General features: G+C 69.4%; 104 protein-coding genes and 1 riboswitch (2 of these 105 only partly in view). Of the genes, 49 read left to right on the forward strand and 55 right to left on the reverse strand.

The features are described from left to right. The 3 genes from hemW to ACLJO0_RS34600 all read right to left on the reverse strand — a co-directional run. Positions 1–1,159 carry the 5' portion of a radical SAM family heme chaperone HemW gene (hemW, locus tag ACLJO0_RS34590; RefSeq protein WP_410583263.1) on the reverse strand. It extends 56 nt beyond the left edge of the window, so 1,159 of the gene's 1,215 nt are visible here — the first part of the coding sequence; its start codon is at positions 1,157–1,159; its stop codon lies beyond the left edge, outside the window. Between the two features lie 63 nt (positions 1,160–1,222). Continuing rightward, positions 1,223–1,579 carry a hypothetical protein gene (locus tag ACLJO0_RS34595; RefSeq protein ID WP_125785891.1) on the reverse strand — a complete coding sequence of 119 codons (357 nt, stop codon included), beginning with the start codon at positions 1,577–1,579 and terminating at the stop codon, positions 1,223–1,225. 85 nt (positions 1,580–1,664) lie between these two features. Then, positions 1,665–2,078 (reverse strand): VOC family protein, encoded by a 414-nt coding sequence (locus ACLJO0_RS34600; RefSeq protein ID WP_410583265.1) that lies wholly within the window; start codon positions 2,076–2,078, stop codon positions 1,665–1,667. A gap of 83 nt (positions 2,079–2,161) precedes the next feature. Between ACLJO0_RS34600 and ACLJO0_RS34605 the strand changes: the two genes are divergently transcribed. From ACLJO0_RS34605 to ACLJO0_RS34650, 10 genes are all read left to right on the forward strand, one after another. Beyond that, a complete protein-coding gene (locus ACLJO0_RS34605) occupies positions 2,162–2,734 on the forward strand; it encodes a TetR/AcrR family transcriptional regulator (RefSeq protein ID WP_410583267.1) in 573 nt (190 codons plus the stop codon). 153 nt (positions 2,735–2,887) lie between these two features. After that, positions 2,888–2,974 carry a putative leader peptide gene (locus tag ACLJO0_RS34610; protein WP_360907593.1) on the forward strand — a complete coding sequence of 29 codons (87 nt, stop codon included), beginning with the start codon at positions 2,888–2,890 and terminating at the stop codon, positions 2,972–2,974. A 36-nt stretch (positions 2,975–3,010) separates the two neighbouring features. Further along, a complete protein-coding gene (locus ACLJO0_RS34615; protein ID WP_410583268.1) occupies positions 3,011–4,705 on the forward strand; it encodes a nitrite/sulfite reductase in 1,695 nt (564 codons plus the stop codon). After that, positions 4,702–4,854 carry a hypothetical protein gene (locus tag ACLJO0_RS34620; RefSeq protein WP_005158649.1) on the forward strand — a complete coding sequence of 51 codons (153 nt, stop codon included), beginning with the start codon at positions 4,702–4,704 and terminating at the stop codon, positions 4,852–4,854. The genes ACLJO0_RS34615 and ACLJO0_RS34620 overlap by 4 nt, the downstream gene beginning before the upstream one ends. Next, positions 4,851–5,546 (forward strand): phosphoadenylyl-sulfate reductase, encoded by a 696-nt coding sequence (locus ACLJO0_RS34625; RefSeq protein ID WP_125793186.1) that lies wholly within the window; start codon positions 4,851–4,853, stop codon positions 5,544–5,546. Before ACLJO0_RS34620 ends, ACLJO0_RS34625 begins: the two co-directional genes overlap by 4 nt. Positions 5,547–5,557: 11 nt before the next feature. Further along, positions 5,558–6,478 (forward strand): sulfate adenylyltransferase subunit CysD, encoded by a 921-nt coding sequence (gene cysD, locus ACLJO0_RS34630; protein ID WP_410583270.1) that lies wholly within the window; start codon positions 5,558–5,560, stop codon positions 6,476–6,478. Continuing rightward, a complete protein-coding gene (locus tag ACLJO0_RS34635) occupies positions 6,478–7,740 on the forward strand; it encodes a sulfate adenylyltransferase subunit 1 (RefSeq protein WP_125793184.1) in 1,263 nt (420 codons plus the stop codon). Before cysD ends, ACLJO0_RS34635 begins: the two co-directional genes overlap by 1 nt. Next, complete coding sequence (locus ACLJO0_RS34640; RefSeq protein WP_410583272.1) at positions 7,737–8,486, forward strand: sirohydrochlorin chelatase; 750 nt, start codon at positions 7,737–7,739, stop codon at positions 8,484–8,486. The genes ACLJO0_RS34635 and ACLJO0_RS34640 overlap by 4 nt, the downstream gene beginning before the upstream one ends. A gap of 179 nt (positions 8,487–8,665) precedes the next feature. Then, positions 8,666–9,289: a cyclase gene (locus ACLJO0_RS34645; protein ID WP_410583274.1), complete on the forward strand. Its 624-nt coding sequence runs from the start codon at positions 8,666–8,668 to the stop codon at positions 9,287–9,289. A gap of 79 nt (positions 9,290–9,368) precedes the next feature. Then, positions 9,369–10,142: an enoyl-CoA hydratase family protein gene (locus ACLJO0_RS34650; protein ID WP_125785900.1), complete on the forward strand. Its 774-nt coding sequence runs from the start codon at positions 9,369–9,371 to the stop codon at positions 10,140–10,142. Between the two features lie 3 nt (positions 10,143–10,145). On the opposite strand, the gene ACLJO0_RS34655 is transcribed toward ACLJO0_RS34650, so the two are convergent. From ACLJO0_RS34655 to ACLJO0_RS34665, 3 genes are read right to left on the reverse strand one after another with little or no spacing between them, the layout of a single operon-like run. Further along, complete coding sequence (locus ACLJO0_RS34655; protein WP_125793180.1) at positions 10,146–10,502, reverse strand: barstar family protein; 357 nt, start codon at positions 10,500–10,502, stop codon at positions 10,146–10,148. Continuing rightward, a complete protein-coding gene (locus tag ACLJO0_RS34660) occupies positions 10,499–10,975 on the reverse strand; it encodes a ribonuclease domain-containing protein (protein WP_410583275.1) in 477 nt (158 codons plus the stop codon). The genes ACLJO0_RS34655 and ACLJO0_RS34660 overlap by 4 nt, the downstream gene beginning before the upstream one ends. 11 nt (positions 10,976–10,986) lie before the next feature. After that, positions 10,987–11,190, reverse strand: coding sequence for a CDP-alcohol phosphatidyltransferase family protein (locus ACLJO0_RS34665; RefSeq protein WP_125793178.1), 204 nt, complete (start codon positions 11,188–11,190; stop codon positions 10,987–10,989). 60 nt (positions 11,191–11,250) lie between these two features. Here ACLJO0_RS34665 and ACLJO0_RS34670 point away from each other — a divergent pair, with 60 nt between their 5' ends. From ACLJO0_RS34670 to ACLJO0_RS34680, 3 genes are all read left to right on the forward strand, one after another. Further along, positions 11,251–12,216, forward strand: a complete 966-nt coding sequence (locus ACLJO0_RS34670) for a zinc-binding dehydrogenase (protein ID WP_125793177.1) — start codon at positions 11,251–11,253, stop codon at positions 12,214–12,216. Positions 12,217–12,399: 183 nt separating this feature from the next. Next, positions 12,400–13,443, forward strand: coding sequence for an alpha/beta hydrolase (locus tag ACLJO0_RS34675; RefSeq protein ID WP_410583277.1), 1,044 nt, complete (start codon positions 12,400–12,402; stop codon positions 13,441–13,443). 79 nt (positions 13,444–13,522) lie between these two features. Continuing rightward, positions 13,523–15,001: an amino acid permease gene (locus ACLJO0_RS34680; RefSeq protein ID WP_125793176.1), complete on the forward strand. Its 1,479-nt coding sequence runs from the start codon at positions 13,523–13,525 to the stop codon at positions 14,999–15,001. Here the strand turns inward: ACLJO0_RS34680 and ACLJO0_RS34685 are convergent. Then, positions 14,976–16,025: a nitronate monooxygenase gene (locus ACLJO0_RS34685; RefSeq protein WP_410583279.1), complete on the reverse strand. Its 1,050-nt coding sequence runs from the start codon at positions 16,023–16,025 to the stop codon at positions 14,976–14,978. The genes ACLJO0_RS34680 and ACLJO0_RS34685 overlap by 26 nt on opposite strands. Positions 16,026–16,179: 154 nt before the next feature. Here ACLJO0_RS34685 and ACLJO0_RS34690 point away from each other — a divergent pair, with 154 nt between their 5' ends. Continuing rightward, positions 16,180–17,943 carry a family 20 glycosylhydrolase gene (locus ACLJO0_RS34690; protein WP_410583280.1) on the forward strand — a complete coding sequence of 588 codons (1,764 nt, stop codon included), beginning with the start codon at positions 16,180–16,182 and terminating at the stop codon, positions 17,941–17,943. Between the two features lie 57 nt (positions 17,944–18,000). Further along, the gene (locus ACLJO0_RS34695) at positions 18,001–18,447 is read left to right on the forward strand and encodes a pyridoxamine 5'-phosphate oxidase (RefSeq protein WP_410583282.1); all 447 of its coding nucleotides are present in this window, start codon (positions 18,001–18,003) and stop codon (positions 18,445–18,447) included. A gap of 50 nt (positions 18,448–18,497) precedes the next feature. Here ACLJO0_RS34695 and lepA read toward each other — a convergent pair whose 3' ends face one another. Continuing rightward, complete coding sequence (lepA, locus tag ACLJO0_RS34700; protein WP_125785909.1) at positions 18,498–20,339, reverse strand: translation elongation factor 4; 1,842 nt, start codon at positions 20,337–20,339, stop codon at positions 18,498–18,500. Between the two features lie 113 nt (positions 20,340–20,452). Between lepA and ACLJO0_RS34705 the strand changes: the two genes are divergently transcribed. After that, the gene (locus tag ACLJO0_RS34705) at positions 20,453–21,040 is read left to right on the forward strand and encodes a class I SAM-dependent methyltransferase (RefSeq protein WP_410583284.1); all 588 of its coding nucleotides are present in this window, start codon (positions 20,453–20,455) and stop codon (positions 21,038–21,040) included. Here the strand turns inward: ACLJO0_RS34705 and ACLJO0_RS34710 are convergent. Together ACLJO0_RS34710 and ACLJO0_RS34715 are read right to left on the reverse strand one after the other, a co-directional pair. Continuing rightward, positions 21,037–21,411, reverse strand: coding sequence for a VOC family protein (locus tag ACLJO0_RS34710; RefSeq protein WP_396563040.1), 375 nt, complete (start codon positions 21,409–21,411; stop codon positions 21,037–21,039). The genes ACLJO0_RS34705 and ACLJO0_RS34710 overlap by 4 nt on opposite strands. A 23-nt stretch (positions 21,412–21,434) precedes the next feature. Then, positions 21,435–22,313, reverse strand: a complete 879-nt coding sequence (locus ACLJO0_RS34715; RefSeq protein ID WP_410583285.1) for an EamA family transporter — start codon at positions 22,311–22,313, stop codon at positions 21,435–21,437. Between the two features lie 360 nt (positions 22,314–22,673). Here ACLJO0_RS34715 and rpsT point away from each other — a divergent pair, with 360 nt between their 5' ends. Continuing rightward, positions 22,674–22,934 carry a 30S ribosomal protein S20 gene (rpsT, locus tag ACLJO0_RS34720; protein ID WP_007034798.1) on the forward strand — a complete coding sequence of 87 codons (261 nt, stop codon included), beginning with the start codon at positions 22,674–22,676 and terminating at the stop codon, positions 22,932–22,934. A gap of 52 nt (positions 22,935–22,986) precedes the next feature. Here the strand turns inward: rpsT and holA are convergent, their stop codons facing one another. Then, a complete protein-coding gene (gene holA / locus ACLJO0_RS34725) occupies positions 22,987–23,970 on the reverse strand; it encodes a DNA polymerase III subunit delta (RefSeq protein WP_125793169.1) in 984 nt (327 codons plus the stop codon). Positions 23,971–24,105: 135 nt separating this feature from the next. Next, a riboswitch (SAM riboswitch) is annotated at positions 24,106–24,238 on the forward strand. A 12-nt stretch (positions 24,239–24,250) separates the two neighbouring features. Between holA and thrC the strand changes: the two genes are divergently transcribed. Beyond that, entirely contained in the window at positions 24,251–25,516 is a 1,266-nt protein-coding gene (gene thrC / locus ACLJO0_RS34730; protein WP_125785914.1) for a threonine synthase, read from the forward strand. Positions 25,517–25,535: 19 nt separating this feature from the next. On the opposite strand, the gene ACLJO0_RS34735 is transcribed toward thrC, so the two are convergent. The 7 genes from ACLJO0_RS34735 to nadD all read right to left on the reverse strand — a co-directional run bounded on the left by ACLJO0_RS34735 (position 25,536) and on the right by nadD (position 32,077). After that, positions 25,536–27,941 carry a ComEC/Rec2 family competence protein gene (locus tag ACLJO0_RS34735; RefSeq protein ID WP_410583287.1) on the reverse strand — a complete coding sequence of 802 codons (2,406 nt, stop codon included), beginning with the start codon at positions 27,939–27,941 and terminating at the stop codon, positions 25,536–25,538. Next, positions 27,938–28,660: a helix-hairpin-helix domain-containing protein gene (locus tag ACLJO0_RS34740; RefSeq protein WP_410583289.1), complete on the reverse strand. Its 723-nt coding sequence runs from the start codon at positions 28,658–28,660 to the stop codon at positions 27,938–27,940. Before ACLJO0_RS34740 ends, ACLJO0_RS34735 begins: the two co-directional genes overlap by 4 nt. A 146-nt stretch (positions 28,661–28,806) precedes the next feature. Then, on the reverse strand, positions 28,807–29,652 hold the full coding sequence (locus ACLJO0_RS34745) for a DegV family protein (RefSeq protein ID WP_410583291.1): 846 nt from the start codon (positions 29,650–29,652) through the stop codon (positions 28,807–28,809). Positions 29,653–29,662: 10 nt separating this feature from the next. Then, a complete protein-coding gene (gene octT, locus ACLJO0_RS34750) occupies positions 29,663–30,388 on the reverse strand; it encodes a diglucosylglycerate octanoyltransferase (RefSeq protein ID WP_410583292.1) in 726 nt (241 codons plus the stop codon). Positions 30,389–30,391: 3 nt separating this feature from the next. Next, on the reverse strand, positions 30,392–31,006 hold the full coding sequence (locus ACLJO0_RS34755) for a histidine phosphatase family protein (protein WP_396563138.1): 615 nt from the start codon (positions 31,004–31,006) through the stop codon (positions 30,392–30,394). Then, positions 31,003–31,422 carry a ribosome silencing factor gene (rsfS, locus tag ACLJO0_RS34760; RefSeq protein WP_125785920.1) on the reverse strand — a complete coding sequence of 140 codons (420 nt, stop codon included), beginning with the start codon at positions 31,420–31,422 and terminating at the stop codon, positions 31,003–31,005. Before rsfS ends, ACLJO0_RS34755 begins: the two co-directional genes overlap by 4 nt. A 22-nt stretch (positions 31,423–31,444) precedes the next feature. Beyond that, a complete protein-coding gene (nadD, locus tag ACLJO0_RS34765; RefSeq protein ID WP_410583294.1) occupies positions 31,445–32,077 on the reverse strand; it encodes a nicotinate-nucleotide adenylyltransferase in 633 nt (210 codons plus the stop codon). Between the two features lie 161 nt (positions 32,078–32,238). On the opposite strand from nadD, the gene ACLJO0_RS34770 reads away from it, so the two are divergent. The 3 genes from ACLJO0_RS34770 to argS all read left to right on the forward strand — a co-directional run bounded on the left by ACLJO0_RS34770 (position 32,239) and on the right by argS (position 37,518). After that, positions 32,239–34,344, forward strand: coding sequence for a RecQ family ATP-dependent DNA helicase (locus ACLJO0_RS34770; RefSeq protein WP_410583296.1), 2,106 nt, complete (start codon positions 32,239–32,241; stop codon positions 34,342–34,344). Positions 34,345–34,435: 91 nt separating this feature from the next. Then, a complete protein-coding gene (locus tag ACLJO0_RS34775; protein WP_410583298.1) occupies positions 34,436–35,722 on the forward strand; it encodes an MFS transporter in 1,287 nt (428 codons plus the stop codon). A gap of 47 nt (positions 35,723–35,769) precedes the next feature. Continuing rightward, positions 35,770–37,518, forward strand: coding sequence for an arginine--tRNA ligase (gene argS, locus ACLJO0_RS34780; RefSeq protein WP_410583299.1), 1,749 nt, complete (start codon positions 35,770–35,772; stop codon positions 37,516–37,518). On the opposite strand, the gene ACLJO0_RS34785 is transcribed toward argS, so the two are convergent. Then, positions 37,513–38,787 carry an FAD-dependent oxidoreductase gene (locus ACLJO0_RS34785; protein ID WP_410583301.1) on the reverse strand — a complete coding sequence of 425 codons (1,275 nt, stop codon included), beginning with the start codon at positions 38,785–38,787 and terminating at the stop codon, positions 37,513–37,515. The genes argS and ACLJO0_RS34785 overlap by 6 nt on opposite strands. Before the next feature lie 89 nt (positions 38,788–38,876). Here ACLJO0_RS34785 and ACLJO0_RS34790 point away from each other — a divergent pair, with 89 nt between their 5' ends. Then, positions 38,877–39,512, forward strand: coding sequence for a TetR/AcrR family transcriptional regulator (locus tag ACLJO0_RS34790; RefSeq protein WP_410583303.1), 636 nt, complete (start codon positions 38,877–38,879; stop codon positions 39,510–39,512). A gap of 49 nt (positions 39,513–39,561) precedes the next feature. On the opposite strand, the gene proB is transcribed toward ACLJO0_RS34790, so the two are convergent. From proB to ACLJO0_RS34815, 5 genes are all read right to left on the reverse strand, one after another. Then, a complete protein-coding gene (gene proB / locus ACLJO0_RS34795; RefSeq protein ID WP_125793118.1) occupies positions 39,562–40,671 on the reverse strand; it encodes a glutamate 5-kinase in 1,110 nt (369 codons plus the stop codon). Continuing rightward, on the reverse strand, positions 40,668–42,125 hold the full coding sequence (gene obgE / locus ACLJO0_RS34800) for a GTPase ObgE (protein ID WP_410583305.1): 1,458 nt from the start codon (positions 42,123–42,125) through the stop codon (positions 40,668–40,670). Before obgE ends, proB begins: the two co-directional genes overlap by 4 nt. 110 nt (positions 42,126–42,235) lie before the next feature. After that, entirely contained in the window at positions 42,236–42,493 is a 258-nt protein-coding gene (rpmA, locus tag ACLJO0_RS34805) for a 50S ribosomal protein L27 (protein WP_086846674.1), read from the reverse strand. Positions 42,494–42,531: 38 nt separating this feature from the next. Continuing rightward, entirely contained in the window at positions 42,532–42,846 is a 315-nt protein-coding gene (gene rplU / locus ACLJO0_RS34810) for a 50S ribosomal protein L21 (RefSeq protein WP_005158538.1), read from the reverse strand. Positions 42,847–43,015: 169 nt separating this feature from the next. Continuing rightward, positions 43,016–46,105: a translation initiation factor IF-2 N-terminal domain-containing protein gene (locus ACLJO0_RS34815; RefSeq protein ID WP_410583307.1), complete on the reverse strand. Its 3,090-nt coding sequence runs from the start codon at positions 46,103–46,105 to the stop codon at positions 43,016–43,018. A 539-nt stretch (positions 46,106–46,644) separates the two neighbouring features. Between ACLJO0_RS34815 and ACLJO0_RS34820 the strand changes: the two genes are divergently transcribed. After that, entirely contained in the window at positions 46,645–48,075 is a 1,431-nt protein-coding gene (locus tag ACLJO0_RS34820) for a S8 family peptidase (protein ID WP_410583309.1), read from the forward strand. 135 nt (positions 48,076–48,210) lie between these two features. Here ACLJO0_RS34820 and ACLJO0_RS34825 read toward each other — a convergent pair whose 3' ends face one another. The 3 genes from ACLJO0_RS34825 to ACLJO0_RS34835 are packed head-to-tail and all read right to left on the reverse strand — an operon-like array spanning position 48,211 to position 50,769. Next, positions 48,211–49,038, reverse strand: a complete 828-nt coding sequence (locus ACLJO0_RS34825; RefSeq protein WP_125785930.1) for an ABC transporter permease — start codon at positions 49,036–49,038, stop codon at positions 48,211–48,213. Position 49,039: 1 nt separating this feature from the next. Beyond that, the gene (locus tag ACLJO0_RS34830; RefSeq protein ID WP_125793114.1) at positions 49,040–49,855 is read right to left on the reverse strand and encodes an ABC transporter permease; all 816 of its coding nucleotides are present in this window, start codon (positions 49,853–49,855) and stop codon (positions 49,040–49,042) included. Further along, positions 49,855–50,769, reverse strand: a complete 915-nt coding sequence (locus ACLJO0_RS34835; RefSeq protein WP_125786048.1) for an ABC transporter ATP-binding protein — start codon at positions 50,767–50,769, stop codon at positions 49,855–49,857. The genes ACLJO0_RS34830 and ACLJO0_RS34835 overlap by 1 nt, the downstream gene beginning before the upstream one ends. A gap of 118 nt (positions 50,770–50,887) precedes the next feature. On the opposite strand from ACLJO0_RS34835, the gene ACLJO0_RS34840 reads away from it, so the two are divergent. Further along, positions 50,888–51,931, forward strand: coding sequence for a M14 family zinc carboxypeptidase (locus ACLJO0_RS34840; protein ID WP_410583311.1), 1,044 nt, complete (start codon positions 50,888–50,890; stop codon positions 51,929–51,931). A 59-nt stretch (positions 51,932–51,990) separates the two neighbouring features. Here ACLJO0_RS34840 and ACLJO0_RS34845 read toward each other — a convergent pair whose 3' ends face one another. The 4 genes from ACLJO0_RS34845 to ACLJO0_RS34860 all read right to left on the reverse strand — a co-directional run bounded on the left by ACLJO0_RS34845 (position 51,991) and on the right by ACLJO0_RS34860 (position 57,085). Then, the gene (locus tag ACLJO0_RS34845) at positions 51,991–55,335 is read right to left on the reverse strand and encodes a phosphodiester glycosidase family protein (protein WP_410583525.1); all 3,345 of its coding nucleotides are present in this window, start codon (positions 55,333–55,335) and stop codon (positions 51,991–51,993) included. A gap of 128 nt (positions 55,336–55,463) precedes the next feature. Further along, a complete protein-coding gene (locus ACLJO0_RS34850) occupies positions 55,464–56,207 on the reverse strand; it encodes a maleylpyruvate isomerase family mycothiol-dependent enzyme (protein WP_410583313.1) in 744 nt (247 codons plus the stop codon). Positions 56,208–56,262: 55 nt separating this feature from the next. Next, on the reverse strand, positions 56,263–56,673 hold the full coding sequence (gene ndk, locus ACLJO0_RS34855; protein ID WP_037310703.1) for a nucleoside-diphosphate kinase: 411 nt from the start codon (positions 56,671–56,673) through the stop codon (positions 56,263–56,265). 64 nt (positions 56,674–56,737) lie between these two features. Further along, on the reverse strand, positions 56,738–57,085 hold the full coding sequence (locus tag ACLJO0_RS34860) for a winged helix-turn-helix transcriptional regulator (RefSeq protein WP_410583315.1): 348 nt from the start codon (positions 57,083–57,085) through the stop codon (positions 56,738–56,740). Positions 57,086–57,195: 110 nt separating this feature from the next. Between ACLJO0_RS34860 and ACLJO0_RS34865 the strand changes: the two genes are divergently transcribed. Continuing rightward, complete coding sequence (locus ACLJO0_RS34865; protein WP_410583317.1) at positions 57,196–58,089, forward strand: NAD(P)-dependent oxidoreductase; 894 nt, start codon at positions 57,196–57,198, stop codon at positions 58,087–58,089. Here ACLJO0_RS34865 and ACLJO0_RS34870 read toward each other — a convergent pair. After that, positions 58,043–59,605 (reverse strand): alkaline phosphatase D family protein, encoded by a 1,563-nt coding sequence (locus tag ACLJO0_RS34870; RefSeq protein WP_410583319.1) that lies wholly within the window; start codon positions 59,603–59,605, stop codon positions 58,043–58,045. The genes ACLJO0_RS34865 and ACLJO0_RS34870 overlap by 47 nt on opposite strands. 160 nt (positions 59,606–59,765) lie before the next feature. Between ACLJO0_RS34870 and ACLJO0_RS34875 the strand changes: the two genes are divergently transcribed. Then, positions 59,766–62,147, forward strand: a complete 2,382-nt coding sequence (locus ACLJO0_RS34875) for a penicillin acylase family protein (RefSeq protein WP_410583321.1) — start codon at positions 59,766–59,768, stop codon at positions 62,145–62,147. A 75-nt stretch (positions 62,148–62,222) separates the two neighbouring features. Here ACLJO0_RS34875 and ACLJO0_RS34880 read toward each other — a convergent pair whose 3' ends face one another. Both ACLJO0_RS34880 and folC read right to left on the reverse strand, forming a co-directional pair. After that, entirely contained in the window at positions 62,223–62,621 is a 399-nt protein-coding gene (locus ACLJO0_RS34880) for a DUF4233 domain-containing protein (protein WP_125793108.1), read from the reverse strand. Next, positions 62,618–64,294: a bifunctional tetrahydrofolate synthase/dihydrofolate synthase gene (folC, locus tag ACLJO0_RS34885; RefSeq protein ID WP_410583323.1), complete on the reverse strand. Its 1,677-nt coding sequence runs from the start codon at positions 64,292–64,294 to the stop codon at positions 62,618–62,620. The genes ACLJO0_RS34880 and folC overlap by 4 nt, the downstream gene beginning before the upstream one ends. A gap of 70 nt (positions 64,295–64,364) precedes the next feature. Between folC and ACLJO0_RS34890 the strand changes: the two genes are divergently transcribed. Both ACLJO0_RS34890 and ACLJO0_RS34895 read left to right on the forward strand, forming a co-directional pair. Beyond that, on the forward strand, positions 64,365–64,994 hold the full coding sequence (locus ACLJO0_RS34890; RefSeq protein ID WP_410583325.1) for a class I SAM-dependent methyltransferase: 630 nt from the start codon (positions 64,365–64,367) through the stop codon (positions 64,992–64,994). Positions 64,995–65,101: 107 nt separating this feature from the next. Continuing rightward, positions 65,102–65,977: an SGNH/GDSL hydrolase family protein gene (locus tag ACLJO0_RS34895; RefSeq protein ID WP_410583326.1), complete on the forward strand. Its 876-nt coding sequence runs from the start codon at positions 65,102–65,104 to the stop codon at positions 65,975–65,977. A gap of 60 nt (positions 65,978–66,037) precedes the next feature. Here the strand turns inward: ACLJO0_RS34895 and ACLJO0_RS34900 are convergent, their stop codons facing one another. Beyond that, entirely contained in the window at positions 66,038–68,671 is a 2,634-nt protein-coding gene (locus ACLJO0_RS34900; protein ID WP_410583327.1) for a valine--tRNA ligase, read from the reverse strand. A 107-nt stretch (positions 68,672–68,778) separates the two neighbouring features. Between ACLJO0_RS34900 and ACLJO0_RS34905 the strand changes: the two genes are divergently transcribed. From ACLJO0_RS34905 to ACLJO0_RS34920, 4 genes are all read left to right on the forward strand, one after another. After that, a complete protein-coding gene (locus ACLJO0_RS34905; RefSeq protein ID WP_410583329.1) occupies positions 68,779–69,753 on the forward strand; it encodes a hypothetical protein in 975 nt (324 codons plus the stop codon). Between the two features lie 30 nt (positions 69,754–69,783). Next, the gene (locus ACLJO0_RS34910; protein ID WP_410583330.1) at positions 69,784–70,107 is read left to right on the forward strand and encodes a hypothetical protein; all 324 of its coding nucleotides are present in this window, start codon (positions 69,784–69,786) and stop codon (positions 70,105–70,107) included. A 46-nt stretch (positions 70,108–70,153) separates the two neighbouring features. Continuing rightward, entirely contained in the window at positions 70,154–72,466 is a 2,313-nt protein-coding gene (locus tag ACLJO0_RS34915) for an FdhF/YdeP family oxidoreductase (RefSeq protein ID WP_410583331.1), read from the forward strand. An 80-nt stretch (positions 72,467–72,546) separates the two neighbouring features. Then, on the forward strand, positions 72,547–73,431 hold the full coding sequence (locus tag ACLJO0_RS34920) for a hypothetical protein (RefSeq protein WP_410583333.1): 885 nt from the start codon (positions 72,547–72,549) through the stop codon (positions 73,429–73,431). A 3-nt stretch (positions 73,432–73,434) separates the two neighbouring features. On the opposite strand, the gene ACLJO0_RS34925 is transcribed toward ACLJO0_RS34920, so the two are convergent. Genes ACLJO0_RS34925 through ACLJO0_RS34940 form a run of 4 tightly spaced genes read right to left on the reverse strand, consistent with a single transcriptional unit; the run spans position 73,435 to position 77,130 of the window. Then, entirely contained in the window at positions 73,435–74,838 is a 1,404-nt protein-coding gene (locus ACLJO0_RS34925; protein WP_410583334.1) for an LCP family protein, read from the reverse strand. 48 nt (positions 74,839–74,886) lie between these two features. Further along, positions 74,887–75,630, reverse strand: coding sequence for an SDR family NAD(P)-dependent oxidoreductase (locus tag ACLJO0_RS34930; protein ID WP_410583335.1), 744 nt, complete (start codon positions 75,628–75,630; stop codon positions 74,887–74,889). Between the two features lie 13 nt (positions 75,631–75,643). Beyond that, positions 75,644–75,772 carry a hypothetical protein gene (locus ACLJO0_RS34935; protein WP_395881870.1) on the reverse strand — a complete coding sequence of 43 codons (129 nt, stop codon included), beginning with the start codon at positions 75,770–75,772 and terminating at the stop codon, positions 75,644–75,646. Beyond that, a complete protein-coding gene (locus ACLJO0_RS34940) occupies positions 75,769–77,130 on the reverse strand; it encodes an OFA family MFS transporter (RefSeq protein ID WP_410583337.1) in 1,362 nt (453 codons plus the stop codon). Before ACLJO0_RS34940 ends, ACLJO0_RS34935 begins: the two co-directional genes overlap by 4 nt. Before the next feature lie 101 nt (positions 77,131–77,231). Between ACLJO0_RS34940 and fdhD the strand changes: the two genes are divergently transcribed. Continuing rightward, the gene (gene fdhD, locus ACLJO0_RS34945) at positions 77,232–78,062 is read left to right on the forward strand and encodes a formate dehydrogenase accessory sulfurtransferase FdhD (protein WP_410583339.1); all 831 of its coding nucleotides are present in this window, start codon (positions 77,232–77,234) and stop codon (positions 78,060–78,062) included. 107 nt (positions 78,063–78,169) lie between these two features. Here fdhD and ACLJO0_RS34950 read toward each other — a convergent pair whose 3' ends face one another. After that, positions 78,170–79,612: a carotenoid oxygenase family protein gene (locus ACLJO0_RS34950; RefSeq protein ID WP_410583341.1), complete on the reverse strand. Its 1,443-nt coding sequence runs from the start codon at positions 79,610–79,612 to the stop codon at positions 78,170–78,172. Positions 79,613–79,685: 73 nt separating this feature from the next. Between ACLJO0_RS34950 and ACLJO0_RS34955 the strand changes: the two genes are divergently transcribed. Both ACLJO0_RS34955 and ACLJO0_RS34960 read left to right on the forward strand, forming a co-directional pair. Then, positions 79,686–80,384, forward strand: a complete 699-nt coding sequence (locus ACLJO0_RS34955; RefSeq protein WP_125793095.1) for a TetR/AcrR family transcriptional regulator — start codon at positions 79,686–79,688, stop codon at positions 80,382–80,384. Positions 80,385–80,481: 97 nt separating this feature from the next. Beyond that, positions 80,482–81,423: an alpha/beta hydrolase-fold protein gene (locus ACLJO0_RS34960; protein WP_125785951.1), complete on the forward strand. Its 942-nt coding sequence runs from the start codon at positions 80,482–80,484 to the stop codon at positions 81,421–81,423. 4 nt (positions 81,424–81,427) lie between these two features. Here the strand turns inward: ACLJO0_RS34960 and ACLJO0_RS34965 are convergent, their stop codons facing one another. From ACLJO0_RS34965 to tig, 6 genes are all read right to left on the reverse strand, one after another. Next, positions 81,428–82,348: an anti-sigma factor RsbA family regulatory protein gene (locus tag ACLJO0_RS34965; protein WP_410583344.1), complete on the reverse strand. Its 921-nt coding sequence runs from the start codon at positions 82,346–82,348 to the stop codon at positions 81,428–81,430. Positions 82,349–82,422: 74 nt separating this feature from the next. Further along, positions 82,423–82,806 (reverse strand): hypothetical protein, encoded by a 384-nt coding sequence (locus ACLJO0_RS34970; RefSeq protein ID WP_125793093.1) that lies wholly within the window; start codon positions 82,804–82,806, stop codon positions 82,423–82,425. Between the two features lie 102 nt (positions 82,807–82,908). Next, on the reverse strand, positions 82,909–84,204 hold the full coding sequence (clpX, locus tag ACLJO0_RS34975) for an ATP-dependent Clp protease ATP-binding subunit ClpX (protein WP_125793092.1): 1,296 nt from the start codon (positions 84,202–84,204) through the stop codon (positions 82,909–82,911). A 218-nt stretch (positions 84,205–84,422) separates the two neighbouring features. Beyond that, entirely contained in the window at positions 84,423–85,094 is a 672-nt protein-coding gene (locus tag ACLJO0_RS34980; protein WP_125793091.1) for an ATP-dependent Clp protease proteolytic subunit, read from the reverse strand. Positions 85,095–85,122: 28 nt separating this feature from the next. Further along, entirely contained in the window at positions 85,123–85,725 is a 603-nt protein-coding gene (locus tag ACLJO0_RS34985) for a ClpP family protease (protein WP_125676314.1), read from the reverse strand. Between the two features lie 171 nt (positions 85,726–85,896). Then, positions 85,897–87,267, reverse strand: a complete 1,371-nt coding sequence (gene tig / locus ACLJO0_RS34990; protein WP_396567420.1) for a trigger factor — start codon at positions 87,265–87,267, stop codon at positions 85,897–85,899. Positions 87,268–87,795: 528 nt separating this feature from the next. Between tig and ACLJO0_RS34995 the strand changes: the two genes are divergently transcribed. The 7 genes from ACLJO0_RS34995 to ACLJO0_RS35025 all read left to right on the forward strand — a co-directional run bounded on the left by ACLJO0_RS34995 (position 87,796) and on the right by ACLJO0_RS35025 (position 98,478). Next, positions 87,796–89,808, forward strand: coding sequence for a fatty acid desaturase (locus tag ACLJO0_RS34995; RefSeq protein WP_410583527.1), 2,013 nt, complete (start codon positions 87,796–87,798; stop codon positions 89,806–89,808). 349 nt (positions 89,809–90,157) lie between these two features. Then, positions 90,158–91,690 (forward strand): sensor histidine kinase, encoded by a 1,533-nt coding sequence (locus tag ACLJO0_RS35000; RefSeq protein WP_410583346.1) that lies wholly within the window; start codon positions 90,158–90,160, stop codon positions 91,688–91,690. Positions 91,691–91,694: 4 nt separating this feature from the next. Then, positions 91,695–93,536, forward strand: a complete 1,842-nt coding sequence (locus ACLJO0_RS35005; RefSeq protein WP_410583348.1) for an ArnT family glycosyltransferase — start codon at positions 91,695–91,697, stop codon at positions 93,534–93,536. 74 nt (positions 93,537–93,610) lie between these two features. Then, a complete protein-coding gene (locus ACLJO0_RS35010) occupies positions 93,611–94,864 on the forward strand; it encodes a glycosyltransferase (protein WP_410583350.1) in 1,254 nt (417 codons plus the stop codon). A 4-nt stretch (positions 94,865–94,868) separates the two neighbouring features. Next, a complete protein-coding gene (locus ACLJO0_RS35015; RefSeq protein ID WP_410583352.1) occupies positions 94,869–96,728 on the forward strand; it encodes a glycosyltransferase family 39 protein in 1,860 nt (619 codons plus the stop codon). A gap of 44 nt (positions 96,729–96,772) precedes the next feature. After that, complete coding sequence (locus ACLJO0_RS35020; protein WP_410583353.1) at positions 96,773–97,594, forward strand: hypothetical protein; 822 nt, start codon at positions 96,773–96,775, stop codon at positions 97,592–97,594. Positions 97,595–97,779: 185 nt separating this feature from the next. Further along, positions 97,780–98,478 carry a PP2C family protein-serine/threonine phosphatase gene (locus ACLJO0_RS35025; RefSeq protein ID WP_125793085.1) on the forward strand — a complete coding sequence of 233 codons (699 nt, stop codon included), beginning with the start codon at positions 97,780–97,782 and terminating at the stop codon, positions 98,476–98,478. A 9-nt stretch (positions 98,479–98,487) separates the two neighbouring features. On the opposite strand, the gene ACLJO0_RS35030 is transcribed toward ACLJO0_RS35025, so the two are convergent. The 4 genes from ACLJO0_RS35030 to ACLJO0_RS35045 form a co-directional block, all read right to left on the reverse strand. Further along, positions 98,488–98,952: a DUF2127 domain-containing protein gene (locus ACLJO0_RS35030; RefSeq protein ID WP_410583356.1), complete on the reverse strand. Its 465-nt coding sequence runs from the start codon at positions 98,950–98,952 to the stop codon at positions 98,488–98,490. A gap of 59 nt (positions 98,953–99,011) precedes the next feature. Further along, on the reverse strand, positions 99,012–99,416 hold the full coding sequence (locus ACLJO0_RS35035) for a hypothetical protein (RefSeq protein WP_410583358.1): 405 nt from the start codon (positions 99,414–99,416) through the stop codon (positions 99,012–99,014). Between the two features lie 39 nt (positions 99,417–99,455). Beyond that, positions 99,456–100,913: an amidohydrolase gene (locus ACLJO0_RS35040; RefSeq protein ID WP_410583360.1), complete on the reverse strand. Its 1,458-nt coding sequence runs from the start codon at positions 100,911–100,913 to the stop codon at positions 99,456–99,458. A gap of 93 nt (positions 100,914–101,006) precedes the next feature. Beyond that, complete coding sequence (locus tag ACLJO0_RS35045; protein WP_410583362.1) at positions 101,007–101,459, reverse strand: MarR family winged helix-turn-helix transcriptional regulator; 453 nt, start codon at positions 101,457–101,459, stop codon at positions 101,007–101,009. 142 nt (positions 101,460–101,601) lie between these two features. On the opposite strand from ACLJO0_RS35045, the gene ACLJO0_RS35050 reads away from it, so the two are divergent. The 3 genes from ACLJO0_RS35050 to ACLJO0_RS35060 all read left to right on the forward strand — a co-directional run bounded on the left by ACLJO0_RS35050 (position 101,602) and on the right by ACLJO0_RS35060 (position 105,708). Continuing rightward, complete coding sequence (locus tag ACLJO0_RS35050; protein ID WP_410583364.1) at positions 101,602–102,783, forward strand: MFS transporter; 1,182 nt, start codon at positions 101,602–101,604, stop codon at positions 102,781–102,783. A 28-nt stretch (positions 102,784–102,811) separates the two neighbouring features. Continuing rightward, entirely contained in the window at positions 102,812–103,645 is an 834-nt protein-coding gene (locus ACLJO0_RS35055; protein ID WP_410583366.1) for an aldo/keto reductase, read from the forward strand. 221 nt (positions 103,646–103,866) lie between these two features. Further along, entirely contained in the window at positions 103,867–105,708 is a 1,842-nt protein-coding gene (locus ACLJO0_RS35060; RefSeq protein ID WP_410583368.1) for a M48 family metalloprotease, read from the forward strand. A 230-nt stretch (positions 105,709–105,938) separates the two neighbouring features. Here ACLJO0_RS35060 and ACLJO0_RS35065 read toward each other — a convergent pair whose 3' ends face one another. Then, positions 105,939–106,769, reverse strand: a complete 831-nt coding sequence (locus tag ACLJO0_RS35065; RefSeq protein WP_410583369.1) for an SAM-dependent methyltransferase — start codon at positions 106,767–106,769, stop codon at positions 105,939–105,941. 139 nt (positions 106,770–106,908) lie between these two features. Beyond that, positions 106,909–108,006, reverse strand: coding sequence for a WD40/YVTN/BNR-like repeat-containing protein (locus ACLJO0_RS35070; protein WP_410583371.1), 1,098 nt, complete (start codon positions 108,004–108,006; stop codon positions 106,909–106,911). Between the two features lie 144 nt (positions 108,007–108,150). On the opposite strand from ACLJO0_RS35070, the gene ACLJO0_RS35075 reads away from it, so the two are divergent. After that, the gene (locus tag ACLJO0_RS35075) at positions 108,151–109,476 is read left to right on the forward strand and encodes a protein kinase domain-containing protein (protein ID WP_410583372.1); all 1,326 of its coding nucleotides are present in this window, start codon (positions 108,151–108,153) and stop codon (positions 109,474–109,476) included. Positions 109,477–109,519: 43 nt separating this feature from the next. Then, a complete protein-coding gene (locus ACLJO0_RS35080; protein ID WP_410583374.1) occupies positions 109,520–109,903 on the forward strand; it encodes a hypothetical protein in 384 nt (127 codons plus the stop codon). Here the strand turns inward: ACLJO0_RS35080 and ACLJO0_RS35085 are convergent. After that, positions 109,900–110,067 (reverse strand): hypothetical protein, encoded by a 168-nt coding sequence (locus ACLJO0_RS35085; RefSeq protein ID WP_410583376.1) that lies wholly within the window; start codon positions 110,065–110,067, stop codon positions 109,900–109,902. The two genes, ACLJO0_RS35080 and ACLJO0_RS35085, sit on opposite strands and share 4 nt — an antisense overlap. 60 nt (positions 110,068–110,127) lie before the next feature. Continuing rightward, complete coding sequence (locus ACLJO0_RS35090) at positions 110,128–110,670, reverse strand: type 1 glutamine amidotransferase domain-containing protein (RefSeq protein WP_410583377.1); 543 nt, start codon at positions 110,668–110,670, stop codon at positions 110,128–110,130. Between the two features lie 99 nt (positions 110,671–110,769). Between ACLJO0_RS35090 and ACLJO0_RS35095 the strand changes: the two genes are divergently transcribed. After that, the gene (locus ACLJO0_RS35095; RefSeq protein ID WP_410583379.1) at positions 110,770–111,777 is read left to right on the forward strand and encodes a DNA topoisomerase IB; all 1,008 of its coding nucleotides are present in this window, start codon (positions 110,770–110,772) and stop codon (positions 111,775–111,777) included. Here ACLJO0_RS35095 and ACLJO0_RS35100 read toward each other — a convergent pair. Further along, complete coding sequence (locus ACLJO0_RS35100; RefSeq protein ID WP_410583380.1) at positions 111,760–113,337, reverse strand: SpoIIE family protein phosphatase; 1,578 nt, start codon at positions 113,335–113,337, stop codon at positions 111,760–111,762. The genes ACLJO0_RS35095 and ACLJO0_RS35100 overlap by 18 nt on opposite strands. 130 nt (positions 113,338–113,467) lie before the next feature. On the opposite strand from ACLJO0_RS35100, the gene ACLJO0_RS35105 reads away from it, so the two are divergent. After that, positions 113,468–114,543: the beginning of a HAMP domain-containing protein gene (locus tag ACLJO0_RS35105; protein ID WP_410583382.1), read on the forward strand. Its footprint extends 3,625 nt past the window's final position; only the first 1,076 of its 4,701 coding nucleotides appear in the window; the start codon lies at positions 113,468–113,470; the stop codon falls past the right edge of the window.

Consider the following 114,543-nt stretch of genomic DNA (forward strand, 5'->3'; position numbering starts at 1 on the left):
CCGCACGTCCCTGACCGTCCAAAGCGGACTGATCGAGCAGCCCTTCGGCGGCGGCGGCGCGGGCTTCGGCCCGGCCGTCGTCGTCGAGGGCGTCGAGCGGAAGTCCTTCGGACAGCCGGAGTTCCAGCATCACGCGTTCCAGATGCCGGTCTTCATCGGTCAGCAGTTCACGGCCCGCGGCCGGTGAGTCCCCGGCCGCGAGGGACGCGGCGTAGCGGGCCGGGTGCTTCACGTTCCACCACCGGACTCCGCCGACGTGACTGTGCGCGCCGGGTCCGGCGCCCCACCAGTCGCCGCCGCGCCAGTAACCGATGTTGTGCCGGCAGCGGGCTTCTTCCGAGGTCGCCCAGTTGGACACCTCGTACCAGCGCAACCCCGCCGAAGCGAGGACGCGGTCGATCATCTCGTAGTCGGCGGCGAGCACGTCGTCGTCCGGCGCGGGCAGTTCACCGCGGCGGATGCGGCGGGCGAGCGCGGTGCCCTCTTCGACGATCAGCGCGTACGCGGAGACATGGTCGACGCCGGCCGCCAGCACCGCGTCCAGCGAAGCCTGGAGGTCTTCGATCCGCTCCCCCGGCGTGCCGTAGATGACGTCGAGGTTGACGTGTTCGAACCCGGCGGCACGCGCCTCTTCGGCGGCCGTGACCGGGCGGCCCGGGGTGTGCACGCGATCGAGGATCTTCAGCACGTGCTGAGCGGCCGACTGCATCCCGAGCGAGATCCGGTTGTACCCGGCGTCGCGGATGCCCGCGAAGAACTCGGGCGAGGTGGACTCCGGATTGGACTCCGTCGTCACCTCGGCGTCCGGCGCGAGCCCGAAGGTGTCACGAACGGCGTCGAGAACGCTTCGGAGTCCTTCGGCGCCGAGGAGGGACGGGGTGCCACCGCCGACGAAGACGGTGTCGACCGCGGGCGGCTTCCCCAGCACGCGCGCGGCCAGGTCGAACTCGCGTTTGAGGCCTTCGAGCCAGGACTGCGGCGACGAACCGCTGTCCAGCTCTCCGGCGGTGTAGGTGTTGAAGTCGCAGTATCCGCAGCGGGTCGCGCAGAAAGGGACGTGCACGTAGACGCCGAACGGCCGGGTGCCGAGCCCTTCCAGCGCGCTCTCGGGAAGCGCGGACTCGACGGGCGTGGTGGTTTCGGGCAGCAACGCGGGCACACCCCAGTGTCCCCCACGCCGTGAAGGCCTCCTTCCCCGGGGAAAGAGGCCTTCACGGACGAGCTACCGGTCGGCGATGCGCACCTTGACCGAGGTGGAGCGGGTGCCGTCCTCGAACCGCACCCAGACCAGGGTCTCCATGCTCAACGAGTAGTCGTTGACCACGTGGTCCACCGACCAGTCACCGTGTTCGTCCGAGGCGGCGTCGCGGCTCATGGCCACCTCGACGAGCACCATCTGGGACAGGTGTCCCCGGACGTCCCGCGAACAGCCGACCGCTTCGAACCGGTACGAGCTGCCCTTGTGCAGCACCGCACCCTCCTCTGGCGAAACCAGCCTGCATCCCTGCTGAGCCCCGGCGGCCGTACCCGGGATCAGCAGGGAAGCCAGCACCATCGCGGCGACCACCCATCGGCGCATGCGCAACTCCTCCGTCCTCTGTGGATCGAAGATCGAAGCTAGCGGCGACGGCGACCCGGCGCGGCCTCACTCACCCGAAGCGGTACTAGGCCAACCCGTTAGCGGCCAGCCACTCCGGCGACGGCGGGATCACTTCGATGATGTCGATCAGGAAGCCGTTCAGGTCCTCGATGTAGAAGTGCCGCTGGCCGAATTCCTCGTCCACGAGTTCGGTGACGATCTTGACCCCCTCTTCGCGCAGCCGCTCGTATTCGGCCGCCGCGTCGGCGACCATGAAGCCGACCATGGAACCGGCCGCTTCCTGCGCCCGCCACGGCTCCGGCGTGGCCTTGTGACCACGCTTCGCGAAGCTCATTTCATAACCGGGCACTCCGACGTTGAGGCTGGAGAACCAGTCGAGCTCGATCGTCACCGTCAACTGCAGGTGCCGCTTCCACCAGGCGGTGGTCTCGGCGATGTCGTCGACGAGCACACAGGCACCGAAACCGCTGAGTTGCATCTGGTGTTTCCTCCCAGTTGTTTACCACTTGATGCGTAGTACTATAGCCATAGTGGTTTGACTGAGGCAAGGAGAATGTTCCGATGCGACAGAACCCGGAGCGCCGGACCGCGCTCACCGACGCCGCGATCACCGTCCTCGCCCGCGAAGGCGCACGCGGCCTCACCTATCGCGCCGTGGACGTCGAAGCGGATGTCCCGCCGGGAACGACGTCCAACTACTTCCGCAACCGGGACCAGCTGCTCGGCGAGGTCGGCGTCCGCGTACACGAACGGCTGTCGGCGCCGGCCGACGTGATGGCGAACCCGCAGGCCGAGACGCCGTCCCACGACCGGGTCGGCGTACTGCTCGGCGAGCTCATGGGGCGGCTGACCGCCCACCGCGAGCCTTATCTCGCGCTGCTCGAGCTCAGGCTCGAAGCCACCCGGCGCCCGGATCTTTCGGCCGAACTGACCAAGACCATCCGCGAGGGCATCGACATGAGCGTCGACTGGCACGTCGCGGCCGGAATGCCGGGCGGGCGCGCCGAGGTCCTGCTGATGTACCTCGCGCTGACGGGGCTCACCGTCGAACGGCTGACCCTGCCGGAGGTGCTCGCGGACGTCACCGACGAGGACGTCATCCGGATCATCGTGGACCGCGTCCTGCCTTCTTGAACCGTGCGCGTTCTGCGTCACAATGCCCGGTCGCGAACCCGGACTTGACCGCCAAAGCAGGCCTCTGACCTGCGAATACAGCCAAGTTCGGACAGTGTTCCCAGCATTCGGACCGGCCTGGACCACATAGTGGGCGCGTGGCACGCTGATTCAATGACCCGCGCCGGAATCACCCTCGTGGCACGCCGCCACGTGGATCTCCGTCGTGTGGCGAGCGCGCTCTGTGCGACGAACCGCTGACTCCCCGCCACCACCACGATCTGCCGGAGGACTCCCATGTCGTCGCCCACGCGCGAAACCCCTGCCCGCACGCCCCGGGTGAAACAGAAACGGGGCGAGGGACAGTGGGCTTTGGGCTACCGCGAGCCGCTGAACCCCAACGAGCGGTCCAAGAAGGACGACAACCCGCTCAACGTCCGGGCCCGGATCGAGAACATCTACGCCCGCGGCGGCTTCGATTCCATCGACCCGGGTGACCTCCGCGGCCGGTTCCGCTGGTTCGGTCTCTACACCCAGCGCAAGCCGGGGATCGACGGCGGCCGCACGGCGACGCTGGAGCCCGAAGAGCTCGACGACCGCTACTTCATGCTGCGGGTCCGGCTCGACGGCGGCGCGCTGACCACCGATCAGCTGGCCGTGCTCGCCGAGATTTCGCAGACCCACGCGCGCGACACCGCCGACATCACCGACCGGCAGAACATCCAGTACCACTGGATCCAGATCGAGGACGTCCCGACGATCTGGGCGAAGCTGGAGAAGGCCGGGATGACCACGATGGAGGCCTGCGGCGACAGCCCGCGCGTCATCCTCGGCTCCCCCGTCGCCGGCATCGCCGCCGACGAGATCATCGACGGCACGCCCGCGATCGACGAGATCAAACGCCGCTACATCGGCGACCCGCGCTACTCGAACCTGCCGCGCAAGTTCAAGACCGCGGTCTCCGGGCAGCAGGACGTCGCGCACGAGATCAACGACGTCGCCTTCGTCGGCGTGAACCACCCCGAACACGGCCCCGGCTTCGACGTCTGGGTCGGTGGCGGCCTGTCCACCAACCCGATGATCGGGCAGCGGCTGGGCGCCTGGGTCTCCCTCGATGAGGTCCCCGACGTCTGGGAAGGCGTGATCAGCGTCTTCCGCGACTACGGCTACCGGCGGCTGCGCGCCCGCGCCCGGATCAAGTTCCTGGTGAAGGACTGGGGTGTCGCGAAGTTCCGGCAGGTGCTGGAAGACGAGTACCTCAAGCGCAAGCTGACCGACGGCCCGGCACCCGAGGTGCCCGCCGCCCAGATCGACCACGTCGGCGTGCACCCGCAGATCGACGGGAAGTTCTACCTGGGCGCCGCGCCGGTCGCCGGCCGCGTCTCCGGGGCCACCCTGCTGGCGGTCGCCAAGGCCGCCGAGCGGGCCGGGTCGAACCGCGTCCGCCTGACCCCGCACCAGAAGCTCGTGGTCCTCGACGTTCCCGAGGCCGAGGTGAACGGGCTGAAGACCGAACTGGCCGATCTCGGCCTCCAGACCAAGCCTTCGCCGTGGCGGCGCGGGATCATGGCGTGCACCGGCCTGGAGTTCTGCAAGCTCGCGATCGTCGAGACGAAGGCCCGCGCGATCGAACTGGTCACCGAACTCGAGAAGCGCCTCGCCGACATCCAGGCCGAGATCGAGAACCCGGTGACCGTGCACCTCAACGGCTGCCCCAACTCCTGCGCCCGGGTCCAGACCGCCGACATCGGGCTCAAGGGCCAGATCGTCACCGACGAGGACGGCAACCAGGTCGAAGGCTTCCAGGTGCACCTCGGCGGCGGGCTCGGCCTCGACGCCGGATTCGGCCGGAAACTGCGCGGGCACAAGGTGACCGCGTCGGAGCTGACCGCGTACGTCGAACGGGTCGTGCGGGCGTACATCGCCGGCCGCGAACCCGGCGAGCGGTTCGCCCAGTGGGTCCTGCGGGCCGACGAGGGCGTCTTGCAATGACCGAACGCGCGACCCCGTACTACTGCCCTTTCTGTGGCGATGAAGACCTGCGGCCCGAAGAGGGCGGCTCCTGGCTGTGCTCGGGCTGCCGCCGGGTCTTCACCGTGAAGTTCCTCGGACTGTCCTTTCCGGAGGTGTCACCAGGATGACCGCCACTGCCGACTACAAGACGCTCGCCGAACGAGCTTCGAAGGAGCTCGCGGAGGCGACCGCGACCGAGGCCCTGCGCTGGACCGCGGAGACCTTCGGCGACGACTTCATCGTCGCGTCGAACATGCAGGACGCCGTCCTCATCGATCTGGCCACCCAGGTCAAACCCGACGTCGACGTCCTGTTCCTGCAGACCGGCTACCACTTCCCGGAGACCATCGGCACCCGTGACGCGGTGCAGGCGGTGTACCCCGGGGTGCGGATCGTCAACGCCGAGGCCGCGCAGAGCGTCGCCGAACAGGACGCCGAGTACGGCCCGAAGCTGCACGAGCGCGACCCGAACCAGTGCTGCCAGCTCCGCAAGGTGGTGCCGCTGCGGAACACGCTCGCGAAGTACTCGGCGTGGGTGACCGGCGTCCGCCGCGTCGACGCGCCGACCCGCGCGAACACCCCGATCGTCACCTGGGACGACCGCAACGGACTGGTGAAGATCAACCCGATCGCGCCGTGGTCCGACGACGAGTTCAGGGACTACATCGACGAGCACGGGATCCTCGAGAACCCGTTGGTGTCCATCGGTTATCTGTCGATCGGCTGCGCGCCGTGCACCGCGAAGGTCGCTCCGGGTCAGGACCCGCGCAGCGGCCGGTGGGCCGGGCAGGGCAAGACCGAGTGCGGCTTGCACGGGTGAGAAGGGACGACATGACCACGCTCGAACCGGTCGCGGCCGCGGCACAGGACAACCTGGCGGCGTTGGAATCCGAGGCCATCCACATCTTCCGCGAGGTGGCGGGTGAGTTCGACCGGCCGGTGATCCTGTTCTCCGGCGGCAAGGACTCGACGCTGCTGCTGCATTTGGCGATCAAGGCGTTCTGGCCCGCGCCGGTGCCGTTCCCGTTGCTGCACGTGGACACCGGGCACAACTTCGACGAGGTCATCGACTTCCGCGACCGGGTCGTCGAGCAGCACGGGCTCCGCCTGGTCGTGGCGAAGGTCCAGGACTGGATCGACGACAGCAGGCTCGAAGAGCGCGCCGACGGGATGCGCAACCCGTTGCAGACCACGCCACTGCTCGACACGATCGCCGAGAACAAGTTCGACGCCGTCTTCGGCGGCGGACGCCGCGACGAGGAGCGCGCCCGCGCCAAGGAGCGGATCTTCAGCCTCCGCAACTCCTTCGGCCAGTGGGACCCCCGGCGGCAGCGCCCGGAACTGTGGAACCTCTACAACGGTCGGCACCGCCCCGGCGAGCAGGTCCGCGTCTTCCCGCTGTCCAACTGGACCGAGGCGGACGTCTGGAACTACATCGCGCGGGAGAAGGTCGAGCTGCCGTCGATCTACTACGCGCACCGGCGCGAGGTCTACCAGCGTGACGGCATGTGGCTGGCCGAAGGACCGTGGGGCGGGCCGCGGCCGGAGGAGGTCGTCAAGGAACTGACCGTGCGCTACCGGACCGTCGGCGACGGTTCGTGCACGGGAGCCATCGAATCGACCGCCGCCACGGTGGACGAGGTCATCGCCGAGGTCTCGGCCTCCCGGCTCACCGAACGCGGCGCCACCCGCGCCGACGACCGGATGTCGGAGGCGGCGATGGAAGACCGCAAGCGGGAAGGGTACTTCTGATGTCCAGCCTCCTCAGGCTCGCGACCGCGGGCAGCGTGGACGACGGGAAGTCGACCCTCGTCGGGCGGCTCCTGTACGACACCAAATCCGTGCTCGCCGACCAGCTGGACGCGGTCACCCGCGCCAGTGTCGACAAAGGACTGTCCACTCCGGACCTCTCGCTGCTCGTGGACGGCCTTCGCTCGGAACGCGAGCAGGGCATCACGATCGACGTGGCGTACCGGTACTTCGCCACGCCGAAGCGCAGTTTCGTGCTCGCGGACACGCCGGGCCACGTGCAGTACACGCGGAACACGGTGACCGGGGCGTCCACCGCGCAACTGGCCGTGCTGCTGGTGGACGCGCGCAAGGGCGTCATCGAGCAGACCCGCCGTCACGCCGCGGTGCTCGCCCTGCTGGGCGTCCCGAACCTGGTACTGGCGGTGAACAAGATCGACCTCGTCGGCTACGACGAAGCGACGTTCACCGTGATCGCCGAGGAGTTCGCCGAGCACGCCGCGTCCCTGGGCTACGAGCGGGGTTCCGTGCTCGCGGTGCCGGTTTCGGCGCTGGTGGGCGACAACGTGGCGGAGAAGTCGGACAAGACCCCGTGGTACTCCGGCCCGACCCTGCTGGAGCACCTGGAAACCGTGCCGGTGGCGCCGGATCCGCACGATTCGGCGTTCCGCTTCCCGGTGCAGTACGTGATCCGGCCGCGCACGGCCGACCACCCCGACTACCGCGGGTACGCGGGGCAGATCGCGGCGGGCACCGTCCGGCCGGGCGACGAGATCGTCGTGCTGCCGCAAGGCATCCGCAGCCGCGTCGAAGGCATCGACACCGCCGACGGACCGCTCGCCGAAGCCGGTGCGGGCACCTCGGTGACCCTGCTGCTCGCGGACGATCTCGACATCTCACGGGGTGACCTGATCTCCGCCGCAGACCGTCAGCCGACGGTGACCGACGAGATCACCGCGACCCTGTGCTGGCTCTCGACCAAGGCGCTGAAACCGGGCGCGCGCGTGCTCGTGAAGCACGGGGCGCGGACGGTGCAGGCACTCGTCGGCGAACTCCACGCCCGCTTCGACGAGCAGACCCTGTCCAGTGTGGATGATCCGGGCACGTTGGAACTCAACGACATCGGCCGGGTCACGCTGCGGCTGGCCGAGGAGATCGGCGTGGACGACTACGGCGTCAGCCCGCGGACGGGCGCTTTCCTGGTCATCGACCCGAAGGACGGCGATACACTGGCGGCCGGACTCGTCGGCGAAAGGTTCGCATGACCCCAAGCCTCACTCCGCCACTGGTCGCCGTCGCCCACGGCAGCCGCGATCCGCGGTCCGCCGCGACCATCCGCGCCCTGCTCGACGTCTCCCGTGGCCTGGCGCCGGGTCTCGACATCCGTGAGTCCTTTTTGGATCTCTCGGAGCCGCTGCTCACCGATGCCCTGCGCGGGTTGTACGCCGAGGGGCATCGCGAGGTCGTCGTGGTGCCCCTGCTGCTGGGCGTCGCGTACCACGCCCGGGTCGATCTGCCCGCGCTCGTCGCCGAGGCGACCGCGGACTGCCCCGGCCTCGACGTGCGGGTTTCCGGGGTGCTGGGCATCGACCCGCTGATCGAGACGGTCGCGCTGGACCGGCTCGCCGAGGCCGGCGCCGATCTGGACGATCCGGGGCTGGGTGTCCTGCTGGCGGGTGTCGGCTCGTCGAACGTCGCGGCGAACGACGCGGTCGCCGGGATCACCACCCGCTGGCAGCTGCGCCGCGGGTTGCTCGCGACGCCCGCGTTCGCGAGCGCCGCGCAGCCGGACGTGCCCGCCGCCGTCGCGCGGTTGCGGCTCAACGGCGCACAGCGGCTCGCGGTCGCGGGCTGGTTCCTCGCGCCGGGGCTGCTGCCGGACCGGATCGCGCGGCTGGCCCGCGAAGCCGACCCGTCGGTGGTCGTCGCCGGACCGCTGGGGCCGGATCCGCGGATCGCCGGGCTCGTCCTGGACCGCTACGACGCCGCCGCCGCGCGGCTCGCTGCCTGAGTAGAGCGACGCGTCCCGTTCGGGCGCTTGATACCGATTTTCGGAGGGTCTCGTTCCCAGTTCCGTCACGCCTCGCGTATGGGAACGGAGATTTCTTGACGAGTTACTTAACTTGCCGGTAACTCTCTAATCGCTGCGCAGCTCCCTCTCTCCCCATCGAACCCCCAGGTAGGTGGAACATGAAGGCTGCCATCCGTGCCCTCGTCTGCGCGTCGGCCGTGCTCGTCCCGCTCGTCGGTCTCGCCGCGCCGGCTTCGGCGGCGACCACCGTCGTCTTCGACTGCGAAGCGAAGCCGCCGCTCGTCGGCAACAAGTACCTCAAGCTGAACCAGGACGCCGACGTCACCGCGCCTGCCGCGGTCGCTCCCGGCGCCGCGCTCGACATCGTCATCGACCCGGCGCCGAACACCGTCCCGGCCGAGGTCAGCGGCTACCAGGTCAAGCAGATCAAGGACTTCTCCCTGAAGATCCCGATCCCGGCGAACTCGACCTGGGTGAGCGCCGACCTCGCCGGCGGCTCCGGCATCGGCTCGACCCCGCCGAAGATCACCGTGTCCGGCAGCGTCGCGACGCTGAGCTTCCCCGGCCCGATCGCCGGCGGTTCGACGTTCGAGCTGCCGACCGTGACGGCGCACCTCACCGCCGGATCGTCCGGCACCATCGAGACGAAGCTGGGCGGTTCCAGCTACGCCGACCCGGGCCTGACGTTCACCGCCGTGGTCAGCGCCGGTTTCGACGTCTCCGCCCCGACGTCGTGCTTCCCGAACCCGAGCCCGACCTTCACCACCACGACGATCGGCTGACCCGTGCCTGCGCCACCGTCGGAGGAGATGGTGGCGCAGGCCACTGCCCGGCCCGACTTCGCCCATGCGAAGGTGAGGCATGGCTGACGAACTGGTGCACTACGACGTGGTGGGCGGCACCGCCACGATCACCTTGGACTCCCCGCACAACCGCAACGCCCTCTCCGCCCAGCTGCGGCGTGAACTGAGCGAATCGCTGGACAAGGCACGGGCGGACGACGCCGTGCGGGTCATCGTGCTCACCCACACCGGCCCGGTGTTCTGCGCGGGAATGGATCTCAAGGAGGCCCGCGGCGCCGGCGCGGGCGCCCAGGGCGTCAACGAGTTCCCGAAGATCCTCGAGCAGCTGTGGACCAGCCCCAAACCTGTCGTGGCGAAGCTGGCGGGCCCCGCGCGGGCGGGCGGGATCGGCATGGTGGCCGCGACCGACATCGCCGTGGCCGTCAACGAAGCGACCTTCGCCTTCTCCGAGGTGCGGATCGGCGTCGTGCCCGCCGTCATCTCGCTCACCGTGCTGCCGCGGCTCACCGCCCGCGCCGCCCACGAACTGTTCCTGACCGGCGACACCTTCGACGCGAAGCGCGCCGTCGAGATCGGCCTGCTGAACTCGGCCGTCTCCGCCGACGAACTCGACGGCGAGGTCGCCCGCTACGTCAAGGCGCTCGCCCTCGGCGGGCCGAAGGCGCTCGCGGCGACGAAGGAACTGCTCAGCAAGCCTCGTCCGGCGACACCGAGCGAAGGCTTCGAGGCCATGAACAAGCTGTCCGCCGGCTTCTTCGCGAGCGAAGAAGGCCAGGAAGGCATCACGGCCTTCGCGCAGAAGCGCAAACCGAACTGGGTGCCCGAAAGCTGAACCTCAGTCGGGCAGGACGACGGTGAGGCGCCGGGAGTCCGTCCGCTCACCGGACGGCCCCAGCGCCCGCTGCGCGTCGGAAAGCACGCTGCGGACGGCCAAGTACGCCTTCGGATCGCGCTCCTTGAGCAGCGAGGAACCGGTCCAGATCAGCACGTGCTCACCCGGCGCGAGCCAGGACAGGTCGGTGAGGCAGTCGTAGAGCGCGTCGAGGTTCTTCCCGAAGTAGTCGGGGAAGGACAACGCCTCCGCGATCGCGTCGAGTGTCGAAGCCTTGTCGACCGTCTTGCCGCCGTCGATCAGATGCGGACGCGCACCGCGGGCGAACGCCTTGTCCGCCGCTTCCTTCGCCGCGCTCATCGGCTGGTGTCCACTACGACGAAGGACTTGTAGTGGTCCTCGGTGTAGTACAGCTCCTTGCCGGAGCCGGTCACCATCCGCCGCGCTCCGCGATCCGGGCTGCCCGGCGTCTTGACCGTGTACTCCCGGTAGTAGCCGGAACCCTTGGCAGGCAGGACCTTTTCCCGGTTCTGGAAGGTCACGTCGTCGTTGCGCGGATACGGGTACGGCCCGCCCGCCTGGATGAGCTTCCAGGTGTCGGACGCCTGCGGGGGAAGTCCGGTGAGCGGTTTGACCGGAAGACCGGAGTCCGCACCCGCGACCTTGCCCTTCGCCTGGCTCGCGGCGTCTCCCGACGGCGCGGCCGAAGCGGACGAACTCGCCGGGGCGCTCTTCGTGTCGTCACCGCTGATGCCGTCCTTGACGAACCAGCCTGCGAGCACCAGCACGATCAGGCCGATCAGGGCGGCGGTGATCCGCCTACGGTTGAACATGGTGTGCCAGCTTAGGACGGCCGGTCGGAGTCGTTCGCATCGCGGGCCGTACCGAAGAGCCGGGCGACCTTGCCGAAGACCGAATCGAGCACCCAGGCGGCGACCAGGCACAGCGGTACGACGACCGCCATGACCAGCACGAACTGCACGGGAAACGGGGCCTGCGCGAGCCACAACTCGACGCCGTCCCACCAGTCTGCAAGCCCGTTGAACACGAATGTGAGCCTACGCTCGCACCCACTGCCACCGCCCGTCAGGCCATGTAGGTTGCTGACATGTTCGCCGTTTACGCTTCCGAACCCAACGCCGAAAAGCCGCTGGACTCGCTCGTGATCGGCGAGCGACCCGAACCCGAGGCACCCGAAGGCTGGGTGCGGGTCAACGTCAAGGCCGCCAGCCTCAACATGCACGACCTGTGGACGCTGCGCGGCGTCGGCATCAAACCCGAGCAGTTCCCGATGATCCTGGGCTGCGACGGCGCGGGCACCCTCGACGACGGCACCGAGGTCGTCATCCACTCGGTGATCAACGCACCCGGCTGGCAGGGCGACGACACCCTCGACCCGAAACGCACCCTGCTCACCGAGAAGCACCAAGGCACCTTCGCCGAGCAGGTCGTGGTTCCGGCCCGCAACGTCGTGCCGAAGCCGTCGGGCCTGACCTTCGCGGAAGCCGCGACCATGGGCACGGCGTGGCTGACCGCGTACCGGATGCTGTTCGTGAAGTCCGGGCTGCGGCCGGGGCAGACGATGCTCGTCCAGGGCGCCTCCGGCGGCGTCTCGACCGCCCTCGTGCAACTCGGGCGTGCGGCCGGATTCCGGGTTTGGGTGACCGGGCGTAGCGAAGAGAAGCGTGCGCTGGCCGAGAGCCTGGGCGCACATCAGACCTTTGAGTCCGGCGCGCGCCTGCCGGAGCGGGTCGACGCGGTCTTCGAAACCGTCGGGAAGGCGACCTGGTCGCACTCGGTGAAGTCACTCAAACCGGGCGGGATCATCGTTGTTTCGGGGTCGACCAGCGGTCCGGACGCTCACGCGGAGTTGCAACGCGTGTTCTTTCTGCAACTGCGTATCGCGGGTTCGACGATGGGGACCAGGGACGAACTGAACGATCTCCTCGCCTACCTGGAGCTCACCGGGGTGCGCCCGCAGATCGGCGCCGAGTTGCCGTTCGCGGAAGCCGAAACCGGGTTTAAGAACATGCTCGACGGGGAAACTTCCGGCAAGGTGGTCTTCACGCATTGATCGGAGGGGTGAGCGCTCCCCCTCGCGGTGATCAAGCGCGCACACAAGCGCACGTCCGCGCGTTCCTCGCAGGTCAAACAGTCATTTCGGAGTCTTGTCAAGTGTCAAGAACGTTATGACTCAGGGAGCTTTTCACGACCAAAGTTCGACCAAAATCCGACCTCTCGCGGTTAGCCTGGAGAGATGACCGCATCGCAGCGGCCCGAACCGGCGGACCCCGGGGGCCGGACCACCACGGACACCGACCCGATCCGCGTGTCGTTCCGGCGCTACGCCGGCGTTCGCACCAGAGTGCTCGAAGTCGGGCCACAGCCGGTGGAATCGGCCGATCGCGCTCCGCGGCGGGTGCTCGGCAAGCGGGCCGCCGCACGCGCGCACGCCAAGCCGACGGCGCCGCGGCTGGTGCTGCTGCACGGTTATTGCGACAGCGCCGACACCTGGCGCCCGGTTCTGGAGCTGCTCGCGGCCGCCGGTGTTCCGGCGGTCGCGGTCGATTTGCCCGGATTCGGTGACGCTCAGCCACTGCGGCCGGGCTCGATGCTGCCGCAGCTGGACGCGTTCACCGCGGCCGTGATCAAGGAACAGGCCGTCCTCGGCACGGTCGTGCTCGCCGGCAACTCGCTCGGCGGCACGATGAGCCTGCGCGCCGCGGAGAACCACCGGCTCCCGGTCGCGGGCGTGGTCTCGATCGCCGCGCCCGGTTTCGTGGACAGCTGGCTCATCCGCACCGTGGCCCGCTATCCGCTGCCGCTCAGGATGTACTCGGCTCTCCCGCTGCCGGTCCCCGGCTTCCTCGTGCGCGCCGTCGCCGAGCAGGTCGTCCCGCGGCTGCTGTACGCGAACGCGACCGCCGCGGACGCCGAGCAGGTGCGCCGGTTCACCTCGCTGTTCCCGGACTACCGCTCCACCACCACCCGGCTCGAACAGGCCCGGCAACTGGTCGAAGAGCTGGCGGACGCGTACCGGCTCGAAGAGATCCGCGTCCCGCTCCTGGTGGTCGTCTGCGGCAAGGACAAACTGGTCAGCGCCGCCTCCGGACGGCAGCTGCACGCGCTGGTCCCGCACAGCAGGCTGATGGTGCGCGAGGACTGGGGCCACTGCCCGCAGCTGGACGACCCCGTCGAGATCTCGGAACTGCTCACCTACTTCTCCGCCGGCGCGTCGAGGCCGTCGAAGATCGCCGCCCGCGTCGCCGCCGAAGTGAGCGAGGACACCGTCGCCGGATAGGTGCGATGTCCCGACTCCCGCTACGGTGCCTTTCGGACTGTGACCCAGTCCGAAAAGCACGAACTGTTGGGAGACGACGATGTCCGCACCGCGCAGCCTGGGCTCGGGATCCGGGATATTCCGACGCAAACCGATCGAGCAGATCCAAGAACTCAGTGACGGCGGCGGTGGGCTCCAGCGCACGCTGGGCCTGCGCCAGCTGACCGCGATCGGGGTCGGCGGCATCATCGGCGCGGGGATCTTCTCCCTGGCCGGCGCGGTCGCGAACGAGAAGGCCGGCCCTGCCGTGCTCATCTCCTTCCTCATCGCGGGGATCGCCAGCGCCGCCGCCGCGTTCTCCTACGCCGAGTTCGCCGGGCTGATCCCCCGGGCCGGATCCGCGTACACCTACGGGTACACCGTGCTGGGCGAGATCGTCGGCTGGTTCATCGGCTGGGATCTCCTGCTGGAGTACACCGCGATCGTCGCGGTGGTCGCGATCGGCATCTCCGGCTACTTCAACGAGCTACTGGGCTACCTCGACATCAACCTCCCGGTCTGGATGCTGGGCGCCCCCGGCACCGAGAAGGCCGACGTCGCAGCGGGCTCCTACAAGATCAACCTGTTCGCCGTCCTGCTGTGCCTGCTGATCGCCTTCATTCTCAACCAGGGCATGAAGAACGCCGCCCGGTTCGAGACGCTGCTGGTCTACCTGAAGGTCGGCCTGGTCCTGCTGGTGATCGTCGTCGGTGTCTTCCACATCAACACGGACAACTACTCGAACTTCTTCCCGTTCGGCCTCAGCGGCGCGTTCGCCGGAGCCGCGACGGTCTTCTTCGCTGTTTTCGGCTACGACGCCATGTCCACCGCGGCCGAGGAATCGACCGACTCCCAAAAGCACATGCCGAAGGCGATCATCTACTCGCTCGCCATCTCGATGGTGCTCTACGTGCTGGCCTGCCTGGTCCTGACCGGGATGGTCAACTACAAGGACATCGACGGCGAAGCCGCCTTCTCCAGCGCCTTCGCGGGCGTCGGGATGAAGTGGCTCGGCCTGATCATCGCGGTCGGCGCGATCATCGGTATCACCACCGTGCTGTTCACCTTCCTCATGGGCGCGAGCCGCGTCGGCTACTCGATGAGCCGCGACGGCCTGCTGCCGAAGTGGTTCAGCAAGACCCACCCGGTGCGCAAGGTGCCGAGCCGGATGACCTGGGTGCTCGGCATCGCGTCGGCGATCATCGCCGGGCTGCTGCCCATCGGTGAGGCCGCGGAACTGACGAACATCGGCATCCTGCTCGCGTTCGTCGTCGTCTGCGTCGCGGTGATCGTGCTGCGCTACAAGCAGCCGGACCTGCCGCGGACGTTCAAGACCCCGGGCATGCCGGTCGTGCCGATCATCGGCATCGTCTTCTCGATCTGGCTGATCACATTCCTGAACTACCACACCTGGCTGCGGTTCGCGGCCTGGTTCGGCCTCGGCCTGATCATCTACTTCGCCTACAGCCGCCGCCACTCCGCGATGAACGCGAACAACGGCGACGCGAAGCAGGTCAGCGGAGACGACTCAAACGCGTAGCGGCTTCGCGGGCTTCGGTCTGGAGGCGTTCGACGATCGACGCCGCCGGGCCGGAGCCCGCGAGTTCGTAGGTCTGCCCCGCGTAGAGGGACATGATCTCGGGATCGCCTGCCTTGCCCGCCGCCGCGCGGATCGGTTTGGTCAAGTTGTTGACCTGCGGATACGCCGACGGCGCCGTGGCCGAGAAATCCGCGACCGCGCGGTTGACCAGCGACCGGGCGGGACGCCCGCTGAACGCCCTGGTGAACGCCGTCGGCCTGCCCCCGTCCGCGAGCGCCTGCCGATGCGCGGGCTGCGTCCCGGCCTCGTCCGCCCTCAGAAACGCGGTGCCCAACTGCGCCGCGACGGCACCCGCCGCCAGCACCGCCGCGATATCGGCACCGTGCACGAGCCCGCCGGTCGCGACGAGCGGCAGGTCCGTCCGCGCGGAGACCAGGCGGAGCAGGCTGAGTACGCCGTACTGCGCTCCCCCGCCTTCCGCTCCGGGCTCGTCAGCAAAGAGCCCTCGATGCGCCCCGGCTTCGAATCCCTGGACCACGAGCGCGTCCGCGCCGACCGCCACCGCCTGATCGGCTTCGACCGGGCTGGTGACGGTGACCGCCACCTTGCTCCCGTTGGCGTGCAACCGTTCCACGTCTGCGGGCGAGGGTGTGCCGAAGGTGAAGGAAACGACCGGAACCTTCCGCTCCAGGACGACCTCGAGCTTCTCGCCATAGGCGTCGTCATCCCAGCTCGGCTCGCCGGGTTCGACGCCGTGGCGTTCGGCCTCCGCGCGCCAGCGCTCGATATGGCCGCCGAGATCAGCCCCGGCTGCCTCACCCGGAACGAAGAGATTCACGCCGAACGGCTCACCGGTGAGTTCGGCCGTCTTCGCGATCCGGTCCGCGAGGACATCGGCGCTCAGATAGCCCCCGGCCAGGAAACCGAATCCGCCCGCCGCGGTCACCGCGGCGACGAGCTCGGGAGTGGTCGGCCCGCCCGCCATCGGGGCCGCGATCACGGGAAAACGCAGATCTTCGAACACGAATCAGACGATAGTCCCCTCGCGACGACACGGTATGTGACGTTCGAGTCACTCCAAGGATCGCCCAGGGTGGTCTAGACCTTTAACGCAGAAAATGCGACGATCTGAACCGGCCGTGACGCGGGTCACGTTCCCTGTCCCCCTGGAGGCCCCGGTGAAGACCTTGAGAGCGCGACTGAGCCGCGCCGTCGTCGGGGTGACGCTGCTCGCCGGCGTCACCACCGCAGCCGCCCCCGTCGCCGACGCGGCCACCCCGCCGCTGCAGGCGATCGTCCCGGTCCCGGTCTCGGCCCGAGCGGTCACCGGATCCGACCACGCCCTGACCGCGAACACCAAGATCTACACCCAGGCCGGCTCGGCGCAGGCCAAAGCCGTCGGCGAGTACCTCGCCGGAGTCTTCCGCACCTCCACCGGCTTCCCCCTGCCCGTCTCCGACGCGCCGTCGGGCACACCCACCGACGGCATCTCGCTCCTGCTGTCCGGCGCCGACGCCCGCGTCGGCGACCAGGGCTACCAACTGAACTCGACATCCACTTCGGTCGTCCTCCGCGCGACGACGGCACAAGGCCTCTTCGGCGGCGTACAGACACTGCGGCAGTTGCTGCCCGGCAAGATCGAAAGCTCCACGGTGCAGCAAGGCCCCTGGACGATCCCGGGCGCCGACATCCTGGACTACCCGCGCTTCGGCTACCGCGGCGCGATGCTCGACGTCGCCCGGCACTTCCACCCGGTCGCCACGGTCAAGCGGTACATCGACCAGCTGGCGCAGTACAAGATCAACAATCTGCACCTGCACCTGGCCGACGACCAGGGCTGGCGCATCCAGATCGACAGCTGGCCGCGGCTGGCCACCTACGGCGGCAGCACCCAGGTCGGCGGCGGCGCCGGTGGCTACTACACCAAGGCCCAGTACACGGAGATCGTGAACTACGCGGCTTCGCGGTTCATCACGGTCATCCCGGAGATCGACATGCCCGGGCACACCAACGCCGCCCTGGCGTCGTACGCCGAACTGAACTGCAACAACACCGCTCCCCCGCTGCGCACCGACACCGCCGTGGGCTACAGCTCGCTCTGCATCTCGAAGGAGATCACCTACACCTTCGTCAACGACGTCATCCGGGAGATCGCCGCACTGACCCCCGGGCCGTACTTCCACCTCGGTGGCGACGAAGCCCAGGCCACCAGCGACGCGGACTACCGCACGTTCATGAACCGGGTACTACCGATGGTGGCGGCCGCGGGCAAACAGGTCGTCGGCTGGCACGAGATCGGCAAGGCCACCCTGCCCGCCACGGCGACCCCGCAGTTCTGGGGCACGACGACCTCCAGCACGGAGGTGTCGAACGCCGTCGCCCGCGGCAGCAAGGTGATCCTGTCACCGGCGAACAAGGCGTACCTGGACATGAAGTACAACTCCAGCACGCCGATCGGGCTCTCGTGGGCGGGCTACATCGAGGTCCAGGACGCCTACAACTGGAACCCGGGCGCCTACCTCTCCGGTGTCCCCGAATCCGCCGTCCGCGGCGTCGAATCCCCGCTGTGGACCGAAACCGTGGTGACCCCGGCGAACATCGACTACCTCGCCTTCCCGCGGCTCCCCGCGCACGCCGAACTCGGCTGGTCTCCGTGGTCGACCCACGACTGGAACGCCTTCCAGGTACGCCTCGGCGCACAGGCTCCGCGCTGGCAGGCACAGGGAATCGGCTACTACGCGTCGAGCCAGGTGCCGTGGGAAACGGGATCCGGCAACCCGGGCACCTGTTCGCTCCCGGCGTGGGACCGCGCTTCCGTGTACACCGGCGGGGCCACCGTCTCCCACAACGGCCACAAATGGACGGCACAGTGGTGGACGCAGGGCGAAGAACCCGGCGCGGGCGGCCAATGGGGCGTCTGGCGCGACAACGGAGCCTGCTGAGCCCCTCCGCTCGCCCGCTCGGCCCCGTGTACCGGCCGAGCGGGCTACGGTGGATCCATGGCCGCTGATCTCGAACTCGTCCGCTCTCTTTCCTTGCGCGAAAACGGACTCGCGACCGTCTCGACGGTCCGCGCGGACGGCACCGTGCACTCGTCGGTGGTGAACGCCGGGGTGATCGAAGACCCGGTCACGAAAGCGCCGGGGGTCGGTTTCGTCGCGGTGGGCGGGGCGAAGAAACTCGACCTCTTCCGCCGGGCGGGCCACGCCACGATCACCTTCCGCCGCGGCTGGGAATGGGCGGCGGTCCAGGGCACCGTCCACCTCATCGGCCCGGACGACCCGGACCCGGACTTCGATCCGAGCGGGCTCCCCGGGCTGCTGCGCGAGGTGTTCACCTCGGCGACGGGCACCCACGACGACTGGGACGAGTACGACCGCGTGATGGCCGCCGAACGCCGCGTCGCCGTCTTCGTCACGGCGAACCGCATCAGCGGGAACCGCTGACACGAAAAAGGCCGCCCGGATCGTGATCCGGGCGGCCCTTTCGTCTGCCGTTACTGCTTCTTCTTGCCTGAGTCCTCTGTGGACAGCGCGGCGACGAAGGCTTCCTGCGGGACCTCGACCCGGCCGACGGTCTTCATCCGCTTCTTGCCTTCCTTCTGCTTTTCCAGCAGCTTGCGCTTACGCGAGATGTCACCGCCGTAGCACTTCGCGAGCACGTCCTTGCGGATCGCGCGAATGGTCTCGCGGGCGATGATGCGGGCGCCGATGGCGGCCTGGATCGGCACCTCGAAGTTCTGCCGCGGGATCAGCTCGCGAAGCCGGTTCACCATGCGGTTGCCGTAGTTGTAGGCGTCGTCCTTGTGCACGATCGCGGAGAACGCGTCGACGCCCTCGCCCTGGAGCAGGATGTCCACCTTGACCAGATCCGCCGCCTGCGCGCCGGCCTCTTCGTAGTCCAGCGACGCGTATCCGCGCGTCCGCGACTTCAGCGTGTCGAAGAAGTCGAAGATGATCTCGCCCAGCGGCAGGTTGTACCGCAGTTCGACCCGGTCCTCGGACAGGTAGTCCATGCCGAGCAGCACGCCGCGCTTGTTCTGGCACAGCTCCATGATCGTGCCGATGAACTCCGACGGCGCCAGGATGCTCACCTTGCTGACCGGCTCGAGCACCTTGTCGATCTTGTTCCCGGTCGGCCAGTCCGACGGGTTGGTGACGTGGATCTCCTTGCCGTCGTCCAGCACCACGTCGTAGACCACGTTCGGTGCGGTGGAGATCAGGTCGAGGCCGAACTCGCGCTCCAGCCGATCGCGGGTGATCTCCAGGTGCAGCAGGCCGAGGAATCCGCAGCGGAAGCCGAAGCCGAGCGCCACCGACGTCTCGGGCTCGTAGTCCAGCGCGGCGTCGTTGAGCTGGAGCTTGTCCAAGGCCTCGCGCAGGTCCGGGTAGTCCGAACCGTCCACCGGGTACAGGCCGGAGTAGACCATCGGCTTCGGCTCGCGGTAACCGGCGAGCGGCTCCTTCGCGCCCTGGCGCTCGGAGGTGACGGTGTCACCGACCTTCGACTGCCGGACGTCCTTCACCCCGGTGATGAGATAGCCCACCTCGCCGACGCCCAGCCCCTTGCTGGGCTTGGGCTCCGGCGAGATGATCCCGACCTCGAGGAGTTCGTGGGTGGCGCCGGTCGACATCATCTTGATCCGCTCGCGCGGCGTGATCTTGCCGTCGACGACCCTGATGTAGGTCACGACGCCCCGGTAGGTGTCGTACACCGAGTCGAAGATCATCGCCCGTGCCGGAGCGTCGGCGTCACCCTCCGGCGCGGGCACCTGCTTCACCACCGCGTCGAGCAGGTCGCCGACGCCGACACCGGTCTTGGCCGACACACGCAGCACGTCCGAGGGCTCGCAGCCGATGATGTGCGCGAGCTCGGCGGCGTACTTGTCCGGATCCGCCGACGGCAGGTCGATCTTGTTGAGCACCGGGATGATCTGGAGGTTGTTCTCCAGCGCGAGGTACAGGTTGGCGAGCGTCTGCGCCTCGATCCCCTGCGCGGCGTCGACCAGCAGGACGGCGCCTTCACACGCCTCGAGCGCGCGGGAGACCTCGTAGGTGAAGTCGACGTGGCCCGGCGTGTCGATCATGTGCAGGACGTGGTCCTGCCCGTCGACCTTCCAGGGCAGGCGCACGTTCTGCGCCTTGATGGTGATCCCGCGTTCCCGCTCGATGTCCATTCGATCGAGGTACTGAGCCCGCATGGCCCGTTCCTCGACCACGCCGGTGAGCTGCAGCATCCGGTCGGCCAGGGTCGACTTGCCGTGGTCGATGTGCGCGATGATGCAGAAGTTCCGGATGAGCTCCGGGGGCGTGAAGGTCGTGTCGGCGAACGTCGTCAACGGGTTTCCTCGCGAAGGTCGGGGTGTGCCACCTCTATGGTCCCATGCCGCTCCGGGTGCGAGTGGGGGTCATCCCCGATGCGGCCCGTGGTGAGCTGTGGTGCCCTCGAAGTATGAGTACTTCACTGTCCCAAATGCTCGATCGCACGTTCGGCCATCCCAGGGGACTGCTCGGCCGGTTCGGCGGCCTGGCGATGGCGCACGGCAACGCCGCCACCGAACTTCGCATCGTCGAACTGGCGTCGATCGAGTCCGGCGAAACCGCGCTGGTCGTGGGCCCCGGCCCGGGAGTCGGCCTCCAGGCCGCGGCCGAACGCGCGGACCGTGCGGTCGGCGTCGACCCCTCCCCGGAGATGCTCGCCCGCTCCCGCCGCCGCTGCGGCGACAAGGTCGAGCTACGGCGCGGCTCCGCGGACTCCACCGGTGAGCCCGACGAGAGCGTCGACGTGATCCTGAGCGTCAACAACGTGCAGCTGTGGGAAGACCGGGCGGCCGGTTTCGCCGAGCTGTTCCGCGTGCTGCGGCCCGGCGGCAGGCTGCTGCTGTCTTCGCACGAGAAGTGGCTGCCGGTGTCCCGGCACGAGCTGGCCGACGAAGCGGCCGCCGCCGGCTTCACCGACCTGCAGACCTGGACCTGGGACCCGCCGGGCTTCGGCGCCTCACTCGCCGCTCAGCTGCGCGCGATCAAGCCACGGCCCTAACGCGGGTCGGTGCGCAACGGATGCTCACGCGGCACCTCGACCAGCACGATCCTGGTGCCGTCCGGGTCGGCGATCCACGCTTCGTCCAGGCCCCAGGGTTCACGACGCGCCCCGCGGACCGGTTCCAAACCCTTCGCCGCGAGCTCCGCGAGCGCCGCGGGCAGATCCCGGACCTGGAGCCACAAGGCGACGTCAGGGGTCGGGCCGGTCTTCCCGGTACCGACGATCTCGATCGACCCGTTCCCGGCGAAGAACACCGTCCCGCCGGGGAACTCCTTGTCGATCGCCAAGCCCAGGGTGTCCCGATAGAACGCCGTCGACACCTCGAGGTCCTTCGGGTGGATCAGCACCCTGCTGCTCAGCACGTCCATGACCCCATCCCTACCGGATGGGTTCAGGCCATCGCAATCGCGGTGATCCCCGCCAGCACCACCACCGACCCGGCCAGCCTGCGGACGGCGTTCGCCTCCCCCAGGACCAACCAGGCGGCGACGCCGCCCAGGACGATGCTCAGCTCCCGCGCGGGTGCGACGAGGCTCACCGGGGCCATCTGGAGGGCGTAGAGGACCAGCAGGTAGGCGACCGGTGAGAGCAGGCCGACGATGAGGATTTCGCGCTTGTGCTCGCGCCACAGCCAAGCGACCTCCTCGCGGTCCTTCAGCGCGTACGGCGCCATGAGCAGGCTCTGCACGATCGCACCGGTTCCGAAATAGATGATCGGCGGGACACCGAGTCCGGTGACCGAATGCGCGTCCCACAGTGTGTAGGCGGCGATCGTGACCCCGGTCAGCAGTCCGTAGGCCACGCCTTTGCGGCGGGCGACGCGATCGGCGGCGTCGGCGTGCGCCGGTGCGCGCCCGGTGCCGATGACCAGCACCCCGGCGATCACGAGGAACGCGCCGATCAGTCCGAGCACCCCTGGCCGCTCACCGAGCAGCACGACGGCCGCGAGCACCGAGAGCAGCGGCCCGGTACCGCGGGCCACGGGATAGACGACGGACAGATCGCCGACGGCGTAACCCCGTTGGAGGACGATCCCGTAGGTGACGTGGAACACCGCCGTGACCACGGCGGCGAACAGCCAGGTCCACTGTGGACGTTGCGGCTCCACCGCCAGTGAGACCGCCATGACGGGCACGAGAAGGATCGCGGAGAAACTGTAGTAAGCCCAGACGAACCGGGCTCCGCCACGGCGGATCCGCTTGGCTGCCAGATTCCAGCCCGCGTGGATGACTGCGGCGATGACGACCAAGGACAGAGCGGTGGCGTTCACGGCGGACCTTCCCGTTTTCCGCGCATGCGGAAAACACCGGTCCTCCAGGCTTTTGTCCCGTCAGATGAACGGCGGCGCTTCCGGCCCCGCCGATGGTGCCGCTCGGACCTGTCCCCTCTGCCCTGATTGTGTGTTTCGCTGAACGGGCAGGCGGCGGAACCCTAGGCACTACGATCTTCACCGTACCGCAATCACCCCTCCCCAGGCGGCCGTGAGCGGCCCCGGAGCGGCTGTTAAGCTTGCCTCTCACCGTCGTGTGGCATTCCGTCATGGAGGAAACCCGCGCCGCTCTCACGAGCATGCAGGGCCGGTCACAGCGCGGCGGCGAAAACCACCGAGAGATTCAAGAGGAGCGCCCCCGTGGCCAACATCAAGTCGCAGATCAAGCGCATCACCACCAACGAGAAGGCGCGTCAGCGCAACCAGGCGATCCGGTCCTCGGTGAAGACCGCGATCCGCAAGTTCCGCGAGGCCGCCGACGCCGGCGACAAGGCCAAGGCCCTGGAGCTGCAGAAGGACGCGGCCAAGAAGCTGGACAAGGCTGTGACCAAGGGCGTTCTCCACGCCAACCAGGCCGCCAACAAGAAGTCCGCGCTCGCGAAGCGCGCGAACTCTCTCTGATCGGCTTTCGAAGGGCCCCTGCGACTCGCGTCGCTGGGGCCCTTCGCCATGTTCAGCGGCTTGTACCGTGGGCGTCGACGACCTCGAGCACGGCGCGTTCCAACGCGTACTCCGGGTTGGCCGCGACCCCCTTGACCTCGGCGTTGAGCCGGGCGACCACCCGCATCGCGGTGGCGAGACCGTCCTGACCCCAGCCACGGGCCTGCCCCTGCGCCTTGCGCACCTTCCACGGCGGCATCCCCAGCTCGCCCGCCATCTGGTTCGGGTTCCCGCGACCGGCGCCGGACACCCGCGCGATCGTGCGGACCGCGTCGGCGAGAGCGTCGGCGACCAGCACGTGCGGCACGCCCAGTTGCATCGCCCAGCGCAGCGATTCGAGCGCCGCGGCCTTGTCGCCGGCGACGGCCTTTTCGGCGACGGCGAATCCGTTCACGTCCGCGCGGCCCCGGTGGTAGCGGCGGACCGCCTGCTCGTCGACCGTTCCGCCCGCGTCCGCGACGAGCTGGGTCGCGGCCGACGACAACTCACGCAGATCCGAGCCGACCGTGTCGATCAGCGCGAGCACGGCCGCACCGTCGATCTTCCCGCCGACCCTGCGGACCTCGTTGCGGACAAAGGACTCCCGCTCAGCGGCCTTGGTCAGCTTCGGGCATTCGACGACCTCCGCCCCAGCCTTCTTCAAGGCGGCGGGGAGCGCCTTCGCGGCCTTGCTCCGACCGCCTCCGCTGTGCACGACGACGAGCACGATGCCGTCGGCGGGCGCCTTGACGTAGGCCATCACCCCGTCGGCGAGCTCCTGCGAAATGTCCTGCGCCGATTCGAGGACGATCACTCTTCCTTCGGCGAACAGCGAAGGGCTGACCATCTCCGCGAGCGCCGGGACTGTGAGGTCCGACACCCGGATCCGGGAGAGATCCGCCGTCGGATCGGCGGCTTTGGCCGCATCCGAAGCGCCGCGGATCGCGCGTTCGATCAGCAGCTCTTCCTCACCGAGAACCAGGACCAGCGGCGATGGGGCGGAAGCTTGCGTCGTCACGGTGACGATCCTGCCACTCGTCCTCTCGTGTGCTTTGTCCGGTGATGTGTTCCGGGCACGGTGGCCCCACCTGAGGCTCATGTCGTACGGTGTTGGCGAGGCGACGCGATGACACGCGTGCCGACAATCGAATACCGCTCATCCAGAGGGGCAGAGGGAACGGCCCGACGAAGCCCCGGCAACCGGCGTCAGCCTGTCATTCCGCGATCGCGGGATAGCTGACGAACACGGTGCCAATTCCGGCCCGCCACGGCGGGGCAGATGAGGAAAGGACCTCGCGATGACCGCAACCCTCGGCACGACCTCCACCACCAAGACCCCGGATCTCGGACCGGCCGTCGAACTGGTGTCGAAGGAAGAGGGACACCGGCAGCCGCTCGCCCCCGAATTCGTTTCCGCCGAGGACTTCTCGCCGCTCGAAGTCGCCTACGACTTCGGCCGCGTGCGCCGCGAGGACATCGAAGCCGGACCGAAGAACATCTGGCGCTACAAGAAACTCCTTCCCGTTCCGTCGAACGTCGAAGAAATCCCCAACACCGAACCCGGCGCCACCCGGCTCATCCAGGCCGACAGGCTCGCGAAAGCCTTGGGTGTCAAGAAGGTCTGGGTCAAGGACGACACCGGCAACCCGACGCACTCGTTCAAGGACCGCGTGGTCGCCGTCGCGCTGGCCGCCGCCCGCGAATTCGGCTTCGACGTGCTCGCCTGTCCGTCGACCGGCAACCTGGCCAACGCTGTCGCCGCCGCGGCGGCCCGCGCCGGCTGGCGGTCGGTCGTGCTGATCCCGAAGACCCTCGAGCGCGCGAAGATCCTCACCACCGCCGTGTACGACGGCGACCTGATCGCGGTCGACGGCAACTACGACGACGTGAACCGGCTCGCCACCCAGCTCGCCGCCGAGCAGGAGAGCTGGGCGTTCGTCAACGTGAACGTCCGGCCCTACTACTCCGAAGGCTCCAAGACGCTGGCCTTCGAGGTCGCCGAACAGCTCGGCTGGCGGCTCCCCTCCCAGATCGTGGTGCCGATCGCCTCCGGTTCCCAGCTCACCAAGGTGGACAAGGGTTTCCGCGAGTTCGGGCAGCTCGGCCTCGTCGACGAGACGCCGTACAAGGTGTTCGGCGCGCAGGCCACCGGCTGCTCCCCCGTCTCGGCGGCCTTCCGCGCGGGCCACGACGTCGTCCAGCCGGTCAAGCCGGACACGATCGCCCGGTCGCTCGCGATCGGTAACCCGGCCGACGGCCCCTACGTCCTCGACGTGGTCAACCGCACCGGCGGCGCGATCGAAGACGTCACCGACGAAGAGGTCGTCGAGGGCATCCGGCTGCTCGCCCGCACCGAGGGCGTCTTCACCGAGACCGCCGGTGGGGTCACCGTCGCGACGGCCAAGAAGCTCATCGAGACCGGCAAGCTCAACCCGGACGAGGAGATCGTCCTGCTGATCACCGGTGACGGCCTCAAGACCCTCGACGCCGTTGAGGGCAAGATCGGCCCGAAGGCCACCGTCAGCGCCTCGGCCGACGCGGTCCGCGAAGCACTCGGCATCTGAGTCCCCCGCCCGGCCCGCCTCAAGAACGAGGCGGGCCGCGGGGCTCACCCCGGCGCAGCAAGGCAAGTCCTCGCGCGTCGGCGACGACCGCGGTGTCGCCGTCCGTATCCGTTCTGGCGATCGACGCGCCGACCGCGGCCAGATTGTCCAAAGTGGACTTGTTCGGATGGCCGTAGGTGTTTCCGGCTCCGACGCTCACCAACGCCACCCTCGGTGCGACGGCGTTGAGGAAATCCGGTGCCGTGTAACGGCTTCCGTGATGCGGGACCTTCAGGATCTCGGCTTGCAGATCGGCACCCTCGGCCATCAGGTCGGTCTGCGCGGCGAGTTCGACGTCGCCCGTCAGCAGTAGCCTGCCCGCCGGGGTCCCGGCGCGCAGGACGACCGAACCGTTGTTGATCACCGTGCCGTCCTGTTCGAGGACCGATCGCCGGGTGACATACCGCGGCCCCAGTACGTCCAGCGACAGGCCCGGCCAGTCCAGCCGCTGCCCGATCCCCAGCTCCAGCAAGGGAATCCCGCGGCGCGCGGTCTCGTCCGCGACCTGCTGCCACGCCCAGGCGGGAGCCCGGCCCGGGCCGACGGCGACCGCACCGACCGACCGGCCCTCGAAGACGGATTCGAGGCCGCCGATGTGGTCGGCGTGCAGATGACTCAGCACGATCAACGGAACGCGATCCACGCCCAGCCTGCTCAGGCATTCGTCGACCGGCCCCGGTTCCGGCCCGGTGTCGACCAGGACCGCTCTGCCCGGCTCGCCCGTGGCGAGGGCCACGGCATCTCCTTGTCCGACGTCGCAGGCGACGGCACTCCACGACGCCGGTGGCCACGCCGGTGCCAGCACCCGCACGGGCACGAAGACGAGCAGACCGGCGGCCAGCACGACCGCCAGCAAGATCCTGGCGTGACGCAGCCGGACGACGACGAGCACCACGACGAGCAGACCGGCCGCCAACAGTCCACCCCACCAGCCATCCGGCCAGTCCACGACCGCACCCGGCGCCCGGGCGCCGTGGCGGGCCACGGTGATGAGCCAGCTCGCCTCGGGTTCGGTCAGGCGGACCAACAGCCTGCCCGCCGACGGCCACCACGGTCCGACGACGGTGGCGAGCACGCCGAACACGGTGGCCGGGGCGACCACCGGCGCGGCGAGCACGTTGGTCACCACCGAGACGAGACTGACCGATCCCGCCATGCCCGCGATGACCGGCGTCGTCACCACGAACGCGGCAAGCGGGATGGTCAGCCCCTCGGCGTAGCCCGCCGGAACTCCGCGTCCGACCAGCCACTCGGCCCACCTCGGTGCCAGCAGGACGAGCCCGGCCGTTGCCAGCACCGAAAGCGCGAACCCGAAGTCCGCGGCCATGGCCGGATCGGCCACGACGAGCCCGGCGACCGCGAACGCCAGCGCGGGAAGCGCCGAACCCCTGCGCCCCAAGGCCAGCGCCAGCAGCCCGACCGCCCCCATCACCCCGGCGCGGAGCACGCTGGGCGCGGGCCCGGCGAGGACCACGAACCCGGCGAGCCCCGCGGCGGCCGCGGCGGCGGACGTCCGCGGCCCGACCCGGAGCACCCTCAGCAGGAGAAGGATCGAGCCGCAGACGATCGCCACGTTCCCACCGCTCACGGCCATCAGGTGGGACATGCCGGAGTCCGTGAACTCGCGTTCGACCCTCGGGGACAGTGTGCTCGTGTCCCCCACGACCAGTCCTGGCACCAGACCGGCCTGCTCCTCCGGGAGGACGGCGCACAGCTCCCGGAGCCCGGTGCGCAGCGATTCCGCGGCTCGCTGCCACCAGGGCGCCGGTCCGAGGGCCGACGGCGGACCTCGCACCGAGAGGACCGCGACCGTGAGCTCGGCCCCCTTCGCCGGTGCGAGCCGCCCGGAGGCGGTGACCTGCTGCCCGGGCAGCAGGTCCGTCCACCCCTCGGCGGGAGCGAGCAGGAGGATCCGGCCGGCCGAATCCACCGCCCGCTCACCCGTCACCACGGTGTCCACCGTCGCGGCGATGACCACCAGGCGGGTGCCTGCCCGGCGATCGGCGTATCCGGCACCGCGGACCGGACGTGGCCGCTCGGTGACCACCACCCTCGTGGTGACTTCGCTCCCCCGTGCGGCGGCGGCACGGAGGTCGTCGTGCTCGGCGGCCCGGATCCGCAGCGCCACCGGACCGGCGGTGAGCACGCCGAGGACCGCGAGCGCGCCGAGGCCAACCACCCACCGGGACGCCGTCCGGTGGGCACGGACACCGGCGGTGATCGCGAGCACCACGGCGGCCACACCGCAGAGCATCGTGATCCACCAGCCGCCCAGCAGCCCGGAAAGAGTGCCGAGCCAGGCCGTCGCCGCGGCCGGTACCAGCCGCAGGTCCTGCCCTCGCCACGACGCGGTGTCCACTTCGGACGGATCGGCGGACGGGTTCATCCGACGGACACCAATTCCCGGACCTTCTTGAATTTAGATTCGCCGATCCCTTCTACTTCACGGAGTTGCTCGACACTGGTGAACCCGCCATGCCCGGACCGCCAGTCGACGATGCGTTTCGCCATCACCTCGCCGACCCCGGGCAGGGTGTCGAGTTGCTCGGCCGTGGCCGTGTTCAGGTCGAGCTTCCCCACCGGTGCCGCCGTTCCGGCCGCGGCCGGAGCGGCGACGCCGACGGCCACCTGCTCGCCATCGGTGAGCCGCCTGGCCAGGTTCACCCCGGTCAGATCCGTTCCGGGCTGTGGCCCACCGGCCGCCGTGAGGGCATCGGCGACCCGTGCGCCCGGAGGGATCGTGACCAGGCCGGGTTTGAGCACCCGGCCGACGACGCTGACCACCAGAGGCGCCTTGGCCGCCGCGGCGGGGGCGTCTCCGGCGGCCTTCGCCGACGGCAGGGGCGGCGCGGTCTCCGCCCCTGGCCGGTGTCCGAACAAGGCGATCGCGCCGGTCACGATCACGGCCACCGCGATCAGCACGGCCACCACGGCGAACCACCGCCTGCTCACCGGGATCCCGTCCGCCGTGAACCGGGCGGGCACCCAGCGGCGGGCGAGCCTGCCCACGGGCGGGCCCTGGCTGGGCGACGACAGCTGCGCGGTCAGCCACGCCAGCCTGGCGTTGACGGAGGGACCCGGTGGACGGGCGGTTTGGTCGAACACGTGAACGACGCTACGGAGCGGGGATGGCGGGCGGCAGTGGCAAATCCCGGGGCTGTGGACAAGTGGGGTGTTGTGGACAACTCGGCCCCTGCCGAGGCCGGATCACCGGTTTCCGTCGGTGCCGTATGGGAAGCTGGCGGATTGCCCTAACCCGCGCGCTGGATCACGACACCGAGCACACCGGGGCCGGTGTGGGCCCCGATGACCGCGCCGATCTCCGAAACCACGCACCCCTCCGGGCAGCTGATGGACTCCTCCAGCCGGTTGGCCAATTCGACGGCGCGTTCCGGGGAAGCCAGGTGATGGACGGCGATGTCGGCGAGCCCGCCTTCGGCCGCCTTCACGGCGAGCTCGACCAGGCGAGCCACGGCGCGATTCATCGTCCGCACCTTCTCCAGCGGCTGGATCCTGCCTTCGGACATGTGGAGCACCGGTTTCACCGCGAGCGCGGTGCCGAGCAGGGCGGCGGCCGGGCCGATCCGCCCGCCGCGGCGCAGGTATTCGAGGGTCTCGACGGCGAACAGGGTTTCCGAGCGGCTCACCGCGTCGACCGCCGCGGCCTCCACTTCGGCCGGATCCGCCCCGTCCGCGGCGGCGCTCGCCGCTCGCAAGGCGGCGAAGCCGAGCCCCATCGCGGTGCTGCGTGAATCGACCACCCGCACCTTGTCCGGCCCGACCTCCTGGGCGGCAAGCACCGCCGCCTCCCAGGTCCCGGACAACTCCCGGGACAGATGGACCGACACGACTGCGTCCGCGCCCTCGGCAAGCGCCGCCCGGAACTCCTTGACGAACTCGGCGGGCGTTGGTCGGGACGTCGTCACCAGACTGCGTTTGCCAAGCGCCTCGGCCAGGGCCGCGGGGCCCATTTCGACGCCGTCGAGGAAGACGACACCGTCCACGAGGACGTGCAGCGGGACCACCCGGATCCCGTTCCGTTCGGCGAAGCCTTCCGGCAGGTGGGCGGTGGAATCCGTGACTACGGCGACCGACACGGCAGCCAGCCTACGTTGCCGAGGGGCGGAGCACCGGGGCCATCAGGCGGGCCATTTCCGCGCCGACGGCGGCATGTCCTTCCCAGCCCCAGTGCATGCCGTCCGGATTGCCCCGGCCGCTCAGCACGTGTTCGCCGACGACGGCTTCGAGATCCAGCAGCGGGACATCCGCGCGACGGCCCCAGTCGGCGAGGGCGGCGGCGGCGCCGGCGCGGGCGGTGTGGACGCGGCCGTACGAGTCGGATCGATGCACGGAGGGCAGCATGCCGAAGATCGGCAGTTCCGGTCGCAGCGCGCGCAGGGCTCCGACAGCGGTGTCGAGATACTGGACGGTGAGCTTCGACGGCAAGACCACCGGACGGCCTCGGAGGGCGATCGCGAGCCGGGGCTGAGCGGCCAGGTACGCCTTCCGCACCACGCGTCGCAGCGGGTCGGGCCGCAGATAGCGGAGACCGGTGCGCAGGTAGGTGGGCAGCGGCGAGGGCAGGGTGTCCATGCTCCCGATGGCCAGCACGACGGCGTCGACGTGATGGAGATCGGCCCAGACACGCGGGTCACCGATCAACGACCACCAGGCGTCACGGGCATTCCAGCCGAACCCGGCGACGAGGTCCGCGGCGCCACCGAGCGCTTCGGCGGCGATGTTGGGCCACAGACGCGCGTCGTCGGCGGCGTGCGGACCGTCCGGGCCGTGGAAGCTGAGGGAATCGCCGAACACCAGCAGGTGCGGGGCCATGGGTCAGCCGGTGATGCCCGCGTTGTAGGCGGCCAGCCGCCAGTTGCCGTCGCGCCGGGTCAGCTCGACCCAGTGACAGTTCGCGATGCCGCCCAGCGTCGGCCAGGAGGTGACCGGGAGACCGAGCAGTTTCGCGGTCAGCGCGATGATCAGACCACCGTGCGTGGCGAGCAGCACGGCGTCGCCGGCGTCGGAATTGGGCTGGTCCAGGTCCGCGACGACCTCCATCGCGCGTTCGGCGACGTCCACTCGCGACTCGCCCCCGGGCGGGGCCCACGTCGCGTCGACGCGCCAGCGTGCGCGTTCACCCGGGTACGACTCGTCGACCTGCTGGCCGGTGAAGCCCTGCCATTCACCCAGATGGGTTTCCCGAAGACGCTTGTCGATCCGCAGCGGGACGCCGATGGCCTCCGTGAGCACGGTGGCCGTGTCGGTCGCGCGGCGCAGATCCGAGGCGATCACCAGATCCGGCGAGAACCGGGCGAGCGCGGGCACGGCGAACCTGGCCTGGTTCCAGCCGACCGGCGTCAACGCGGAGTCCAGATGCCCCTGCATCCGGCCCGCCGCGTTGTAATCGGTCTCGCCGTGGCGCCAGAGCACCAGCCGCCGCGGGCTCATGGGGCGCCTTGCGCGTCGGCGGGGTCCTCCTCGGCTGGGTCCTGATGATCCGGCACTGCCAGACCGGCGACCTCGATCCGCGGGCAGTCCTTCCAGAGCCGCTCCAGGCCGTAGAAGGAGCGTTCCTCCTGGTGCTGGACGTGGATGACGACGTCGACGTAGTCCAGCAGGACCCAACGGCCCTCGCGGGCGCCTTCACGGCGGACGGGCTTGTGCCCGCCGAGCCGCAGCTGCTCCTCGACGTTGTCGACGATGGCGCCGACCTGGCGTTCGTTGGGCGCGGACGCGATGACGAAGGCGTCGGTGATCACCAGCTGGTCGGACACGTCCAGCACGACCACGTCGCTCGCCTTCTTGTCCGCCGCCGCATGGGCGGCCGCTACGGCCAGCTCTCGTGCCTCGGACGTGGCTGTCACAGTTCTCCTCAAACAGATGGCTTTACTCGCGGGTGCGCCCGACGAGGGTACCCGGTGGGGAACCCAGGTCTTTCCGATAGAGGTCCTTTTTGGCGATGTAGCGCACCACACCGTCGGGGACGAGGTACCAGACGGGCTCCCCGGCCTCGACCCGCTCGCGGCACGCGGTGGACGAGATCGCCATCGCGGTCACCTCGACGAGGCTCACCTTTCCGCTCGGCAGATGCTGCGAATTGAGCCGGTAGCCGGGCCTGGTGACGCCGATGAAATGCGCCAGGTCGAACAGCTCGTCGGCGTTGCGCCAGGTGAGGATCTGTTCGAGCGCGTCCGCGCCGGTGATGAAGAACAGCTGGTCGTCGGGATACTCCGCGCGCAGGTCGCGCAGGGTGTCGACGGTGTAGGTCTGCCCGACGCGGTCGATGTCGACGCGGCTGACCGAGAACACGGGGTTGGACGCCGTCGCGATCACGGTCATCAGGTAGCGGTCCTCGGCCCGGGTGACCACTCTGTCGGACTTCTGCCACGGTTGACCGGTGGGCACGAAGATGACCTCGTCGAGCGCGAACCGGGACTGGACTTCGCTGGCCGCGACGAGGTGCCCGTGGTGAATGGGGTCGAACGTGCCGCCCATGACCCCGATCCTGCGTGGTGACATGGCTCGTGAGCCTATACAGCGCGCACGGCTTCACGCGCGGGTCGCCGGACCCACCGACCGGTGGTGATCTAGGTCACATTACAGTCCGTTCCATGGATGAACGGTCCGTTCACGACATGCCGATCGCGACTTCGTCGGTGGCATGGGGTAGAGGTGGGGACGTGGACACATCGACTCTCCGGGACCGCGCCGAGACCCTCCTCCAGTCGTTGGCGGGCGACGGCGCCCGCCTGCGTGACGACCAGTGGACGGCCATCGAAGCGCTGGTCGCGCACAGCCGTCGCGCGCTCGTCGTGCAGCGCACCGGCTGGGGGAAGTCCGCGGTGTACTTCCTGGCCACCGCGTTGCTGCGGGAACGCGGCAACGGCCCGACCGTGATCATCTCGCCGCTGCTCGCGCTGATGCGCAACCAGATCTCCGCGGCGGCGAGAGCCGGTATCCGCGCGGTGACGATGAACTCCGCGAACCCTCAGGAGTGGGATCAGGTCCAGGCCGCGATCGCGGCGGGCGAGGTCGACGTCCTCCTCGTCAGCCCGGAACGGCTCAACAACCCGGACTTCCGCGACACCGTTCTGCCGAAGCTGACCGCGACGGCCGGCCTCCTCGTGGTCGACGAGGCGCACTGCATCTCGGACTGGGGCCACGACTTCCGGCCGGACTACCGGCGGCTGCGGACACTGCTGAAGGATCTGCCCGACGGCGTCCCGGTGCTCGCCACCACCGCGACCGCGAACGACCGCGTGGCGACCGACGTCGCAGAGCAGCTCGGCATCGGCAACGGGGGCGACACCCTCGTCCTGCGCGGCAGCCTGGACCGCGAAAGCCTGCATCTGTCGGTGGCCAAGCTGCCGACGTCGCAGGCCCGGCTCGCCTGGCTGGCCGAACACCTGGCGGAACTGCCGGGATCCGGGATCATCTACACGCTCACCGTCGCGGCCGCGCACGATGTGGCTGGCCTGCTGACCGAGCGCGGCTATCCGGTCGCCGCCTACACCGGGAAGACCGACCCGGCGGACCGGCAAGCGGCCGAAGACGATCTGCTGAACAACAACGTCAAGGCACTGGTGGCCACTTCGGCGCTGGGCATGGGTTTCGACAAGCCGGACCTGGGCTTCGTCGTCCATCTCGGCGCACCGTCCTCCCCCATCGCGTACTACCAGCAGGTCGGCCGTGCCGGTCGTGGCGTCGATCGCGCCGAAGTGATCCTGCTGCCGGGCCACGAGGACAAGGACATCTGGGCGTACTTCGGTTCGCTGGCGTTCCCGGACGAACTTCGGGTGACCCAGGTGCTCAACGCGCTGGCGTACGCGGACCGTCCACTGTCGACACCGGCGCTCGAACCGTTCGTCGAGCTCTCCCGCTCCCGGCTGGAGATGGTCCTGAAGGTGCTCGACGTCGACGGCGCCGTGCGCCGGGTCAAGGGCGGCTGGGAAGGCACCGGCGAAGAGTGGCGCTACGACAAGGAACGCTATGCGCGGGTGAGCGCGGCGCGGACCAACGAACAGAACGCCATGCTGGCGTACCTGGAGACCACCGGCTGCCGGATGGAATTCCTGCGCAAGCAGCTCGACGATCCCGAAGCCACTCCCTGCGGACGTTGTGACAACTGCACCGGAAAGCATTGGGACACCACTATTTCCGACGACGTCGTCGACGCCACCCGGCAACGGCTCCGCCGTCCGGGGGTCGAGGTCGCGCCGCGGAAGATGTGGCCGACCGGGATGGCCGGGCTGGACGTCCCGCTTTCCGGACGGCTGCCGGCAGGCGAGCAGGCCGAGACCGGCCAGGTCGTCGGCCGGGTCACCGACGTCGGCTGGGGCACACGGCTGCGCGAACTCGTCGGCCCGGCCGCGGCGGACGCCGAACTCCCCGATCCGGTGTTCCAGGCCTGTATCGAGGTACTCAAGGGCTGGCAGTGGACGGAACGTCCGGTCGCGGTGGTGGAGGTGCCCTCCGCCACGCGGCCCCAGCTGGTGCACGGTCTCGCGATGAAGCTGGCCTCGATCGGACGGCTGGACTATCTGGGCGCCATCGCCTCGGCGGGGCCGCCTCCGCGGCAGGCGAACAGCGCGCAACGGCTGGCCGACCTGTGGAAACGCCTCAGCCTTCCCGACGAACTCGCCGCCGAGGTCGCCGCGGCCGAGGGCCCGATCCTGCTGGTCGACGACCTCATCGACACCGGGTGGACGATGACGTTGTCCGCGCGTCTGCTCCGCCAGGCCGGAGCCCGTGCGGTGCTGCCGTTCGCCCTCGCCAGCACTTCGTGACCGAGGAGCCCGATCCCGGCATTCGACAGGTTCTTTCCCGCGCGGGAACTTTCTGGCAAGGTTCCGTCCACGCGCGAGTACGGAGGTGCCGATGGCGGATGCGACGACGGAGCGGCTAGAGCATCGGCTGCCGGTGAAGAAACTGTTCGCCGCCAGTGTCGGGAACGCGCTGGAATGGTTCGACTGGACCATCTACGCGACCTTCAGCATCTACTTCGCCAGCGAGTTCTTCCCCAAGGGCAACGAAGCCCTCGCGTTGATCAACACCTTCGCCACGTACGCGCTGGCGTTCTTCTTCCGGCCGCTCGGCGGGATGTTGCTCGGCCGCTTCGCCGATGTCAGAGGCCGGAAGCCCGCGATGATCCTGACCATCGTGCTGATGGCGGGCGGTTCGGTGGCGATCGGCCTGCTGCCGACGTTCGACCAGGTCGGCTGGCTGGCCCCGATCCTGTTGCTGCTGGCGAGGGTGGCGCAGGGATTGTCGCTCGGCGGCGAGGTCTCCAATGCTTCGGCGTACCTGGGTGAGATCGCCCCGCCCACCCGACGCGGGCGGTACTCCGCCTTCTTCTACATCTCGACCGGTTCCGCCGTCCTGCTCGCCTCGATCCTCGGGTTCGTACTCGCGCGGACGATGTCCAAGGCGGATCTGACCGCGTACGGCTGGCGGATCCCGTTCCTGCTCGGCGGTGTTCTCGGCATCATCGGCCTGTGGCTCCGGCGTAGTCTCGCCGAGACCGAGATCTTCGAGGCGAAGAAGTCGACGGCGCGCCGGGTCGAACGGCCCCTGCGCACCACTCTTCGCGAGCACCCTCGGGCCGTCGTGCAGCTCGTCGGTTTCTCGATGCTCTCGACCCTTTGCTACTACACGTTCTTCAGCGCCCTGACCTCGTTCGCGGTCAAGACCCGCAAGGCCGACGACGTCGACGTGTTCCTCGCTTTGTCGATCGCGACGGCGTTGTTCGTCGCGCTTCAATACCCGATGGGCGCGTTGTCGGACCGCTTCGGCCGGAAACCACAGCTGCTCTTCTGGTCGGCGGCGACCGCGATCCTCATCGTCCCACTGTCCACTTTGGTCCGGCCGGGGCTGCCGGGGCTGTTGGTCGTGTTCTGCGTCGGGCTCTGCCTGTACACGGCGATGACGTCCATCGCGCCCGCGATCATGAGCGAACTGTTCCCCACCGAACTACGCGGGCTGGGCATCGGCGCCTGGTACAACCTGACCGTCGCGCTGTTCGGCGGCACCGCTCCCCTGGTGCTCACCGCGCTGTCCGACGCCGGGTTGTCGACGTTGTTCTTCTGGTACGTGGCCGTCGGAGCGGCGATCGCGTTCTTCGTCATCCGGACCCTGCCGGAGACCAAGGGCAGCGACCTGCGCTGAAAACTCCGTCGCAGACAACGTGACGAGGTGGCTACCCTCGCGCTCCTATGACGAGCGCGAAGGAGGGCACCGTGTTGTTCGGCGATGTGAGCGAGGAATTGGCGCGACGCGTGGTGGAAGCCCTCCGTCACGTCACCGATATCGAGCCACCGTCCGCACTGGTGCGGGTCTCCTCGCAGAGCGGGGTCGACTATCAGTGCGATCTGGCGATGAGTCTGGGCAAACGGCTCGGCAAGCCGCCGAGGGAGATCGCCGCCGACATCGCGGCACGGCTCGACGTCGCCGATATCGCCGAGCCGCCGGAGGTCGCGGGGCCGGGCTTTCTCAACTTCACGCTGCGCTCGTCCTGGCTGGCAGAGCGGACGACTGCGCTCAACGGTGACCAACGGCTGGGCGTCGCGGTGACGCCGCGACCGCGGCGGATCGCCATCGACTACAGCAGCCCGAACGTGGCGAAGGAAATGCACGCCGGGCATCTGCGGTCGAGCGTCATCGGTGACGCCATCACGCGGCTGTCGCGGTTCGCCGGGCACGAAGTGATCCCGCACAACCATCTCGGCGATTGGGGCACTCCGTTCGGCATGCTGATCGAGCACCTGCTCGACGAACGTCCGTCAGGTCCTTACACGATCGGAGATCTCAACGGCTTCTATCGGGCCGCCCGGTCGAAGTTCGAAACCGACGAGGACTTCGCGACCCGGTCACGGGAACGTGTGGTGCTGCTTCAAGGCGGCGACGACGAGACCTTGTCGCTGTGGCGGCGTCTGGTCGACGAGTCGACCCGGCATTTCAGCCAGGTCTACGAACTCCTCGGGATCGGCCTGTCGAGCGAGGACATCTACGGCGAGAGCTTCTACGACCCGTTTCTCGCCGCGGTCGTGGACGATCTGACCACCGCCGGGTTGACCGAGATCAGCGATGGCGCCGTCTGCGTCTTTCCCGACGGTTTCCGCAACCGGGAAGGCGAGCCGCTGCCGCTCATCGTGCGGAAGCGGGACGGCGGTTACGGCTATGCCGCCACCGACCTCGCGACCCTGCGCTACTGGACGGAACAACGCGGTGTCACCGATCTGCTCTACGTCGTCGGAACGCCGCAAGCACAGCACTTCGCGATGGTGTTCGCCGTCTGCCGGGCCGCCGGCTGGCTCCGTGAGGAACATCGGGCCGAGCACATCGGGTTCGGCTCGGTGCTTGGCGAGGACGGCCGTGCCATGAAGACCCGCGCGGGTGAATCGGTCCGTCTTTTCGATCTGCTCACCGAGGCGGTTTCCCATGCCGCCGAGGTGATCGAGGGCCGAGGCGACCTCTCCCCCGAGGTCCGGGAAGAGGTCGCCAGGGCGGTCGGGATCGGCGCGCTCAAGTACGCGGATCTTTCCGGCGATCGCGAGCGTGACTACGTCTTCTCCTGGGAACGCATGCTCTCCAAGAACGGGAACACGTCGGTCTACCTGCAGTACGCCAATGCACGGATCCGTTCCGTGCTGGCGAGGGCGGATCAGGACCTCACCGGAGTGCGGATCCTGCTCGGCCATCCCGCGGAACGGGCACTGGCGCTCGCCCTTATCCGCTTCCCCGAGGCGGTCGGCGCGGCGACCGCCGGGCATCTCCCCCACAAGCTGTGCACCTACCTGTACGAAACCGCCGTCGTGTTCTCGCGGTTCTACGAACTGTGCCCGGTTCTGGACGCGGAAGGTGATGGCGTCCGCGACTCTCGTCTGCTGCTGGCCGAACTCACGTCGAAGACCTTGACGCTGGGTTTGTCCCTGCTGGGCATCTCCACCCCTGCCCGGCTATGAGTCGCCGTGGTCGCTGAAGACCTTGCGCTTCAACGGAGGGACTGCCTGGAAGAAGCGGAACATCCCTCGCGCCATCGTGCGGCCCGCCCGGTTCTCCGAAACGAACTGACGGGCACTGCGTTCCGAGTCGCGCACCGCCGCGAAGCCGTAGTCGCGCATTCGCCGCTCGTAGTCGGCGATCGCGGGAAGCAGCGCGCCGGTCTTCCTCGCTTCGATGAGGTTGCGGCACAACAGCTGCGCGTCCCGGAGCGCGGTGTTCGCGCCGATGCCGCGGAACGGGGTCATGCTGTGGATCGCGTCGCCGAGCAAGGTGACGTTGCTCGTCGGCCATGGCTCGACGGGCTTCGAGGTGAAGATCGGCAGCCGGGACACGGTCCCTCCGGGCGAGCCGGCGACCAGTTCCTTCAACGCGGGATCCCAGCCGTCGATCAGGTCCAGCACCAAGGCCCGCAGCGCTTCACCGTCCAATGAGGACAGATTCGCGGGATAACGCCCGTTGTCCGCCGCGAACGCCCACATGATGTAGCTCGCGGTGTTGTCGAACAGGACGGGGTCGTGGTCGGCGGTCTCGTCGTTGACCGACGAAGCGTCGGTCAGCTCGTGCGGCGCACTGAACAGTCCCGCGCCGGTTCGCGGCATCACCATGCTCGGGCCGTCGGTGAGCCGGGAAGGCAAACGCTTGCGGGTCTCGTCGTTCAGCGGATGCTTGCCCGCGATGGCGACGATCCCGGTGTCCACCCGGCCGGCTTCGGGCAGGAGCTGTCCGCGAACCCTGGAGTTGGCCCCGTCGGCGCCGATGACCAGGTCGGCCTCGCCCGTGCTGCCGTCGGCGAACTCGCAGACGACCACCTCGCCCTCGCGACGGTAGCCGACGAACTCCTTGCCGTGGTGCAGAACTCCGTCGAGCCCGTCGGACAGCACCTGGTGCAGGCTGATCCGGCTGACCGAATGGTGGTTCGACGCGGGATCGGGGCTCGACGTGAGTTCGCTGTCGATCACCATCAGCTCCCGCAACCGCTCGGTCACGAAGGTGAACGGACCGCTCGTGGTGCCGACGGTGGCCAGGAACCGTTCCCAGAGTTCGGGCGGCAGGCATTCGTGCAGTGCGGCCGAGCCGTGCGGGTTGATGTGCACGCGATAGCCCTGCAGGCGTTCGGTCCGGGTGCGGCTGCGCTCGTGGACGGACACGTCGATTCCCGCCTTGCGCAGCCCGTGCGCCAGGCAGAGCCCGCCCGTTCCGCCGCCGATGATCGCGATTCTCGTGGCCATGGGTTCTCCTCTCTCCGCCGTCCACTATCAACCAGACGGATAATTAAGTCAACCATACGTTTGAAAGAGTCAGCGGCTAAGGTGACCCCATGTCCGAAGCCGTCTCGCGCAGCCCACGCCGCGCCCCCGTCGAACGCCAACGCGACCCCGAGCGCACCAAGACGCAGCTCTTGGAGGCGGCGAAGGCCGAGTTCGGCGCGAAGGGTTACGCCGCGGCACGAGTCAGCGAGATCGCCGCGAAGGCGGGGGTGAACAAGCAGCTGATCTCGTACTACTTCGGCGGCAAGGAAGGGCTGTACAACGCACTGACCGCGACGATGTACGACGGCTACGCCGCGGTCGCCGACCACGACAGGCCGTTCGCCGAAGTGGTCCGGTTCTTCGTGCAGTCAGGGGTCCGGGACCACGATCTCGCCAAACTGTTCCTTTGGGAGAACTTGACCGACGGTGCCCCGGGCGCGATCGGCGTCGAAGACCAGCGCGAATTCCTCCGACGACAGGTCGAGTACGTCCGGGCCCGCCAAACCGCGGGCGACTTTCCCGCCGACCTCGATCCGGCGTTCTTGCTGGTGATCTTCATGGCCGCGTCCAGTGCCGCGCTGGCCCTGCCCCGGATCGTGCGCGCCGTCTCGGGCCAGGAGCCCGACTCGGCCGAGTTCGCCGAGGCGTACGGCGAACAGCTGGCACGGCTCGTCGGCCACCTCGCCGATCCGGGGAAGCGATAGCAAAGGTCCCCTGCTGTTCGCGCGGACCTTTCGGTGGGGCCTGGGTGCCCTAGCGACGAAGGGGGACGAGGTCGTCCGCGTGGACGACCTCGCGTCGCTGTTCGGCGGGGAGGTCATGGCTGGAGCGGCCGATGAGGTCGGGCAGTTCGCCCGCGTCGAAGGCCACGACACCGCGCGCCACGGTCCGCTGCCGGGTGTCGACCAGGTCGACGACGTCGCCCGCCTGGAAGTCGCCGTCGACGCCGGTGATCCCGGCGGCGAGCAGCGAGCGGCGACGACGGACGACGGCCGCGACCGCGCCATCGTCGAGGTGCAGTTTCCCGGACGCGCCCGCGGCGTAGCCCAGCCAGAAACGACGGGCCGACAGCCGGGAGTCCGCGGCGGCGAACGCCGTGCCGACCTCGGCGGTCGTGAGGGCGCGCGCGGCCTCGGAAGCGGCGGCGAGCAGGACCGGGATCCCGGCGCCCGCGGCGGTGCGGGCCGCGGCGAGCTTCGAGACCATTCCTCCGGTACCGAGCCCGGAGCTCGACATGCCGACGGTGATGCCGTCCACATCGGAGTCTCCGGCGACCTCGGCGATCTTGCGAGTCGCGCCGTCACGCGGATCCCCGTCGTACAGACCGTCCACATCGGACAAGAGGACCAGGGCGTCGGCGCCGATGAGGTGGGCCACCAGCGCGGCCAGCCGGTCGTTGTCGCCGAAGCGGATTTCTTCGGTGGCCACGGTGTCGTTCTCGTTGACCACGGGCACCGCGCCGAGGGCCAGCAGCCGGGTGAACGTGTTCTGCGCGTTGCGGTAGTGCGCACGGCGCACGACGTCGTCCGAGGTCAGCAGGACCTGGCCGACGGTCAGGGAAAACCGGCCGAACGACTCGGCGTAGGCATGGGCCAGCGCGAGCTGGCCGACGCTGGCAGCGGCCTGCTGGGTGGCGAGGTCACGCGGTCGTTTTCCGAGCGCGAGCGGCGCGAGTCCCGCGCCGATCGCCCCCGAGGACACCAGCACGATCTGCGTGCCGCGGGACACCCGGTCGGCGATCGCGTCGACCAGCGCGTCCAGCCTGGCCACGTCGAGACCGTCGCCGGCGGTGGTCAGCGCGGAGGAACCGACCTTGACGACCACCCGCTTCGCGTCGGCGATCGCACCACGGGTCGAGCTCACTCGTCGTCCATCTCGTCTTCGACACCGTCCGGGCCGTCACGACGGATCCGGCGGGCTTCCTTGCGCTCGGCGGCACCGATCCGGTCGGTGTTCTCCAGCCGCACGTCCGTGCCGCGGCCCGAAAGGTGCACCGCGACGCCCGCCGGGGTCGACGGCTCCCACTCGAACTGGACGTCGCCGATGGTGACCGGGCTCCCCGGTACGGCGCCCTTGCGAGCCAGCGCCTCCTCGACGCCGAGCCGCTGCAACCGGTCCGCGAGGTAGCCGACGGCCTCGTCGTTGCCGAAGCTCGTCTGGCGGATCCACCGCTCGGGACGGACACCCCGGACGATGAAGGCGCCTTCCTCCTCCGGGTCGTGCTCGACGGTGAAGCCCGCGTCGTCGACCGCCATCGGGCGCAGCACGACCTTCGCCGGCTCCGGGACGGGCTGGTCGGCGCGGTACTTCTCGACCACGGCGGCGAGCGCGTAGGTCAGTTCCTTGAGCCCCTGCCGCGTCGCCGTGGAGATCTCGTACACACTGAGCCCGCGGGCTTCCAGGTCGGGGCGCACGAACTCCGCGAGTTCGGCGGCCTCCGGGACGTCGATCTTGTTGAGCACCACCACGCGGGGCCGGTCGGCGAGGTTGCCGCCGAGACTCGGGGTGTAGCGGGCGAGTTCCTCTTCGAGAGCGTCCATATCGGACAGTGGGTCGCGTCCGGGCTCCAAGGTCGCGCAGTCGATGACGTGCACCAGCACCGCGCAGCGTTCGATGTGGCGCAAGAAGTCGAGGCCGAGGCCCTTGCCCTCGCTCGCACCAGGGATCAGGCCCGGCACGTCGGCCATGGTGAACACGGTCGACCCGGCGGTGATCACGCCCAGGTTCGGCACCAGGGTGGTGAACGGGTAGTCGGCGATCTTCGGCTTGGCCGCGGACAGCACCGAGATCAGCGACGATTTGCCCGCGGACGGGAAGCCGAGCAGGCCGACGTCGGCGACCGAACGCAGTTCCAGGACGAGGTCGCGGGCTTCCCCCGGCTCGCCGAGCAGCGCGAACCCGGGCGCCCGGCGGGCCTTGGAGGCCAGCGCCGCGTTCCCGAGACCGCCACGGCCGCCTTGCGCGGCGACGAAGGTGGTGCCGGGGCCGACCAGGTCGGCCAGGATCTCGCCGTCCTCCGTCATCACGACGGTGCCGGACGGGACCCGCATCTCCAGCGTCTCCCCCGCCGCACCGGCGCGGTTGCCGCCCTGGCCCAGCTTGCCGTTGCCGGCGCGGGCGTGTGGACGGAAGTGGAAGTCGAGCAGCGTGTGGACGTTCGGGTCGACGATCAGCAGGACGTCGCCGCCGTTGCCGCCGTTGCCGCCGTCCGGGCCGCCGAGGGGTTTGAACTTTTCGCGGTGCACCGAGGCGCAGCCGTTCCCACCGTCACCGGCGGCCAGATGGATCACCGCACGGTCCACGAACCGGGACGCCATGACTTGCCTCTATTCACTCGCGAAAGAAAAGGGGATACACAAAACAAACGAGGGGTGGGCCCGGATATTCCGGCCCACCCCTCGTCAGAGGTCTAGCTTGAAGCCGAAACTCAGGCTTCGGACGGCACGATGTTGACCGTCTTGCGGCCACGCTTCTCGCCGAACTGGACCGCACCGGCGGCCAGGGCGAACAGCGTGTCGTCGCCGCCACGTCCGACGTTCACGCCGGGGTGGAACTTGGTGCCACGCTGGCGGATCAAGATCTCGCCCGCGTTGACTTCCTGACCACCGAAACGCTTGACGCCCAGTCGCTGCGCGTTCGAATCGCGACCGTTGCGGGAGCTGGACGCACCCTTCTTGTGAGCCATGGCTCAGTCCTCTTTCTGACGAAGATCCGGAGAAAGTCCTACTTGGAGATGCCGGTGACCTCGACGCGGGTCAGCTTCTGCCGGTGACCCTGGCGCTTGTGGTAGCCGGTCTTGTTCTTGAACTTGTGGATCCGGATCTTCGGACCCTTGGTCTGCTCGACGACCTTGCCGGTGACCGAGACCTTCGCCAGTGCGTCGGCGTCCGTGGTGACGTCGCCACCGTCCACAAAAAGGACTGCGGGGAAGGTGTGCTCGGTACCCGGCTCGCCTTCGAGCTTCTCGACCTCGACGACGTCGCCGACGGCCACCTTGTACTGCTTGCCGCCAGTCTTGACGATCGCGTACGCCGACACGGAAGTCTCCTGCTTACTCGACAACGGGTGGGGGCTTGCGTGATCGGCCCACCAGGAAAGTCTCGGTGGTCCAGATGCTGCGCAAGGTGCCCGCTCTAGGTGGCGGGCCGTTCTACAGGTTACGTGGGGCTCCCCGGTGCGATCACACCGGGGTGCCCCTAGGTGTTCACTAGCTCTTTTCCGACGCCTTGACCGGCGGACCGGCCGGCCGCGAGGCCGCCCGTCGCGGACGACGGCGAGTGGTGGCGGGACCGGCCGGGGCCGGAACGTCCACCTCGGACTCGGAAACCTCTGGTGTCACAACGTTCTCAGGAGTCACCGGAACCTCGGGAGCTTCGGGCTCCGGGCCCGATTCCCCGACGACGGCGATCTCTTCGTCCCGCGCGGCCGGAGCCTCGTCGTCCGGAGTCGTCACCGGTTCACCGGCGAGTTCGGTCGCGGGCGGCTCGACGACCCGCTCCGAAACCGGCTCAGCTGCCGCCTCGGCCGCCTGTTCGACGGTCGCCTCGGCAACGGGCTCCGAAGCTTCCTTCGCCGTCTCAGCGGGCTGCTCCGCCGCCTGCGGGGCGTGGCCGTTGAGCGCGGCGCCTTCGGTGTTCTCGGTGACCTCGTGCGGGTGCTCACCCTTGGCCGCCTTGGCGGCGTTGGCCACGGCCTGGACCGCCGAAACCACCGACTCACGCTGCCCGGAGGCCTGCGGAGCCTCGGTCTTGGCCGCCGCGGGCTCGTTCTGCCCTTGGTCCTCACCCTTGCCGCGACCGCGGGACCGGCGGGAGCCCTGCTCCTTGCCGCCGCCACCGCCACCGCCACTGCTGCTGCCGCCACTGCCGCCGTGGCTGTGACCGTTGCCACCGCCGGCGGTGCGCTGCGGCTCGGTCGAGACGACCACGCCGCGGCCCTTGCAGTGCTCACACGGCGTCGAGAACGCCTCGAGCAGGCCGGTGCCGATCTTCTTGCGGGTCATCTGCACCAGGCCGAGCGAGGTGACCTCGGCGACCTGGTGACGGGTGCGGTCGCGGCCGAGGCATTCGGTCAGGCGGCGCAGCACCAGCTCACGGTTCGATTCGAGCACCATGTCGATGAAGTCGATGACGATGATGCCGCCGATGTCCCGGAGCCGGAGCTGGCGGACGATCTCCTCCGCCGACTCCAGGTTGTTCCTGGTCACCGTCTCCTCGAGGTTTCCACCCGATCCGGTGAACTTGCCGGTGTTGACGTCGATGACCGTCATCGCCTCGGTGCGGTCGATGACCAGGTAGCCACCCGAGGGCAGCCAGACCTTGCGGTCCAGCGCCTTGGTGATCTGCTCGTCGATCCGGTGGTCGGCGAAGGCCGAACCGGTGCCCGTGTACCGCTTGACCCGGTCGGCCAGATCCGGCGCCACGTGCTGCACGTAGTCGTAGATGGTGTTCCAGGCCTTGTCGCCCTGGATCTCCAGCTTGGCGAAGTCCTCGGTGAACAGGTCACGCACGACCTTGACCAGCAGGTCCGGCTCTTCGTAGAGCATGACCGGGGCGCTGTTCTTCTTGCCGCCGTTGCCGGCTTCGGCCTTCTCCTTGATGACGTCCCACTGCGCCTTGAGGCGGCGGACGTCACGGTCCAGCTCCTCCTCGGCGATGCCCTCGGAAGCGGTGCGGATGATCACACCGGCGTCCTCGGGGACGATGCGCTTGAGGATGTCCTTCAGGCGGCGGCGCTCGTTCTCCGGGAGCTTCCGGGAGATGCCGGTGGCACCGCCCGCGGGCACGTAGACCAGGAAGCGGCCCGGCAGCGAGATCTGCGTGGTCAGCCGGGCGCCCTTGTGCCCGACCGGGTCCTTGGTGACCTGGACCAGCACGGAGTCGCCGCTGGAGAGCGCCTGCTCGATCTTGCGGGCCTTGCCCTCGAGACCGGCGGAGTCCCAGTCGACCTCACCGGCGTAGAGCACGGCGTTGCGGCCGCGGCCGATGTCGATGAAGGCGGCCTCCATCGACGGCAGCACGTTCTGCACGCGGCCGAGGTACACGTTCCCGACGATCGAGCCGGTGCCCGACGAGGTCACGAAGTGCTCGCACAGGACACCGTCCTCGAGCACGCCGATCTGCGTGGACTCGCCCTTCTCGGCGACGACCATGGTGCGCTCGACCGACTCGCGGCGGGCGAGGAACTCGGCCTCGGACAGGATCGGCGCGCGACGACGGCCCGCCTCGCGGCCGTCCCGGCGGCGCTGGCGCTTGGCCTCGAGCCGGGTGGAGCCGCGCACGCTGCGGACCTCGTCCCTGGCGGGACGCTCGGTCTCGGCGGCGGCCTTGGCCTGGCGCACGTGGACGACCGTGTTGGGTGGGTCGTCGCTGGTGGCCTCGGTGGCGTCGTCGTCCCCGCCCTTGCGGCGGCGACGGCGACGGCGGCGCTTGCTGCCGTTGTCGGAATCGGCGTCGTTGTCCGAATCGGAGTCGGCGGACGCCTCGTCGGCGTTCTCGGCCGCGGCCTCTTCGGCCTCGGCGGCCTTCTCCTTGTCCTTCGCACGCTGCTGACGACCGCGCGGGGCTTCGGGCTGCTCGTCCTCGTTCTCGTTCTCGGACTCGGCCGAGTTCTCGTCCCCGCCCTTGCCGCGGCCACGGCCACGACGTCCGCGACGACGGCGGCGACGGCCGTTGGCGTCGTCACCGTCCTCGTCGGTGCCGTGGCCCTCGGCCTGGTCGTTCTGCGTCTCGTCCTCGTCGGAAGCCGTCTCTTCGGTGAAGGCCGGCTCCGGCTTGCGGACGGGCTTCGCCGAGACGGGCTCCGGCGGCAGGAACACCGGCGACGGCGCGGCGAACACCGGGACGTGCACGGCGGCCTTCGACCGCCGGGTCGTCGTCTGCGGCGGCTCCGGGGTCACCGGGGCGGCCAGCGCGGGCGGAACACGCCGCGAAGGGGCTTCCACCTGCGGCGCGGGCTCCGGCTCGGCCTCGGGCTTCGCCTCGGGTTCGGGAGCCGCCGGGGTCTCGGCGACGGGTGTCTCGACCGCAGGAGCCTCTGCAGCGGGGGCCGCCTCGGGCTCGTCTCCGCCTGCGAGGGCTTCGGCGAGCTTGAAGGCCACATCGCGAGTGACGCTGGACTGCGCGCTCCGGACGGTCTCGCCGAGCTCACCGAGCTTGGCCATCAGTTCACGGCTGTTGGATCCCAGCAGCTTCGCCAGCGCGTGCACCCGGATCCGGGGAGGCAGTTCGCCCAGCTGGGCTGCGATGGGTGTGGCGGTATTCCCGCCGGTGACGGCGGGTGTGTCCGCGTTCGACATATATCTCCTCCGCCCCCGGGCGCGTCGGCTGGCTCACACCGGCTCGACGCGGCCGCGCAGGGGCCCCTTTCTGTTCGTTCCGCCGTGGTGGTCACCAGCAGCGGGAATCCTTGCCCGGCACCGCGACGGCGCGCCGGGGTTGTCCGGGCGCCGCATACGGCTGAAGGTCTACTCGGCGGAGCGCTGGCCACGTTCGCGACATCGGGCCGCCCGCCACGTCGTCGAGCCGCATACAAGCGGCGACGCGTGTGGAGGATGTGCAGCACACCACCGGGCCACGAGACCGCGAGCGCCACCTCTCACGTGTGCCCGTCGGCCAGCGGCCATCGTGAGTATCCCACACCCCGGCCCCACTCCGGTGTACTCGGTGCCACAGACCCGGCTCCCGGGCGCGCCGCGACCACCGGCCGAGCGAACTTCGCGGAAGAGCTTGTCGACCCGGCCGAGGGTGGCTACCGTGCCGCTCGGGGGTACCGACGTCCAGGCAGGCCCAGGTCGCGGCGACCCCCGTTGTCCGATGTTCTCCGGTGGGAGGTCCGGTGTCCCTGCTGGGGCGGCCCCTGCGAGCGGCCGTGTGCGCCTTCTTGGTGCTCTGCGGCTCGGTCGCCGCTGTCGCGACGGCCGAGGCGGAGCCATCGTGTCATCCCCAGGGACGGGCGCTGCGTTACGTCGTGGCCTTCGACCGCGGCACCTCCGAGGCCGAGGCCAGGGCGGCCGTCACCGGCGGCTGCGGCAGCACGACGATCTACTACCCGCAGATCGCGGTGGCCGTGGCGACCTCGGCCGACAAGGACTTCGCCGAGCTGGTCCGGCCGGCCGCCGCGTTCAGCGCGCAGGCGGAACGGCTGGCCGTGCAGCGGGCCAACGGCACGTCACCGGCCAGATCGGCGCCCGCGCGCGCCGAACTCGAACCGACGGATCCGGCGCAGGTGCCTTCCGCGGACCGCACCGGCGAGCAATGGGACATGCGCGCGATCGGCGCCGACAAGGCCCGTGAGCGGGAGCCGGGCAGCCGGGACGTCGTCGTCGGCGTCCTCGACTCCGGCGTCGACCCCACCCACCCCGAACTGGCGAGCGCCCTCGATCCCGGCAAGTCCGCGGGCTGCCTGACCGGCGCGCCCGACCGGAACTGGGCCGCGACGACATCGGTGCACGGCACCCACGTCGCGGGGATCATCGCCGCCGACGACGACGGCAAAGGCGTCACCGGGGTGGCGCCCGGCGTGCGGATCGCCTCGGTGAAGGTGATCGACGATCGCGGGTACGCCGACCCGGAGGCCGCCGTCTGCGGGCTGATGTGGGCAGCCTCACAGGGCATGGCCGTGACGAACAGCAGCTACTTCGTCGATCCGTGGTCGCTCTCGTGTGCCCACGACGATCAACGGGGCGTGGTGAACGAGGTCATGGCCCGCGCCGTCGAGTACGCGACCTCGGCGGGCACGCTCACCGTCGCGGCGGCGACCAACGAAGCCGTCGCGCTGGTGCCCTCGCCGCCCTCGGGTGCGCGGACCCAGAGCGAAGGCTGCCAGGCGCTGCCCGCCGGCCTCCGTGACGTCGTCACGGTGTCGTCGGTGAGCGAAGAGCGGGTCAAGGCCGGTTACAGCTCGTACGGGCTGGGCGTGATCGACGTGACCGCTCCCGGCGGCGAGGCCGGGCGGTGCGTGCTTTCGACCGTTCCCGGCGGGTACGCACCGCTGTGCGGGACGTCGATGGCGGCGCCGCACGTCGCCGGTGTCGCGGCGTTGCTCGCTTCGGAACACCCCGGTCACAGCGCCCGCCAGCTGAGGCGGACGCTGAACGGCCAGGCCACCCCGATCGCGTGTCCCGCCGACTACGACCTGACCGGTGACGGCTCTCAGGACGCGTACTGCACCGGGTACGCGGGGTTCAACGGCTTCTACGGGCACGGCATGGTCGACGCGCTGGCCGCCGTGGCGCCGCGACGATCCAGCTCGAACCCGGCCCGCTGAGCGCCGGTCAGCGGGCCGGGGACTCGTGGCCTTACGTTCGGCACGGTCCGTGAAGGCCTCCTTGAGGGACCCAGATGGCCCGGCGCCGAACCCCTATGGCCGGAGTTCTTCACGCGTCGCCAGGTCCGTACGGGGTCAGCGCAGCAGGAGCTTGCCGAACCGCTTCGAGGACGCGTAGATCCCGACGGCCGCCAGCGCCAGCAGATACGCCACGTTCCCCGCCATACCCCACGACAGGACGCCGACCGAGAGACCGCGCATCAGCTCGATCCCGTGGTACAGCGGGAAGATCTGCACGATCCACTGGATTCCCGCGGGGTAGACCGAAAGCGGGTAGAACGTGGTGGAGAACAGGAACAGCGGCATCAGCACGAGGTTGATGTAGTCGAACTGCGAGACCGACCGCAGGAAGGTCACCAGCACGATGCCGATGGCCGAGAACGCCATCGCGATCAGCAGTGCCGCCGGGATCATCAGCAGGGCCCACCACGATCCGGGCAGCCCCATCACGGTCATCACGCCGAGGAAGGTCGCCGAGTAGATCCCGCCGCGCAGCACCGACCAGCCGACCTCGCCGAGCGCGATGTCCAGCGGCCCGATCGGGGTGGCGAGCATGGCGTCGTACAGCTTGGCGTACTTCAGCTTGAAGAACAGGTTGTACGTCGAGTCGAGGATCGCGCCGTTCATCGCCGACGCCGCGAGCAGGCCGGGCGCGACGAAGGCGACGTAGCTCATCGCCTGTCCGCCGGGCCCGACGACCTCGCCGACGAGTTTGCCGAAGCCCAGCTGGAAGGCCATCAAGTAGAACAGCGGCTCGAAGACGCCGGACACGAACAGCATCCAGGCGTGCGAATACGTCAGGAAGGTGCGCTCCAGCACCGCCGTCGACCGGCCGCTGTACAGCGCGGACGGCAGGACACGCAGCAGCACCCCGCGTCGCGGGGCTTCGGTGAGCACTGCCATTTCAGACCACCAGCCGTCGGTAGAAGTACTTGTGCGCCAACGCCCAGCCGGCCCCGGCCAGCACCACCAGGAAGGCGAGGTGGCCCAGGGTGGCGAGCGGGCCGACGGTGCCGAGGCTGACCGCCCTCGCCGCTTCGTTGCCGTGCCACAGCGGGGAGATCCAGGCGATCCACATCAGCGGATCCGGCAGCTGCGAGATCGGGAAGAACGTGCCGGAGAACAACGTCATCGGGATCAGGACGAACCGGAACACCAGGCCGAACCGGGTGCCCTCGTCGTAGGTGGTCGCGGCCAGCGCCATCACCGGGGTGCCGCACGCGATCCCGGTGAGCGTCCCGATCAGGATGACGGCGAGGACGCCGAAACCGGTCCAGGATCCGAAGAGCGCCGCGATGACGGCGTAGATCGTGCCCGCCAGGGTCAGCCGCAGGCTCACCCACATGATCTGGCTGCCGAGCACCTGCCCCGGGGTGATCGGGGTGGCGGTGACAGCCAGGTAGTCCTTTTGCCACTTGAACCCCGACAGCACGGGATAGCTCGACTCCCCCACCGCCAGTTGCGCCGCGCCGGCGACGAGCAGCGCCGGGGCGACGTACTCGAGGTACGAGAACCCGCTCGTCGCCGCGCCCGCCTGGACCTGGGAGCCGAACCCGAGCCCCATCGCGGCCAGGAACAGCACCGGCTGGAGACCCGTCGAATACAAGGTGGACACCCAGTACCGGCGGTACCACATCCAATGGCCCTCGACTCGCAACCAGGCTCCCGCCCAGCGCGAGACAACACGGCCCGTCGACGCCTTCGTCTGTGCTGTCGTCATCAGTCGACCAGCGTCCGGCCGGTGAGGCGGAGGAAGACGTCCTCCAGCGAACTGCGGCGGACCAGGCTCGACAGGGGACGCAGCCCGCGTGCGTGCGCCTGTTCGAGGGTGGCCTCGCCGGTCATCGTGTAGAGCAGGACCCGGTCCGGCAGCACCTCGACGCGTTCGGCGAGGCCTTCGATCTGCTTCGCGGCCGCCTCCTGCTCGCCGTTCGGGAAGCGCAGCTCCACGACCTCGCGCGTGGAATACCGGCTGATCAGATCCGCGGGCGAACCTTCGGCGGCGATCCGGCCGTTGTCCATCACGACCAGCCTGTCGCAGAGCTGCTCCGCCTCGTCCATGTAGTGCGTGGTGATGATCAGCGTGGTCCCGCCGGCCTTGAGCCGGAACAGCCTGTCCCACAACAGGTGGCGGGCCTGCGGGTCCAGCCCCGTCGTCGGTTCGTCGAGCAGGAGCAGTTCCGGGTCGTTGACCAGGGAGCGGGCGATGGTCAGCCGCCGTTTCATCCCGCCGGAGAGCGAATCGACTTCCGCGTTGGCCCGGTCGGTGAGCTGGGCGAACTCCATCAGCTCCTCGGCCTTGCTCCGCACATGTGACCGGGAGAGCCCGAAGTAGCGGCCGTAGATCTGCAGGTTCTGCCGGACGGTGAGCTCGGTGTCCAGGTTGTCCTGCTGCGGCACGACCCCGAGCCGGGCACGGATCTTCGGCCCCTCGACGTCCGGATCCATGCCGAGGACCCGCAGGTCGCCGTCGCTGCGCGGGGAGACGCTCGCGATCATCCGCATGGTGGAGGACTTGCCCGCGCCGTTGGGCCCGAGGAAGCCGAACGCCTCCCCCGGCCGGACCTCGACATCGATCCCGCGTACGGCCTCGAAATCGCCGAAACGCTTGACCAACGCCTTCGCCTGCACCATCGCCGGTTCGTGCTCTGAGTCGCCCACGGTTGGCACCCTAGGACCTGCCACCGACAAAATTCGACCGGTTTACCGGCACCCTTGTTGGACGGCCCCGGCTCGTCGATACTCACCGACCATGAGGCTCAAGACCGGAACCGCCCTGTTGTCCGTTTTTGTCAGCGCCGGGCTCCTGGTGGCGCCCGCCGCTCAGGCCGCCGAGACCGCTGCGCCCAGTGCGACCACAGCGACCACTGTGGACGGTCGGACCGTCGACCCGCGGCCCTCCACCGCCAAGCTGGCCTTCGAACTGCACAAGCTGGCCGTGCTCAGCCACGGGAAGATCCGGGTGGACAGGATCGGCCGCAGCAACGAGGGCCGTCCGGTGTGGGCGGCCAGGGTCGGCCACGGCAAGACCCGGATCCAGTACGTCACCCAGCAGCACGGCGACGAGCCGCTCGGCACGCCCGCCGCGCTCGAGTTCCTGCGCAAGGTCGGCGTCGGGCACAGCGCGTGGCAGCAGAAACTGCTCGCGAAGGTGACCGTCGACATCGTCGTGCGCGCCAACCCGGACGGCCACGAACGCGACTGGCGCTACAACTACGACCCGACCGCCACTCCCGAATACGGTGAGAAGGGCAAGGGTTACGACATCAACCGCTACCACGACCCGGCCGTCGCGCCCGAGGACAACCCGGCCACCGAGGCGGGCCTGATCCAGCGGCGGAACGCGTCGTTCAAGCCGGACATCATGGTCGACTACCACATGCAGGGCCGGTACCGGGACGCCGACGGCAAGGAGATCACCGCTTCGACGATGTGGCCGACGCATCCGGGCGTGAAACCGTCCGATGTGGACTTCGCGAAGCAGATCGCGGTCGTGGTGCAGCGGTCGATCGACGGCAACGGCGGCTATGTCTCGCAGTACCCCGGCGGCGACTACCAGGGCATCGCGCGCAACGGGTACGGGCTGCTCGGCAACGGCAGCGTGCTGATCGAACTGAGCCTCATCCCGGAGCGGGAGCAGCAGCAGATCCAGGACGCGCTGGCCTCGATGCTCGCGATCGCGCGGACCGCGGCCGACGGTTCGGTGCGGAAGGTGGACCCGGCCGACGCCGAGGCGATCCCGCCGCGGGGTCCGGCACTGCCGGGTACGGTCGAAGAGGGGCACGAAGCCGCCTGACGCGTGCTATGAAAGGTCCTTTCCTTGCAAATTTTGCAAGGAAAGGACCTTTCATAGCACTAGCGGACGGTGACCGACAGACTCCGCGTCACCCCGTTCACGGTGACCGAAAGGCTCGCCATCCCCGCCCGCAGCGCGGTCAGCACCCCGGTCGCCGGGTCGAACGACGCGACATCCCACGGCATCGCGGGCACGAACCCGCCGGCGACATGCGTGCCCCATCCGCCCTTCCAGTCCGCGCTGACCGGATACGAAACCGGCACCTGACGCGCTCCCTGCGTCACCACCGCCCGCACGTCCGCCTTCTCCCCGCGCGCCAGCGACGAGGGCCCGGACAGCGTCAGCGCGTCGACGTTCGGCCGCGTTTCGAACCGCACCGGCTGCGCCTTGTCGCCCGGCTCGAACCGGACCATCGTCCAGCCGACGAAGCCGCCGTCACCGGGGGCCGCAGCGGGTGACTTCCCGGAGTTGCCGTTCACCAGATACGGCACGCCGTCGACACGCGAGAGGTTGAAAACGCCAGCGTGCGAGGCGATCGCGGCCGTCTGCTTCCCCGATTCGCGTTCGAAGGCGGTGAGCCAGCCGGTCAGCATGGCGGCTTCCTTGCGGTCGGCCAGTTGTGAGTTCCCGGCCGGGCTCGGGTCCTTGACCGGATGGTGCATCGCGACGACCACGCCGCGGATCCGCCTGTCCGTCTTCGCACTGTCCAGCGCCTCGCGCAGCATCCGGACCTGGTCGAATCCGCCCGCGCGCAGCGAACCGCGCGAGGAATCCATCAGTACCAGGCGGATGCCCGCGACGTCGGCGACGCGGTGGGTCTCCCCGAACGCCGCCCGGAACTCCGCGAGCCCGTGCCCGCCGTCGGCCTCGTGGTTGCCGGGAACGTAGTACCAGGGTGCCTTGCCGACCAGTTCCTCGTCGATGATCGACTTCGCCAGCACGAAATCGGCGGCCGTGCCGCGGTCGACGAAGTCGCCGTTGATCAGCACGAGATCCGGTTTCGCCGCCACCGCCTCGCGCAGCGCGCGCCGGGCCTGGGCGACCAGCGGGCCATCAGGCTGGTCGGCGGTGAACTGCGCGTCGCTGACCACGGCGATCCGCAGGCCGCCGGTCGCGGCGCCGTCGATGATCAGCGCCGGGTCACGCGGCGCCGGGTCGGCCGGGACGGCGGCCGCGGGCGCGACCTCGAAGGTGAGGTCGTCGAACACCAAACGTCCCTCGTACTGCTGGTCCGGGACGTTTTCGACGGCATAGAACTTCGTCAGCCGCTGCCCGTCGGGAAGCCCCGCCGGGATCGCCGCGCGGACGTAGCGCCAGCCCGTCCAGTCGACGCTCAACGACAGGTCCACGACGGACGGGACGTTGGCGGCGTCGCGGAGTTCCGCCCGCAGCCAGGCACCTTTCGCGTCGCCGTTGACCCACAGGCCGACGCGCTGGGTGCCGGGCGGCAACGCGACCGGTGCCGCCGAGTTGACGTACGCGGCCCGCGTGGCGTTGGTCCCGTTCAGCCGGTAGTCCAGTGCGAGGCCGCGTCCGCCGTCACGCCCGGGTGCCTCGGAAAGCGCGGCGCCGACGACGGCGGGGAAGACGCTGGCGGTCCAGCCCGCCGGGCCGTCCAACGACGCCGCCACCCGGGATTCCGTGCCGACGGACGCCGCCAGATGCGTCACCTTCCCGCCGGCGGTGGCGGTGATCGCCGAAGCACCCGAGGCCTTCAGCGCGGTGACCGCGAACCCGTCGCCGGACGGTTCGATCCGCACCACCGCGGGGTCGTAGTCGAGTTTGACGTCGTCGGGCTCGATCCACGTGCCGTAGCCGTCGGCGTCGTAGCCGAAAACCTTGAAGGTGCTCTTCGCGCCTTCGCCGGACAACGCGACCTGCTCGGTGCTCGTGCCCAAGCGGACCGGTGAGCCGAGGACGTTCAGCGTCGCCTTGCCCATGACGCCGCCGCGCTTGGCGTAGACGTCGACGTTCGCGGGCGCGTCCGGGCGGAGCCTGTCGGCGTGCGCGGTGAACACGCCGCCGGTCACGGTGCCGCGGACGGGATTCGTACTGAGCCACTGGACCTTGCCGTCGACGGCGGCGCCGGTCTCGTCGTGGCCTCCGGCGGCGAGTTTCCGCGTCAGCCCGGAGAGCACACGCGTCGCGTCGGCGGTGTCCTGCGCGGGACGGGGCGAGAAACCGGTCAGGCGCCCGCTTCCCGGCACGGTGGCGACGCCGATGCCGTTGGGCACCAGGCGTTCCCCGCCGTCCGACGGCGCATTGCGTACCAGCGGCGACTTCTCGCCCTCCTCGCGGGCGAGCATGGTCGACGAGCCGCCACCGTCGAGGTTGATCGCGTCGTCCGCGCCGAGCGACTTCAGGTGGCGGGCGAGTTCCAGTTCGGTCATGCCGCGGCTGTCCGCCTGACGGCCGTCGACCGTGGCCAGCCACATCTTCGTGCCGTCCGCGGAGAACCCGACCGCGGTCCGGGGGTGCATGGCGACGTTGTCGACCGGCTGGATCGCGCCGTCCCGCACCAGGACCTTGTTTCCGCCGATCGACACGGACAGCTTGCCCGCGTCGCTCTTCGGCGCGTACACGACGCCCACCCTGTCGCCGGTCTTCAAGCCGGACAACGTGTCCACGCCGCCGTCACGGGCCAGCAGGATCGTCGCGCCTGCCGCGATCGGACCGTCCGCGGGCTGCGGACGCACCTGGGTGACGACGCCGTCGGAAACCTCGATTTCGACGACACGCTGGGCTCCGGCGACCGAGGTCCGCCGCGAAGACGCGCCCCACAGCGGGGTGTAGACGCCGATCGCGTCACCGCTCAGCACTGGGCTGTTGAAGTTCGACGCGGGCGCGACCCGGCCGTCGGGCAGGGTGACCGACGCGTCGAGGAACACCTCCGCGAGCCGTGCCTTGCCTTCTTCGGTGATCGACGCGGTCAGGTTGTGGCCGCGCGCGGGCGCCGTCTGGAGTTTCCCGGCGTCGATGCCGACGCCGATCGGCGCGCCGCTGGCGTTGATGTCGAAGAAGTCCCCGTTGACCCCGGCGACCGCGCCTGCCCTGGACATCTGCTGCGAAAGCGGTGTCCGCGCGGAAACCGTGCCAGGGCTGAGATACGTCGGCTTGAGCGTCTTGCTGGTGAGGTCGACGGCGAGGGTGTCGCCGCGGATCCAGCCCGCCGGGTCGTAGCGGTCGAACTCGGTCAGGCTCAGGCCCGGCGCGACGGGCGAAGTCGCGCTGGTGGTGACGAGACCGTCGTCGGGCGCGGCCACGGCGTACGCGGACGGCCCCTCCTTCGCCGAGGAGCCCGCGGGTGCGGCTTCGATGGGTGCGGGGCCGAGTGGCGCGGCCAGAGGATCGGCGTGCGCCGGAGCGGCGACGAACAATCCGGGCAGCAGGGCAGCGAGCAGCAACAGGCGTGATCTTCTCACGAAATACCCCACGATCGAGTGACAGACAGCTCCGCTCAGCACAGCGGACGCGAGCCGCCAGGAGAAGACCCGGAGGTGAACGTGAACCGAACGGCGTAGGGCGCCGAAGGTCAGGGCGTGAAAGGCCCGACGAGGAAGGTCTCCGCCGCCGCGACGTCACCGGTGCTCCGAAGGCCTGACTCGGCGAGCCCGACCCGTTGCCACAGCAGCAAGTCCAGGCCTTCCGCAGGCCCTTCGACGACGGCTTCCGCGGTTTCGGCTGGATCGGCCGTTCGCGAACCGGGGACGTCGTTTTCGCCCGGCGGTGTGATCAACCAGGCGTGTCCGGTGTCGGATGTCTTCAGCAGCAACGGAACGGTGACCACGGGCGGGGTGTGCCAGCGCTTCACCTTCGGCAGCATGCCGAGGATGACCTCGTCCACGCCGTCTGCGGCGATGGACGGGTCGAGGGTGTACTCGGTCCCCGCCGCGCGGTGCGCGTCGAGCAGATGCACCGCGGTCTCGTGGACCTGGCGGCGGAACCAGAAGGCTTTGGTCTTGGCGGCGGCGGTGAAGTTCCAGGCGCCGTCTTCCGGGGAGGCCTCGCGCATCGCTGCGATGAGGCCGTCGGCGCATCCGAGGTACCAGGCACCGAGATCCGGGCCCGGTTCGACGCCGAAGTCCTGCGGCGCGGGGTTTCCAGTGCGCACGATCTCCGTGGCCCAGCGGTGGACGTTGCCGAGGTGGACGACCAGGTCACGCAGGCGCCAGTCGCCGCAGCACGGCACGGGCGCGGCGTGGTCCCCGGTGCGTGCCACCCGCGCGAAACCGGTGGTGAGTTCCCGCAGCCGTTCCAGGTACTCGTCCGGTGTCATCGAAGCTCCCCCGATCCGTGGACGGCGCGGCGATCCCGCGCCGCCCACGAGTGTGTCAGACCTCGGGGAACCAGAGCTTGAGCTCGCGCTCGGCCGACTCCGGGGAGTCCGAACCGTGCACCAGGTTGTACTGGGTCTCCAGCGCGAAGTCGCCGCGCAGGGTGCCGGGGGTGGCCTTCTCGACCGGGTCGGTGCCGCCGGCGAGCTGACGGAAGGCGGCGATGGCACGCGGGCCCTCGACGGCGATCGCGACCAGCGGGCCCGAGGTGATGAACTCGAGGAGGTCGCCGAAGAACGGGCGCTCCTTGTGCTCGGCGTAGTGCTCCTCGGCGACCGAGCGCTCGACGGTGCGCAGTTCGAGGGCGGCGAGCTTCAGGCCCTTGCGCTCGATGCGCGAGATGACCTCGCCGACGAGGCCGCGCGCGACGCCATCGGGCTTGACGAGGACCAGCGTGCGTTCAGTCACGGCGGTATTTCTCCTTGGGTGGGTTTCGTGCTATTCGCCCGGAGCCTACTGGGTGCTTCGCCGCTCACTTCACGTCGGACCAGGGAATGGCCTCGATACGCTCCAGGTGCTCCTCGCCCCACTCCCCCAGCGCCGCCATCGCCGTGTTGAGGGAATCCCCGAACGCGGTCAGCGAGTACTCCACCTTCGGCGGGACCTGGTGGTACACCTCGCGATGCAGCAGTCCGGTGGTCTCCATCTCGCGCAGTTGCAGGATCAGCACCCGTTCGCTGATGCCGGGCACCGCGCGCCGCAGCTCCCCGAAGCGCATCGGCCCGTCCTGGAGCGCGAACAGGATGAGCCCTTTCCATTTGCCGCCCACGACGGCGATCGCGGCGTCGAGGCCGCAGGTGAACGTCCGGTTCTTGGTCATCATCACTTACCTTTTTGTCAGTACCCGGCAAAATAGTAGGTACTTGATCGAATGTACGCGACGGTCCAGCATGAAGTCATCCCGAAGATTTCCTTTGACTGGAGCGAAAAATGCCGAAGACGCCGGTGACCGTCCTGGGCCTCGGTTCGATGGGCGCGGCCCTGGCGGGCGCGTTCCTCGCCGCCGGGCATCCGACCACGGTGTGGAACCGGACGGCCACGAAGGCCGATCCCCTTGTCGCGCTGGGAGCGCGGCGGGCCACGACGGCCGAAGAGGCTGTGCGGGCGAGTCCATTGGTCATCGCCTGCTTGACCACCTACGAGGCCACCCTCGCGGCCTTGGCGCCGGTTTCCTTGACCGGACGCGCTTTGGTCACCTTGAACAGCGGCTCACCGGCGGAAGCGCGCCGGATGGCCGAGTGGGCGACGAGCCGGGGCGCGCGGTTCCTCGACGGCGCGATCAAGAACGTGCCGTCGGCCGTGGGCGCACCGGACACACTGCTGTATTACGGCGGCGACAAGACCGTTTTCGACGAGCACCTCGAAACGTTGCGGGTGCTGGGTGGTGACACCGTCCACCTCGGCGAAGAAAACGATCTCGCGGCGCTGTACGAAACGGCCGTCGGCGGCACCCTGTTGCCCGCGCTGGTCGGGTTCTTCCAGGGTGCCGCCGCGCTGCGGTCGCGCGGGCTCGAAGCCGAGACGCTGCTGCCGTACGCCACCAAGTGGTTCGAGATGATCATCTCGGTGCTGCCGATGTACGCCAAGGAAATCGACAGCGGCGACTACTCGGATCCCGCCGCCTCGGTGGACATCTTCCACGCCGGCGCCGCCGCCGATCTCGGACTGGCCGAGGAAGGCGTCGACGTCGGCTGGCAGCTCCCGATGCACGACCTCGTGCGGCGGGCCGCCGAGGCCGGGCACGGCGACCGCAGCATCGCGGTACTGACGGAACTGCTCAGCGTTGGGGCTGCAGCGTCTTCGACCACAGAGAAGCGCCAGTAGCGTCCCGCAGGTCGACAGTGAGCGCACCGCTCCGTCCGTCGATGTTCACCTCGCCGAAGTGCTGGAAACCGTCGGCGGGCGAAGTGTTCGCGGCGGGCGGGGCGTGCACGAACACCGCTTCCGGCCCGAAGGTCGGGTCGAGCGTGTTCGGGCCGAACGCGCCGGCGTTGAGCGGACCGGAGACGAACTCCCAGAACGGGTCGAAATCGGTGAAGGACGCGCGATCCGGCGAGTAGTGGTGCGCCGCGGTGTAGTGCACGTCGGCGGTCAGCCAGACGACGTTGCGCACCCGGCGCCGCGAGATCTCCCGCAGCACCCAGGCGAGTTCCGTCTCGCGGCCGCCGGGCGCGCCGGGCAGGCCGTTGGCCACGCCCTCGATGGCCTTGCCGTCCGGCACGGTGAGGCCGATCGGGAGGTCGGCCTGGACGATCTTCCACGTGGCGGTGCTGCGGTCGAGCGCGTCGACGAGCCAGCGCGCCTGGCGGTCGCCGAGGATCCGGCCCGGCTTGGTCTGGTCGGCGGTGTTGGCGTCCTTGTAGGTCCGCATGTCCAGCACGAAGACCTCGGCGCGCGAACCATGCCGGAAGTTGCGGTAGACGCGGCCGTCGACGGCCTGGCGCCGGTCGATCGGATGCCATTCGTGGAACGCCTGGAACGCCCGCGCGGCGAGCACGTCGACCCGCTTCTCGGTGTATTCGGGACGGTCGTTGAGGATCTCACCCGGGTACCAGTTGTTCACGACTTCGTGATCGTCCCACTGGACATAGGCGGGCACGTTCGCGGTGAACCGCTTGAGGTTGTCGTCGAGGAGGTTGTAGGCGAACTGGCCGCGGTACTCGTCGAGCGTTTCGGCGACCTTCGACTTCTCCGGGGTGACGATGTTGCGCCACACGCGCCCGCCGGGCAGCGCGACCGTCTCGGTGAGCGGCCCGTCGGCGTAGACCGTGTCTCCACAGTGGAGGAACAGATCGGGACGGCGGTCGGCCATCGCGCGGTAGATCGTCATTCCGCCGCGTTCGGGGTTGATGCCCCAGTTCTGCCCCGCGACGTCACCGGACCACACCAGGCGCACGTCGGAGCGGCCGACCGGGGCGGTGGCGAACCGGCCGGTGACGGCCTCGCTGTACGTCCGGCCGTCGAGCGCTTCGGCGGTCACGCGGTAGTGGACCTCGGTCCCCGGCGGCAGGCCCGCGACGCGGATCTTGCCGGTGCCACCGGTCTCCGGGCTCATCACCGGCCCGCGCACGCGGCGGGCGTGCCGGAACGAGGGGTCCCTGGAGACCTCGACGATCAGCCGCGCGGGCCGGTCGGCGCGCGACCAGACGATGCCGGAACCGGTGGTGACGTCGCCGGACTGGACACCGTGAGTGAGCACCGGGCGGTCGCGGCGGAGCAGCGGGACGGGATTCGCGGCCGCGGTCGCGGTTCCGGGGAGGAGCAGGCCGCCCGCGACGGCTCCGGCGCCGGTGAGACCGGCTTTGAGCAGCGTGCGGCGGTTGTGGTGGGAAGCGGTCATGGCGCGGTTCTATCCCGCGGCGACGGCCGGTGGGCCAACGGCGGTTGACCTGGTGATGAACGAACGGACGGTAGCCGGCTCAACCGTTCGGCCGATGCTTCCCGACGCTCGCCGCCGGTAGCGTCGATCACCGGGGACGATCGATCCGGATGGGGGAACGATGCGGAGATTCCAGCGTGGTCTCGTGCTGCTCACCGCGGCCTTGGCGACGTCGAGCCTGGTGACAGGGGTTTCGTCGGCGGACGAGCTGGGCCGCACGAGGGCGGTGATCGCGTACACCGAGTACGGGATCCCGCACATCGCCGCGAAGGACTTCGACGGGCTCGGCTACGGCTACGGGTTCGCCGCGGCCAAGGACAACATCTGCGAACTCGCGAACACCTATCTGACGGTCTCCGCGCGGCGGTCCGCGCACCTCGGGCCGGCCGGCCAGGGCAATCCGGCGATGAGCGAGGCGAAGAACAACCTCGACAGCGACCTGCACTTCCAGCGGATCAACGATTCCGGCGTGATCGAACGGCTGCTCGCGCGGCCCGCGCCGCACGGCCCGCGGACGGAGGTCCGGGAACTCGCCGCCGGATACGTCGCGGGGTACAACGAGTATCTGAAGCGGACCGGCGTGCGGCGGATCACCGATCCGGTGTGCAGTGGCGCGGACTGGGTCCGGCCGATCACCGAACTGGACTTCTACCGGCACCTGTACGCCATCTCCTCGGTGGGCGGGCAAGGCGTGCTCGCGGCCGATCTCGCCCGCACCCAGCCTCCGTCCACAAAGGACGTTCCGGCCGCGGGACCGGAGTCGGCACCGAAGATCGCCGACGGACTCCGCAAGACCATGGGGTCCGGTGAGCTCGGCAGCAACGGCATCGCCATCGGCGGCGACGGAACGAAGTCCGGCGGCGGCCTGCTGCTCGGGAATCCGCACTATCCGTGGCAAGGCGGACGCCGGTTCTGGCAGTCGCAGCTGACCATCCCCGGCCGGTTCGACGTCGCCGGCGGAAGCCTGCTGGGGCTCCCGTTGCCGCAGATCGGGCACAACGCCGACGTCGCGTGGACGCATACGGTGTCGACAGCCGTCACGTTCGGCCTCTTCGAGGTACCGCTGGCACCCGGCGACCCGACGACGTACCTCGTCGACGGGAAACCGGAGAAGATGACCGCGCACGAGGTGAAGGTCGAGGTCCGGGAGCCGAACGGCGAGCGCAGGCAGGTCGGCCGCACCTTCTACGGAACGCGTTACGGCCAGGTGATCGGGTCGGCGTTCGGCGTGCCGACGCCATGGACGACGACGTCCGCGCATGCGCTGCGAGACGGGAACGCGGGCAATCTGCGCGCACTGAACACCTGGTTCGAACTGAGCGGATCGCGCAGCACCGAGGACGTCGCCGCGGCACTCGCGCACACCCAAGGTGTCCCGTGGGTCAACACCGTCGCCGCCGACCGGGCGGGCAACGCGTTGTACAGCGACATCCAGGTCGTCCCGCACGTCACCGACGATCGGGCGGCGAACTGCGGCACCCCGCTGGGCCGCGCGCTCTTCCCCGGCACCGGACTGTCCATCTTGGATGGTGCGAAGTCCTCGTGCGACTGGGGTTCCGACCCGGCCTCCTTGGAGCCGGGCCTGTTCGCACCGTCCCGGCTGCCGCTGCAGCAGCGACGCGACTACGAACTCAACGCCAACGACAGCGCCTGGCTCTCCAACGCCCGCGCGCCGATCGCACCACTCCCCCGGATCGTCGGCACGACCGGAACCCAGCGGTCGGACCGGACGAGGGAAGCACTGATCTCCACCGAAGAAGGCTTGACGGGCAAGGGTTTCACGCCGTCGTCGATGAAAGACATGCTGTACCGCGATCGAAGCCGCACCGCGGAACTCGCGGCCGCCGACACGGCGAAGATGTGCGCGGCCTTCCCGGAAGGACAGGCTCCGTCCACGTCAGGGCCGGTGCCCGTCGGCAACGCCTGCGCGACACTTTCGGCCTGGGACCGCACCTTCCGGCTCGACAGCCGCGGCGCGCTCTTCTTCGAGCGGTTCAGAAACCGGCTCAACGGACTCCGGAACATCTGGCAGGTCCCGTTCGACCCGAACCAGCCGGTCACGACGCCGCATTCGCTCGCGATCGGGAATCCCGACGTGCAAAAGGCTTTCGGTGACACGCTCGCCGAATTCCGCGCCAACGGCCTCCCCGTCGACGGCAGGCTCGGCGACAACCAGGCGGTGACCCGCGCCGGGCAGCGGATCCCGATCCACGGCGGGCCGAGCGGTCTCGGCGTGCTCAACGTGATCACGTCGCTGTGGGATCCGGCCAAGGGCAACCACGAGGTCGTGCACGGATCCAGTTACGTGCAGGTGGTCGGGTTCAGCGGCAAGGCCTGCCCGGACGTCTCGACGATCATGACGTACTCACAGTCGGCCGACGTCACCTCGCCGCATTTCACCGACCAGACGCGGTTGTACTCGCAGGGCGGCTGGGTGCGGGGGCGGTTCTGCGCCGCGGATATCGCGAGGTCACCGGAACTGCGGGTGGTACGACTCCGGTAAGCGCTCCCCATGTCATGAAAGGGTCGTTCAGGACATCTTTGTCCTGAACGACCCTTTCATGACATCCGCTGAACGCTACTGCGGTTGCTGCTGCTGACTCGGGAGCGTCCCGGCCGCCATCCGCCGCGCCACGTCCTTCCGCAGCCACAACAGCCACAGCCAGATTCCGAGGAAGACCACCCCGAGGATCGCCACGGCGGGCAGTGCGACGAAGAAAGCGATCAGCGCGACCTGCAACACCAGCACCGCGGGCACCGCCCAGGGCTTCTTCAGGAAACCGCACAGAACGATCAGCGCGACCGCGATCACGATCACCGACCAGCCGGTCAGCGAGCCGACGCCGCCGCCGAGTTTCGCCACCACCGGCAGCGCGAGCGCGACGGTGATGCCCTCCATGATCAGGGAACCTGCCATCACGCCGCGGAAGGACTTCATCGGGTCCTTGGCGGGCGGTTTCGGGGTCTCGTCGGTCACGCCGGCTCCTTACCGAACAGGGTCCTGGCCTCGCCCGCGGTGACGACCGAGCCGGTGACCAGCACGCCGCCGCCCGCCAGGGGCTCTTCGGGGTCGTCGCTCTGCTCGACGAGGCCGATGGCGGTCTCGATCGCGGCGTCCAGGCTCGGCTCGGCGACGACGCGGTCTTCGCCGAAGATCGAGATGGCGATGTCGTTGAGTTCGTCGAGCGGCATCGCGCGCGGGGACGAGTTCTTGGTGACGACGATCTCGGAGACGACCGGTTCGAGGGCGTCGAGGATGCCGCGGGCGTCCTTCTCGGCCATCACGCCGACCACGGCGACGAGGCGGCGGAAGGCGAACTCCTCGGCGACGGTGGTGGCGAGCGCCTTGGCGCCGTGGGGGTTGTGCGCGGCGTCGAGCAGCACGGTCGGTGCGGCGCGGACGCGCTCCAGCCTGCCGGGGGTCTCGACCTCGGCGAAGGCCTCTCGGACGGCTTCGACGACCAGCTGCCTGTCCTTGCCCGCACCGAAGAACGCTTCGACGGCGGCCAGCGCGAGCGCGGCGTTGGCCGCCTGGTGCGCGCCGTGCAGGGGCAGGAAGATCTCGTCGTAGATCCCGCCGAGACCCTGCAGCTTCAGCATCTGCCCGCCGACGGCGATTTCACGCTCCATCACGCCGAACTCGCTGCCGGCGCGGGCGACGCTCGCGTCGACCTCGATGGCGCGTTCCAGCAGGATCTTCTGCACGTCGGGGTCTTGATCGGCGATGACCGCGACGCTGCCGGGCTTGATGATCCCGGCCTTCTCCACCGCGGCTTTGGCGGGAGTGCCGCCGAAGTACTCGACGTGGTCGACGCCGATCGGCGTGATGACGGCGACCTCACCATCCACGACGTTCGTGGCGTCCCAGGAGCCACCGAGGCCGGTTTCGACGACCGCGGCTTCGACGGGGGCGTCGGCGAAGGCCGCGAACGCCATCCCGGTGAGCACCTCGAACTTGCTCATCGGCACCGCGTCGGGTCCGCCCGCGTTGTCCACCATGGTCACGTACGGCGCGACATCGCGGTACAGGTCGACGTACGCGGCGGCGGAGATGGGGGCGCCGTCGAGCGCGATCCGTTCGGTGACCAGCTGCAGGTGGGGGCTCGTGTACCGGCCGACGCGCAGGCCCATGCGGGTCAGCAGCGCGTCGATCATCCGGGTGGTCGAGCCCTTGCCGTTGGTCCCGGCGACGTGCACCACCGGATAGCCGCGGTGCGGTTCACCCATGAGGTTGACCAGGGCCGCGATCCGGGCGAGGGACGGTTCGATCTTGGTCTCGGGCCACCGCTGGTTCAGCTCGGCTTCGACTGCGAGCAGCTCGCGGCGCGCCTGCTGCCCGTTGGGGTCGGCCGGAGCGAACTCGTCGCCCTGGTCGTCGAGTTCGTGCAGTTCCACGTCCTCCGGGGCGACGAGGTCCGGCACGGGGCCGAGCGCGAGGTTGTCCCCCAGCTGCCCGATCCCGCCGATCCCGCCACCGGCACCGCCACCCGCCTGGTACGCGGCGTCGGGTGCGTCCAGATCCGGGTCGGTGTCGTCGGACGGATCGTGGGCACGTGCCCCCAATTCGTCGACACCGGCGAAACTGTCCAGATCTGCCAGGTCCGGGGATTCCTTGAAGTCTTCGGAATCCCGGCCGTCACCTCGCGGCACGAACTCTCCTTTTAGCCTTACTCCCTGTCGGACCGAGTCTACGTGCGGCTTTTGCTGGCACTCTCGACGCATGGGGTTCAACCACAACGACCACTACCATCCGCTGCTGCTCGACCAGCTGCCTCCCGGTCCCGGCGTGGCGCTGGACGTGGGCTGCGGCGGCGGACGGTTCGCGCGGCGGCTCGCGGCGACCGGGATGCACGTCGAGGCCATCGACCGGTCCGCTTCGATGATCGACCTCGCCCGCGCCGCCGGCTCGCCGGGCCCCGGCACGATCTCGTACCGGCAGGCCGACGTCGTCACCGAGAAGCTGCCGGAGGGCGCGTACGACTTCATCTCCTGCCTCGCGTCGCTCCACCATGTGCCGTTCGACACGGTCACGAGGCTGCGGGACGCGCTGGTCCCCGGCGGTGTCCTTGCCGTGCTCGGCCTCGGCAGACCCAGCACGTTCGCCGATTACGCGCGCGCCGCCGTGGCGTCGCCGGTCAACGCGCTGGCCAGGGTGATCGTGTACGCGGGCGACCGGCTCAACGGCGGGGTCGATCCGCTGCCGACGGCGCCGATCGACGAGACGTACCCGCCGATGAGCCGCGTCCGGCGCGACGCGTCCCGGCTGCTGCCGGGGAGCAAGGTGCGGAACCTGCTCTTCTACCGCTATCTCCTCGTCTACCGCAGGCCGGAAGATGATCACCCGATCTGACACCCCAAGCGGGTGAAACCGGTGCTCGTCCACCCGATCGGCGGCGCCGGGCGGGCCGGATCCGGTTCATTTTTGAGAGGCCATCCAGTCCGGAGATCGGGGTCCTCATGCGCTTAAGACGTGTCCTGTTCGCGGCCGTCTCGACCGTCGTCCTGCTGATCGCCTCCGCCACGGCGGCCACCGCCGCCGAGCGGTCCTACCGGAATTACGTCGCGCTGGGTGATTCGTACACCTCCGGACCGCTGATCCCGCTCCCCCGCCTCGACCCGCTCTTCTGCGGCAAGTCGACGCAGAACTACCCGTCGATCCTCGCCTCGGCGCTGCGGGTGCGCTCGTTCACCGACATCAGCTGCGGTGGCGCCGACACCACGAACATGACGCAGCGGCAGCGGGTGACCCTCGGCAGCAACCCGCCGCAGTTCAGCGCGCTGCGCGCGAACACCGACCTGGTCACCGTCGGTATCGGCGGCAACGACTACGGCGTCTTCGGCACGCTGGTCGGCACCTGCCCGTCGCTGCGCGCGAGCGATCCCACCGGGAGCCCGTGCCAGGACAGGTTCACCGTCGGCGGCGTCGACACCATCAAGGCCAAGATCGCCGACACCGGCAAGAACGTCGAGAAGGTGCTGGCCGGCATCCACGCCCGCTCGCCGCGCGCCGACGTGCTCGTCGTCGGCTACCCGCGGATCGCACCGGAATCCGGCTACTGCCCGAAGATCCTGCCCTTCGCCGAGGGCGACTACGCCTGGCTCAACGACGTCGAAAAGGCGTTGAACTCGGCGATCGAGAAGGCCGTCGCCGCCGACGGCAAGGCGACCTTCGTGGACACGTTCGGCCCGTCCGCCGGACATGACGCCTGCGCGCCGAACGGTGCCGCGTGGATCAACGGGCAGCACACGAAACTGCTCGCCGCGGCGGCGTACCACCCGTACCGCACCGGGATGGCGGGGGTGGCCGGAGTGGTCCTCCGTCACCTCCGCTGAATGCTATGAAAGGTCCTTTCCTTGCAAAATTTGCAAGGAAAGGACCTTTCATAGCGCTCGTCAGGAAGCAGGCAGCGTCGCCAACCGCGCGTTGATGCGCTCGATATCGGCCACCGCGGTCTCCTTGCGGGCCCGGATCTTGCCGATCACCGGCTCCGGCGCCTTGTCGATGAAGGCCTGGTTGCCGAGTTTGGCCTCGGCCTGCGCCAGTTCCTTCTCCGCCGCGCCGAGGTCCTTCTGCAGGCGCTTGCGCTCCGCGGCGACGTCGATCGTGCCGGACAGGTCCAGTTCGACGGTGACGACACCGGCCGACAGCCCGACCTCCAGCGACGCGCTCGGCGCGAAGCCATCTTCCGGCTGGGTGAGCCGCACCAGCGCGCGGATCGGCTCGTCGTGTCCGGTGATCTCGGCGAACCCGTCGCCGGACAGCCGCGCGGCCACCTTCTGGCTGGGCTTGAGGCCCTGGTCCGCGCGGAACCGGCGGACCTCGGTGACCAGTTTCCGCACGTCCGCGATCCGCTTGTCCGCCACGGCGTCGGCGTACGAGGAGTCCGCCACCGGCCACGGGGCGATGACCAGCGACTCGCGGCCGGTCAGCGCCGTCCACAGCTTCTCGGTGATGAACGGGATGAACGGGTGCAGCAGCTTCAGCACGGTGTCGAACACGTGCCCCAGCACCGCGCGCGTCGCTGTCACGCGGGCTTCGTCGCCCTGGAAGACCTGGACCTTCGACAGCTCCAGGTACCAGTCGCACAGCTCGGTCCAGGTGAACTGGTAGAGCGTGTCGGTGGCCTTCGCGAACTGGTAGTCCGCCAGGTACCCGGTGACCTCGTCGACGACGGTCCCGAGCCTGCCGAGGATCCAGCGGTCCGCCTCGGTGAGTTCGGCCGGGGCGGGCAGCGGGGCGTTCGCGTCCGCGCCGTTCATCATCGCGAACTTGGTGGCGTTCCAGAGCTTCGTGGTGAAGTTCCGGGAACCCGCGACCCACTCCTCGCCGATCGGCACGTCGGTGCCCGGGTTGGCGCCGCGGGTGAGGGTGAAGCGCAGCGCGTCGGTGCCGTAGCGGTCCATCCACTCGATGGGGTCGACACCGTTGCCCGCGGTCTTCGACATCTTCTTGCCGAACTGGTCGCGGACCATGCCGTGCAGCGCGATGGTCTTGAACGGCGCCTCGCCGGTGGCGTAGAGGCCGAACATCATCATCCGCACGACCCAGAAGAACAGGATGTCGTAGCCGGTGACCAGCACCGACGTCGGATAGAACTTGTTCAGGTCCGGGGTCTTCTCCGGCCAGCCGAGGGTGGAGAACGGCCACAGGCCCGACGAGAACCAGGTGTCGAGCACGTCCGGGTCCTGGGTCCAGCCCTCGCCGGAGGGCGGCTCCTCGTCCGGTCCGACGCAGACGACCTCGTCGTTCGGGCCGTACCAGACCGGGATGCGGTGGCCCCACCACAGCTGACGCGAGATGCACCAGTCGTGCAGGTTGTCGACCCAGTCGAAGTAGCGCTTCTCCATCTCCGGCGGGTGGACGTTCACCCGGCCGTCGCGCACCGCGTCGCCGGCGGCCTTCGCGAGCGGGCCGACCTTGACGAACCACTGCAGCGAAAGCCTCGGCTCGATCGGCTCCTTCGAGCGCTCCGAGTGCCCGACGCTGTGCAGGTACGGACGCTTCTCCGCGACGATGCGGCCCTGCTCGCGCAGCTTCTCCCGCACCGCGACACGGGCCTCGAAGCGGTCCATGCCGTCGAATTCGGTGCCAGTGCCGTCGATGCGGCCCTGCTCGTCCATGATCGTGATCATCGGCAGGTCGTGCCGCTGGCCGATCTCGAAGTCGTTCGGGTCGTGCGCGGGCGTCACCTTGACGGCGCCGGTGCCGAACTCCGGGTCGACGTGCTTGTCCGCGACGATCGGGATCTTCCGCCCGGTCAGCGGCAGCTCGACCTCGGTGCCGATGAGGTGCGTGTAGCGCTCGTCGTCCGGGTGGACCGCGACGGCGGTGTCGCCGAGCATCGTCTCCATCCGGGTGGTGGCCACGACGATCGCGTTCTCGCCGTCGCCGTAGCGCATGGAGACGAGTTCGCCCTCGACCTCTTCGTGCTTCACCTCGGCGTCGGACAGCACCGACCGCAGCTCCGGCGACCAGTTGACCAGCCGCTCGGCACGGTAGATCAGGCCGTCGTCGAAGAGCTTCTTGAAGATCGTGTTGACGGCCTTGGACAGGCCGTCGTCCATGGTGAACCGCTCGCGGGACCAGTCGACGCCCTCGCCGAGGCGCTTCATCTGGGCGAGGATCTTGCCGCCGTGCTCGTTCTTCCACTGCCAGACGCGCTCCACGAAAGCCTCGCGGCCGAGCTCGCGGCGGCTGGTGCCCTCGGCGCGGAGCTGCTTCTCGACCAGCGCGTGGACCGCGATGCTCGCGTGGTCCATCCCCGGCAGGTACAGCGTCTCGTCGCCGAGCATGCGGTGGTAGCGGGTGATGGCGTCGATCAGGGTGTGCTCGAACGCGTGCCCGATGTGCAGCGAACCGGTCACGTTCGGGGGCGGGATGACTACCGTGAACGGCGGCTTGTCCGACGTGGGGTCGGCCGTGAAGTAGCCGGCGTCTACCCAACGCTGGTAGAGCGAGGCTTCTTCGTCGGCCGGGTTCCAGGCACCCGGAAGGTCGGTCTGCTGCGGCTGGGCGTTCTCGGTCACAGTTGACAAGTCTACGAACCCTCTCCAGCGAGTTCCTCACCGGCCGTAACGCCCGCCGTTCCCAGCCGATGAGGGGATGTCGTCACGCACTGGGGAGGGGCGGGCTCTTGGAAGACCGGCAGCTGGAGACGCATCCGGATCTGATGGATCCGGAATGGCGCAAGCGGGCCGAACGCGCCGCCCGGCTCGGCGCGAAGCAGGACCTCAAACGGCGGCGGAAACAGCGGCCACGCCGCCGGTTCCGGATGTCCCGGTGGCACGTGGTGGTCCTGTTCCTGGTCATGACCGTGGCCGTGCTCGCGGCGGCGGTGGTGGTCGTGAACCAGCTGCGGGGAAGCTCCAGCTCCGGACAACCTCCGAGGGTGGCTCCGGTGCTCAGCGGCGTCGACCTCGCCCGGCCTTTCGACCGCACCCCCGCGGCGAACTGGCGCGAAGGCGTCGCCGGGATCACCGTGCCGCCGGGGCAGGCCATCGGCGGCTTCACCGCGCAGGAGGTCGACGCGGCGTATCAGACGGTGACGAAGGCCATCGCGGCCGCACGGCTCGGTTCTCGGGCACTGCGGGACCACGATGGCTCGGAACTGCTCGCCCTGCTGACCGCGAACGAACGCAAGCGGCTCGAACCGACGCTCACGAGCGGTCCCACCCTCGAAAAAGATCGGTACTTCACCCTCATCGGAGCGAAAGGGCTGTCGCAGGTGCCGCCGCGCATGACCGGGTCACTCACGGCGAAGCCCGGCGGCAACGGCGAGTTGATCGTCCACGCGAGTTACGCGGTCGCCTACGCCTTCGACGCGCGCCCGGACGAGGCCCGGTCACCGGCGGACATCGCCCCGTTCCTCCGCGAGGAACAGGACTACATGATCCGCAAGGCTCCACCGTTCGCGAAGGCCGACGCCGGGCTCAGCATCGGGGAAGGTTCGGGTTACCGCTCACGCATGGCCTGTGACGCGATCAAGACGGGTATCCTCGCGCCCCAGTACGCTGACAAGGACAGACCGGTCGTCGGCGTGCCCGTCGGCGACGATGCCGCTGCCTACGATCCGACGAAACCCCTGCCGTCGCTGGACACCTGCGGGTAGCGGGCCGAAACACTGGGGAAGAGGACAGAGATGGACGAAGAGGACCGGCGGATCGAGACCCACCCGGACCTGGTCGACCCGAACTGGCAGAAACACGCCGAACTGGACGCCTGGCTGGGTGCGAAGAAGGAACTCAAGAAGAAGCGCCGCAGGCAGCGCAAGGCGGCGGCCTCCGGTGGCGGCTACCGCGAGCCGGGTTCGAGCCGGTGGCCGGGCATCGCCGCGATCGCCTGCCTGATCGTGCTGGTCGTGGCCGCGGTGACGGTGAACGCGGTGCAGGAACGCGGCGTCAACGAGACGCCATGGTTCCCGCTGGACGAATCGCAGATCACCCGGCTCGTCACCGACGCCTGACCCCCCTCGGTCGCGCGCGGAGGCGGCAAGGCGCACGATGGGGTCCATGACCCGCGAAGCACCCGCGAACGACGTTGACGAGACACAGCTCGAGGTCGGGAAACCGAAGAGCTGGGCGGCCGGGATCCCCGGGGTCGCCGTCTCCCTGATGCGCGGCATGGAGCAGATGGGCGCCGCGCGCACGGTGAAGACGCTGCGCCTGCTGAACCAGCGCGACGGTTTCGACTGTCCCGGTTGCGCCTGGCCGGAGCCGCGCGAGGTCGACGGCGAGCACCGCAAGCTCGCGGAGTTCTGCGAGAACGGCGCGAAGGCCGTCGCCGAGGAGGCGACGAAACGCCGGGTCGGCCGCGAGTTCTTCGCCGAGCACTCCATCCACGATCTCGCGGACAAGACGGACTTCTGGCTCGGGCAGCAGGGCCGCATCACCGAGCCGTTCGTGCTGCGCGAAGGGGCCTCGCACTACGAGCCGATCTCCTGGGACGACGCCTTCACCCTGGTCGCGGACGAGCTCCGCGCGCTGCAGAACCCGGACGAGGCGATCTTCTACACCTCCGGCCGCACCAGCAACGAGGCCGCGTTCCTCTACCAGCTGCTCGTGCGCTCCTACGGCACCAACAACCTCCCCGACTGCTCCAACATGTGCCACGAGTCGTCCGGCGCGGCGCTCGCGGCCACGACCGGGATCGGCAAGGGTTCGGTGTCGCTCGCCGACATCCACAAGGCCGACCTGATCGTGGTCGTCGGCCAGAACCCCGGCACCAACCACCCGCGCATGCTCTCCGCGCTGGAGGAGGCCAAGGGCAACGGCGCCAAGATCATGGCGGTCAACCCGCTGCCCGAAGCCGGCCTGATGCGGTTCAAGAACCCGCAGAACGTCCGTGGCGTGATCGGCAAGGGAACCCCGCTCGCCGACGAGTTCGCGCAGATCCGGCTCGGTGGCGACCTCGCGTTGTTCCAGGCGATCGGCCATCTGCTCCTGAAGTGGGAGCAGGAGACACCCGGCACGATCGTCGATCGCGCGTTCGTCGAGTCGTCCACCGAGGGCTTCGAGGACTACGCGAAGCATCTGCGGGAGATCGACTGGACCGAAGTGGGCGCCGCGACCGGGCTGCCGCGTGAGCAGATCGAGCGGCTGGCGCGGATGATCGCGACGTCGGAGCGGACCATCTACTGCTGGGCGATGGGCCTGACCCAGCACAAGCACGCCGTGCAGACGATCTCCGAGGTCGCGAACCTGGCGCTGGTGCGCGGCATGATCGGCGAACCGGGCGCGGGCCTGTGCCCGGTGCGCGGGCACTCCAATGTCCAGGGCGACCGGACGATGGGCATCTGGGAGAAGATGCCGGAGTCGTTCATGGACAGTCTCGACGCCGAGTTCGGCATCAAGGTCCCGCGAGACCACGGTTACGACACCGTCGATTCGATCCGCGCGATGCGGGACGGCAAGGGCAAGGTCTTCTTCGCCGTCGGCGGCAACTTCGCCTCCGCCACCCCGGACACCGAGCTGACCGAGAAGGCGCTCAAGTCGTGCTCGCTGACCGCGCACGTGTCGACGAAGCTCAACCGCTCGCACGTCGTCCCCGGCAAGACCGCGCTGATCCTGCCCACCCTCGGCCGCACCGAACGCGACGTCCAGGCGGGCGGCGAGCAGTTCGTCACCGTCGAGGACTCGATGTCGCAGGTGCACACCTCACGCGGCAGGCTGGCCCCGGCCAGTGAAAAGCTGCTCTCCGAGGTCGCGATCATCTGCCACCTCGCGGAAGCGCTGTTCGGCGCCGGGCACCCCGTGCCGTGGCGGGACTTCCACGCCGACTACGACCTCGTCCGCGACCGGATCGCCCGTGTCGTCCCCGGCTGCCACGACTACAACGCCCGCGTGCGCGAGCCCGACGGCTTCGTCCTGCCGAACGCGCCGCGCGATTCCCGGCAGTTCAACGGAACCGCCAACGGCAAGGCGAACTTCACCGTCTCCGAACTCGAGTACCCGCAGGTCCCCGAAGGCAGGCTGCTGCTGCAGACGATGCGCAGCCACGACCAGTACAACACCACGATCTACGGTCTTTCCGACCGCTACCGCGGCATCGAGGACGCCCGGCGCGTGGTGCTGGTGAACCCCGAAGACCTGGTGTCGCTCGGGCTGACCGACGGCGCGATGGTCGACCTCGTCTCGGAATGGCGGGACGGCGACCGCCGGGCGCCGCGGTTCCGGGTGGTCTCGTATCCGACGGCGAAGGGCTGCGCGGCGGCGTACTTCCCCGAGGCGAACGCCTTGGTGCCGCTGGATTCGGTGGCGGACAAGTCGAACACCCCGGTGTCGAAGGCGATCGTGGTGCGGCTGGAACCGGTGACCGCACCTTAGGCTGCCCGCTTGGCGGTGCCGGGCGGGCTCGAACCGGGTCCACCGTGAAGTGGCCAACCCACTTCGCGGAAAGGCTTGCCATGTCACGAAGATCGACTTCGCGTTGCTTCGCCGCACTGGCCTCGCTCATGCTCGTCGCGGTACTGCCCGGCGCGGCCACCGCCGCTCCGGGCGCACCACCGCCGCTTCCCTTCGTCTCCCAGCTCGACCTGTCCTGCTACCGGACCGAGGGCTACAAACCGCCACCAGCGGAGCTCACCCTCAAGCACCTCAATCCCGTCCTGGCGAAGCTGCCGATGGAGACCGTCAAGCTGGGTGAACGCCAACAGCTCTGCGTGCCGGTCGCGAAGAACGGTGAGATCCCGCCGCCGGGGATCGTCGACTTCGTCCGATGGGTGGATCTGTCGTGCTATCGGATCGAAGGCGGCGCGGTGAACTTCCCGCTGACGCTCAGCCACCTGAACCCCGTGGTGCGAAAGCTGGGCATCCAGGACGCGCACGTGACCATGTTGTCGCCGGAGCAGTTGTGCGTCCCGGTCGCGAAGAACGGGGTACTGCCGCCACCGGAGGTCCTGTCGTTCGTCCGGCACATCGACCTCGAGTGCTACGCGTTGCGCGTCCTCGGCATCCCTGCCGTCCCCTTCCCGCTGACGCTGGGCCACCTCAACCCGGTGCTGGCCGACCGGCCGAAGGTGGACGTGAAGGTCGGCAACGCGCGGCAGTTGTGCGTTCCCGTCGCCAAACGCGGCGACGAGATCCCTCCGGAGGTACTCGACACCTTGCAGTGGCTGGATCTGGCGAAGTACGACGTCACCACCGGGCCGAGCGTCGTCGGGCCGGTCACGCTGAAGCTGACCCATCTGAACCCGGTGCTGGCGCGCCTTCCCAGCGAAGAGGCCGTCATCACCGAACCGGCTCAGCTCGGTCTTCCGGTCGCCAAGAACGGCAAGATCCCACCGGGCTGAGGATCAGTCGATGCATCCCGCGGCGTCCGGGGTGATCGGCTGGTCGCCCTGCGCGGGCGCTCCCCCGCCCGCGGACACGCCCGGTCCTTTGTAGACCTGGCCGAGGACGACCTCGATGGTTCCCGCGGCGACCGAGTCGGCTTTCTGGACGTCCAGTCCACCGAGCAGTTTCGCGACCTCCGCCGCGGGTCCGGCCGCGTCGCTGTACCGGACGACGGAGGTACGCCGCCCGGCTTCGGCCTTCGTGTCGCCCTTGCCGAAACCCTTCTCCGCCAACAGGTCCGAGACGCGGGCGGCGAGACCTTCCTTGCCGCTCGCGTTGACGACGTCGACCTTGGGGCCGGCGGGCGCCTGCGACGACGCCGCGGGCTGGGCGCCGATCAGCGAGGCGGCGAACGCGCGCACCTGTGCGGGGTCCACCTGCACGGCGGTCCAGGTCGGGTGCCGGGGGTCGTAGCGGTAGTCGGGGTTGACCACCGGGATCGTCTCGAAGGCGATGCCACCGCCGGAGACCCCGCGCATCTGCCGGACGAAGTCGAGCAGGTCCCACGAACCGTCGAGGACGACCGAACGCTTCACCGCGTCGATCAGTTCGGAGACACGGGCCGGGTTCGCCAGCGTGCCGGCGGAAAGGGTCTGCTTCGCCAGTCCGGCGAGGAACACCTGTTGACGGCGCACCCGGTCGAGGTCGCTGCGGGGCAGGTTCTTGCGCTGGCGGACGAAGGCGAGCGCGTCGGCGCCCTGGATCGTCTGCCGTCCGGCGGGGAAGTCCGCGCCGGAATCGCGGTCCTTGGTCGCCTTGTTCAGGCAGACCTCGACCCCGCCGACGGCCTTGCTGATCTCGTAGAAGCTCAGCAGGTTGACCTCGGCGAAGTGGTCGATCTTGATCCCGGCGAGTTCCTCGACGGCCTTCAAGGTCGCCTTCCGCGCGGCGGTGATCGCCTGTTTGTCGATCTCCGCCTTGTCGGTCTTGCCCGCCGCGCGCTGCTCACTCGCCGAGGCGAACTTGGCGCGGCCGAAGATCTCGTTGATCTTGCTCTTGTCCTTCTGCCCCGGCTGCGCGACCCAGGAGTCGCGCGGGATCGAGAAGGCCTTCACGGCCTGCTGCCCGTTGGGGATGCGAAGCACGATGAGCGTGTCCGTCAGGTCGTCACCGTTCGCGCCCACCCGCAGTTCCCGCAGCACTTCCGGGGGTAGTGGCCTGCCCTGGTTGTCGGTCCGCGAATCGCGTCCGACCAGCAGGATGTCCAGCGAACCGTCGGCGGGCTGTTCTCCCGGCTCCGGAGCGTCGATCACGTCTTCACGGGTGACGCCGTCCAGCGAACTCAGCGTCGTGTATCCGTACGCGGTCCCGCCGAACACCGCCACCGCCATCGCGGCGACCAGGACCTTCCCCAGCTTGTGCACGTCCCTAAGACGCACGGGAGGCCGTCATTGCTGCAGGGGTGAGCCACTTCACATCCGCAGATGCGACGCTCCGTTCAGGTCGAGGATCGCGCCGGACGCCCATGCGGCGTCGGCGGAGGCGAGGTAGAGCACCGCCGCGGCGACCTCCTCCGGCGTCCCGACCCGGCCGAACGGGCTCTCGCCGCTCGCGCCTTCGACCTTCGCCGCGACCCGGTCGGTGGCGGTGAAGCCGGGGGCGACCGAGGTCACCGCGATCCCGTGCGGGGCGAGGGCGACGGCGAGCGACTGCCCGAGCGAGTGCAGCGCGGCCTTGCTCGCGCCATAGGCCGGGAACTCGGGCTCACCCTTGAAGGCGCCCCGCGAACCGATGTTGACCACCCGGCCGGCCGCGCCGCGCTCGATCATGTGCCGGGCCACGCAGTAGGTCACGTTCGCGGTGCCGAGCACGTTGACGTCGACCATCCGCCGCCAGATCCGCTGCCAGTCCGCATAGGACACTTCGGCGATGGGGTGGACCGCCGCCGCGGACGGCGCGTAGGCGGCGTTGTTCACCAGGACGTCGACGCCGCCGGCCAGCTCCTCGGCTTCGTCGGCGACCCGTTGGGCCACTTCGGGATCCGAGAGGTCGCCTTGGACGAGCCCGTGGCCGGAACCCGGCAGTCCGGCGAGCGTCCGCTCGGCGTCCTCCCGGTTCGAGGCGTAATGGACGGCGACACGGTCGCCCTTTTCCGCGAAGGCCCGCGCGATCGCACGGCCGATGCCGCGCGACGCCCCGGTGACGAGAATTCCCACGGGCCGACCCTACTCAGCCGCCGAAGAGCTGGACCACCTTGCGGAACAGTTCGTAGACGCCGTAGGCGAACGGGAGCGCGACCCACAGCCAGGCGAAGACCATCAGCCCGGTGCGGCGGTGTTCGGGAGCCTGTTCGGTCATCGGGCCTCACTCCTCGCGGGCTCGCCGGACGGCGCCGGCTCGTGGAACTTCGGGTTGACCGGGCGCACCAGTTCGTTGGCGACGAAACCGGCCACCAGCAGGCCGATCATGATGAACAGCGACGTCGTGTAGAGGTCGGGGCCGACCTTGCCCGCCGCCTTCTGGCTGTCGGAGATGGCGTTGACGATGAGCGGCCCGAGCACGCCTGCCATCGACCAGGCGGTCAGCAGCCTGCCGTGGATCGCGCCCACCTGATAGGTGCCGAAGAGGTCCTTCAGGTACGCCGGCACGGTCGCGAAGCCGCCGCCGTAGAACGACAGGATCAGCATGGCGCACAGGACGAACACGAGCTTCGAAGCGTTGGTGGTCAGCGCGATCACCAGGTACAGCAGTGCACCGACCCCGAGGTAGAGGCGGTAGATGTTCTTGCGTCCCACCAGGTCCGAAGTGGACGACCAGACGAACCGGCCGAGCATGTTGGTCAGCGAGAGCAGCGCGACGAACCCGGCGGCGGCCGCGGTGCCGACCGGCGTCGACGTCTCGCGGAAGAAGTCCGCGATCATCGGCGCCGCCTTCTCCAGGATGCCGATCCCCGCGGTCACGTTGAAGCACAGGACCACCCAGAGCAGCCAGAACTGCGGCGTCTTGATGGCGTTGCGCGCCGACACGTTCGCGGTGGTGATCATCGCGTTGCCGTGGTCGGTCTTCGGCGTCCAGCCCTTCGGCTTCCAGTCGTCGGCGGGGACCCGCACCAGGAGGATGCCCAGGCTCATGAAGACCGCGTAGACCAGGCCGTGCACGAGGAAGGCGGTCGCGACCGTCCCGATCGACCACGGCGAGCCGCCCAGCATCTGCGTCGACCACGGGGAGGCGATCAGCGCGCCGCCGCCGAAGCCCATGATCGCGATACCGGTGGCCATCCCCGGGCGGTCGGGGAACCATTTGATCAGCGTCGACACCGGCGAGATGTAGCCGATCCCGAGCCCGATACCGCCGATCCCGCCCCAGCCGAGCACGACGAGCCAGTACTGCGACGTCGCGACACCCAACGCCGAGATCAGGAAGCCCGAGCTGAAGCAGACCATCGAGACGAACATCGCCCAGCGCGGCCCGTTGCGCTCGACCAGCGTCCCGCCGAAGGCCGCCGAGAGCCCGAGCATCACGATCCCGAGCTGGAACGGGAGCGCGCTCTGCGTGCCGGTGAGCCCGAGGGTCTTCTCCAGCGGCGCCTTGAACACGCTCCACGCGTACGCCTGCCCGATCGACAGGTGGACGGCCAGCGCGGCGGGAGGGATCAGCCAGCGGCTCCACCCCGGTGCTGCGACGATGCGGGAACGGTCCAGGAAGCCGACAGCCATCCGGCGCCTCCGTACTCTGGGGATGTGCACTGGGAATGTATTACTTAATTCCCGGCGTTGCAGTACTCAAGTGTCGAATAACCGGTCAGAAGGGTGGACAAGTGGGCAGGGTGACGGTGCGGCGTCCGGTGCGGATGATCTCCGCGACGAAGGACGTGCGACGACCCGACTCGCTCGCGGCCGAAGAACCGCTGGAGATCCGCGTCGGCGGCAAGGCACTCGCGGTCACCATGCGGACACCCGGTAACGACGTCGAACTGGCGCACGGGTTCCTGTTGTCCGAGGGTGTGCTCGCCTCCCGCGAGGACATCGCGGTCGCCCGGTACTGCGACGGCGTCGACGACCAGGGCCGGAACACCTACAACGTCCTGGACATCGCGCTGGCCGAAGGCGTCGCGCCGCCGGAGACGGGCGTCGAGCGGAACTTCTACACCACGTCCTCGTGCGGCGTCTGCGGCAAGGCCGCGCTCGACGCGGTGAAGCTCAAAAGCCGGTTTTCACCGGAGAAGTCCGGATTCACCGTGAGCAAGGACGTGCTGGCGAAGCTCCCGGACACGCTGCGCACGCATCAGAAGGTCTTCTCCAGCACCGGCGGGCTGCACGCGGCCGCCCTGTTCGACGGCGACGGGAACCTCGCCGTCGTCCGCGAGGACGTCGGCAGGCACAACGCCGTCGACAAGGTCCTCGGCTGGGCGTTGCAGGAAGGCCGGATCCCCGCGTCGGACGCCGGCCTGCTGGTGTCCGGGCGCGCCTCGTTCGAACTGGTGCAGAAGGCCGCCATGGCCGGGATCGGCCTGCTGGCCGCCGTTTCCGCGCCGTCGTCGCTGGCCGCGGAACTGGCCGACGAGAACGGCATGACCCTCATCGGTTTCCTGCGCGGCGAGAGCATGAACCTCTACACCGGCGAACAGCGGGTGCTCGGGCTCGACTGACTCAGGCTGAACCGGGCCCCGCGTCGCGAAAGCCACTTTCGCGACGCCTGACGTCCCGAAAGTGGCTTTCGCGACACTCGCCACGGCACGTCAGCGGCCGAGCGCCTTCAATCGGTGCCCACCCAGTTACCGTGGAAACCGTTGGGCACCCGGTCCGGCAGGTGCACGGCACCGACGGTCTCCAGCGTCCCCGCGTCCAGGATCGTCAGGTCGCTCTTCTGTGTCGCGGGATCGTAGACGAAACCCATCAGCACGCCCTCGTCCTCACCGGCGTCCACTGAGGACGGGACGAACACGAACTCCCCGACCTGGCTGCCCTCGCCGAACTCCCTCGAAGCGACCGACCGGTTCCACAGATCGTGCTTCAGCAAGGAACCCGAGGACGCCGATCCGTCCCTTGTGGACACCGAGTAGCCGAAGCGGTGCCGCCGCCCGACCAGCCGCTCGTCCACGCGCGGGAATTCCTGGCCCTGGTCGTCGAGGCGTTCCTCGACGACCTTGCCGACGGTCAGGTCGATGGTCCAGCGGTCCAGGGTCGGCGGCCCTTCGGCGGGGCCGAGCAACTCGGTGTCGAACATCTTCGGGTGGCGGACGACGTCCAGCACGATGTCGTCGCCGTCGTCGTAGGCGTTCATCGGGTGGAACACGTAGCACGGCTCGATCTCGAACCAGCGGACGTCGCCGTCGCCGCCCTCTCGCGGCATGACCCCGATCCGCGCCGGGTACTTCGGGTTCCAGCGATACGGCAGGCCGGAGTTGCCCGAGATCCGCTGACGCAGCCTCGCGCTGAGGGGGTCCGGCACCTTCACCTTCCCCACGAGCGCGGACAGCACCAGCTGGGCGGGAGTGCGCAGGAACACCGGGACGGACGCTGCGACGGCCTGTTCGGCGTCGAAGGTGACCGGGAGGTCGTAGAAGACGACGTGTTTCTCGGTCAGGGAGAAGTCGTGCATCATCGGCGAACCGGTGACCTCGATGTCCACCTTGCGCCGCGCGCGGCCTTGGGCGTCGATCACCGAGTACTGCACTTTGTTGCCCTGACCGAAGAAGTAAGACACGGCGTGCAGTTCGCCGGTCTCCGGATCACGCTTCGGATGCGCGGTGTAGCCGCCGGGAAGGGTGCCGTCGAAGTCGCAGGCGCCGACGGTGTCGAGTTCGTCGGTGAGCTCGAAGCTGGTGGACCCGCCTTCGATCAACGCGAGGGTCTTGCCGGCGTGGCCGATCACGTTCGTGTTGGCCCCGAGGGAGGCGACCCCGGAGACCGGTCCGCCTTCCCAGCGTTCGCCGATCTGCCGCGACAGCCGGGGGTTGCGCACCCAGCGGTTGCGGTACCACTCGGCGCGGCCGTCACGCAGCCGGACGCCGTGCACCATGCCGTCGCCCATGAACCAGTGGTAGGCCTCCGGGTCCACCTCGGACAGCGGGTTCGGCCCGTTCCGCAGGTAGCGCCCGTCCAGATACTCCGGGATGTGCCCGGTGACGCTCAGTTCGGTGATCGTGTGCTCACGGCTGACCGGGGCGAAGTTGCCCTGGAGGAACTTGTTGCCCATCGAAGGCCCCCTAGCGACGGATATAACACAGTTATGGATATATTTATAACAGGGTTATGGAATACTGGCAAGCATGTCACCGAAACCCTCCGCCACCGAGGTCAAGGCGAAACTGGTCGAAGCGGCGATCCGGCTGCTCTCGGACGGCGGCCCGGAGGCGCTGCAGGCCCGCAAGCTGGCGGCGGAGATCGGCGCGTCGACCATGGCCGTGTACACCCACTTCGGCGGGATGGGCGCACTGGTGGACGAGGTCGCGCGCGAGGGATTCCGGCGGCTGTCGGCGAATCTGGGCGAGGTCGAGGAAACCGCCGACCCGGCGGCCGACATCCTCACCCTGGCGCTGGCGTACCGGCGGACCGTGGTGGACAACCCGCAGCTCTACGCGGTGACCTTCGGCCAGAGCCAGCCCAACGGGCAGAAGGCGGCACTGGTCGACATGACCAGCAAGGAGACCCGCGAGAGCCTCAGTGATGAAGGCATCGAAGCCTTCGGTTACCTCGTCCGTGCCGCGAAACGCGTGATCGACGCGGGCCGGTTCCGGCCCGCCCCGGAGTTCGACGTCGCCGCCCAGCTCTGGAGCGCCGTGCACGGCTACATCACGCTGGAGGTCGCCGGTCACTTCGGCGACAGCGGGAATGGTGTGGACCACATCCTGATTCCCCTGGCCACCGCCCTCGGCGTCGGTCTCGGCGACACTTACGAGGCCGCGACGCGCTCCGCGCGGATCTCGATCGAGGCATGGCGCGCGAAAGAGGGAAACATCGGCACCTGATCCGGCGATACCCCGGTCACAGGTCGGTGACATGTGCAACCTTCCAGCGGAAACGTGCGTCTGACCTGGTGGAAGCAAAACGGGGGAACGGGGATCGGTGAACGAGGACGATCAGGGGCACACGACGCTGCCGGGGGTGGACGGCGCCCGTCGCTGGCTGAGCCGCCGGTCCGTGCTGATCGCCGGCGCCTCGGGTCTCGGCGTCGCCGGGCTCGCCGCCGGAACGGCCACCGGGGCCCTGCCGTTCAGTGAGGCACTCCAGCGGGCACTCGGCGTCGCGTCGCCGACCCCGGCGACCCAGCTGGGCAGCCCCCGCGTCGAGCGTGTCTATTCCGAAGCCCGCGGGCGCGAGGTCGATCTCGTGCTGATGCTGCCGACCAAGGCGCCGCCCAAGGGCCTGCCGATGTCGCTGATGCTCCACGGCCTCCACGGCACCGCGCGGCACGCGGCCCCCACCGGGCTGCTCAAGCAACTCAGCAGCGAGGTCGCCCGCAAGGCGGTGCCCCCGTACGGGTTCGTCGCGGTCGACGGCGGCGACCACTACTGGCACGAGAACCAGCCCGGCGACAACCCGATGGCGATGCTGCTCGAAGAGGTCCCCCGCTGGCTGGCCGCCCGCGGCCTCGGCGGCCGGGACGGGCTGCCGTTCGCCGCCACCGGGCTTTCGATGGGCGGTTTCGGCGCGCTGCTCTACACGCGGCGCCGTCTCGAACGCCGCCGCCCGCCCGCCGCGGTCGCGGCGCTCGCGCCCGCGCTGATGACGTCGTGGGCCGAGATGAGCAAACGGCGCGCGTTCCGCGACGCCACCGACTGGGGCTCGCTGGACCCGTTGCGCCACATCGACGTCACCAAGAAGGTGCCGACCGGGATCTGGTGCGGCACCGAAGATCCGTTCATCGGCGGGGTGCGGAAGTTCATCTCCGAAGCGCGGCCCATGGTCGCGCACACGGCGCGCGGCAAACACGGCGACACGTTCAACCGCACCGTCGTGCCGAGCCTGGTCGCGTTCCTCGGCAAGCACGTCCCGAAGAACGCCTGAGCGCTCAGACGCGGAAGAAGATCCTGGTCACGGTCGAGCCCGGTCTCAGGTACTGCCGGACGAGATCGGCGACCTGGTTCACCAGCACCAGGCCGCGTCCACCGATCTGCCCCGCGGCGGCGGGCCGCCTGCCGGCCAGCGGATCGCTCAGGGTGCCTTCGTCGATGACCTCGCAGAGCACGTGGGCCTCGTCGCGCCAGACGCGGACGACACCCTGTCCCGAACCGTGCAGCACGCTGTTGGCGGACAGTTCCGCCACGGCGAGCACGAGATCCTCCACCCGGCCCGGGGACAGCCCGCTCTCCTCGGCGCGAACCTGCGCGAAGTGCCGCACCGCGCTGAGCCTGGCGAGATCGAACCGGAACGCGTCGGCCACGACCGGTTCGGGCAGCGGCAGGTTGTACTGCTCGACGACCGCGTCGGGGGCGTAACCCTCGCTGCGGCGATCGCCGTCGGCGCCGGAGAGGATCGGATGGGTCCGCTCGGCGTCGGCGAGGACGCCGTCTTCGAGCGTGGTCCGGTCGTACGGGCACAGGATGCTGAGGTCGCGGTCGCCGAACGCGAAGTTGATCAGCGCCTCGTGCTGTGCACACGCCGGGTACTCGAGGGGCGAACGGCCCGCCCAGATCGGTTCGCCGATGATCCGGACGGGCCCCGGCCGGTTGTCGGCGAACGCGAGCAGCACGCCGGGAAGGATGCGGCCGGGGTTACGGCCCGCTTCGGTCATGTCGATGAGCTCGACCTCGGCGACGGAATCGCCCAGCGCGTCTTCGATCAGCGCCAGATTCCGGCCCGGGACGGCGACCGCGACCGGCTCGTCGAGCTTCAAGCCCTCGAGGATGTACGGAATCGTTCCGTCCAGGTACTCGGTGTCACCGGAGTAGAGCAGGCCCACGTGGGTGAAGGGACCCGCGGTGACTGTCACGGACTCGTCTTACCCCGTTGGAGCGGATCTGAAACCCTGCTAACGGAGGGAATCCGAAAATCGTGCCGGGCCGATCAGCCGAGCCAGCGTCCCGCCATCGAGATCAACCAGAATCCGGCGAGCGTCGCACCGGTGAACAGTCCTGTCCAGGCGACGAGCGAGGAGTTCGCCTCCGCGCTTCGCGCCGTCTTGATCCGGAAGAGCGCATACGCCGAGACGGCGAAGAACGGCAGCGGGATCAGCGGCAGCGGCGACAACCGGACGACACCGGCCACCAGGCAGGTCGCCACCAGCACGCCCAGCACGATCGTCAGCGCGCGCGGGATCCACGGATGCCCTCGATACGCCCCGACGACGATGCGTTCGGTGAGTTCGACGAGTCCCCTGACCTCGCGTGGACTCGCGGCTTCCAGCTCGGGAGCCTCGTTCTCGTCCTTCGTGGGAGTCAGCGGCACCATCGCATCCTATCTCGGTCCGGTCACCGGCCGGACCTGGCCGGAGAAACCGATGCCCCGGCCGGAAGGTTCCGGCCGGGGCATCGTTGACGCTGACGTGCTTTGTCAGGCGGACTTCTCGCCGCGCTCGCTGCCACGACGGCGTGACGGCTGACGCGCCACGATCGTCGGGTTCACGTTCTCGCGGACGGTCTGCTCGGTGATGACGACCTTCGCGACGTCGTCGCGGCTGGGGATGTCGTACATGACCGGCTGCAGGACCTCTTCCATGATCGCGCGCAGGCCACGGGCGCCGGTGCCGCGGAGCACGGCCTGGTCGGCGATGGCCTCGAGCGCGGTCTTGGTGAACTCCAGCTCGACGTTGTCCATCTCGAAGAGCTTCTTGTACTGCTTCACCAGCGCGTTGCGCGGCGTGGTCAGGATGCTGACCAGCGACTCCTTGTCCAGGTGGGTCACCGTCGCCACGACCGGGAGGCGGCCGATGAACTCCGGGATCAACCCGAACTTGATCAGGTCCTCCGGCATGGTGTCGGAGAAGATGTCGCTCTCGTCGATCTCGGCCTTGGTGCGGATCTCCGCGCCGAAACCGAGGCCGCGCTTGCCGACCCGCTCGTTGATGATCTTCTCCAGCCCGGCGAACGCGCCGGCCACGATGAACAGCACGTTCGTCGTGTCGATCTGGATGAACTCCTGGTGCGGGTGCTTGCGGCCGCCCTGCGGCGGCACCGACGCGGTGGTGCCTTCGAGGATCTTCAGCAGCGCCTGCTGAACGCCCTCGCCCGACACGTCACGCGTGATCGACGGGTTCTCCGACTTCCGGGCGATCTTGTCGACCTCGTCGATGTAGATGATGCCCGTCTCGGCGCGCTTGACGTCGTAATCCGCCGCCTGGATCAGCTTGAGCAGGATGTTCTCGACGTCCTCGCCCACGTAGCCGGCTTCGGTGAGCGCCGTGGCGTCCGCGATCGCGAACGGGACGTTCAGCATCTTCGCCAGCGTCTGGGCCAGATAGGTCTTGCCGCACCCCGTCGGCCCGAGCATCAGGATGTTGGACTTCGCCAGTTCGACGGTCTCGTCCTTGGAATCCTTCGGCCCGGCCTTGTCGTCGGACTGCACACGCTTGTAGTGGTTGTACACCGCCACGGCCAGCGAACGCTTCGCGTCGTCCTGGCCGATGATGTACTGCTCGAGGAACTCGTGGATTTCGGCGGGTTTGGGCAGCTCGTCGAGCTTGACCTCACCGGCTTCGGCCAGTTCCTCTTCGATGATCTCGTTGCAGAGATCGATGCACTCATCGCAGATGTAGACCCCGGGGCCGGCAATGAGCTTCTTCACCTGCTTTTGGCTCTTGCCGCAGAAAGAACATTTCAGCAGGTCGCCGCCGTCACCGATCCGTGCCATGGCCGTTGACCTCGTCCCCTCCGGCGCGATACGCGCCTGACTGTCTTACCGCCCCGGTCACGGATGACCGCTCGGAGCCTCACACACTGCCACTGACGGTACCCGCCCGATGCCGTCGGCGGGAGAACCAACGTCACATCTGAGCACGCCAGAAGCTGACCTTAGACCAGGGATCCGGTGCGTGTCGTCTCCCGACACGCACCGGGCCCCTCCCGCGATCAGCTGCTCGAGGCCTTGCGGTACTCGAGCACCTCGTCGACGATCCCGTACGCCTTGGCCTCGTCGGCCGTCAGGATCTTGTCGCGCTCGATGTCCTTCTTGATGTCGTCGGCTTCCTTGTTCGTGTGCTTCGCCAGGATGACCTCCATCTGGCGCCGCACCCGCTGGATCTCGTTGGCCTGGATCTCCAGGTCCGAAACCTGGCCGTAGGTGCCCTCGGTCGCGGGCTGGTGGATCAGCACCCGCGAGTTCGGCAGCGTGAACCGCTTGCCGGGGGTCCCGGCAGCCAGCAGCACCGCGGCGGCCGAAGCGGCCTGGCCGATGCACATGGTGACGATGTCGGGGCGGACGTACTGCATCGTGTCGTAGATCGCCATCAGCGCGGTGAACGAGCCACCGGGCGAGTTGATCAGGATCATGATGTCGCGGTCCGGGTCCTCGTGCTCGAGGTGCAGCAGCTGGACCATGACGTCGTTCGCCGACGCGTCGTCGATCTGCACGCCGAGCATGATCTGACGCTCTTCGTACAGCTTGTTGTACGGGTTCGATTCCTTGATGCCGTAGCTGGTGCGCTCGACGTACGAGGGCAGCACGTACCGCGACTGCGGCAGCTGGAGCCGCGACTGCATCCCAGGCGCCTGCGACCCGATCGGAAGCTGGAAGTTGCTCATTGAAAATTCTCCTGTGTGCCGGCGCGGATCAGCTGTTGGGAAGCGGGTTCTCGCGCGTGAGGACCTGGTCCACGAAGCCGTAGTCCTTCGCCTCCTGCGCGGTGAACCAGCGGTCGCGGTCACCGTCCTTGACGATCTGCTCGACGGTCTGGCCGGTCTGCTCGGCCGTGATCTTGGCCAGCTCCTGCTTCCACTTGCCGAACACCTCGGCCTGGATCGCGATGTCGGAGGCCGTGCCGCCGACACCCGCCGAGGGCTGGTGCATGAGGATGCGCGCGTGCTGCAGCGCGTACCGCTTGCCGGGCGTGCCGGAGGAGAGCAGGAACTGCCCCATCGACGCGGCCAGGCCCATCGCGTAGGTCGCGACGTCCGGGCGGATCAGCTGCATGGTGTCGTAGATCGCGAAACCCGCGGTGACCGAGCCACCGGGCGAGTTGATGTAGAAGCGGATGTCCGACTCGGAGTCGTCTGCGTCGAGCAGCAACAACTGGGCGGTGATCCGGTTGGCGACCTCGTCGTTGACCTCGGAGCCGAGGACGACGATGCGCTCCTGGAGCAACCGCTCGAAGACCGAGTCGGTGAGGTTGAGCCCTGCGGTACCGGTCCGCGCCTGGGGCGTGTGCTGCGTCACGTCTGCCTGCCTTTTCGCCGACGGCGGCGGGTGGAACGTTCGCCGCCGCGTATGTCCAGATGCTTGAGGATCTTGCAACCGACCCTAACGAACTTGGGCGGTGCAGAATGCCTGACACCGCCCAAGTTCGCTTACAGCTTTACGGTCCGTTTCGACCGGACCGCGTATTCCCTACTCGGCCGCAGTCTTCGCGGTCTCTTCGGTGACCTGCGTCTCCTCGGCTGCGGGGCCGAAGAGCTCTTCGAGGTCGACCGTGGCGCCGGAGGCGTCGGTCACGGTGGTCTTGCGGACCACCGAGGCCAGCGCCTTGCCGCGGCGCACGTCGGCGTAGATCGCGGTCAGCTGGCCGGACTGCTGCGCCCGCTGGACGTACTCGTCCGGGCTGACGCCGAAGCGCTGCGCCTGGTAGATGATGCGTTCGGTGAGCTCGCCGTCGTTGACCGACGTCTGCTCGGCGTCGGCGATGCTGTCCAGCAGCAGCTGCGTGCGGACGGCCTTCTCCGACTCCTCGCGGACCTCGGTGTCGAACTCTTCGAGGGTGCGCCCTTCGGCCTCGAGTGCCTGCGCGAACTGCGCCTCGTCGTGGTCGAACGGGTGGATCGCGTCGTGCTTGCGGTTCTCGATCTCGGCCTCGAGGACCTTCTCCGGGATCGCGACCTCGGTGCGCTCGAGGAGCTCCTCGAGGACCTTGTCGCGGGCCTGGACGCCCTGCTGCATCTTCTTGACGCGGCCGAGACGCTCGCGAAGGTCGGCCTTCAGCTCGTCGATCGTGTCGAACTCGCTCGCCATCTGGGCGAACTCGTCGTCCGCCTCGGGCAGCTCGCGCTGCTTGATGGTCTGCACGGTGACGGTGACGTCGGCGTCCTTGCCCGTGTGCTCGCCGGCGACCAGCTTCGTGGTGAAGGTCTTGGTCTCGCCCGCCTTCGCACCGATGATGGCCTCGTCGATCCCGTCGACGAGCTGGCCGGAGCCGATCTCGTAGGACAGGCCGGTGGTCGAGGCCTCCTCGACCTCCTGACCGTCGACGGTGGCCGCGAGGTCGATCGAGACGAAGTCGCCGTTCTCGGCCGGACGGTCGACGCCGGTCAGCGTGCCGAAGCGGGCGCGCAGCTCGTCGAGCTGCTCGTCGACCTCGGCGTCGGTCAGTTCGACGTCGTCGACGCTGACCGCGAAGCCCTCGAGGTCGGGCAGCGAGATCTCCGGGCGGATGTCGACTTCGGCGGTGAACTCGAGGACCTCACGGTCCTCCAGCTTGGTCACCTCGAACTCGGGCTGGCCGAGCGTGCGGACCTCGCCCGCGCGCACGGCTTCCATGTACTTGGCCGGAATGACCTCGTTGACGACCTCGTCGAGCACCGGGGCTCGCCCGATCCGGCTTTCCAGCACGCGAGCCGGCGCCTTGCCCGGGCGGAAGCCGGGGATGCGCACCTGCTGGGCGATCTTGCGGTAGGCGCGGTCGAAGTTCGGCTTGAGCTCGTCGAACGGCACCTCGACATTGATCTTGACTCGCGTCGGGCTGAGCTGCTCGACGGTGCTCTTCAACGTATTCTCCTCGAGCGGTAAACGATGTGATGGGCATCCGCATGCGGTCGACAGCGGATGTGCCCTGGCCAGCTTGTGGACAGGGCCGTCCGAGTCTAGGCCGTGTCCTGTGGGTCTGTTCGACGGGGTTCGTGATCCAGGCGGTTCCTGGCGGTGCGGGCGGATCGGCCTCGTACCGGGTCGTACTCGGCCGCATCCGTCCGCGCCGTCAGGGACCGCCCCCCGGCCGAGCACAGCTACCGCGCACGGTCCGGCGAACAGGGCGCGGACCACCCGATCGGACGAGTTTTCGGTTCTTCTCTGTTACGAAGCCGACCGTTCCTGGACACGGATGCGCGCCACGCCTCACCATCGGGCGCTGTGACGTGGTGTTTCGGCACTCACATGAAGTTTACAAACCAGTACTAATTGTCTACGGTGTGACAGCTTGTCCCGGTAGCCATCGACCGAGGGGAACGATCGATGACCGTCGCCGTAACCCGGTCCGAGGACACGGGAGAGATACCCGAGAGAAGACCGAGACGCGGTGTGCCCAGCCCGCGGATCCCGCTGCCGGTCGTCTCGGTGCCGACAGTGTTGTTGTTCACCGGCGGCCTCATGGTGTGGAGCGGCGCCACCTGGCTGGTCGTCAACGAGGCCGCGCCGCTGTGGGTGACCATTCCCCTGCACGCGCTCGTCACCTTCACCATGTTCACCGTGCTGCACGAGTCGACGCACCACGCGGCCGGACAGCTCACCTGGGTCAACGAACTGCTCGGCAGGCTCGCGATGCCGTTCGTGGCGGCCTACGGCTCCTTTCCCCTGGTGCGCTACATCCATCTGGAGCACCACCGCAACACCAACGAGGACGCCCACACCGATCCCGACGCCTGGACCGCGCACGGCCCCTGGTGGCAGTTGCCGCTGCGCTGGCTGACCATCGACTTCTGGTACGCCCGCTTCTACGTGGCCCGGCAGCGCATGCGCCCGCCGTCGGAGCGGATCGAGACCGCGGCCGTCGTCACGCTGAGCCTCGCCGCGTTCGCCTGGCTGGCCGTGACCGGCCACGGCTGGGAACTGCTGATGGTCTACCTGGTCCCGCAGCGCCTCGGGCTGGCCGTGCTGGCCTGGTGGTTCGACTGGCTCCCCCATCACGACCTCGGCGCGCAGCGGCAGAACCGGTTCGGCGCCACCCGCGTCCGCGTCGGGCTCGAATGGCTGATGACGCCGATCATGCTGTGCCAGAACTACCACCTGGTGCACCATCTCCACCCGGCGATCCCGTTCTACCGGTACCTGCGTACTTGGAAGGACAACCGCGACGCCTATCTCGCCAGGGACGTCCCGATCGCGACCCCGTGGGGCCGCGAGCTGACGTCGACGGAGTACCGCGAGTGGCGTCAGCTCACCGGTTCGTTCGACGAGGAACCGCCCGCTCCCCAGCCCCGGGGGCCGAGCCGGTTCCACTCACTGCGGGTCGCCGAGGTCCGGCCGCTGTGCGAGGGCGCCGTCACCGTGACGTTCGACGTGCCGGAGCGGCTGCGGGAGACCTTCCGGTTCACCCCCGGCCAGCATCTCGTCATCCGAGCCGAGGTCGACGGGGAAGAGGTGCGGCGCGCCTACTCGATCTGCTCGACGCCGGACTCCGGCATCCTGCGGATCGCGATCAAGCACCAGCTCGGCGGCGCGTTCTCGACGTTCGCCACGACGGAGCTCGCGGCGGGCGACGAACTGGACGTCCTGCCCCCCGACGGCGTTTTCACCCTGACCCCGGACCAAGGCCGCGCGGGCCGGTACGTCGCGCTCGCCGCGGGCAGCGGGATCACGCCGATCCTGTCGATCCTCACCGCGACACTGGAGAACGAGCCGAACAGCAAGGCGACCCTGCTGTACATCAACACCTCCGGCGCCAGCACGATGTTCGCCGACGAACTCGGCGGCCTCGCCGCGCGACTGGGCGGACGGCTGCACGTCGTGCACTACCGCACCGACGAACGCGACCCGGACCTGCGGACACACCGGCTGGAGAAGCCGTTCGACATCGTCGGCGAGGCGCTGGCCATCTCGCACGAGCGCTACCAGCGCGGCCGGCTCGACAGCACCCGACTCCGCGCACTGCTGCAAGCGCGGCTGCACCCGGCAAAGGTGGACGACTGGTTCCTGTGCGGCCCGCGCGACCTCGTCGACATGGCCCGCCGGACACTGGCCGATCGTGACGTCCCCGAGGAACACGTCCACTTCGAACTGTTCCAAGGCGCGCTTCCCGTCCGGCCCTCGCGACGGCCGGGCCCGACGCTGACGGTGACGGCGGCCGGGAAGACCGTCGAAATCCCCGCGACGGTGGGCGAAACCGTGCTCAGCGCCGCGCTGCGGCACGGCGTCGACGCGCCGTACGCGTGCGTCGGCGGCGCTTGCGGCACCTGCCGGGCGACGGTGGTGCGAGGCAGCGCGCGGATGGACGTGCACTACGCACTCGGGGACGAGGAGGTCGCGGCCGGGCAGATCCTGACCTGCCGGGCGGTGGCGACTTCGGCCGAACTGGGCGTGGACTACGACCGCTGAGGGGCTCTTCGGTTGCGCGCCGGGCGGTAGCGAGGGCCTCCTTCACTACCCTCAGGGTAGGCAAGGAGGCCTTCACGGGCTGGTGCGGTAGGGGCTTGCGGCAGGGAGCGCAGCTGTCCGACCGGCGCCAAGAGAGCGCTATGAAAGGTCCTTTACTTGCAAATTTTGCAAGTAAAGGACCTTTCATAGCACGCGACGCGCCGGTCACCAACGCCTTGCGTTCGGCTCCCCAGTCCGGTGTGGACGGTGTGTTTCGCTCATGACACTTGCGGCGGCCTCTCCCACGCGCACAGCGGGCTCACAGGCGGGACACAACGCGCGCATACGACCGCGGCGCACCCTCGGGGTCATGGCACCCGGTTCGGTCCCGACCACCGGCCCGCGCCGGTCGTTCCGGCCCGGGCGGCTTTCCCTGCGCGCCAAGCTGACCGGCTCGATGGTGGTGTTGCTCGCCTTCGTCTGCCTGGTGATCGGCGTCGCCAGTGAGGTCGCCTTGCGGTCGTTCCTCACCCGCCAGATCGACGACCAGCTCTCGGCCGCGTCGGCCCGTGCCCACGACTTCGCGAACCGGCCGCCGGAGGACGGCTTCGGTCCCGATCCGCTCGACGCGCCGGGCCAGGCTTCCGGGACGCTCAGCGTGCGTTTCTCCGGTGATCGGGTGCTGTACGCGGGGATCCTTACCGTGCAAGGACTTCCGCAGGGATTGTCGGCCGAACAGGAGTACGGCCTGTTCGCCGTCCCGGCGGACCGGCCGCCGATGACGATAACGCTCGGCGGTCTGGGCGAATACCGCGTGCAGGCCGTCTCGATCCCCGGCGGCGCGGTCGTCACCGGGCTCCCCCTCGGGCCGATGCAGGACACCTTGACCACGGTCCGGTGGATCCTGTTCGGGGTCGCGCTGGCGGGGGTCGCCGGCGCGGGGTTCCTCGGCGCGTTCGCGGTGCGGCGCACGCTGCGGCCACTCGACCGGGTCGCGGCGACCGCGGGCCGGGTGTCGGCGATGCGGCTCGACCGCGGTCATGTCGCGCTTTCGGTGCGGGTGCCCGAGATCGACACCGACCCGCGGACCGAGGTCGGCCAGGTCGGTTCGGCGCTGAACCTCATGCTCGGGCACATCTCGCGGGCGCTGGAGGCCCGGCAGGCCAGTGAGACGCGGGTCCGCCGGTTCGTCGCGGACGCGAGCCACGAACTCCGCACGCCGCTCGCGGCGATCCGCGGGTACGCCGAACTCGCCGGCCGCGGCAGCGCGCTGGTCCCGCCGGACGTCGCGCGTTCGATGTCCCGCATCCAGTCCGAGGCCGCCCGGATGACGACGCTGGTCGAGGACCTCCTGCTCCTGGCGAGGCTCGACGCCGGACGGCCGCTCGAAGCGGCCGAAGTCGACCTCACCCGGCTGACCGCGGACGCCGTCGGCGACGCGCACGTCGCCGGCCCGGACCACCGCTGGCAGCTGCGACTCCCGCCCGAATCCGTGTTCGTGCGCGGCGACGTCCAGCGCCTGCACCAGGTCCTGGCGAACCTGCTGTCCAACTCGCGCACGCACACTCCGCCGGGCACCACGGTGATCACCGCGCTGAGCCGCTCCCACAGCGGATCCGCGGTGCTCACCGTCACCGACAACGGGCCCGGGATCGCCCCCGAACTCCTGCCGAGCGTGTTCGAACGCTTCGCCCGCGGCGACACTTCCCGGTCGCGGACCGCGGGCAGCACCGGGCTCGGGATGGCGATCGCGTCGGCCATCGTCGTGGCCCATCACGGCACGATCGAGGTGCACAGCCGTCCGGGGCACACCGAGTTCGCCGTCCATCTGCCGGTGATCGGATCCTCACAGCGGGTGCACAGCTTCGGCACAACCACGCCCCAGGTCGGCCCCCGACGCTGAGGCCATGACCCTCCTCGCCTCCCGCGACGAAGCCGATCGAACCGCTCCCCCCGCCCGAGGCACACCGGCCGATCCGCGCTGGGTCCGGCCGTCCGTGGCCGCGCTGCTGCTCGCGACCGCGCTCCTGTACCTGTGGAACCTCGGGGAATCCGGCTGGGCCAACGCTTTCTACTCGGCGGCAGCGCAGGCCGGGTCACTGAGCTGGAAAGCGTTGTTCTTCGGTTCCAGCGACGCCGCGAACGCGATCACGGTGGACAAGACACCGGCCGCGTTGTGGGTGATGAGCCTTTCCGCGCGCCTGTTCGGCGTCAACGCCTGGAGCGTCCTGGTGCCGCAGGCGCTGATGGGGGTCGGCTCGGTGGCGTTGCTGTTCGCCGCGGTGCGGCGGACGTCCGGCCCGGCCGCGGGTCTGCTGGCGGGAGCCGTTCTCGCGCTCACCCCGGCCGCCGCGCTGATGTTCCGGTTCAACAACCCCGACGCGCTGCTGGTCCTGCTCTTGACCGCGGGCGCCTACTGCGTCGTCCGCGCGCTGGAGAAAGCGAGCCCGCGCTGGCTGGCGCTGGCCGGGGTCGCCGTCGGATTCGGTTTCCTCGCGAAGATGCTGCAGGCGTTCCTGGTGCTGCCCGCGTTCGGGCTCGCGTATCTGATCGCCGCGCCGGTCTCACTGGGCCGCCGCCTGCTGCATCTGCTCGGGGCCTTGATCTGCACCTTCCTGTCCACCGGCTGGTATCTCGCCGTCGTCGCGTTGTGGCCCGCCGCGGACCGGCCGTACATCGGCGGCTCGCAGGAGAACAGCCTGTGGGAACTCGCCTTCGGCTACAACGGTTTCGGCCGCATCACCGGGGACGAGGTCGGCAGTGTCGGCGGAGGCGGCTGGGGCGGCACGGGCTGGGACCGGTTGTTCGGCAGTGAGATGGCGGGCGGAATCGCCTGGCTGCTCCCGGCCGCCGTCCTCGCGCTGGCCACCGGGCTGTGGTTCACCCGCCGGGCTCCGCGCACCGACCGCGGCCGCGCGGCACTGATCGTCTGGGGCGGCTGGTTCCTGGTGACCGCCGTGGTGTTCAGCTCCATGAGCGGCATCATCCACGCCTACTACACGATCGCGCTCGCCCCGGCGATCGCGGCACTCGTCGGGATCGCGGGCACTCAGTTGTGGCGCGCACGGGGGAATCCGGCCGCCGCGGGCGCCTTGAGCGCCGGAATCGGGCTGACCGCGCTGACGGCTCATCTCCTGCTGTCGCGGCAATCCGACTGGCTTCCCGGCCTGTCGATCGCGATCCTCGTCGCCGGTCTCCTGTGCGCTTTCCTGGTGTTCGTCGCAGCGCGCTTACCTGATGTGGCAAGGCGTCTGGTCGCCGTCGGCGCGCTGATCACCGTTCTCGCGGGCACCGGCGCGTACACCGTCGCGACGGCCGCCACCCCGCATTCCGGCGCACTGCCTTCCGCCGGACCGGAAACGGGCCGTGGCATGAGAATGGGCGGCCCCGGTGGTCTGCTCGGGGCGAGCCTGCCCGGCGAAAACCTGGCCGCCCTGCTCCGGCAGGGAAGCGAGAACCACACCTGGACAGCGGCGACCGTCGGCTCCAACAACGCGGCGGGCTATCAGCTCGGCAGCGGGGCGCCGGTGATGGCCGTCGGCGGGTTCAACGGCACGGATCCGGCACCCACCCTGGAACAGTTCCAAGAGCTTGTCCGAAGTGGACGGATCCACTACTTCCTGGGCGACGGCATGATGATGCGCGGGGAGACCGGCAGCGACGCCGCCGAGCGGATCGCCGCCTGGGTCGCGGAAACCTACCGGCCGACCACGGTGGACGGCGTCACCGTCTACGACCTGAGCCGGTGAAACCCGTGCCGGAACACAGCGACGGCACAGCCGGGACACAAGCCGGCCTCAGCGCGATGGCCGAGATTGACGATATGACAGCCGCGATCATCTCCGGCGCCGAAACCGGCCGCCGCCCCGCCATCGCCCCGGACGGCTCACCCGTCCTCGACGTCGTCATCCCGGTCTACAACGAGGAAACCGACCTGGAGCCGTGCATCCGCGGGCTGCACGCGCACCTCGCGGAGCAGTTCCCGTACCCGTTCCGGATCACCGTCGCGGACAACGCCAGCACCGACGGCACCCTCCGGGTCGCCGAACGGCTGAGCCGCGAGTTCGACGACGTCGAAGTCCGTCACCTCGAAGAGAAAGGCCGCGGCCGCGCGCTGCGTGCCGTCTGGTCCACTTCGGACGCTCCGGTGCTGGCCTACATGGACGTCGACCTCTCGACCGATCTGGCCGCGCTCGGGCCGCTCGTCGCACCACTGCTGTCCGGGCACTCCGACCTCGCCATCGGCAGCAGGCTCGCGCGCGGCGCGCGGGTGGTGCGCGGACCGAAACGGGAGTTCATCTCCCGCTGCTACAACCTGATCCTGCGCGGCACGCTGGCGGCGAGGTTCAGCGACGCGCAATGCGGGTTCAAGGCGATCCGCGCCGACGTCGCCGAGCGCCTGCTCCCCCACATCCAGGACACCGGCTGGTTCTTCGACACCGAATTGCTCGTGCTGGCGCAGAAAGCGGGGCTGCGGATCCACGAGGTCCCGGTCGACTGGGTGGACGACCCGGACTCGTCGGTGAACATCGTCGCCACCGCGACCGCCGACCTCAAAGGCATCGCGCGCCTGACCAAGGCGACGCTGACCGGCCAGATCCCGATCAGCGGCCTGCGCGAACAGCTCGGCCGCGCGCCGATCCAGGTGCGGGCGCCGGGGGTGGCGCCGAGCCTGGTGCGGCAACTGGTGCGGTTCGCCGCCGTCGGCGTCGCCAGCACCATCGCCTACCTCGTGCTCTTCCTGTTGCTGCGGACGTTCACCGGCGCACAGGTGGCCAACCTCGTCGCACTGCTGGTGACGGCGATCGGCAACACCGCGCTCAACCGGCGCCTGACCTTCGGCATCCGCGGCCGGGAAGGCGCCGGGCTGCACCAGTTCCAGGGCCTCATCGTGTTCGGCCTCGGGCTCGCGCTCACCAGTGGCGCCCTGGCGCTGCTGCACACGATGACGGCACCGGGACTGCCGCTCGAGATCACCGCGCTCGTGCTCGCGAACCTCGCGGCCACCGTCCTGCGCTTCCTGTTGCTGCGCGGCTGGGTGTTCCGCCGCCGCACCGCCACCGAGATGGAGAGCTGATCCCATGACCACCGCACTCGCTTCCCGGGCGGAGCCTGGACACGTCGAGGAAAACACTGCGAAACCACCCGGCCGGTGGGTCCGGCCCGCCGTCTTCGGGCTGCTCGCCGCCACCGCGCTGCTGTACTTCTGGAACCTGACCGCCTCCGGCTACGGCAACTCGTTCTACGCGGCGGCGGTGCAGTCCGGCACCCAGGACTGGAAGGCGTGGCTGTTCGGCTCCCTCGACGCGGGGAACGTGCTGACCGTCGACAAACCCCCGGCCGCGCTCTGGGTCACGACGGCGTTCGCCCGGGTCTTCGGCTTCTCCAGCTTCACCGTGCTGGCGCCCCAGGCCTTGATGGGGGTCGCCTCCGTCGGCCTGCTGTATCTGACGGTGAAGCGGACCTCCGGACCGGTCGCCGGGCTGTTCGCCGGGGCGGCGCTCGCCGTCACCCCGGTCGCCGCGCTCATGTTCAGGTTCAACAACCCCGACGCACTGCTGACGCTGCTGCTGATCGCCGGCGGGTACTGCACGATCCGCGCGATCGAAAAGGCGAGCCCACGCTGGCTGGCCTTCGCCGGCGTCGCCGTCGGATTCGGCTTCCTCACCAAGATGATGCAGGCGTTCCTGGTGCTGCCCGCGTTCGGGCTCGCCTACCTGATCGCCGCGCCGACCTCGCTGGGCAAGCGGTTGCTGCACCTTTCCGGAGCTTTGGGCGCCACCGTCCTGTCAGCAGGCTGGTTCATCGCGCTGGTCGACCTGTGGCCGACCTCATCACGGCCGTACATCGGGGGGTCGGACGGCGACAGCCTGCTCGAACTGGCGCTGGGCTACAACGGCCTCGGCCGGATCTTCGGCATGGGCGGCGGCGTGATGGTGGGCGGTCCGAGCGGGGTCGTGAGCGGCTCGGCCGGCGGGAACGTCGGCTTCGGCGGCGAGAGCGGCCTGACCCGGATGTTCGGTGCCAGCTTCGGCGGCGAGGTGTCGTGGCTGCTGCCCGCCGCACTGATCGGGCTGGTCGCGGGGCTGTGGTTCACCAGGCGGGCCGCGGGGACCGACCGGACGAGGGCCGCGCTCATCATGTGGGGCGGCTGGATGCTCGTGAGCGCGCTGGTGTTCAGCTTCATGAGCGGCATCGTGCACCCGTACTACGCCGTCGCGCTGGCGCCGTCGATCGCCGCCGTGGTCGCGATCTCCGGGACCTCGCTGTGGCGCGGCCGGGCGCATCTCGCGCCGCGGGTGTTCCTGTCGCTGATGATCGCGGCCAGCGCCGTCTGGGCGTACATCCTGTTGGACCGCAACGCCGACTGGCTGCCCGCGCTGCGCTGGACCATCGCCGGGCTCGGCCTGGTGACCGCGACCGTCGTCCTGGTGGGTGTCCCGCCGATGCGGAAACTCGTCGCCGTCGTGGCGACGGCCGCCGTGCTGACCGTCGGCCTCGGCACCACGGCGTTCGGCGTCGAAACCGCTTCGCAGGCGCACTCCGGCTCGATCCCGATCTCCGGTCCGGCCGTGAACGACCCCCGCGGGATGGGCGGCATGGGAATGGGAATGGACGAGGGTTCGTCGGCGGAGATCGGGGCCCTGCTCGCCGCGACCACGACGAAATGGGCGGCCGCGGCGCCGAGTTCGCAGTCCGCGGCGAATCTGGAGCTCGCGAGCGGGAAGTCGGTGATCGGCATCGGCGGCTGGAGCGGTTCGGATCCGGCGCCGACACTCGCGGAATTCCAGCAGTACGTGGCGAACGGCGACATCACCTACTACGTCGAAGGAGGCCGCGGCGGCCCCGGCGGCGGCTCGGACGAGATCGCCGAATGGGTAGCGGACAACTTCGCCGCCACCACCGTCGGCGAGCAGACGGTGTACCGCCTGCTCTCCTGAAAATGCTTCGACAAGTGTTGGGGCGCACGGGAATCCTGGACGGCGTGAATCGGCCGTACCGCTGGGACCTCGTGCGCCCCGACCAACTCGGGACGCTGCTGGAACGCGCCGAAAAGCCGTCGCTGTGGTTCCTGGACGAGCTGATCGCGTGCGCCGCGAAGGTGATCGCCCGCGCGGGAGACGCGGACCTGTACTTCGTCGGACGTTCCGCGGACAGCGTGCACGATCTGCTGAGCGGAACCCCGTGGCGGGAACGGATCCATCAGTTGCCGCTGTCGTTCGCGGGAGCCCGTAACGGCCTGACGGCCGCCGATGTGGCGCAGCTGCGCGCCAATCTCACCGCGGCGGGGCTCAGCCCGTACGACCTCGCACGCGGACGACCGAAGGTCTTCGTCGACCTGGTCTACACAGGACAGACGTTCACCGAGCTGTACCGGCTGCTGCGCGACTGGATCGACGACGAACGCGAGGCCTGGAGCATCATCCGCGGCAGGCTCCGGTTCCTCGGGATCACCATCCGCGAGGACACGACCCCGTCGGCGTTCCGGTGGCAGCAGCACTTCGACTGGCCCGCCGAACTGCCCGCGAACGGGGTCCGGAACATCTCGCTCGACTGGCCGGTCTGGCACTACTTCGGCGACGTGCAGGCAAAACTCACCGCCTCCTTCCCGCGGCCGCGCTGGTCGGACGAGAACGGCCGCGCGCCGGAGCATTCGGAAAAGCGGCTGCGGGGACTCGCCGAAGCGGTCGCCATCGTCGAGGCGGGCCGCTCGAAGGCGGCGCGGGACCTGCTGGTTCGGCACCTTCGAAACGAACCGGCGATGGCGGAGAGCTGGCTGCGGACGCTGATCACCCGGCTGCGGTGACCGGCCGCGGCACGTCCGGTCGGGCACTGCGCCGCACTCACGCGAGTTACGTGTGTGATCACGCGAGTTACGCCTCTGATCACGAGACGGGACCGACAGGCGCCCGACACCGAACCCTCAGCTCGCCCACAGGAAAGAGGCGGACGCTGGAAGCAGGCGGATCACCCAGGGGTGAGGAGAAGACCATGAGGGAGCTTCCACACTGGCACACGGCGAGCGCGCAGGGGCCACGCGCGCACAACGCGGACGCCGTCGCGGCGTATGCGGCCGCGGGCGGACGGGGAATCGTGTTCGCGCTGGCCGACGGAGTCGGAGATCACCCGAACGCGGCACGAGCGGCGCGGACGGCGGCTTCGGCGGCGGCCCGGACACCGGTCGAGCAGGGCGCCGCCGGGGCTGTTCTCGCTGCTCAGCGCGCTGTACTCGGGCTCGGCGGGACCGGTGACTGCGTCCTCGTCGTGGCCGTCCGGACCGACGAGGGGTATGGCATCGCGTGGGTCGGGGACGCGCGGGCGTACGCTTGGGATGGTCACACCGTGCGGCAAGTGACCAAGGACCATACGCTCGCGCAGTACTTCCGCGACCACGAACAGCCCGTGACACCGCGGATGGAACACGTCGTCACCACCAGCGTCCGCACGGCCGCCGCGCACGAGATCGGCACGGCCACCGTCACGACCGGCGGGCTCGTGCTCACCAGCGACGGTGTGCACAAGACGCTCAGCGGTCCGACCATGCTCGACATCCTCGGGATGCCGGACAGGGCGGCCACCGAGCTGGTGCGGACGGCGATCTCGCTCGGTGGCTCGGACAACGCCACCGCGATCGTGGTGGATCCGCCCAGTGCGGAGGTCACCACGGAAAAGTTTCGCGTCGCGGCCTGAACCGGGCGGTCAGGCCGCGACGCGATCCCGTTTCAGCTGCCGGTATTCGCGCAGCACCAGCACGACGATCACGACGTCGAGGGCGGCGAAGAACGGCAGCGCCAGCGAGTGCGTGTGGATCGCGCGGAAGATCTCGTAGACCACGAACGCCGAGAGCACGACGGCGGCGACGGGGTACGCCCGCATCACCTTCTTCGCCAGCGCCCAGACCAGGCCGAGTTTGATCAGTCCGTGCACGACGAGGTACACGACGGCGAACGTCCGGCCTTCGACGAAGTGGCCGGCCGCGAGTTCGAGGTGCCGGGCCAGCGTCCCTTCGGGGTCGCCGAGCAGGTCGCGGGTGACCACGGCGTGCGCGAAACCGGAGACGGCCGACGCCGGCACGAGCATCAGGACGAGCCCGCCCACCAGCTGCAACGCGCCGTCGAGCCCCTTCAGGGTGATGGCGATCCGGAACAGCTTCTCGGTGTTCATGGGCGCTCCCTCCGCGATCACCTCACCCTGCCCCACGTGGCGGCCGTCCGCAGCCGCCGTCACCGGAACAGGCGGTCCCGGCAGGCAGGGCACCGCTCGTGCCGTGCGGTGCGGCCGGAGGGGTCCCTGCCGTAGAAGGGAAAGCACGGCGCTCCGCAGAGGGCGAGATAGATCCGCCCGCAGCGCAGCGGCCGTCCGCCGACGTTGTGGGCCACGCTCAGCGACTGGTGATGTTCACCCGTTCCGGGCAGCCAGCCGTCGTCCGGCAGCTTCGCCAGCACGTCGGCGTTGACGTCGTCCGAGCGGCGGAGCAGCGCGCCGCCGAGGTCGGTGAGCCGTTCCCCGAGATCGCGGAGAACGTCGGCGCGCGGCACGTCGTCCTCCACCATCCGGGTGACGAAGGTGATGTCGGTGCTCAGGGAGCCGTGGAGGTCCCGGAGCCGGTCGAGCAGGCGATGATCCATGCCCTTCCATTAAGGCGTTGCGCACTGGCAAGGAAAGGCTCAAGCCGCGTAGGTGACCCGGCCGTTCATGACGGTGGCCGTGACGGGGGTGTCGCGCAGCCCGGCCGGGGACAGCCGCGACGGGTCCACCGCGGTGACGACCAGGTCCGCGACGTCTCCGACGGCCACTCCGGTCCGGCCGCCGGACGACGCCGCGAGCGCGGCCTCCAGCGGCATGGCCTGCTCGGGATGCCACGGCGGCCGATCGTCGTCGGTGCGGCTGACCGCCGACGCGATCGCGTCCCACGGGTCCAGCGGCGCGACCGGCGCGTCGGAGCCGAACTCCAGCCGCACCCCGGCGCGATGCAAAGCGCCGTAAGGGAAGGCCCGATCGGTCCAGCCGTGCCAGTGCCGGTCGGCGACGTCGCGGTCGTCCGGCTGATGGGCGGGCTGGACGCTCGCCACGACACCCAGTTCGGCGAAGCGCGCGACGTCCTCGGCACACAGCAGCTGCGCGTGTTCGATGCGGCCTGAGCACCCGACGCCGGCGAAGGCGTCGAGCGCGATCTTGTTGGCGTGATCGCCGATCGCGTGCACCGCGGGGGAAAGACCGTGTTCGGAAGCCTTGCGCATCAACGGTTCCAGCTCCTCGGGCGGCAGTTCGAGCAGCCCGTGGGACTCCGTTCCGGCGTAGTGGCCCACGCAGTACGCGGTGCGGGTGTTCAGCGAACCGTCGACGAAGAGCTTGTACGGGCCGACCGTGAGCAGGCCGCCGGTGTCTTCGAGGACGTCACCGGTGCGGTGGCCGCGTTCGACGGCGGTGTCGAGCAGGTACTTCGCGATCACGCAGGAGATCCGGACCGGCAGGGGTTTCCGCGCCAGCCGTCGCCGCCAGTCGGTGACGGTGTCGGCGTACTCGTAGTCGACGATCTTGGTGACACCGCGGGCGGCCGCCGCGTCGAGCGCGTCGGCGACCCAGCCGTCGATGGCGTCGTCGGGGGCGACCGGGAGTTCGGCCGTCGCGCTCATGCAGTCGTTCTCCAGCAGCACGCCGGTCGGATGCTCGCGGCCGATGAGCTTCAGCGCGGCAGGGCTGAGCCACAGCGTGTGGAGGTCGGCGCTGAACAGGGCGACCGGATGCCCGGGCAGCGCCTTCTGCAGCAGGTCCTTGTGCGGGGCGTCGGACCAAAGACCGTCGCGGAACCCGGCGCCGAGGACGAGATCACCGGGCGGCACGGGATTCGCCAGCAGATGGGCGAGCACGAGCTCGACCGTGTGCGCGGCCGACGTCGCCTCCCCGAGCGGGATCCGGCGGCGCGCGGCCGACCACTGCGCGGTGTGCACATGCGCGTCGACGAGGCCGGGCAGCAGCGTGCCGCCGTGCCCGTCCAGGATCTCCGACGCCTCACCCGCCTGACCGGGTCCCGCGATGGCCGCGATCCGGCCGTCCTTGATCAGCACGTCCGACAGGGAACCCGCCAAGCCGACCCGGACCCGGCGCAACAGAAGATCTTCCACGCCCTCACCTTGCCAGCCAGTACCGCGATTCGGCACCTGCTTGCGGTGGTTCGCTATGCCAACCACCGCAAGCAGGTGCCGAATTGCGGGACGTCAGGAGCGGGCGAAGGTGAGCTTTCCGAGCGCGGCGACCAAGGGCGCGAGTTCGGGGAGTTCCTCGGCGGCGGCGAGTGCCTCGGTGAGGACGGTGTCGTGCGTCGGCCGCGCGGCCGCGAGCAGTTCCTGCCCGGACGGGGTGACCTCGGTGTAGATCCCCCGCCGGTCGTCCGGGCACAGGTACCGCTGCAGCAGTCCCCGGTCCTCCAGCCGCGACACCAGCCGGGTCGTCGCCGACTGGCTGAGCACGACGGCGTTCGACAGCTGGTTCATCCGCAGGTGGAACCCGTCCTGGCGGGCGAGCACGTCCAGCACCGTGTACTCGGTGACGGACAGCTCGTGCTTCCGCGCCAGCGCGCGCTCGAGCGCGTCCTCGATCCGCGCGTGCAGTGCGGCCAGGGTCCGCCAGCCCTGCGCACGCGCCTCCACGGCGTCGTCGGCCAGTGACACGGTTCACCTCTTCCCCGGTTGCCCGAGCTTCGTTGCGTCCTGCATCATCAAGCGTGTGCAATATACGGCGCATGCAACTATTTCGGACGCTCGTAGTTGCTCACGCCAGTAACCCCACTCTACGGGAAGAAGTGAGAACCCCATGCCTGCCGCTCTGCTCGCATTGGCGATCAGCGCCTTCGGGATCGGCACCACCGAGTTCGTGATCATGGGCCTGTTGCCCGAGGTCGCGGCCGACTTCGGTGTCTCGATCCCCTCCGCCGGGCTGCTGATCTCCGGATACGCGCTCGGCGTCGTGGTCGGCGCCCCGGTACTCACCGCGCTCGCGTCGCGGGTGCCGCGCAAGACGGTCCTCGTCGGCCTCATGGTCCTGTTCATCGCCGGCAACGTCGTTTCCGCGCTGGCCCCCACCTACGGCCTGCTGATGACCGGCCGCGTGGTCGCCGCGCTCTCGCACGGCGCGTTCTTCGGCGTCGGCGCGGTCGTCGCGGCCTCGCTGGTCGCGCCGAACAAGCAGGCCGGCGCCATCGCGATGATGTTCACCGGGCTCACCGTCGCCAACGTCCTCGGCGTCCCCGCCGGTACCGCGCTCGGTCAGGCACTGGGCTGGCGCTCGACGTTCTGGGCGGTCAGCGCGCTCGGGGTGATCGGCCTGATCGGGATCCTCGCACTGGTTCCGGTCCAGCCGACGACGAAGAGCGCGGGACTGCGCAGCGAACTGGCCGTGTTCCGGCGTCCGCAGGTGTGGCTCGCGCTGGCGATGACGGCACTCGGCTTCGCCGGGGTGTTCGCGTCCTTCACCTACATCGCCCCGATGATGACCGAGGTCGCCGGCTTCTCCCCCGGCGCGGTGACCTGGCTGCTGGTGCTGTTCGGCGCCGGGCTGTTCGCGGGCAACCTGGTCGGCGGCAAGGCGGCCGACCGGGCGCTGATGCCCAGCCTGTACGTCATCCTCGCCGTGCTCGCGGCCGTGCTGGTCGTGTTCGTCTTCACCGCGCACGCCCAGCTCCCCGCCGCGATCACCATCGCGGTCTTCGGCGCCGCCGGTTTCGCGACCGTCGCGCCGCTGCAGGCCCGCGTCATGAACAAGGCCGAAGGCGCGCCCGCGATGGCTTCGGCCGCCAACATCGCCGCGTTCAACCTCGGCAACGCCGCGGGCGCGTGGCTCGGCGGCAAGGCCATCGACGCGGGTCTCGGCTACACCGCGCCCAACTGGATCGGCGCCGGGCTCGCACTCGCCGGACTGCTGGTCGCGGTCATCTCCGGCATGCTCGACAGCGGGCGGCGAAAGGCTCGTCGCGCCGAACTGGCCCCCGCCGCCTGACCCGCGAGTACCCACGAAAGGAACGCAAGTGACCGACATTCCCACCGTCAAGCTCACCAACGGGGTGGAGATGCCGCAGCTCGGGTTCGGCGTCTTCCAGGTGCCGGACGAGGAGACCACCGCCGCCGTCAAGGCCGCGCTGGACGCGGGCTACCGCAGCATCGACACCGCCGCCATCTACGGCAACGAAGCGGGCGTCGGCAAGGCGCTCGCCGAGTCCGGGATCGCCCGTGACGAACTGTTCATCACCACCAAGCTGTGGAACAGCGAACAGGGCTACGACGCCACTCTGAAGGCGTTCGACGCCAGCATGGCCAAACTCGGCCTGGAGAAACTGGATCTGTATCTCATCCACTGGCCGACGCCGGAGCGCGATCTCTACCGGGACACGTGGAAGGCCTTCGAGAAGCTCTACGCCGACGGCCGGGTGCGCGCGATCGGCGTGTCCAACTTCCAGCCCGCGCACCTCGAACGGCTTCTCGACGCCGGTTCCGTGACCCCGGCGGTCAACCAGGTCGAGGTGCACCCGTACCTGCAGCAGGTCGAGGTGCGCGAGTACGACGCGAAGCACGGCATCGCGACCGAAGCGTGGAGCCCGCTGGCCAAGGGCGGCGACCTGCTCGGCGAGGACGCGATCAAGGCGCTCGCTTCGAAGCACGGCCGCACCCCGGCACAGGTCGTGCTGCGGTGGCATCTGCAGCTCGGCAACGTCGTGATCCCGAAGTCCGTGACACCGTCTCGGATCAAGGAGAACCTCGACGTCTTCGGGTTCACGCTGTCGGAGGAGGACATCGCGTCGCTGGCCGTGCTGGACCGCGGCGAGCGGACCGGTCCGGACCCCGACACCTTCAACGTCGCCTAGCCCCCTCCCGCAATTGGTCACCTACTTGCGGCCTCGCGCGCCCAGTGAGCGCAAGTAGGTGACTGATTGCGTGTTCGCAGGTCGTGGGCGTAGCTCTTTGTTCCGGCACGAGCCCGCTGTGTAGCCGGTTACTATTCGGCCGCACAGACGGCACTTGTGCGAAAAGAGGTAACCGGACGATGCAGGCCCGAGGACGCGCCGTCCTCGCGACACTTCTGCTCGTGGCGTTCCCAGTGGTGGTCGTCGCGGTGGGTGTCGCCAGTGTGCTGGCGGGCCTGCGGATCCAGGGCAAGATCGGCATGTACGTCATGTTCGCCGGGCTCGCGGTCATGATCGCGCTGGGCTTCGGGCTGGTGAGCGCGTTGCGGGCGCGGCGTCCCCCGATCGAGGGGCCGCGACTCGACCGTGACGCCCATCCCGCGTTGTGGGAGATGATCGACGACCTCGCCGCCCAGGTGAAGACGCGGCCGCCGGACGAGATCGTCCTGATCGGCGAGATCAACGCGGCGGTCAGCGAGGACGCCCGGTTCCTCGGTCTGCGGCCGGGGCGCCGCACGATGCTGATCGGGCTGCCGTTGCTGGCCGCGATGAGCGTGAGCGAGCTGCGTTCGGTGCTGGCGCACGAGCTCGGGCACTACAGCGGCGGCCACACCCGTTTGCTCGCGCTGACCTACCGGGGCACCCAGACGCTCGCCTTCACCGTCGACAGGCTGGACGGCGGCCCCGCGAGGGCCCTGCTCTCCGCCTACTCGAAGCTGTACCTGCTGGTCGCCCGGTCGGCGAACCGGCGGCAGGAACTGCAGGCCGACGAGGCGTCGGTGCTCGCGGCGGGCAGCCGGACGGCGGCCGCGGCGCTGCGGAAGGTCGCGACGCTGAGCCCGCTCTGGAAGGACTACGCCGAGCGCTACCTCTCACTCGGCGCGACGGCGCGGCGCACTCCCCCGGTGCTGCTGGGGTTCCGGTCGTACCTCAATCACCCCGTCCAGCGAGACTGGGTGGCCGAGTACGCCGAAGACATCATCGACGGCGAGGAGCTGTCGAAGTACGACAGTCATCCGCCCACGAAGCGCCGGATCGCCGCGCTCGCCGGTGTGCCGGACAACCCGGTGAAGCCGGACGCGCGGCCTGGCTGGTCGCTGCTGGGGGCGCCGAAGGTCGACGTGCCCGAGGCGGAGCTGGACGTGCTGATCCGCGACGTCGGGCCGCGCGCGGACTGGGACGAGGTCGTCAAACGCGCGGGCCGGGCGTCGGTGGCGGAGGGCGCGAGGCTGCTGACCTCGGCCGGGCTCGAAAGCAGGCTGGCTCCGCGCGGCACGATCGGCGAGGTCGTGCGGGTCCTGCGCGACGGTGACGCCGAGGCGCTCGCCAGGCCCCTGCGGGCCCCGTCCCGCGAAGAGGGCCTCGAACTGCTGACCGAGCTGTTCGCCGACACCGTCACCGCCGCGATGATCGACAACGGCGTCGCCGCGCACCGCCTGAACTGGGGCGGCGGCTGGGAACTGTGCCTCGGCGACGGCGAGCCGTTCGACGTCGCCGAGCTGGTCGCCCCGGCGGTGCGAAGCCCGCGCGCGGTCGACGAACTGGTCCACAACCTGCAACTGCTGAACGTGCCCGCCGCGTACTTCTGCAAGCAAGAGCCCCAACCCGAGCCCGATCCCGCCGAAGCCCGGATGCTCGGGCTGTTCACCGTGCTGAAGGCCAAGCGGAGGCTCTACGACCTGATCGTCTGCGACACCGAAGTGATCTTGCTACCGATGGCGCGCTCGGTGCTGGTCCGCCGCGGACTCGCCGGCCTGATCGGGGCGCGCGGGGTGTCGGACCGCAAACGGATCCGGAAGCTGCGGGAGCGCGGCCTCGACGATCTGCGCGCCGAACCGGGCGCGCGGCGGATCCCGTTCGCGGACATCGTCGCGGGCGGTTTCCCCCGCCGGAAACTCACCGTGTACCTGACGATGGAGCTCTCCGACGGCGAAACGCTGGAACTCGCGATCACCGGCAACACCGAGGACTTCGGCACGGCCCACGACGAACTGAAGGCGTTCTTCAGCTCGCTGAAGGCCTGAGGCCGGGCGGGTCGTGAGTGGTAATGAGGGTTCTCGCATCCAGGCACGCGAGTCACACCCGTCCCACTGTCACCAGGGACCACATCCGACGGTAGCGAAAGCCTCCTTCACTACCGTCAGAGTAGGCAAGGAGGCCCTCACTACCAGGAGAACTCGTCCGCGACTGTCCTTTATGGACACAAGGCAAGGCCGCGGGCACCCGAATCGCCCCTTACGAGTCCCGCCGCAACCTAGAGCTTGAACCCCACGCCGCCGAGGCTCAGGTGGTTCAGCTCGGTCAGCGGCGCGAGGCGCGGGCCTTCCGGCCACCATTCGTGCAGGTGGACCAGCCCGGGCTCGAGGATCTCCAGCCCGTCGAACAGGGCCTCGATCTCCTCGCGGTTCCGGTGCACCGTGCGGTGCCCGGTGCTGCCCATGAGGTCGTCGAGTTTCCGCGCGAGCGCGCCGCGCGCGCCCTCGCCGGGGGTGAAGTCGTGGGTGATCAGTACGTAGGACCCCGGTGCGATCGCGTCGACGTAGGCGCGGACGACGGCCTGCGCCTTGCCGAAGTCTTCGATGTGGTGCAGCACCGAGTTCAGGATCACCGCGACCGGGCGGTCGAGTTCGATGTGCTCGGCGACCACCGGATCGGCGAGGGTCTGCTCGGGATCGGTCAGATCCGCGCCGCTGACGTGGACGAGGTGGTCTTCCAGCAGCGCCAGCCCGTGTGCCTGGACGACCGGGTCGTGGTCGACGTAGACGACCAGCGCGTCGGGGTTGTACCGCTGCGCCGCCTGATGGGTGTTCTCCGCGGTCGGCAGGCCGGAGCCGAGGTCGAGGAACTGGTCGATGCCGCGGGCGCCGGCGAGGAACCGGACCACCCGGTTCGCCCAGGAGCGGAACTCCTTGGCCATCGCGGCGGCGTCGGGGGCGAGGGTGAGCAGGTCGTCGACCGCCCGCCTGTCGACCTCGTAGTGGTCGTGCCCGCCGAGAAGGGCGTCCTTCATCCGGGCGAGGTTGGGCTTGCTGTAGTCGAGGGGAAGCGGGCGCCTCGGCACAGACCGGACCTCGTCCGAAGTCATGGACACGTTCCACCCTTCAGCCGCGCACGGGCCACGTGAACGTGCCCACGGCTCCCTCGACATCGACGGACCGTACACAGATTACGACATGGCGTGCATCCCCGTGAACCTCCCCAAGGGCCTTGCCCACCTGCGACGATCACCCGAAGGCGAGCTCACGCCACGTGCCACCGCCGTCGGTGGTGCGGTACACGGCCGATCCGCCGTCGGCGTCGGGCAGGCCGTCCACGACCACGCCCACCCGTTCATCGGGGAAGTCCAGGTCGTTGAGGCAGACGCCGCGGCCGCTGAGCTCCGTCGTCGTCCAGGTCGCCCCGCCGTCGGCGGTGCTGTGCAGGAATCCGGTGCCGCCGCCTTCCGCCGCGACGGTCGCCGACGTGGGCGACGCCGCGCTGAAGCTCTGATTGATCCCGAGAGTGGGCGCCTGCGCCGTTCCGGTGAAGTGGCCGCCGAGCTTCGGCGCGCGCCACAGCCGCCGGACGGTCGCCCCCGGCTGCGGTGTCCCCGGTCCCCCGCTGCACAACGCCAGCACGTGCCCCTGCCGGACCCCGCTCAGTGAAGCCGCGCTGTCCGCTGGGCAGGGCGGCGGCGCGGGTGCGAAGCTCAGGCCGTCCGACGACGTCCAGTACTTCTGGACGCGGTAGTCCGCTCCCATCGACACCTGGATCCCGCCGCTGGTGGCGATGTCCCCATAGGTGGACGAGCCGGTGACGGTGAACCCCGGGACGGGCTGGAGGAGCCGCGTTCCGGAGATCCCCGCGTACAGCGTCGTCGTCGACGGGCTCCCGAAACCGGTGACCATCGCGAACATCCGAGGCCCTGCTTCGGTGATCTTCGAAATATAGAAGGGTCCCCGGACACCGGCGAGCCGGACCTCGGACCACTTGCCGCCGCCGTCGTGGCTGGCGAGCAGCCGGGTGCCGTCGGAGAGGAAGACGTGGCGTTCGTCGACCACCGTGAGCTTCACCTGATTGTGGTTGTCCGGCAACGAGATCGGCGGTTCGCCGACGCGCCGCCACCGCTTCCCGCCGTCGGCGGTCGACAGCAGGGACGCGCACCATCCCGGTCTGCCGCAAGGGAAGAAGCCGAGGACGAAGCCACGCAGCGGCCCGGTCCAACTCGTCGAAGCGGGAGCGAAACCCTTGGGCACAGCCGAATCGGCGGCGGCGGGCGGAGTGAAGACGGCCAGGGCGGTCAGTGCGGTGGCGGCGAGCGCGGCCCACCGGTTCGGCTTCATGTCCACGAGACGTCCGGCCCCCGCCGGGGTTGCCCGCCGTTCGGGGTGAACCCGCAGATCATCTCGGGTACGCTGTCGACCCTTGTTTCGCCCGGCGCCGAACCGGGTATACGGCGTTCGGCCGGTGAGACGGAGGTAGCACCGATGGACGACGCGGGTCCGCGCGCTGACGGTGAGGTCGAGGAGCCCGGGGAGCCTGACGCCGGGACCACTCAGCGCCGGTTCAGCCTGAACGTCAACGACCCGGACCATCTGCCGCCCAGGCTCGCCGGCCGCTACGAAGTCGGCGAACTGCTCGGCCGCGGCGCGACCTCGCGCGTTTTCCGAGCCTACGACCTGCGCGAAGGGCGCGAAGTCGCGCTGAAACTGTTCCACGCCGACACGATGCTCCGGGACGAGCGCCGCCGGGAGCAGGAGATCGAGACCCTCAGCGCGGTCCGCCATCCCGGGCTCGTCCCGCTCTACGACGCGGGCTCCGACGACGGCTACACCTATCTGACGATGCGGCTGGTCGACGGGCCGAATCTGGCCCAGCGCCTGCGCTCGGGCCCGCTCTCCCAGGACGCGGTCGTCGAACTGGCCGCCCGGCTGACCGATGCGCTCGCGCACGTCCACGCGCACGGCATCACCCACCGCGACCTGAAGCCGGCGAACATCCTGATGGCCGACGACGGCCCGCTCATCGGCGATTTCGGGGTCGCGCACGCCTTCGACGCGACCAGGGTGACCGAGACCGGCGGTGTCGTCGGCACGGCGGCGTACATGGCGCCCGAACAGGTCCGCGGTGAGAACATCGGCCCGCCGGCCGACATCTACTCCCTCGGCCTGGTCCTGCTCGAATGCCTGTCCGGGGAACGGGAGTACACCGGGACGCCGGTCGAGGCCGCGGTCGGACGCCTGCACCGGCCGCCCCGGATCCCCGACGGGCTGTCGGCGACCATGACGACGCTGCTGCGCGGGATGACCGCGCGGAAGCCGTCGCAGCGCCCGACCGCCGCGGCGATCTCGCGGATCCTGCTGGAGGACTCCACCGGCACGAAGGTCATCCATCTCGCGCCCGCCACCCGCAAGCGGGCGGCCGTGGTCGCCGCGATCAGCGCGCCCGCCGCCGCGATCACCATCGGTGTCCTGCTGGCGGCCAACCAGACCGGGGCGAATCCGCCGGCGCGGCCCGGCGAAATGGTTCCCCCGGCGGCGACGGGCTCGTCCGCTCCGGCGGCAGGCCAAGGATGGCGATCCTCGGAGGCCGTCGAGGTGCCCACCGGCGGCGTGGAAGCACCCCAGGGCACGGTCGTGGTGACCGAGGCCGTCCCGGTCTCCGCGAATCCACCGGCCACCACCGAAAGCACCGGTGCCACCTCGACGCCGAAAAGGACGGCCGCTTCCAGCGACCGGCCGGAAACCTCGGCCAAGCCGAGCAAAACGAGACCCAACCCTCCGACCAAGAGCAGGCCAGGGCCACCCGGCTGAGCGACCGCCCGGCCGGGGTGTCCACAGTGGATGGGAGACGGCGATGAGCTACATCAACGACCCGCGAGAGCCGCAGGAAGAGATCGTCGAACAGACGCCGGCCAGGATCCGCGCCGTGCGGATCATCAACGCCGTCGTCCACGCGGTGTGCTGGATCTTCGCGCTGGTGCTGATCGTGCACATCCTGCTCGTGTTCGGTGAGGCCAATCCGGGGAACGGGTTCGCGCAGCTGATCGACCAATGGTCGCGCGGCGTCTCGCTCGGGCTCCGCAACCTGTTCACCCCGGACGGCCTCAAACTGCGCACCCTGTTCAACGACGGTCTCGCCGCGCTGCTGTGGCTGATCATCGGCGGCGTGGTGACCGACCTGGTCTCACGGATCGGCCTCCCCGGGCCGAAACGGGTCTGGTACCGGCGGACGCTCTAGTTGAGCGAACCCGGCTCGGCGGCGTCACCGGCCTGGGCCTGCTCGGCCTGGGCATCGGGGACGTCCGGGGCGGCGGCCTCCGCGGGCTGTTTCGAGTCCTGCTCCGGCTCGGTGTCGAAATGCTCACGGCACCACCGGCCGTAGCGTCGGGCATGCACGGTCATCGCGGCACCTCCTTCGTCCTGCCACCACGATCCCCCATCCTTGTGACGCGCGCCACTCGTTTACCCCGCGAAGGCGGTCACGATCGCGGAGCAGAACGCGGGCAGGTCGCCGGGATTCCGGCTGGAGATCAGGCCGTTGTCGACGACGACCTCCTGGTCGACGACGGTGCCGCCGGCGTTGCGGATGTCGGTGCGCACGCTGGGGTACGAGGTGAGCGTGCGGCCGCGGACGACGTCGGCCTCGACCAGCGTCCACGGGCCGTGGCAGATCACCCCGACCGGTTTGCCGCTGTTCACGAAGTCGCGGACGAAACGGACCGCGTTCTCGTCCGTGCGCAGATTGTCCGGATTCATCGTGCCGCCGGGCAGTACGAGCGCGTCGAAGTCGTCGACCGTGACGTCCTTGACGACCCGGTCGACGGTGAATTTGTCCGCCTTGTCGATGTCGCCGTTCATGGCCTGGATCTCGCCGGGTTCCAGCGAGACGACCTCGGCCGTCGCCCCGGCGTCGGTGACCGCCTTGCGCGGTTCGACCAGTTCGACCTGTTCCACGCCGTCGGCGGCGAGGATGGCCACGCGTCGTCCGTTCAGCGATGTCGCCATCGGGTTTTCCCTCCTGTGTCGTGGTCGCTTTCCGACTACCCCGGACCGGGCCGGGCGAACCATGGGCATGAACTCCCGCCGCGGCGGGTATCTGCCCGCATGCGACTTCGGCGAGCGGACCTGGGGTCCCCCGGAATCCGGAGGCGGCGCAGAGGTCGTGGCTTCGGCTATCTGACCCCGGACGGCGAGCCGCTGAAGGACCGGCACACGATCGAGCGGATCGACGCGCTGGCGATTCCGCCCGCCTGGCGGCGCGTGTGGATCTCCCCGGACGAGAACACCCACATCCAGGCCGTCGGGGTGGACGACGCCGGGCGGAAGCAATACCTCTACCACCCGGAATGGCGGCGGGCCAGGGACGAGGAGAAGCACGAACGCGTCCTCGCGCTGGCACGGAATCTGCCCAAGCTGCGCGAAACGGTTCGAGAAGATCTCGACGCACGCGGCCTGAAACGGGAGCGGGTGCTCGCCGGCGCCCTGCGCATGATCGATTTAGGCGTCTTCCGGACCGGCAGTGAAAGCTACGCCGACGAGCACGGCACGCACGGGGTGGCGACGTTGCTGTGCGAACACGTCGAACTCCGCGAAGAATGTCTCGTCTGCGATTACCCCGCGAAGCACGGCATCCAGCGGAAAGTCCGGCTCCGGGACGAGGCACTGGTGCGGCTGATCCGCTCCCTCCGGCGGGTGCGGAGCGGCGACGTGCGCCTGCTCGCTTATCGCAACGGCGACGGCTGGCACGAGGTGAAGGCCGACGACATCAACGACCGGCTCCGGGAGATCGTCGGCGACGGCTTCACCGCCAAGGATCTGCGCACCTGGAACGCCACCGTCCTGGCCGCTTCGGCCTTCGCGGACACGGAAAAACCGTCCAGTGAACGGGGGTTGAAGCGGGTCGAGAAGGCCGTGATGACCGAAGTCGCCGAAGGGCTCGGCAACACGCCCGCCGTGGCGCGACGGTCCTATGTGGACCCACGGGTGATCGAGGCGTACCGGCGGGATCGGACCGTCGAACGGGCGATGCGGCGGGCCGGGAAGGTGGCGGATCCGGACGGGGCGCGGCAGATCGTCGAGCGGGCGGTGGTGCGGCTACTGAACGGGTCGTGACGCCTCGATGGCGAGGACGGCGATGTCGTCGTGTGCCCCGCTGCCGAGCCATTCCCGCACCGCGGACCGGATCCGGGCGACCACCTCGCGGCCGGACAGCCCCCGGCAGCCGACCAGCAGTTCACGCAGCCGTTCGTCCCCGAACAGGTCCGACGGCCGCTCGTGGTGCCGCGCTTCGGTGATCCCGTCGGTGTAGAGCAGGCAGACGTCGCCCTCGCCAAGCCGGATGGCCGTCTCGGCGAACCGGGCCTGCGGGGAGATGCCGACCAGGGTGCCGGGCAGGGTGATCTCCTCGACCCCGCCGCGGCGGCGCACCACCAACGGCGCGGGATGCCCGCCGGAGGCCAAGGTGACGCCGAGTCCGTCTTCGCCCGCCAGCACCGAACCGAGCACCAGGGTGGCGAACCGCCCGCTGCCGCCGGTGATGAGCAGGGAGTTGAGCAGGCTCAGCAACGTCGTGTTGTCGTGTTCGACGAGGTCGAGCGCGGCGAGGGTCTGCCGGACCCGGCCGGTGAGCGCCGCCGCTTCGGCACCTTTTCCGCAGACGTCGCCGAGGACGAACATCGCGCTGCCGTCATCCCTCGGCAGGACGTCGTAGAAGTCGCCGCCGACGTCGAGCAGCCCGCCGGACGGCTCGTACCAGACGTCGAACTTGACGCCGTGCACGTCCGGCGGCGGTGTCGGGCGCAACGTGGTCTCCAGACCGCGTGTGGCCTCTTCCTGGCGGGCGTAGCGATGCGCGTTGGCCAGCGCCGTACCTGCCGCGCGGGCGAACTCGGTCACCGCGCGCGGGTGGTCCTCGCCGAACGCGGCCGCCCCACGCCTGCCGAGCACGACCGCGCCGGTGACCCCGGCACCGCCGTCGAATCCGAGTGAGACCACGGTCACCGACGGATGGACGGCGAGCCGCTCCGCGACGACCGCGGGCAGCGTCGCGACCTCCTCCTCCGGGACCGCCTTGGCCTCGGGCTCCTCGGTGGAGGCGAAAGTGCCGGCGAGCACCGGCGCCAGCTGGGCCGGGACGCGGCGGATCCGGCCGTGGCCGTGGTTGGTGCGATGGTCGCAGCTCCACCACTCCCAGCGGCCGCGTGTGGTCGGCAGCAGGACGAACACGCAGTCGGCGAGTTCGGCCGCGGCGACCTCGGCGATCACCTTCGCCGTCCCGTGCCGTCCGCGTGCGGAGGCGAGCCTGGGCGCCGAAGCGGCGAGGAAGCCGTCCACCCGCGGGCCGTCGGCCGCGACCGCGGAGGTCACCGTCCACGCGTGCCAGCCGCCGGGCAGCGTCCGGATCCGCGCGGGGAACCGGCGGCCGGTGTGTTCGACATGCCCGACGTCGGGGCCTTCCGCGGTCAGCACCGGGCGGCCGCCGCCGAACAGGTCACGGGCGGCGGGATTCGACCAGCGCAGCGCGCCGCCGACGTCCTGCACGAGCACCGCGTCACGGACGTCTTCGAGCAGCTCGCGCCAGAACCTGCCGGATTCGGGCAGCGCACCCTCGCTCGTCGTGGTCGACGACTCCGAGGGGAGCGACGTCGAGGCCGGGGCGGGCCGTGACACCATTCCCGGACCTCCTCCTGCCTTGCGGGTAGCGCAGTGTGAGCGGGCGGACTGGCTCGAAGTGTAGGTCGAATCATGGCACGCTGATGCGACGACCATGGCTTGGCATGCGTGGTGGAGAGGGTCGACACAGATGACACAGCACTCCCAAAGGGACCGGCTCCCCGTCGAAGGTGGTGGCGGCCAGGTGGACGAAGCGACCCTGGAACGCCTGCTCGCGGCGGCTCGTGACCTCGGGGACGGCAACTTCCGGCGGCGGCTCGTGGCGCACGGAGACGGGCTCGCGGCCCAGCTCGCGGGCGCCTTCAACGACATCGCCGAACGCAACCAGCGACTGGTGACCGAGCTCCTGCGCGTCCGCGAGGCGGTCGGCAAGGAAGGCAGGCTGACCGAGCGCGTCGCGGCCGAGATCGGTCCCGGCGGCTGGGCGACCGCGGTCGACGTCGTCAACGGACTGATCGAGGACGTGAGCAGGCCCACGGCGGAGCTCAACCGTGTCCTCGGCGCGGTCGCGGAGGGCGATCTGTCCGAGCCGATGCCGCTGGAAGTCGGCGGGCGGCCGCTGCAGGGCCAGTTCGCCGAGGTCGCGAAGACGGTCAACGGCCTGATCAAGCAGCTTTCGCGGTTCGCGACCGAGGTCACCAGAGTGGCCCGCGAGATCGCCACCGAAGGACGGCTCGGCGGACAGGCCGAGGTCCCCGGGGTGGCGGGCACCTGGCGTGATCTCACCGACAACGTCAACGTGATGGCGAGCAACCTGACCGACCAGGTCCGCAACATCGCCCAGGTCACCACCGCGGTGGCGCGGGGCGACCTGACCCAGAAGATCAACGTCGACGCGCGCGGCGAGATCCTGGAGCTCAAGAACACCGTCAACATCATGGTCGACCAGCTGTCGTCGTTCGCCGACGAAGTGACCCGGGTGTCGCGCGAGGTGGGCAGCGAAGGCCGCCTCGGCGGCCAGGCGCAGGTCCCCGGCGCGGCGGGCACGTGGCGCGACCTCACCGACTCGGTGAACCTGATGGCGGACAACCTGACCGACCAGGTCCGCAACATCGCCCAGGTGGCCACCGCGGTGGCGCAGGGCGACCTCTCGCAGAAGATCAACGTCGACGCCAAGGGCGAGATCCTCGAACTCAAGAACACGCTGAACACCATGGTCGACCAGCTGTCGTCGTTCGCGGACGAGGTCACGCGGGTGGCGCGCGA

This window comes from Amycolatopsis sp. lyj-108, from assembly GCF_046549005.1.
GTDB lineage: Bacteria > Actinomycetota > Actinomycetes > Mycobacteriales > Pseudonocardiaceae > Amycolatopsis.

Bases quoted from the DNA above. Each gene is read 5' to 3' on its own strand.
- ACLJO0_RS34785 (WP_410583301.1), bottom strand. From the start codon at position 38,787: ATGGCCACGAGAATCGCGATCATCGGCGGCGGAACGGGCGGGCTCTGC.
- ACLJO0_RS34915 (WP_410583331.1), top strand. From the start codon at position 70,154: ATGACCCGCGAAGCACCCGCGAACGACGTTGACGAGACACAGCTCGAG.
- rpmA (WP_086846674.1), bottom strand. From the start codon at position 42,493: ATGGCTCACAAGAAGGGTGCGTCCAGCTCCCGCAACGGTCGCGATTCG.
- ACLJO0_RS35015 (WP_410583352.1), top strand. From the start codon at position 94,869: ATGACCACCGCACTCGCTTCCCGGGCGGAGCCTGGACACGTCGAGGAA.
- ACLJO0_RS34920 (WP_410583333.1), top strand. From the start codon at position 72,547: ATGTCACGAAGATCGACTTCGCGTTGCTTCGCCGCACTGGCCTCGCTC.
- nadD (WP_410583294.1), bottom strand. From the start codon at position 32,077: ATGTCACCACGCAGGATCGGGGTCATGGGCGGCACGTTCGACCCCATT.
- ACLJO0_RS34675 (WP_410583277.1), top strand. From the start codon at position 12,400: ATGACCGCATCGCAGCGGCCCGAACCGGCGGACCCCGGGGGCCGGACC.
- ACLJO0_RS35005 (WP_410583348.1), top strand. From the start codon at position 91,695: ATGACCCTCCTCGCCTCCCGCGACGAAGCCGATCGAACCGCTCCCCCC.
- ACLJO0_RS34825 (WP_125785930.1), bottom strand. From the start codon at position 49,038: ATGGCAGTGCTCACCGAAGCCCCGCGACGCGGGGTGCTGCTGCGTGTC.
- argS (WP_410583299.1), top strand. From the start codon at position 35,770: ATGACGAGCGCGAAGGAGGGCACCGTGTTGTTCGGCGATGTGAGCGAG.
- ACLJO0_RS34980 (WP_125793091.1), bottom strand. From the start codon at position 85,094: ATGAGCAACTTCCAGCTTCCGATCGGGTCGCAGGCGCCTGGGATGCAG.
- ACLJO0_RS34670 (WP_125793177.1), top strand. From the start codon at position 11,251: ATGTTCGCCGTTTACGCTTCCGAACCCAACGCCGAAAAGCCGCTGGAC.
- ACLJO0_RS34830 (WP_125793114.1), bottom strand. From the start codon at position 49,855: ATGACGACAGCACAGACGAAGGCGTCGACGGGCCGTGTTGTCTCGCGC.
- ACLJO0_RS34970 (WP_125793093.1), bottom strand. From the start codon at position 82,806: ATGGTGCCGCTGACTCCCACGAAGGACGAGAACGAGGCTCCCGAGCTG.
- ACLJO0_RS34625 (WP_125793186.1), top strand. From the start codon at position 4,851: ATGACCGCCACTGCCGACTACAAGACGCTCGCCGAACGAGCTTCGAAG.
- ACLJO0_RS34620 (WP_005158649.1), top strand. From the start codon at position 4,702: ATGACCGAACGCGCGACCCCGTACTACTGCCCTTTCTGTGGCGATGAA.
- ACLJO0_RS35070 (WP_410583371.1), bottom strand. From the start codon at position 108,006: ATGAAGCCGAACCGGTGGGCCGCGCTCGCCGCCACCGCACTGACCGCC.
- ACLJO0_RS34660 (WP_410583275.1), bottom strand. From the start codon at position 10,975: ATGTTCAACCGTAGGCGGATCACCGCCGCCCTGATCGGCCTGATCGTG.
- ACLJO0_RS34605 (WP_410583267.1), top strand. From the start codon at position 2,162: ATGCGACAGAACCCGGAGCGCCGGACCGCGCTCACCGACGCCGCGATC.
- ACLJO0_RS34735 (WP_410583287.1), bottom strand. From the start codon at position 27,941: ATGAACCCGTCCGCCGATCCGTCCGAAGTGGACACCGCGTCGTGGCGA.
- ACLJO0_RS34955 (WP_125793095.1), top strand. From the start codon at position 79,686: ATGTCACCGAAACCCTCCGCCACCGAGGTCAAGGCGAAACTGGTCGAA.
- ACLJO0_RS34650 (WP_125785900.1), top strand. From the start codon at position 9,369: ATGGCTGACGAACTGGTGCACTACGACGTGGTGGGCGGCACCGCCACG.
- obgE (WP_410583305.1), bottom strand. From the start codon at position 42,125: ATGGCGTCCCGGTTCGTGGACCGTGCGGTGATCCATCTGGCCGCCGGT.
- ACLJO0_RS34835 (WP_125786048.1), bottom strand. From the start codon at position 50,769: ATGGTGCAGGCGAAGGCGTTGGTCAAGCGTTTCGGCGATTTCGAGGCC.
- ACLJO0_RS34655 (WP_125793180.1), bottom strand. From the start codon at position 10,502: ATGAGCGCGGCGAAGGAAGCGGCGGACAAGGCGTTCGCCCGCGGTGCG.
- ACLJO0_RS34875 (WP_410583321.1), top strand. From the start codon at position 59,766: ATGCGGAGATTCCAGCGTGGTCTCGTGCTGCTCACCGCGGCCTTGGCG.
- ACLJO0_RS34635 (WP_125793184.1), top strand. From the start codon at position 6,478: ATGTCCAGCCTCCTCAGGCTCGCGACCGCGGGCAGCGTGGACGACGGG.
- ACLJO0_RS34850 (WP_410583313.1), bottom strand. From the start codon at position 56,207: ATGACACCGGACGAGTACCTGGAACGGCTGCGGGAACTCACCACCGGT.
- ACLJO0_RS35000 (WP_410583346.1), top strand. From the start codon at position 90,158: ATGGCACCCGGTTCGGTCCCGACCACCGGCCCGCGCCGGTCGTTCCGG.
- ACLJO0_RS34940 (WP_410583337.1), bottom strand. From the start codon at position 77,130: ATGGCTGTCGGCTTCCTGGACCGTTCCCGCATCGTCGCAGCACCGGGG.
- octT (WP_410583292.1), bottom strand. From the start codon at position 30,388: ATGGCCCCGCACCTGCTGGTGTTCGGCGATTCCCTCAGCTTCCACGGC.
- ACLJO0_RS35010 (WP_410583350.1), top strand. From the start codon at position 93,611: ATGACAGCCGCGATCATCTCCGGCGCCGAAACCGGCCGCCGCCCCGCC.
- ACLJO0_RS34950 (WP_410583341.1), bottom strand. From the start codon at position 79,612: ATGGGCAACAAGTTCCTCCAGGGCAACTTCGCCCCGGTCAGCCGTGAG.
- ACLJO0_RS34775 (WP_410583298.1), top strand. From the start codon at position 34,436: ATGGCGGATGCGACGACGGAGCGGCTAGAGCATCGGCTGCCGGTGAAG.
- ACLJO0_RS34610 (WP_360907593.1), top strand. From the start codon at position 2,888: ATGACCCGCGCCGGAATCACCCTCGTGGCACGCCGCCACGTGGATCTC.
- ACLJO0_RS35025 (WP_125793085.1), top strand. From the start codon at position 97,780: ATGAGGGAGCTTCCACACTGGCACACGGCGAGCGCGCAGGGGCCACGC.
- ACLJO0_RS34640 (WP_410583272.1), top strand. From the start codon at position 7,737: ATGACCCCAAGCCTCACTCCGCCACTGGTCGCCGTCGCCCACGGCAGC.
- ACLJO0_RS35035 (WP_410583358.1), bottom strand. From the start codon at position 99,416: ATGGATCATCGCCTGCTCGACCGGCTCCGGGACCTCCACGGCTCCCTG.
- ACLJO0_RS34790 (WP_410583303.1), top strand. From the start codon at position 38,877: ATGTCCGAAGCCGTCTCGCGCAGCCCACGCCGCGCCCCCGTCGAACGC.
- ACLJO0_RS34615 (WP_410583268.1), top strand. From the start codon at position 3,011: ATGTCGTCGCCCACGCGCGAAACCCCTGCCCGCACGCCCCGGGTGAAA.
- ACLJO0_RS34815 (WP_410583307.1), bottom strand. From the start codon at position 46,105: ATGTCGAACGCGGACACACCCGCCGTCACCGGCGGGAATACCGCCACA.
- ACLJO0_RS35085 (WP_410583376.1), bottom strand. From the start codon at position 110,067: ATGACCGTGCATGCCCGACGCTACGGCCGGTGGTGCCGTGAGCATTTC.
- ACLJO0_RS35075 (WP_410583372.1), top strand. From the start codon at position 108,151: ATGGACGACGCGGGTCCGCGCGCTGACGGTGAGGTCGAGGAGCCCGGG.
- ACLJO0_RS34680 (WP_125793176.1), top strand. From the start codon at position 13,523: ATGTCCGCACCGCGCAGCCTGGGCTCGGGATCCGGGATATTCCGACGC.
- ACLJO0_RS35100 (WP_410583380.1), bottom strand. From the start codon at position 113,337: ATGGTGTCACGGCCCGCCCCGGCCTCGACGTCGCTCCCCTCGGAGTCG.
- ACLJO0_RS34840 (WP_410583311.1), top strand. From the start codon at position 50,888: ATGAGGCTCAAGACCGGAACCGCCCTGTTGTCCGTTTTTGTCAGCGCC.
- clpX (WP_125793092.1), bottom strand. From the start codon at position 84,204: ATGGCACGGATCGGTGACGGCGGCGACCTGCTGAAATGTTCTTTCTGC.
- ACLJO0_RS34695 (WP_410583282.1), top strand. From the start codon at position 18,001: ATGGCCGCTGATCTCGAACTCGTCCGCTCTCTTTCCTTGCGCGAAAAC.
- ACLJO0_RS34705 (WP_410583284.1), top strand. From the start codon at position 20,453: ATGAGTACTTCACTGTCCCAAATGCTCGATCGCACGTTCGGCCATCCC.
- ACLJO0_RS34910 (WP_410583330.1), top strand. From the start codon at position 69,784: ATGGACGAAGAGGACCGGCGGATCGAGACCCACCCGGACCTGGTCGAC.
- ACLJO0_RS34645 (WP_410583274.1), top strand. From the start codon at position 8,666: ATGAAGGCTGCCATCCGTGCCCTCGTCTGCGCGTCGGCCGTGCTCGTC.
- ACLJO0_RS34870 (WP_410583319.1), bottom strand. From the start codon at position 59,605: ATGACCGCTTCCCACCACAACCGCCGCACGCTGCTCAAAGCCGGTCTC.
- cysD (WP_410583270.1), top strand. From the start codon at position 5,558: ATGACCACGCTCGAACCGGTCGCGGCCGCGGCACAGGACAACCTGGCG.
- ACLJO0_RS34935 (WP_395881870.1), bottom strand. From the start codon at position 75,772: ATGACCGAACAGGCTCCCGAACACCGCCGCACCGGGCTGATGGTCTTC.
- ACLJO0_RS34710 (WP_396563040.1), bottom strand. From the start codon at position 21,411: ATGGACGTGCTGAGCAGCAGGGTGCTGATCCACCCGAAGGACCTCGAG.
- ACLJO0_RS35080 (WP_410583374.1), top strand. From the start codon at position 109,520: ATGAGCTACATCAACGACCCGCGAGAGCCGCAGGAAGAGATCGTCGAA.
- ACLJO0_RS34890 (WP_410583325.1), top strand. From the start codon at position 64,365: ATGGGGTTCAACCACAACGACCACTACCATCCGCTGCTGCTCGACCAG.
- ACLJO0_RS34600 (WP_410583265.1), bottom strand. From the start codon at position 2,078: ATGCAACTCAGCGGTTTCGGTGCCTGTGTGCTCGTCGACGACATCGCC.
- ACLJO0_RS35095 (WP_410583379.1), top strand. From the start codon at position 110,770: ATGCGACTTCGGCGAGCGGACCTGGGGTCCCCCGGAATCCGGAGGCGG.
- ACLJO0_RS34865 (WP_410583317.1), top strand. From the start codon at position 57,196: ATGCCGAAGACGCCGGTGACCGTCCTGGGCCTCGGTTCGATGGGCGCG.
- ACLJO0_RS34860 (WP_410583315.1), bottom strand. From the start codon at position 57,085: ATGACCAAGAACCGGACGTTCACCTGCGGCCTCGACGCCGCGATCGCC.
- ACLJO0_RS34895 (WP_410583326.1), top strand. From the start codon at position 65,102: ATGCGCTTAAGACGTGTCCTGTTCGCGGCCGTCTCGACCGTCGTCCTG.
- ACLJO0_RS34755 (WP_396563138.1), bottom strand. From the start codon at position 31,006: ATGAGCCCGCGGCGGCTGGTGCTCTGGCGCCACGGCGAGACCGATTAC.
- ACLJO0_RS35050 (WP_410583364.1), top strand. From the start codon at position 101,602: ATGCCTGCCGCTCTGCTCGCATTGGCGATCAGCGCCTTCGGGATCGGC.
- ACLJO0_RS35090 (WP_410583377.1), bottom strand. From the start codon at position 110,670: ATGGCGACATCGCTGAACGGACGACGCGTGGCCATCCTCGCCGCCGAC.
- thrC (WP_125785914.1), top strand. From the start codon at position 24,251: ATGACCGCAACCCTCGGCACGACCTCCACCACCAAGACCCCGGATCTC.
- ACLJO0_RS35030 (WP_410583356.1), bottom strand. From the start codon at position 98,952: ATGAACACCGAGAAGCTGTTCCGGATCGCCATCACCCTGAAGGGGCTC.
- ACLJO0_RS35065 (WP_410583369.1), bottom strand. From the start codon at position 106,769: ATGACTTCGGACGAGGTCCGGTCTGTGCCGAGGCGCCCGCTTCCCCTC.
- ACLJO0_RS34595 (WP_125785891.1), bottom strand. From the start codon at position 1,579: ATGCGCCGATGGGTGGTCGCCGCGATGGTGCTGGCTTCCCTGCTGATC.